The organism is Streptomyces siamensis, from assembly GCF_039543605.1.
Lineage (GTDB): Bacteria > Actinomycetota > Actinomycetes > Streptomycetales > Streptomycetaceae > Streptomyces > Streptomyces siamensis.
In genome coordinates, this window is the sequence record NZ_BAABKB010000023.1 from 1 (window position 1) to 115343 (window position 115343).

96 protein-coding genes and 12 pseudogenes (1 of these 108 running past the window's edge) are annotated in these 115343 nt (G+C 68.2%); 47 read left to right on the forward strand and 61 right to left on the reverse strand.

Going from position 1 to position 115343, the window contains the following annotated elements:
* Positions 1-359: 359 nt before the first annotated feature.
* From ABEB03_RS26975 to ABEB03_RS26990, 4 genes and pseudogenes are all read right to left on the reverse strand, one after another.
* Positions 360-510, reverse strand: a pseudogene (locus tag ABEB03_RS26975) (IS5/IS1182 family transposase); the annotation flags it as partial.
* Between the two features lie 57 nt (positions 511-567).
* A complete protein-coding gene (locus ABEB03_RS26980; protein WP_345654814.1) occupies positions 568-1092 on the reverse strand; it encodes a hypothetical protein in 525 nt (174 codons plus the stop codon).
* A gap of 347 nt (positions 1093-1439) precedes the next feature.
* Entirely contained in the window at positions 1440-1952 is a 513-nt protein-coding gene (msrA, locus tag ABEB03_RS26985) for a peptide-methionine (S)-S-oxide reductase MsrA (RefSeq protein ID WP_345654816.1), read from the reverse strand.
* Positions 1953-2644: 692 nt separating this feature from the next.
* A complete protein-coding gene (locus ABEB03_RS26990; protein ID WP_345654819.1) occupies positions 2645-3826 on the reverse strand; it encodes an epoxide hydrolase family protein in 1182 nt (393 codons plus the stop codon).
* Positions 3827-4401: 575 nt separating this feature from the next.
* Here ABEB03_RS26990 and ABEB03_RS26995 point away from each other — a divergent pair.
* Entirely contained in the window at positions 4402-4998 is a 597-nt protein-coding gene (locus ABEB03_RS26995; RefSeq protein WP_345654822.1) for a hypothetical protein, read from the forward strand.
* Between the two features lie 355 nt (positions 4999-5353).
* Here ABEB03_RS26995 and ABEB03_RS27000 read toward each other — a convergent pair whose 3' ends face one another.
* Positions 5354-5890, reverse strand: coding sequence for a hypothetical protein (locus tag ABEB03_RS27000; protein ID WP_345654824.1), 537 nt, complete (start codon positions 5888-5890; stop codon positions 5354-5356).
* A gap of 504 nt (positions 5891-6394) precedes the next feature.
* Between ABEB03_RS27000 and ABEB03_RS27005 the strand changes: the two genes are divergently transcribed.
* Entirely contained in the window at positions 6395-6811 is a 417-nt protein-coding gene (locus tag ABEB03_RS27005; RefSeq protein WP_345654827.1) for an SsgA family sporulation/cell division regulator, read from the forward strand.
* A 911-nt stretch (positions 6812-7722) separates the two neighbouring features.
* On the opposite strand, the gene ABEB03_RS27010 is transcribed toward ABEB03_RS27005, so the two are convergent.
* Complete coding sequence (locus tag ABEB03_RS27010; protein WP_425589303.1) at positions 7723-9054, reverse strand: aminotransferase class I/II-fold pyridoxal phosphate-dependent enzyme; 1332 nt, start codon at positions 9052-9054, stop codon at positions 7723-7725.
* Positions 9055-9090: 36 nt separating this feature from the next.
* On the opposite strand from ABEB03_RS27010, the gene ABEB03_RS27015 reads away from it, so the two are divergent.
* Positions 9091-9762, forward strand: a complete 672-nt coding sequence (locus ABEB03_RS27015; protein WP_345655351.1) for a pyridoxamine 5'-phosphate oxidase family protein — start codon at positions 9091-9093, stop codon at positions 9760-9762.
* Between the two features lie 422 nt (positions 9763-10184).
* Here ABEB03_RS27015 and ABEB03_RS27020 read toward each other — a convergent pair whose 3' ends face one another.
* The 6 genes and pseudogenes from ABEB03_RS27020 to ABEB03_RS27045 all read right to left on the reverse strand — a co-directional run bounded on the left by ABEB03_RS27020 (position 10185) and on the right by ABEB03_RS27045 (position 14793).
* On the reverse strand, positions 10185-10352 hold the full coding sequence (locus tag ABEB03_RS27020; RefSeq protein ID WP_345654833.1) for a hypothetical protein: 168 nt from the start codon (positions 10350-10352) through the stop codon (positions 10185-10187).
* 693 nt (positions 10353-11045) lie between these two features.
* Positions 11046-11868: pseudogene (locus ABEB03_RS27025) on the reverse strand (IS5 family transposase).
* Between the two features lie 359 nt (positions 11869-12227).
* Positions 12228-13769 (reverse strand): M4 family metallopeptidase, encoded by a 1542-nt coding sequence (locus ABEB03_RS27030; protein WP_345654836.1) that lies wholly within the window; start codon positions 13767-13769, stop codon positions 12228-12230.
* A 74-nt stretch (positions 13770-13843) separates the two neighbouring features.
* Positions 13844-14008: pseudogene (locus ABEB03_RS27035) on the reverse strand (helix-turn-helix domain-containing protein); the annotation flags it as partial.
* 25 nt (positions 14009-14033) lie between these two features.
* Positions 14034-14561: a DUF6879 family protein gene (locus tag ABEB03_RS27040; RefSeq protein WP_345654841.1), complete on the reverse strand. Its 528-nt coding sequence runs from the start codon at positions 14559-14561 to the stop codon at positions 14034-14036.
* Positions 14533-14793, reverse strand: a complete 261-nt coding sequence (locus ABEB03_RS27045; RefSeq protein WP_345654846.1) for a hypothetical protein — start codon at positions 14791-14793, stop codon at positions 14533-14535. The genes ABEB03_RS27040 and ABEB03_RS27045 overlap by 29 nt, the downstream gene beginning before the upstream one ends.
* 380 nt (positions 14794-15173) lie before the next feature.
* On the opposite strand from ABEB03_RS27045, the gene ABEB03_RS27050 reads away from it, so the two are divergent.
* Positions 15174-16160 (forward strand): hypothetical protein, encoded by a 987-nt coding sequence (locus ABEB03_RS27050; protein WP_345654849.1) that lies wholly within the window; start codon positions 15174-15176, stop codon positions 16158-16160.
* 162 nt (positions 16161-16322) lie between these two features.
* On the opposite strand, the gene ABEB03_RS27055 is transcribed toward ABEB03_RS27050, so the two are convergent.
* From ABEB03_RS27055 to ABEB03_RS27065, 3 genes are all read right to left on the reverse strand, one after another.
* Complete coding sequence (locus ABEB03_RS27055) at positions 16323-16724, reverse strand: hypothetical protein (protein WP_345654852.1); 402 nt, start codon at positions 16722-16724, stop codon at positions 16323-16325.
* Between the two features lie 371 nt (positions 16725-17095).
* On the reverse strand, positions 17096-17464 hold the full coding sequence (locus ABEB03_RS27060; RefSeq protein WP_345654855.1) for a glutamine amidotransferase-related protein: 369 nt from the start codon (positions 17462-17464) through the stop codon (positions 17096-17098).
* Between the two features lie 726 nt (positions 17465-18190).
* Positions 18191-19189, reverse strand: coding sequence for a winged helix-turn-helix domain-containing protein (locus tag ABEB03_RS27065; RefSeq protein WP_345654858.1), 999 nt, complete (start codon positions 19187-19189; stop codon positions 18191-18193).
* 562 nt (positions 19190-19751) lie between these two features.
* On the opposite strand from ABEB03_RS27065, the gene ABEB03_RS27070 reads away from it, so the two are divergent.
* Complete coding sequence (locus tag ABEB03_RS27070) at positions 19752-23126, forward strand: S8 family peptidase (RefSeq protein WP_345654861.1); 3375 nt, start codon at positions 19752-19754, stop codon at positions 23124-23126.
* A 353-nt stretch (positions 23127-23479) separates the two neighbouring features.
* Here the strand turns inward: ABEB03_RS27070 and ABEB03_RS45405 are convergent.
* Positions 23480-23575 (reverse strand): annotated as a pseudogene (locus ABEB03_RS45405) (hypothetical protein); the annotation flags it as partial.
* On the opposite strand from ABEB03_RS45405, the gene ABEB03_RS27080 reads away from it, so the two are divergent.
* From ABEB03_RS27080 to msrB, 4 genes are all read left to right on the forward strand, one after another.
* Positions 23555-23635: a hypothetical protein gene (locus tag ABEB03_RS27080; protein WP_425589312.1), complete on the forward strand. Its 81-nt coding sequence runs from the start codon at positions 23555-23557 to the stop codon at positions 23633-23635. The pseudogene ABEB03_RS45405 and the gene ABEB03_RS27080 overlap by 21 nt on opposite strands.
* A gap of 529 nt (positions 23636-24164) precedes the next feature.
* Positions 24165-24767, forward strand: coding sequence for a GOLPH3/VPS74 family protein (locus ABEB03_RS27085; protein ID WP_345654864.1), 603 nt, complete (start codon positions 24165-24167; stop codon positions 24765-24767).
* Positions 24768-25048: 281 nt separating this feature from the next.
* On the forward strand, positions 25049-25549 hold the full coding sequence (locus ABEB03_RS27090) for a cysteine dioxygenase (RefSeq protein WP_345654867.1): 501 nt from the start codon (positions 25049-25051) through the stop codon (positions 25547-25549).
* 254 nt (positions 25550-25803) lie between these two features.
* Positions 25804-26211 carry a peptide-methionine (R)-S-oxide reductase MsrB gene (gene msrB / locus ABEB03_RS27095; protein WP_345654871.1) on the forward strand — a complete coding sequence of 136 codons (408 nt, stop codon included), beginning with the start codon at positions 25804-25806 and terminating at the stop codon, positions 26209-26211.
* Positions 26212-26410: 199 nt separating this feature from the next.
* Here msrB and ABEB03_RS27100 read toward each other — a convergent pair whose 3' ends face one another.
* Both ABEB03_RS27100 and ABEB03_RS27105 read right to left on the reverse strand, forming a co-directional pair.
* A complete protein-coding gene (locus ABEB03_RS27100) occupies positions 26411-27622 on the reverse strand; it encodes an outer membrane protein assembly factor BamB family protein (RefSeq protein WP_345654875.1) in 1212 nt (403 codons plus the stop codon).
* Positions 27623-28042: 420 nt separating this feature from the next.
* On the reverse strand, positions 28043-28516 hold the full coding sequence (locus ABEB03_RS27105) for a hypothetical protein (protein ID WP_345654880.1): 474 nt from the start codon (positions 28514-28516) through the stop codon (positions 28043-28045).
* A gap of 443 nt (positions 28517-28959) precedes the next feature.
* Here ABEB03_RS27105 and ABEB03_RS27110 point away from each other — a divergent pair, with 443 nt between their 5' ends.
* Positions 28960-29433 carry a VOC family protein gene (locus ABEB03_RS27110; protein WP_345654884.1) on the forward strand — a complete coding sequence of 158 codons (474 nt, stop codon included), beginning with the start codon at positions 28960-28962 and terminating at the stop codon, positions 29431-29433.
* Between the two features lie 382 nt (positions 29434-29815).
* A complete protein-coding gene (locus ABEB03_RS27115; RefSeq protein ID WP_345654887.1) occupies positions 29816-30736 on the forward strand; it encodes an alpha/beta hydrolase in 921 nt (306 codons plus the stop codon).
* 155 nt (positions 30737-30891) lie between these two features.
* Here the strand turns inward: ABEB03_RS27115 and ABEB03_RS27120 are convergent.
* From ABEB03_RS27120 to ABEB03_RS27135, 4 genes and pseudogenes are all read right to left on the reverse strand, one after another.
* Positions 30892-31020 (reverse strand): annotated as a pseudogene (locus tag ABEB03_RS27120) (ATP-binding protein); the annotation flags it as partial.
* A 190-nt stretch (positions 31021-31210) separates the two neighbouring features.
* Positions 31211-32635, reverse strand: a complete 1425-nt coding sequence (locus ABEB03_RS27125) for an MFS transporter (RefSeq protein WP_345655352.1) — start codon at positions 32633-32635, stop codon at positions 31211-31213.
* Between the two features lie 49 nt (positions 32636-32684).
* Positions 32685-33515 carry an oxidoreductase gene (locus ABEB03_RS27130; RefSeq protein WP_345654890.1) on the reverse strand — a complete coding sequence of 277 codons (831 nt, stop codon included), beginning with the start codon at positions 33513-33515 and terminating at the stop codon, positions 32685-32687.
* A 45-nt stretch (positions 33516-33560) separates the two neighbouring features.
* The gene (locus tag ABEB03_RS27135) at positions 33561-34376 is read right to left on the reverse strand and encodes an SDR family oxidoreductase (protein WP_345654893.1); all 816 of its coding nucleotides are present in this window, start codon (positions 34374-34376) and stop codon (positions 33561-33563) included.
* Positions 34377-34571: 195 nt separating this feature from the next.
* Here ABEB03_RS27135 and ABEB03_RS27140 point away from each other — a divergent pair, with 195 nt between their 5' ends.
* Positions 34572-35573: an AraC family transcriptional regulator gene (locus tag ABEB03_RS27140; protein WP_345654896.1), complete on the forward strand. Its 1002-nt coding sequence runs from the start codon at positions 34572-34574 to the stop codon at positions 35571-35573.
* A 412-nt stretch (positions 35574-35985) separates the two neighbouring features.
* On the opposite strand, the gene ABEB03_RS27145 is transcribed toward ABEB03_RS27140, so the two are convergent.
* The 3 genes from ABEB03_RS27145 to ABEB03_RS27155 are packed head-to-tail and all read right to left on the reverse strand — an operon-like array spanning position 35986 to position 37467.
* Positions 35986-36609 carry a hypothetical protein gene (locus ABEB03_RS27145; RefSeq protein WP_345654899.1) on the reverse strand — a complete coding sequence of 208 codons (624 nt, stop codon included), beginning with the start codon at positions 36607-36609 and terminating at the stop codon, positions 35986-35988.
* Positions 36606-36995 carry a hypothetical protein gene (locus tag ABEB03_RS27150; protein ID WP_345654903.1) on the reverse strand — a complete coding sequence of 130 codons (390 nt, stop codon included), beginning with the start codon at positions 36993-36995 and terminating at the stop codon, positions 36606-36608. Before ABEB03_RS27150 ends, ABEB03_RS27145 begins: the two co-directional genes overlap by 4 nt.
* Complete coding sequence (locus ABEB03_RS27155; RefSeq protein WP_345654908.1) at positions 36928-37467, reverse strand: hypothetical protein; 540 nt, start codon at positions 37465-37467, stop codon at positions 36928-36930. Before ABEB03_RS27155 ends, ABEB03_RS27150 begins: the two co-directional genes overlap by 68 nt.
* A 646-nt stretch (positions 37468-38113) precedes the next feature.
* On the opposite strand from ABEB03_RS27155, the gene ABEB03_RS27160 reads away from it, so the two are divergent.
* Both ABEB03_RS27160 and ABEB03_RS27165 read left to right on the forward strand, forming a co-directional pair.
* Positions 38114-39559, forward strand: coding sequence for an aldehyde dehydrogenase family protein (locus ABEB03_RS27160; RefSeq protein WP_345654913.1), 1446 nt, complete (start codon positions 38114-38116; stop codon positions 39557-39559).
* Positions 39560-39687: 128 nt separating this feature from the next.
* Positions 39688-39811 (forward strand): annotated as a pseudogene (locus ABEB03_RS27165) (hydrophobic protein).
* A gap of 509 nt (positions 39812-40320) precedes the next feature.
* On the opposite strand, the gene ABEB03_RS27170 reads toward ABEB03_RS27165, so the two are convergent.
* Positions 40321-41070 carry an SDR family oxidoreductase gene (locus ABEB03_RS27170; RefSeq protein ID WP_345654916.1) on the reverse strand — a complete coding sequence of 250 codons (750 nt, stop codon included), beginning with the start codon at positions 41068-41070 and terminating at the stop codon, positions 40321-40323.
* A gap of 373 nt (positions 41071-41443) precedes the next feature.
* Between ABEB03_RS27170 and ABEB03_RS27175 the strand changes: the two genes are divergently transcribed.
* Together ABEB03_RS27175 and ABEB03_RS27180 are read left to right on the forward strand one after the other, a co-directional pair.
* Complete coding sequence (locus ABEB03_RS27175) at positions 41444-42031, forward strand: TetR/AcrR family transcriptional regulator (RefSeq protein ID WP_345654919.1); 588 nt, start codon at positions 41444-41446, stop codon at positions 42029-42031.
* A 647-nt stretch (positions 42032-42678) separates the two neighbouring features.
* Positions 42679-43077 (forward strand): VOC family protein, encoded by a 399-nt coding sequence (locus tag ABEB03_RS27180; protein ID WP_345654922.1) that lies wholly within the window; start codon positions 42679-42681, stop codon positions 43075-43077.
* 315 nt (positions 43078-43392) lie between these two features.
* Here ABEB03_RS27180 and ABEB03_RS27185 read toward each other — a convergent pair whose 3' ends face one another.
* A complete protein-coding gene (locus ABEB03_RS27185; RefSeq protein WP_345654925.1) occupies positions 43393-44220 on the reverse strand; it encodes an alpha/beta fold hydrolase in 828 nt (275 codons plus the stop codon).
* Between the two features lie 378 nt (positions 44221-44598).
* On the opposite strand from ABEB03_RS27185, the gene ABEB03_RS27190 reads away from it, so the two are divergent.
* The 4 genes from ABEB03_RS27190 (at position 44599) to ABEB03_RS27205 (ending at position 48477) form a co-directional block, all read left to right on the forward strand.
* Positions 44599-46068 carry an FAD-dependent monooxygenase gene (locus ABEB03_RS27190; protein ID WP_345654928.1) on the forward strand — a complete coding sequence of 490 codons (1470 nt, stop codon included), beginning with the start codon at positions 44599-44601 and terminating at the stop codon, positions 46066-46068.
* 185 nt (positions 46069-46253) lie between these two features.
* Entirely contained in the window at positions 46254-46646 is a 393-nt protein-coding gene (locus ABEB03_RS27195) for a PhzF family phenazine biosynthesis protein (RefSeq protein ID WP_345654931.1), read from the forward strand.
* Between the two features lie 384 nt (positions 46647-47030).
* Entirely contained in the window at positions 47031-47324 is a 294-nt protein-coding gene (locus ABEB03_RS27200; RefSeq protein ID WP_345654936.1) for a DUF1330 domain-containing protein, read from the forward strand.
* A 325-nt stretch (positions 47325-47649) separates the two neighbouring features.
* Positions 47650-48477 (forward strand): SAM-dependent methyltransferase, encoded by an 828-nt coding sequence (locus ABEB03_RS27205; protein WP_345654939.1) that lies wholly within the window; start codon positions 47650-47652, stop codon positions 48475-48477.
* Between the two features lie 305 nt (positions 48478-48782).
* Here the strand turns inward: ABEB03_RS27205 and ABEB03_RS27210 are convergent, their stop codons facing one another.
* On the reverse strand, positions 48783-49601 hold the full coding sequence (locus tag ABEB03_RS27210; protein WP_345654944.1) for an alpha/beta fold hydrolase: 819 nt from the start codon (positions 49599-49601) through the stop codon (positions 48783-48785).
* 1072 nt (positions 49602-50673) lie between these two features.
* Here ABEB03_RS27210 and ABEB03_RS27215 point away from each other — a divergent pair.
* The gene (locus ABEB03_RS27215) at positions 50674-51282 is read left to right on the forward strand and encodes a DUF6461 domain-containing protein (protein WP_345654947.1); all 609 of its coding nucleotides are present in this window, start codon (positions 50674-50676) and stop codon (positions 51280-51282) included.
* Positions 51283-51289: 7 nt separating this feature from the next.
* Entirely contained in the window at positions 51290-51475 is a 186-nt protein-coding gene (locus tag ABEB03_RS27220; RefSeq protein ID WP_345654950.1) for a hypothetical protein, read from the forward strand.
* Here the strand turns inward: ABEB03_RS27220 and ABEB03_RS45410 are convergent.
* Both ABEB03_RS45410 and ABEB03_RS45415 read right to left on the reverse strand, forming a co-directional pair.
* Positions 51405-52115, reverse strand: a complete 711-nt coding sequence (locus ABEB03_RS45410) for a DUF6092 family protein (RefSeq protein WP_425589304.1) — start codon at positions 52113-52115, stop codon at positions 51405-51407. The two genes, ABEB03_RS27220 and ABEB03_RS45410, sit on opposite strands and share 71 nt — an antisense overlap.
* Complete coding sequence (locus tag ABEB03_RS45415) at positions 52024-52518, reverse strand: DUF4232 domain-containing protein (protein ID WP_425589305.1); 495 nt, start codon at positions 52516-52518, stop codon at positions 52024-52026. The genes ABEB03_RS45410 and ABEB03_RS45415 overlap by 92 nt, the downstream gene beginning before the upstream one ends.
* Positions 52519-52706: 188 nt before the next feature.
* On the opposite strand from ABEB03_RS45415, the pseudogene ABEB03_RS45420 reads away from it, so the two are divergent.
* The 9 genes and pseudogenes from ABEB03_RS45420 to ABEB03_RS27260 all read left to right on the forward strand — a co-directional run.
* Positions 52707-53003 (forward strand): annotated as a pseudogene (locus tag ABEB03_RS45420) (Ku protein); the annotation flags it as partial.
* A 650-nt stretch (positions 53004-53653) separates the two neighbouring features.
* On the forward strand, positions 53654-54112 hold the full coding sequence (locus ABEB03_RS27225) for a hypothetical protein (protein ID WP_345654953.1): 459 nt from the start codon (positions 53654-53656) through the stop codon (positions 54110-54112).
* A 190-nt stretch (positions 54113-54302) separates the two neighbouring features.
* A pseudogene (locus tag ABEB03_RS27230) lies at positions 54303-54962 on the forward strand (transposase family protein); the annotation flags it as partial.
* A gap of 458 nt (positions 54963-55420) precedes the next feature.
* The gene (locus ABEB03_RS27235) at positions 55421-55906 is read left to right on the forward strand and encodes an RNA polymerase sigma factor (RefSeq protein WP_345654956.1); all 486 of its coding nucleotides are present in this window, start codon (positions 55421-55423) and stop codon (positions 55904-55906) included.
* A 197-nt stretch (positions 55907-56103) separates the two neighbouring features.
* Entirely contained in the window at positions 56104-56742 is a 639-nt protein-coding gene (locus tag ABEB03_RS27240) for a GNAT family N-acetyltransferase (protein WP_345655353.1), read from the forward strand.
* A gap of 57 nt (positions 56743-56799) precedes the next feature.
* Positions 56800-57054: a hypothetical protein gene (locus ABEB03_RS27245; protein WP_345654959.1), complete on the forward strand. Its 255-nt coding sequence runs from the start codon at positions 56800-56802 to the stop codon at positions 57052-57054.
* A gap of 387 nt (positions 57055-57441) precedes the next feature.
* Complete coding sequence (locus ABEB03_RS27250; RefSeq protein ID WP_345654962.1) at positions 57442-60975, forward strand: WD40 domain-containing protein; 3534 nt, start codon at positions 57442-57444, stop codon at positions 60973-60975.
* Between the two features lie 228 nt (positions 60976-61203).
* Entirely contained in the window at positions 61204-62013 is an 810-nt protein-coding gene (locus tag ABEB03_RS27255) for a tetratricopeptide repeat protein (protein ID WP_345654967.1), read from the forward strand.
* A gap of 237 nt (positions 62014-62250) precedes the next feature.
* The gene (locus ABEB03_RS27260; RefSeq protein ID WP_345654970.1) at positions 62251-62970 is read left to right on the forward strand and encodes a hypothetical protein; all 720 of its coding nucleotides are present in this window, start codon (positions 62251-62253) and stop codon (positions 62968-62970) included.
* 468 nt (positions 62971-63438) lie between these two features.
* On the opposite strand, the gene ABEB03_RS27265 is transcribed toward ABEB03_RS27260, so the two are convergent.
* The 3 genes from ABEB03_RS27265 to ABEB03_RS27275 form a co-directional block, all read right to left on the reverse strand.
* Positions 63439-63768, reverse strand: coding sequence for a hypothetical protein (locus ABEB03_RS27265; protein WP_345654973.1), 330 nt, complete (start codon positions 63766-63768; stop codon positions 63439-63441).
* 288 nt (positions 63769-64056) lie between these two features.
* On the reverse strand, positions 64057-68103 hold the full coding sequence (locus ABEB03_RS27270; RefSeq protein ID WP_345654976.1) for a trypsin-like peptidase domain-containing protein: 4047 nt from the start codon (positions 68101-68103) through the stop codon (positions 64057-64059).
* Between the two features lie 11 nt (positions 68104-68114).
* Positions 68115-68426 (reverse strand): trypco2 family protein, encoded by a 312-nt coding sequence (locus ABEB03_RS27275; protein ID WP_345654981.1) that lies wholly within the window; start codon positions 68424-68426, stop codon positions 68115-68117.
* A 315-nt stretch (positions 68427-68741) separates the two neighbouring features.
* Here ABEB03_RS27275 and ABEB03_RS27280 point away from each other — a divergent pair.
* Positions 68742-69220, forward strand: a pseudogene (locus ABEB03_RS27280) (VOC family protein).
* Positions 69221-69981: 761 nt separating this feature from the next.
* Here ABEB03_RS27280 and ABEB03_RS27285 read toward each other — a convergent pair.
* From ABEB03_RS27285 to ABEB03_RS27300, 4 genes are all read right to left on the reverse strand, one after another.
* Positions 69982-70503: a hypothetical protein gene (locus tag ABEB03_RS27285; RefSeq protein ID WP_345654984.1), complete on the reverse strand. Its 522-nt coding sequence runs from the start codon at positions 70501-70503 to the stop codon at positions 69982-69984.
* 445 nt (positions 70504-70948) lie between these two features.
* Positions 70949-72064 (reverse strand): LLM class flavin-dependent oxidoreductase, encoded by a 1116-nt coding sequence (locus ABEB03_RS27290; protein WP_345654987.1) that lies wholly within the window; start codon positions 72062-72064, stop codon positions 70949-70951.
* Positions 72065-72236: 172 nt separating this feature from the next.
* A complete protein-coding gene (locus ABEB03_RS27295; RefSeq protein WP_345654990.1) occupies positions 72237-73214 on the reverse strand; it encodes an L-threonylcarbamoyladenylate synthase in 978 nt (325 codons plus the stop codon).
* A gap of 228 nt (positions 73215-73442) precedes the next feature.
* Positions 73443-74528: a LysR family transcriptional regulator gene (locus ABEB03_RS27300; RefSeq protein ID WP_345654993.1), complete on the reverse strand. Its 1086-nt coding sequence runs from the start codon at positions 74526-74528 to the stop codon at positions 73443-73445.
* 24 nt (positions 74529-74552) lie between these two features.
* On the opposite strand from ABEB03_RS27300, the gene ABEB03_RS27305 reads away from it, so the two are divergent.
* Complete coding sequence (locus ABEB03_RS27305; RefSeq protein WP_345655355.1) at positions 74553-74939, forward strand: VOC family protein; 387 nt, start codon at positions 74553-74555, stop codon at positions 74937-74939.
* A gap of 101 nt (positions 74940-75040) precedes the next feature.
* Here ABEB03_RS27305 and ABEB03_RS27310 read toward each other — a convergent pair whose 3' ends face one another.
* The 3 genes from ABEB03_RS27310 to ABEB03_RS27320 all read right to left on the reverse strand — a co-directional run bounded on the left by ABEB03_RS27310 (position 75041) and on the right by ABEB03_RS27320 (position 81061).
* Positions 75041-76045 carry a mechanosensitive ion channel family protein gene (locus tag ABEB03_RS27310; protein WP_345654998.1) on the reverse strand — a complete coding sequence of 335 codons (1005 nt, stop codon included), beginning with the start codon at positions 76043-76045 and terminating at the stop codon, positions 75041-75043.
* A gap of 455 nt (positions 76046-76500) precedes the next feature.
* Complete coding sequence (locus ABEB03_RS27315) at positions 76501-79893, reverse strand: S8 family peptidase (protein ID WP_345655001.1); 3393 nt, start codon at positions 79891-79893, stop codon at positions 76501-76503.
* 136 nt (positions 79894-80029) lie between these two features.
* Positions 80030-81061 (reverse strand): helix-turn-helix domain-containing protein, encoded by a 1032-nt coding sequence (locus tag ABEB03_RS27320; RefSeq protein WP_345655004.1) that lies wholly within the window; start codon positions 81059-81061, stop codon positions 80030-80032.
* A gap of 163 nt (positions 81062-81224) precedes the next feature.
* Between ABEB03_RS27320 and ABEB03_RS27325 the strand changes: the two genes are divergently transcribed.
* Positions 81225-82358, forward strand: a complete 1134-nt coding sequence (locus ABEB03_RS27325; RefSeq protein ID WP_345655007.1) for a PP2C family protein-serine/threonine phosphatase — start codon at positions 81225-81227, stop codon at positions 82356-82358.
* Positions 82359-82699: 341 nt separating this feature from the next.
* Here ABEB03_RS27325 and ABEB03_RS27335 read toward each other — a convergent pair whose 3' ends face one another.
* The 9 genes and pseudogenes from ABEB03_RS27335 to ABEB03_RS27375 form a co-directional block, all read right to left on the reverse strand.
* Positions 82700-83233, reverse strand: coding sequence for a hypothetical protein (locus tag ABEB03_RS27335; protein WP_345655358.1), 534 nt, complete (start codon positions 83231-83233; stop codon positions 82700-82702).
* Positions 83234-83251: 18 nt separating this feature from the next.
* Positions 83252-83907: pseudogene (locus ABEB03_RS27340) on the reverse strand (sensor histidine kinase); the annotation flags it as partial.
* 6 nt (positions 83908-83913) lie between these two features.
* On the reverse strand, positions 83914-84060 hold the full coding sequence (locus ABEB03_RS27345; protein WP_345655011.1) for a hypothetical protein: 147 nt from the start codon (positions 84058-84060) through the stop codon (positions 83914-83916).
* Between the two features lie 510 nt (positions 84061-84570).
* Positions 84571-85296, reverse strand: coding sequence for a hypothetical protein (locus ABEB03_RS27350; protein ID WP_345655015.1), 726 nt, complete (start codon positions 85294-85296; stop codon positions 84571-84573).
* Positions 85297-85446: 150 nt separating this feature from the next.
* Complete coding sequence (locus ABEB03_RS27355; RefSeq protein WP_345655018.1) at positions 85447-86067, reverse strand: cysteine hydrolase family protein; 621 nt, start codon at positions 86065-86067, stop codon at positions 85447-85449.
* 227 nt (positions 86068-86294) lie between these two features.
* Positions 86295-87062 carry a helix-turn-helix transcriptional regulator gene (locus ABEB03_RS27360; RefSeq protein WP_345655021.1) on the reverse strand — a complete coding sequence of 256 codons (768 nt, stop codon included), beginning with the start codon at positions 87060-87062 and terminating at the stop codon, positions 86295-86297.
* Positions 87063-87427: 365 nt separating this feature from the next.
* Positions 87428-87685, reverse strand: coding sequence for a YciI family protein (locus tag ABEB03_RS27365; RefSeq protein WP_345655024.1), 258 nt, complete (start codon positions 87683-87685; stop codon positions 87428-87430).
* A 125-nt stretch (positions 87686-87810) separates the two neighbouring features.
* Positions 87811-88512, reverse strand: a complete 702-nt coding sequence (locus ABEB03_RS27370) for a flavodoxin family protein (RefSeq protein WP_345655027.1) — start codon at positions 88510-88512, stop codon at positions 87811-87813.
* A 152-nt stretch (positions 88513-88664) separates the two neighbouring features.
* Positions 88665-89297, reverse strand: coding sequence for a cysteine hydrolase family protein (locus ABEB03_RS27375; protein WP_345655031.1), 633 nt, complete (start codon positions 89295-89297; stop codon positions 88665-88667).
* 155 nt (positions 89298-89452) lie between these two features.
* Between ABEB03_RS27375 and ABEB03_RS27380 the strand changes: the two genes are divergently transcribed.
* The 3 genes from ABEB03_RS27380 (at position 89453) to ABEB03_RS27390 (ending at position 93057) form a co-directional block, all read left to right on the forward strand.
* A complete protein-coding gene (locus ABEB03_RS27380; RefSeq protein WP_345655034.1) occupies positions 89453-90058 on the forward strand; it encodes a TetR/AcrR family transcriptional regulator in 606 nt (201 codons plus the stop codon).
* 935 nt (positions 90059-90993) lie between these two features.
* Positions 90994-91965, forward strand: coding sequence for a pyridoxal-phosphate dependent enzyme (locus ABEB03_RS27385; protein WP_345655037.1), 972 nt, complete (start codon positions 90994-90996; stop codon positions 91963-91965).
* A gap of 564 nt (positions 91966-92529) precedes the next feature.
* Positions 92530-93057 carry a BlaI/MecI/CopY family transcriptional regulator gene (locus ABEB03_RS27390; protein ID WP_345655040.1) on the forward strand — a complete coding sequence of 176 codons (528 nt, stop codon included), beginning with the start codon at positions 92530-92532 and terminating at the stop codon, positions 93055-93057.
* Between the two features lie 215 nt (positions 93058-93272).
* Here the strand turns inward: ABEB03_RS27390 and ABEB03_RS27395 are convergent, their stop codons facing one another.
* From ABEB03_RS27395 to ABEB03_RS27405, 3 genes are all read right to left on the reverse strand, one after another.
* Positions 93273-94106, reverse strand: coding sequence for a PIG-L family deacetylase (locus ABEB03_RS27395; RefSeq protein WP_345655043.1), 834 nt, complete (start codon positions 94104-94106; stop codon positions 93273-93275).
* Between the two features lie 128 nt (positions 94107-94234).
* On the reverse strand, positions 94235-95179 hold the full coding sequence (locus ABEB03_RS27400) for a D-2-hydroxyacid dehydrogenase family protein (RefSeq protein ID WP_345655046.1): 945 nt from the start codon (positions 95177-95179) through the stop codon (positions 94235-94237).
* Positions 95180-95399: 220 nt separating this feature from the next.
* Positions 95400-96257: an alpha/beta fold hydrolase gene (locus ABEB03_RS27405; protein ID WP_345655051.1), complete on the reverse strand. Its 858-nt coding sequence runs from the start codon at positions 96255-96257 to the stop codon at positions 95400-95402.
* A 1301-nt stretch (positions 96258-97558) separates the two neighbouring features.
* Here ABEB03_RS27405 and ABEB03_RS27410 point away from each other — a divergent pair.
* Positions 97559-98236 (forward strand): alpha/beta fold hydrolase, encoded by a 678-nt coding sequence (locus ABEB03_RS27410; RefSeq protein ID WP_345655053.1) that lies wholly within the window; start codon positions 97559-97561, stop codon positions 98234-98236.
* A gap of 254 nt (positions 98237-98490) precedes the next feature.
* Here ABEB03_RS27410 and ABEB03_RS27415 read toward each other — a convergent pair whose 3' ends face one another.
* On the reverse strand, positions 98491-98700 hold the full coding sequence (locus ABEB03_RS27415; protein ID WP_345655055.1) for a hypothetical protein: 210 nt from the start codon (positions 98698-98700) through the stop codon (positions 98491-98493).
* 114 nt (positions 98701-98814) lie between these two features.
* On the opposite strand from ABEB03_RS27415, the pseudogene tnpA reads away from it, so the two are divergent.
* Positions 98815-99045 (forward strand): annotated as a pseudogene (gene tnpA / locus ABEB03_RS27420) (IS200/IS605 family transposase); the annotation flags it as partial.
* Between the two features lie 348 nt (positions 99046-99393).
* Here the strand turns inward: tnpA and ABEB03_RS27425 are convergent.
* Together ABEB03_RS27425 and ABEB03_RS27430 are read right to left on the reverse strand one after the other, a co-directional pair.
* On the reverse strand, positions 99394-99588 hold the full coding sequence (locus tag ABEB03_RS27425; protein WP_345655058.1) for a TetR/AcrR family transcriptional regulator: 195 nt from the start codon (positions 99586-99588) through the stop codon (positions 99394-99396).
* Between the two features lie 321 nt (positions 99589-99909).
* Positions 99910-100383 carry a cupin domain-containing protein gene (locus ABEB03_RS27430; RefSeq protein ID WP_345655062.1) on the reverse strand — a complete coding sequence of 158 codons (474 nt, stop codon included), beginning with the start codon at positions 100381-100383 and terminating at the stop codon, positions 99910-99912.
* 338 nt (positions 100384-100721) lie between these two features.
* Between ABEB03_RS27430 and ABEB03_RS27435 the strand changes: the two genes are divergently transcribed.
* From ABEB03_RS27435 to ABEB03_RS27450, 4 genes and pseudogenes are all read left to right on the forward strand, one after another.
* The gene (locus tag ABEB03_RS27435) at positions 100722-101360 is read left to right on the forward strand and encodes a TetR/AcrR family transcriptional regulator (RefSeq protein WP_345655064.1); all 639 of its coding nucleotides are present in this window, start codon (positions 100722-100724) and stop codon (positions 101358-101360) included.
* Between the two features lie 198 nt (positions 101361-101558).
* Complete coding sequence (locus ABEB03_RS27440) at positions 101559-102305, forward strand: hypothetical protein (protein WP_345655066.1); 747 nt, start codon at positions 101559-101561, stop codon at positions 102303-102305.
* Positions 102306-102703: 398 nt separating this feature from the next.
* Positions 102704-102925, forward strand: a pseudogene (locus tag ABEB03_RS27445) (IS5/IS1182 family transposase); the annotation flags it as partial.
* Complete coding sequence (locus tag ABEB03_RS27450; protein ID WP_345655360.1) at positions 102902-103282, forward strand: hypothetical protein; 381 nt, start codon at positions 102902-102904, stop codon at positions 103280-103282. The pseudogene ABEB03_RS27445 and the gene ABEB03_RS27450, both read left to right, overlap by 24 nt.
* On the opposite strand, the gene ABEB03_RS27455 is transcribed toward ABEB03_RS27450, so the two are convergent.
* Entirely contained in the window at positions 103279-103851 is a 573-nt protein-coding gene (locus ABEB03_RS27455) for a GNAT family N-acetyltransferase (RefSeq protein WP_345655068.1), read from the reverse strand. The genes ABEB03_RS27450 and ABEB03_RS27455 overlap by 4 nt on opposite strands.
* A gap of 661 nt (positions 103852-104512) precedes the next feature.
* On the opposite strand from ABEB03_RS27455, the gene ABEB03_RS27460 reads away from it, so the two are divergent.
* Together ABEB03_RS27460 and ABEB03_RS27465 are read left to right on the forward strand one after the other, a co-directional pair.
* Positions 104513-105724 (forward strand): 4-hydroxybenzoate 3-monooxygenase, encoded by a 1212-nt coding sequence (locus ABEB03_RS27460; RefSeq protein WP_345655070.1) that lies wholly within the window; start codon positions 104513-104515, stop codon positions 105722-105724.
* A gap of 75 nt (positions 105725-105799) precedes the next feature.
* On the forward strand, positions 105800-107596 hold the full coding sequence (locus tag ABEB03_RS27465; protein WP_345655072.1) for a methyltransferase: 1797 nt from the start codon (positions 105800-105802) through the stop codon (positions 107594-107596).
* Positions 107597-108585: 989 nt separating this feature from the next.
* Here the strand turns inward: ABEB03_RS27465 and ABEB03_RS27470 are convergent.
* A complete protein-coding gene (locus ABEB03_RS27470; protein WP_345655074.1) occupies positions 108586-109059 on the reverse strand; it encodes a macro domain-containing protein in 474 nt (157 codons plus the stop codon).
* Between the two features lie 247 nt (positions 109060-109306).
* On the opposite strand from ABEB03_RS27470, the gene ABEB03_RS27475 reads away from it, so the two are divergent.
* Positions 109307-110014, forward strand: a complete 708-nt coding sequence (locus ABEB03_RS27475; protein WP_345655076.1) for a hypothetical protein — start codon at positions 109307-109309, stop codon at positions 110012-110014.
* Between the two features lie 419 nt (positions 110015-110433).
* Here ABEB03_RS27475 and ABEB03_RS27480 read toward each other — a convergent pair whose 3' ends face one another.
* From ABEB03_RS27480 to ABEB03_RS27490, 3 genes are all read right to left on the reverse strand, one after another.
* Positions 110434-110937, reverse strand: coding sequence for a hypothetical protein (locus ABEB03_RS27480; protein ID WP_345655362.1), 504 nt, complete (start codon positions 110935-110937; stop codon positions 110434-110436).
* A gap of 2 nt (positions 110938-110939) precedes the next feature.
* The gene (locus ABEB03_RS27485; RefSeq protein ID WP_345655363.1) at positions 110940-112205 is read right to left on the reverse strand and encodes a molybdopterin-dependent oxidoreductase; all 1266 of its coding nucleotides are present in this window, start codon (positions 112203-112205) and stop codon (positions 110940-110942) included.
* Positions 112206-112386: 181 nt separating this feature from the next.
* A complete protein-coding gene (locus tag ABEB03_RS27490) occupies positions 112387-113124 on the reverse strand; it encodes a flavodoxin family protein (protein WP_345655079.1) in 738 nt (245 codons plus the stop codon).
* A gap of 176 nt (positions 113125-113300) precedes the next feature.
* Between ABEB03_RS27490 and ABEB03_RS27495 the strand changes: the two genes are divergently transcribed.
* Positions 113301-114992, forward strand: a complete 1692-nt coding sequence (locus ABEB03_RS27495) for an acetolactate synthase large subunit (RefSeq protein WP_345655082.1) — start codon at positions 113301-113303, stop codon at positions 114990-114992.
* Between the two features lie 186 nt (positions 114993-115178).
* Here ABEB03_RS27495 and ABEB03_RS27500 read toward each other — a convergent pair whose 3' ends face one another.
* Positions 115179-115343: the 3' end of an SRPBCC family protein gene (locus ABEB03_RS27500; protein ID WP_345655084.1), read on the reverse strand. The gene runs 312 nt beyond the window's last position; 165 of the gene's 477 nt are visible here — the last part of the coding sequence; the start codon falls outside the window, past its right edge — the gene reads right to left on this strand; its stop codon occupies positions 115179-115181.

The window sequence follows — 115343 nt, forward strand, 5'->3', positions numbered from 1 at the left end:
GGAGCATGCGACACCAGGGCAGCTGCACGGCCGGGCGGCGATGAACGACGGTCTCTGCACACCGGAACCGCGGCGAAGGCGTGCGGGTGGGGAGGTTGAGCCGCCGACGCAGCCTGACGGCCGCCCACTGCCCCACCCCGCAGGCAGCGGGCTTCGGCCGAACAGGGACCGCGGGCGGCTCTGTTGCACCACAGCCGCCCGCAACACCGTGAGGGGCCCCGCCTGCCATCAGGCGGGGCCCCTCACGCGGACACGACACAACCCTCATGCCTCAGATGCCGTCCCAGCGCGCCGCAGGTTGCTTGGTGACGTTGCGCGCACCTTATGGGTTGCCACCGACACGGCAGGCCTGGGCCGGCTCAGCTTCTGAGCCGGCGGGAGCCGATGAGGGCGGCGGCTGTGCCGGCGAAAGCAAGGAAGTGCTCGGCCTTGCGCTCGTAGCGGCGGTGCAGGCATCGGCATCCGGCGAGCCAGGACACGGCTTCTCTGGGCGACCCGGCGGTGGCGGCCCCGTCCCGTGCGTTGTCCGGCTTCGCCTGGCGCGCGGCATGCCGCCCGGAGCCAGGGTCAGGCGGCGTGGCGGACGGCCACAACTTCGCCGGGTGCGGCATCGTGGGCCACGCTCGCGTGCGCGAGACGGGCGGTGCGGCCGGTGGCCGCGCTCTGCGGCCGGTGCCGTGCGAAGACGACGAGGCGCAGCACCGCGAACCGCGCGACGCCGACGAGCGCGGAGGCCGACAGGTAGACGATCTGCACGAGCACGACGCCGGGTTCGACCACGAGTTGCTGCAGGACGAACATCGCCGCGCAGGTCGCCACGTAGGCGGCCGCCGCGGACCCGGCGGACTGCGCATGCTGGCGCCGGGTCGCGCGGGTGCCCCCGCCGAAGGCGAAGCGGGCGTACAGCTCGGTGGCCAGGAGCGGGGAGAGAACGGCGACCAGGGCGTTGGCCAGACTCCAGGCGATCAAGGAAGCCAGGGCCGTCACGGCGAAGCTGGAGGCGAGTCCCACTGCGCCGCCGCAGAGCACGAAGCGGGCGAAGGCGGTGACGTTGCCGGGTTCCCCCGGCTGCTGTCTCTGCGCTGTGTGCATGTTCTGCCCCCCTCCCTGTCAGAGTCCGCCCCGCACCGCGCGCGCTTCCCGCCCCCGCAGGGTCTTCCCGCGTGTTGCGGACAAAGGAAGCGCGCGCGGTGCGTTCATGTCGCGGACGGTCTGCCTGTTGCGCACGGCCGGTGTGTCCGCAGGCGGTGCCGGAATGGTCGTCGCGACGGTTCGGCTTCGACGCGACGAACGAATGTGAGATCCCTGGCGATGCCCGACGTGTCGGGGAAGGGGCCCTGCCCCGTCACCCGCCGGAAGGCGGCGGCCCCAGGTGTTCCCGGTACAGACGCCGCCTCCGGCACGCCGCGGGTGCCGCACCCGCCGGCAGGGCCGCAGGGTCAGGAGTCCGCCCGCCTCGGCAGCCGCCAGTTCGGGCGCACGAAGTGACAGGTGTAGCCGTCCGGATAGCGGCGGAGGTAGTCCTGGTGCTCCGGCTCGGCTTCCCAGAAGATGTCGGCCGGCACGACTTCGGTCACCACGCGTCCCGGCCACAGGCCCGACGCGTCGACGTCGGCGATGGTGTCCTCGGCGATGCGCCGCTGCTCGGCGTCGTGGTAGAAGATGGCGGAGCGGTAGTCGACGCCGACGTCGTTTCCCTGCCGGTACCTCGTCGTCGGGTCATGGATCTGGAAGAAGTACTCCAGGACGGTGCGGTAGTCGGTGGCGGCCGGGTCGAAAACGATCTCGATCGACTCCGCGTGGTTGCCGTGTTCGACGTAGGTCGGATGGCGCATGATGCCGCCGCTGTATCCCACCCGGGTACTCACGACGCCGGGGAGCGTGCGGAGCAGATCCTGCATGCCCCAGAAACAGCCGCCCGCGAGCCATGCTTTTTGCCGGACTTCACTCATAACCTGTTCGCCTTTCTTCGATGTTCGAAAACACCCGTGCATCCGGGCCGGTGCGTGTCAGGGTCGGCGGCCGGCCAACGCCCGGGCGTCCTGTGGTGATTGCGGGCAGCTCACGCACCCGGGGCGGTTCGTACTGCTGCGGTCCTGCCGGCGGTATGCCGGTGGCAGACAGGGCGGCACGAAGGCCCCGTCCGTAGGCCCGTACCCCCACATCGCCGCTGTCTGCGCCCATGACCACACCCAGGAGGGGTCCGGCCATCCGTCGCAGCAGCCGACGCCGGCCGTCGGGGACCGTTGGCACAGCCCGCCGCAGGCCGTCCGGGCATCGCACGGACGGCGCAGGCCGCTGTGTCGGGGTGTGTCTGTCGCGGGTGACACGCTCTGCCCGCCCTTTCCGGGGTGTCTCATCCGCGCCCGCGCGGGCGGTGACGGGCTCATGAAAAGAGGACGGGTCCCGCGCTCCGGTCCCCCGCTGTCGGGCGCGGGGCCGGAGTCGGGGGTTGCGGGACCCGCCGGTCGAGGGGCCGTAGGAGAGTCGGCCCGGTACCCGGCATCCAGGCGTCGGCGTCAGGGTGCTCATGGCCTGGGCGCGTGGCGTGGCCGGGTGGCCCGGGGCGGCCGAGTGGCCCGCGAAAAGGCCGCTCGATCGCCCCGGCGGGTTGCCGCCCGTGCAGTCGTTGGTGGACGACGGACTAGCGCAGGGAGCGGAAGCCCGCACGGACCTCGTTCACGAGCTGCTCCGGCTGCTCCCAGGCGGCGAAGTGGCCGCCCACCTCGAGCCTGTTGTAGTGGACGAGGTTCGGGTACGCCTGCTCGGCCCAGCTCTTGGGGGCCTGGTAGACCTCGTCGGGGAAGACGCTGACGGCGACCGGGAGCTTGACGCCCTTGGCGCCGAGGAACGGGGTCTTGTTCTCCGCGTACAGACGCGCCGCGGACACGCCCGTGTTCGTCAGCCAGAACAGCGTGATGTTGTCCAGGACGTCGTCCCGGGTGAGGCCCTCGACCTGTCCGGCGAAGGCCCGGGCGATCATCTGAAGGCTCGGCGCGTCGTGGTCGAGCAGGTAGGTCGCCAGGCCGACGGGCGAGTCCGCGAGGGCGGCCAGCGTCTGCGGGCGCGAGGCCATCATGAGGAACTGGGCGATGTTCTGGTACAGGTGGCCGACCTGCTCGACCGCGCGCTTCTCCTCGTCGCCTGCCACCACGAAGTCGGCGGGCAGCGGGTTGCCGACCGCGAGCGCCTGCTCGACGGCGGGCGGAACGGTGCCGGGCAGGTTGACGTGGATGCCCGCCAGGCCCTCGGGCTCCTGCACGCCCATGAGGTCCGAGATGATCGCGCCCCAGTCGCCGCCCTGCGCCACGTACTTGGTGTAGCCCAGGCGCTTCATCAGCTCGCCCCAGGCACGCGCGATGTGCTCGGCGTCCCAGCCGGCCGCGGTCGGCTTGCCGGAGAACCCGTAGCCCGGCATCGACGGGATCACCAGGTGGAACGCGTCCGAGGCATCGCCGCCGTGGGCCGTCGGGTTGGTGAGCGGTTCGATGATCTTCAGCTGCTCGATGATCGACCCGGGCCAGCCGTGCGTGACGATCAGCGGCAGGGCATCCGCGTGCTTGGAGCGGACGTGGAGGAAGTGGATGTCCAGGCCGTCGATCTCGGTGATGAAGTGCGGCAGCGCCTTCAGCTTCGCCTCGACCTTGCGCCAGTCGTACTCCTCGGCCCAGTAGCGGGCGAGTTCCTGCACCGTCTCCAGCGGCACACCCTGCGAATGGTCTGCGACAGTCTCCTTCTCGGGAAAGCGCGTCGCCTGAATGCGTGCACGCATCTCCTCGAGCTCCGCCTCGGGGAACTCGAACGTGAACGGACGAATTGCGGACATGATGGTCTCCACGATGTCTGAAGTGGTTTCAGGAGAGGGGGCGGGATTCGACGCCGAGTTCGGATGCATCCGCAACTCGTCTCTCCCGCCGGCCGAAACGAAGGACCGTGTGACCCGGTCCTGTTTTCCGGCGCACTTCCATGATGGGCCCGGGGTGCCGCCTCGGTAATCCGGAACGTGACCTAGATTCCGCAAGGGGCGGTGTCGTTCTTCCCCGGTAACCTGACGCGGTACGTCACGGGTGCCGCGGCCAGTCATTCGACTTACAGCGGCTCACACAAAGAGACGGCTCGGCCATGATGACGGCCGTGTCCAGGGTGGCAGTTGAGCATCCGGTCCGGTGCGGGGGTGCCGCTGTGATCCGGTGCGGGGCCGGCAGGCCGCCAAAGGCTCCACCGTGCTACCAACGCAAGACCGAACACGTCCTCGCCCCCGCCGCCACAGCCGCAGCCGCAGCCCTCACCGGCTGCCGCCGGCTCGTCCGGTGAGCCAGTCGGCCGGGAGCAGATGCCGGCCCACACCGGTGGTGTCAGTGACGGCCCGTAGGGTGCGCTGGTATTCGACGAGGAGGTTCCATGGGCTTTTCCGGTCATCTGGTCTTTGCACGCAGCGAGCGCCCCCTGCTGGAAGCACCCCTGTTCGACAGCACCGATCCAGGACTGGAGGACAGCGTGGATGAGTGGCCGCCACGACCGGGCGGCTGGCAGACCCTGCAGTTGGAACACGGCATCTGGGAACACGAGTACCTGCCCGACCTGGTCAAATGGACTGGCGCGCCGGCCTGCGTCGCCGACGTCTCCGACAGCAGCGTCGCCCTCGTGACCGCACTGGACACCAACGGCCGACGCTGGCAGGCATGGCTCAACCTGGACATCGCCGCGTCCCTCCTCCTCGAGGAACCCGAGGACGTGGACGACACGAGCCTGTGGACGGTCACCCCGGAGTTCGAAGAGGCCATGAGACACAAACGCGCCGAGCTCGATGCGGAGGTTCCGGCCGACGCCGAAGGCGCCCTCGCGTGGGCCTCAGCGGCTGGTGTCCCGGCCACGGCGCAGCAGTGGCGGATCGAGGAACTGCTGCGTTCTCAGGAGACCTTCGCGGAGGAGCTGTTCGACGCACTACTGGATGAACTGGGCTTCCCCAAAGCCGCCCAGTCCTCACCGCAGCCATAAAAACGACGTATGAGCCCGACTCTTCCGTGACGGCCCGCCGGATTCCTCGGCGGGCCCATCCGGCTGCCGACAGGCACGCAAACACGCTGCGGTCCCAGCCCGGACACGCCGGCAGTGCCACCGTCGCAACACGACGACCGGGCACGTTCAAACACCCAAGCACCGTCGCGGATCCCCCTGTCCACCCCGGCGCTCGCCGGCCGTGATCCGTCAGTCCGTCGAAGGCCGGAAGCGGACCAACTACCCGTCACGGGAACCGACGAAATGCGGCGTGCCGGGTGACGAAAGCGAGTCGGCGCTCACGGGAGAGACTGCGGTAGCGGGTGTGATCCGGTTGCCCATTCGTCTGTCGGCATCAAGGAACGGCGTTGCCGACTACCTCCGTCAACTCCTCAGCCGACTCGGAGGTCAGACGGTAGAACCCCTGGAGGCTGATCGAGCGCTCGAGACGGCCGTCCACCACGTACTTCAGACCGCGGGTCTGGCCTCGGCGGTTACGCCAGGTAAGCCTCGCCAGAAGATCGCCGCGGATCGGTATGTCGAAGCGCACAGGCGTCGCGTCCACGTGCACCGCCGCGGCGCCGCAGCCGCCGGCACCGAGCATCGACCAGTCACCGTGCCCGGGAAACGCTGGGTCCTGCCACGTCGCGGGGGCGTTGCCGCAGCAGTCGCGCCGCTCCATGTCGATCACCCTCATCCGGCTCACCACGTACACGACACACCGGTTGATATGCAGCGCGTACACCTCGTCCCCAACACGGGCGCCCGACCAGGCGGGCAGGGAGGAATGGACGCCGCTGAAGGCGACCGGCGGCCGCTCACCCACGCGACCCTCCTTACGCAGGGCACGGCACGTGTCATGGGTCCACAAAACGGTGAAGGCATCAGACATGCCGTGATCCTATGAACGAGGACTGACAGCCTTCCTTGGGACAACGCTCCTCTCCTCCAACCTCGCTCGGCGGGAAGACCTGCTGGCAAGCCTGGGATTTGGGCGCACCGACCCATCTCATTACCGCAGGTCAGCGAGTTTCGTCGGTAGTCCCGTCAGGCGCGGAGGACTGTGGCGCTGCGCGTCTTCGGGTCGGGGATGCGTTTGCCTCCCCCAACTGGAGCTGGGTAGACCCGCCGAAGAGGGGACGACGCCCTGGGTCACCGGCTCTCTCGGCTCCGGGGCATTTGCTGCAAAATCAGGCCGGTGGGTCCGGGCTCAGCCGTTCTTCTCCTGCCTGCTGTCGTCCGTGTCATCACCTAGGACACGGTCTTCAGTCAGCTGACTGATGCCCAGGATGTGGTCGTGGAGCCAAGGTGGACGAAATTCCCGCATCGAAAGGGGCGTCGCCCCATGCCATACGAGAAGCCGGGCCTTTCGGCTCGCGGCCGGTCCGCTCACCGCATGCGCCCGCTGCGCCTGCACATCGAGAGGATTCTTTGTCCGTCGGTCCGTATCCCGCTCACGGCCGAGTTCCATTACACCGAGGCGGACCCTCTCGTCGTGCTGATGGAACTGCACCCGGCAGAGGGTGGGGTGGTCCCGTGGGTCCTCTCACGCGACCTGCTCTTCGACGGCACCGAGGAACCGAGCGGCGTGGGTGACGTACGGCTGTGGCCGTCCATCGCCCACGGACGCCGTGTGGTGCACATGAAGCTGGAGGCACACGGCCGTTCGTGCCTGCTCGAGATGGACCGGGGACGGCTGGAGGAATGGCTGCTGGAGACCTTCGACCTGGTTCACCCCGGCACGGAGTTCCACAAGATGGACTGGGCCGCCGGCGTGGCCGCCCTCGTCGAGGGAAAGCGGAATCAGCCGTAAAACCGGGCGGCACAGAGCCTGCGGGTCAAGGCGTGCACGGGCATGCCGTGTGCGGGAGCCGGCAGGCGAAACCGCGCTCACCAGGGGTAGCCAGATCCCGGCCGCGTTCTCGGCCGCAGGAGTTCACGGCCGGCCAGCAGCGCGACCGACGAGTGGCACCGGCATGCGCCCGCGACTCTGCGAACAAACCCGCGGCTCTGCCAACAAAGGGGTGCACGCCGCAGGGCGACGGTTTCACCGCTCCGCGGTGGCGGCGTGTGAAGAATGCGGTGCCCATCCGCAGTCACATGACTGATGCGCAGACGCTCCCGCCGGAGTCGGGGCGCACGCAGTTGCGTGCGACTGCCGCACCGCCGCGGCCCTTGACGGTCACAGCACATCGCCCGCCCGGCGCCGGATTCCGGTGCCTGCGCGCTGGTCCCGCCCGTCACCGACACCGGTTCCGAGGCCGGCGCCTGTCACCGGTTCACCGAAGGCTGCGTCCTGCGCCGCAATGCCGTGCGGTAGTGGTGGGACCAGGACACGAACGGCGAGACGCACCGCACGCAGATCACCGCCGGCCCGCTGCGGGCCGGCCAGGAGCAGTCCACCCCTCTGCCCCCGGTACTCGTCGTCACCGCACAGGCCGACATCGCACGGGACTGGGACGAAGGCAAGGGTCAAGGGTCAAGGGTCAAGGGTCTGCGCAGCGAAACGGCGCGCCGCGGGTGTGCCGCTCACCGCGCCCCCATACGACGGGACCAATGACGTCGTTGTGCTCGACACACGGTCCTCCCTCGCCCACCGAGGCGGCCCGCAGGGCGACGGCCCGGGCCATCACCGCGCTCCGGCAGGCTCTGCGCACCGGTCCCTGACCCACCCATCCCTCCAGCCGCGGGCCGGGCAGGACGCCGGGCGCCCGGCGCCGTCCGTCAGCCGAAACGCCCGGTGCGGTGCGGGCGGATCGCGGCGGTGACGGCGTCGGCCAGGGCCGGCACCTCGTGCGCCGTCAGGGGCGAGATGGTGATGCGGATGCCGGGCGGTGAGGAGAGCCGGAAGCGTGCGCCGGGTGCGACCGCCCAGCCGGCCTGCAGCAGCCGGGTCACCGCCCCGGTCTCATCGGGTACCGGCACCCACACGTTCATGCTGCTGCGGCCATACGCCGTCACCCCGCGATCGGCCAGGGCCTGCACGAGCGTGTCGCGGCGCGCAGCGTAGCCGGCGGACACCGCCGCGACGTCCACGGCACCGGTGCGGCACAGATGGGTCACGGTGTGCTGGAGCAGGTGGCTGACCCAGCCGGGGCCCAGCCGGTAGCGGCCGCGGATCCGGTCGACGGTGAGAGGGTCGCCGGTCAGGACGGCCAGACGCAGGTCGGGGCCATACGCCTTGGCCATCGAGCGGACGAGCATCCAGTGCCGGGTGCTGCCGGCCAGCGGGTGCAGCGGCAGATCGGTCAGTCCGTGCACATGGTCGTCGTCGATGACGAGGACCTGCGGGTGCTCCGCGAGGAGGGCACGCAGGTCCTGGGCGCGGGCGGCGGAGATCGTGGCGCCGGTGGGGTTCTGGCCGCGGTCGGTGACGATCAGTGCCCGTGCCCCCTGCCGCAGGGCGGTGTCCACGTCGTGGGGCAGCGGGCCGTCGTCGTCGACACCGACCGGGATCGGCCGCAGGCCGAGGGCGGGGACGAGGTCGAAGAGGCTGCCCCAGCCCGGGTCCTCGACCGCCACCGCGTCGCCGGGCCGCAGGTGGGCGGCGAGCGCGCGCTCCATGGCATCCAGGGATCCGGAGCTGAGCCCGACGGGGCCGTCGGGGACGCCGTCGGCGTCGAAAGCCGCGCGGGCCAGAGTGCCGAGCTCGTCGTCGACCGGGGCCTGGCCGTACAGCATCGGCTGCCGGGCGTGCCGGGCGGCAGCCTCGGCCAGCGCCTCACCCAGCGGGGGCAGCAGCGCCGTGTCCGGGTTGCCGTCGGACAGGTCGCGCACGCCGGGCGGCACCTCCAGGCGGATCTCGTCGTGCGCGGTGATGGCCGGGCGCGGCCTCACCCGGCTGCCGCGCCGGCCCGCGGTCTCGATGACGCCACGATCACGCAACAGGCGGTAGGCGGCGGCGACGGTGTTGGGGTTGACGCCGAGCGCGCCGGCAAGCTCCCGCAGCGGCGGGAGCGCGGTACCCGGCGCGAGGGTGCCCTGCCCGATGGCCTCCTCGACGCTCGCTGCGATCTCCGCCGCACCCCGACCCGTGAACGTGTACTCTCCTATCACAACACCCATTATGCACTAGTTCAAAAGGATTGCGTCATATCTTCCCCGCCCCCCACCGGCAACGCCTACACCGCAACGGACCGCACTGTCCCCACCCGCATCCGCAGGCACGCCTCCTACGACCGTGAACTGGTGCACGCGATCCTCGACGCGGACTACCTCTGCCACCTCGGCTTCGTCCGCGACGGCGCCCCCGTCGTGCTGCCGACCCTCTACGCCCGCGTCGCAGAACGCCTCTACATGCACGGCTCCGTCGGCTCCCGGCCACTGCGCTGCGCCGGCGAGGACACCGGGATCGCCGTGTGCCTGACCGTCACCCACGTGGACGGGCTCGTGCTGGCCCGCTCCGCCATCCACCACGCGATCAACTACCGGTCCGTCATCGTGCACGGCACCGCCCGCCAGGTCACCGACCCCGCCGAACGCTCCACCGCACTCAACGCCCTGATCGAGAACATCGTGCCCGGCCGCGCCACCGACACCCGCCCCGCGAACACCAAAGAACTCGCCGCCACCGCCGTCGTCGCCCTCGACCTCGACGAAGTCTGCGCCAAAGTACGCACCGGCGACCCCAACGACGACCCCGAAGACCTCACCCTGCCCCACTGGACCGGCGTCCTGCCCGTGGCACGCACCTACGGCACACCCACACCCGCCGCCGACCTCGACCCCACGATCACCATCCCCCACTACCTCACCAACCGCTGAAACACCCCCCGCAACACCCTCCCCCTCCCCGCGGACACCGCCGTCGACAGCACAGGGACCGGCTCACCGCACACGACCCCACCCGGCCGGCCTCTGGCCGGCGAGCAGCGAGCAGCGAGCAGCGAGCAGCGAGCAGCGAGCCGACGATGACCGGCAGTGACTCCGCCCACGTACCGCCGATCCGTCGACCGGCCGGGGCCCGGACACCCGGCATCCCGCCTGAAGCACGGCGGGCGGGCGCTGCCATGCGACCAGGCGCAGGAAACCACCGGGCATCACCAAAAGCCGAAGGCACGCTCGCCGAGGTCCGATCACGCATACGGGATACCCCGCCGGAAGTGGCGAATTCCAGGGGGCATCCCGTATGCGCGCCGCGGCGCTTCGGCACGGTCAGTGGTCGTGCCGAAGCGCCGCGACGCCGGTCAGCTGCCCGACAGGGCGACATCGGCCTTCGCCGGACTGCCCCGCTTCACACTCACCTTCCTGCTGCGCTTGCCGTGTCCCTGGCCGCCGGCGGTGACGATGACGGCCGGCACGGTCGCCTTCAGCCACACCTCGTACCCGCCGCAGCTGCCGGCCGTGACCGTCACCGAATCCCTGCCCGCCCGCGACACGGCAACCCTCACCCCGGCAAGGGCCTTGCCCGTGGCCTCAAGCACAGAGTCCCCGACATCGAATCGACGAGGACTCAAGAACGATCGAGGCTAAGAGCTCGTAACACGATCTTGCTGGTGTGAAGCGGCTGGTCGGGGGCGCTGCTGAGTAGGTTGCTGCTGCCAGCGCCAAGGTCGTTCACAAGCCGTGCTGGAGTCATGTCGGGATGAAGCTCGGCCACCAGGGTGGAACGTTGCCCGGGCAAAACGGGGCGGGGTATGAGTCCGGCATCCCGAGCCATGTGACAAGGAACCAGGTGAACCACAGGGTGAAGATGAGCCCTGCCATCCGGGCTGTCCTGCGATGACGTCTTCCGAGAGTGCTGTGCAGGATCACCCACGGAACCGTAGTGGCGATCCATATGAGAGGCGCAAGAAACAGCAGAGTCATGCTGTTGGCTGCTGCGTTGACGCCGATGTCACAAGCAGCCCATGCCCTCCCAATCGCAGCAATGGTCACCACTGCGGTCAGCCCGCCGAAGAGGACACCAAAGCCAATTCCGCTGGACCAGCGGCTCGGAGGACTCGACGGCTCTGCTCCCACGTTCGTCTCCCCCATCTCGCCCTGGAAGCGGAGAGTACCAACGCTCTGAAGCAGCCCGCTGGGGCCCTGGCCTGCTCTGACACCGGTCAGCCGTTCTTGGGCTTTTGAAGCCGCCTCCAGCAGATGAGGCCGCAGGCCAACGAGACGAAGGCGTCGTGGAGCTCGGTGCGGCGTTCCCATCGCACGGCGAGGCGTTTGAACTGGTGGAGCAGGGCGAAGGTCTGCTCCACGACGTAGCGGAGCTTGCCCATGCCCTTGATGTCCGGGGCGCCCTTGCGGGAGATGACGGGCAGGATCAGCCGCTTGCGAAGCTCTTCGCGGTTCGGATCGGAGTCGTAGCCCTTGTCTCCGAGCAGGGCTTCCCGACGCCTTCGAGGACGACCAGGGCGACCGGCGACGGGTGGGATGCCGTCGACCAGGGCAAGGGTCTGGGTGACGTCGTTGACGTTCGCCGCGGTCGTGATGACCTTGAGCGGAGTTCCGCGTCCGTCGCAGATCAGGTGATGTTTGCTGCCTGTCTTGCGCCGGTCGACCGGCGACGGACCGGTGTCGGCACCCCCCTTTTTTCGCGCGGACATGGGAGCCGTCCACGCAGGCCCGCGACCAGTCGAGTCGGCCGGCCGCGTTCAGCTCGGCGAGCAGGATGCGGTGCAGCCGGTCGAAGACTCCCGCCTGCTGTCACCGCTCCAGGCGACGCCAGCAGGTCTGTCCGGAGCCGAACCCCAGCTCCAGCGGCAGGAGTTGCCAGGCTATGTCGTTGCAGAGGACGTAGAGAATGCCCTGGAGACAGAGCCGGTCCGACACCGGCCGCGGACCGGGTGACCGCTCCGGCCAGGGCGGCAACAACGGTTCGATCAGCGCCCACAAGTCGTCGTCCACGATCCACGGCCGCGACTGACGCTTCCCCATGCCCCCATCAACGAGCGATCAAACCGACAGTCACATGATCAACCGCTTTTGTTAGAGCCAGTAAGCCGCGTCTGGGCTGTTGATGGCGCACGACCCCGTTGCTCACCCCAGTTCCCGATCCGCCGTCACTGTCCCCCCTGGCACCGTGACGGGCTGGCAAGCAGGAGCAAACCGAGACGCGACAAGCCCGCCTCTGAGCAGCACCCACGGCCGGGGCGAAGCAGCGTAGATGCGCTCCCGGCTCAGCGCCTACTTCTGATGCGGTCATGTCGTGGCGGATGCGGGGCGGTGTGGGCTGATCAAGTCTCGGTGGCAGCCCCACCTATTGGGGTCGCCGTCGCGCGGTGAGGTTTCCTGTCTCAGGGAGTTGGCCTCGCGTCCGGATGGTTGCCGGACGCCTCATCCCCGCCAGCCACGGCCCCGGCCACTGACGGCATCACACCCACGCCGGACCACGCGTCAAGGACAGCACGCTCCTCTTTGCTCTCCTCGCCGTATCGTACGCGGGCAGCAGTGACGGTGCGTTGGGCCCAGTCCGCGAAGTGCAGGCCGTCTCGTAGTCCATCGCTGGTCAACGCGTCCCACCAGATCTGCCCGGCATGTTCCCAGGCCCGGCCGCCCAGGCTTGTGGCGAGCAAATAGAAGGCGTGGTTGGGTATGCCACAGTTGATGTAGTTGCCTTCGTTGCCCTTCGTGACTATGTAGCCGTCCATGTGCGCCGGTTGCGGATCTTTACCCATGACGTTGTCGTCATACGCGGTGCCCGGTGCCTTGAGAGAACGCAGGCCGACGCCTTGACGGCCTGGGGCGAGCAGGCCAGCACCCATGATCCAGTCGGCCTCATCGACGGACTGGCCGAGGGACCACTGTTTTACGAGAGTGCCGAAAACGTCACAGTGGGAGCGTGCAAGGGCCCCTTCCTCCCCTTGGAATGAGACGAAGTACAGCATCTCGTCAAGCCCCCAGGTGGCCTCCCCAGCGATGACTTCAGGGCACTGACTGAACCGTTGGAATACCGCTCCGTCACCGTCGCCCAGAATGAGCGAATAGCCGTCCCAGCGGCCGTTGGGGTAGTTCTTCCCGTAGTGCACAACCGCAGCAAGCGGCCCACCACCCGAGGGAAGTTGGGCCCGGCCGTAGACCTCTCGGAAGAACCTGCGAGTAGTGATCAGCAGATCGTACGTTTCATCGATGACCAGGTCACCCACTGGCGGCAGCCCCGTGTACCGAGCGACGGCAAGGTCCACCGTCTTCTTGCCGTTCTTCGCATCGAAGATCACAAGATCCGCCACGGATGTGGCGTCTGGGAGTGGCTTCGGTCCTTCGTCCGTAAGTGCTACGCCGGCGTTGGTAAATCCGTCTGAGGGCACAGCGTCCTGTGTCAGCGCTTCTAGGAGTGACAGAGGGATCAGGCCTGCCCTGGCTAGTGGGTGCGGAGTGCGGTGTGCGGGCCTAGGACCTTCGAGGCGGCGGGTCCATTCTCGGATCTGTGCCGTCGGCACCTGAGCAATACCGCCGATCTCCTCAATCGCCGCGCTCAGGCGGGCAGCCTCACGACTCAGCCACTCGTCGCGTTCGACTTCTGACAACGTGTCGTCCGCTATGAAGGGCGCCAACTCGAGCGCCTCATACCCGCGATGGACCGCCTCGAAAGACGCCCCGCTTCGCCGCCGGGCCAGAACCGTGCCGTGAGCATCCCAAGCTTCTCGGGACAGGCTCGGGGCGGCCCAGTGGCCGGTCTGACGAAAATACGCGACCGCCACGCTGTTTCTGGTGAGCTCTGCGTAGATCAACCGACCTGCAGTGCGCACACTCGTTCTGTTCCGCAACAGAGCGGCGCCCCCGGTGACTAAGCCACCACCCAGTGTGCCGATGATGGCCGCAAACAACGCACTGTCCATGTCGGCATAGTGAGGGTTGCCGAAGAGGACGCGCTAGTAGTGCGCGCGAAGCAGGGAACCGCAACGCAGTTACCTGGGGCCGTGACGGCGTTCTCGACGCGGGGTGTCTTGGAGTGGTGCCATCCGCACCGGCCGGCCAGCTCGACGACCGTCAGCCCGGCGTTCTTGCGCAACTCGCGCAGCCGGAGCGCGACGACCTCGCGCGCGGCCTGGGCGGACGAGGACGGGGAGAGGGGCATGAGCTGGCCTGTCCGGTGCGTGCGGTCAGTGGATCTGGTACTGGTCGTGCGGGATGGCCCGAGACCACACGGTCTCGAACGCTTTGGTGCACAGCCGGGCTGTGGCCGGATCGTCGGTGATCTCCTCGCCCGTCCACGACCCGTCACCGGCGAAGTGGTTCCAGTGGATCCACTGTTCGTCGAAGAGCCAGAAGTCGTTGCCCGGCAGTGCGATGTCGGACGCCCTGCGGCGCGGAAGCCACCGGACCTGCTCGCCTGCCGCGACGTTGGTGAACGTGCCCTCGTACAGGAACTTCGTGTACTCGCTGACGGGTTCGGACACGATGCGGGCGCGGCGCACCACGACCCCGCGGCCCACGGTCTCTTCGATCAGGTCGAGCCAGGGCCGCCACCAGGAGGCGCGGTCGGCCGGGTTGTGGCGGAATCCGCTGCGCCACTCGGCGAAGGGGCCCTGTTCGTAGTCGACGGCGTACGCGTCGCGCATCTCCAAATGGACGGCGGAGCAAGTGCAGGTGGAGATCAGCTCATCGAAGGTCGGCACGCTCGACGGCATTGCACGCCTCCCTGATCAGGTGCACCATCCTGGCCGGCATGCGGATCACGGCTTCGCCGTCCGGGATTCCCTGCGCGTGGCCGGGCATCTCGAACGCTGCGCATTCCGCCTCCAGTTCGGGATCCAGCTTCCAGCCCTGGAAGACGAGTTCCTGCTTCTCCTGGTCGACCCACACCGTGGGGCTCTGCTTGTCCCCGGTGTTGGGGTCGATGCCGACGAACAGTAGCGGCATGATCGCCTCCCTCGATGGGATGTGCAGCTGTGTGCAACACCATTGCGTCGCCGTCGTGCCATTCGGTCAGGGCGACAGATCCTTGCGAGGTACGGACCCGGGCGGGCGCGGGCGCTGTGGATGCGGTCGGCTTGGGGGTGGCCGAAGTGCGGCTGGCGATAGGCGCGGGGCCGATCGCTTGTTGACCCGCTTCCGCCGCTGTTAGGTTGGCGTATTCGCCGCATGGGGCTCAGGGGGTTTGCAGCGTCGTGCAACGCCGTGCATTGCCAAGAACCGTACTCGGCCTGCTGCTGGCCGTCGCGCTCGGTGCCGGTGCGAGCGCATGCCGAAGCAGCCCGGAGCAAGGTGCCAAGGCGGTGGCGACGGTGTGCGATGGGCTGTTGACGAAGGCTGTGGCGGAGGCGTACACCGGCACGAGCAGCGCCGGCGCGCGGCCGGGGTCGGCGGGTGGCACACCTGCGCCGCGGCAGTGGTGCATGCTGTCCCAGACCGCACTCGTGAGCGTCACGGCCGCCGGCCGGAAAGAGTTCCACAGGACGGACCCCGGCGACGTGTGGGGTTTCTCGGGCGCGCAGGGCTCTGTCCCGCTCGGCCACGGCTGGCTCGGCGGCTACGACTCGTTCAACAGCGGAGTCGGGCCCTCGGGCGACCGGTTTCGGACCGAGGTAGCGGTACTGCTGGACTGCCCGCGGGTGGCCGGTGGCGGACTGCTCGTCGCGGCGAGGGACTCGGTGGATACGCACGGCGAGGTGCCCGGCGTCTTCCGCACGAAACTGGCCGGGCTGGCCGCCGACGCGGCCCGCCACACCGCGGCCCGGTGGCACTGCAGGGGCGGGCTGGGCCGTACGCCGAGCGGGATTCCCGCGGCGGAGCCGCCCCCGACGGACCTGGCGCACACGGCCGGTGTCTGCCGGGGCGTCATCACGCCGAGCCTTGCGGAAGTGACCGGGGCAGTCCAGGCGCAGGGCTCGGCCTCGGGGCTGGCCCTCAGCGAGGGGTGTGTGCTCAAGGACGCCAAAGGCGGCCTGGTGCTGTCGCTGCGGGCCCGTCACGGGCCTGCGGCCAGTGTGGCCCGAAAGGCACCCGCCAGGTTCCCCGAACCGGGCCGGACCGAGTCCCCGTTTCCGGGGCTGGACGCGGACCGGCAGGACGGCTTCGCCGGTCTGCAGACGGTGCTGTGGATGAGCTCGCGGTGCGGGCGCGGGCAGGGCACGGCGCACTACACGCTTGGGCTTCCCGGCTCGTACAGCAAGGCACCGGTCTCCGACACCCACTGGGCTCAGATGCTGCGGACCTTCGCGCAAAAGTCCGCGACCCGGCACAGTTGCTCCCCGCCCGCCGAATTGTCGAAGGTGGGCGAACCGTAACTCAGCCCGCTCCCGCCGCCGTGCGGACGTGATCCCTGGCGGCCCCGCTGACGTCATGTCGGCTGAAGAGCCTGCTGAAGAAGTCAGCAGCCAGAGGACATGCGCGCTTCTCGTCCTTCGGCTCGTCATGTCCGAACTGGTAGGCCTGGTAGCCCAGGAGCTTCAGTTCACGATCTGCGGCGATCGAGGTATCGCCTGCAGGGCGATGTCGACGGTGGCATGGAGGGCGGCGCGGGCCGCGCCGGCAGCCGCCTGCACGGCGTTGCCCTCGCTGACCACCATGACATAGCGGGCGAGCGCGTGAGGGTCGGTCCCCGCCGGCAGGTCGCCCTCCTCGGCGGCTCGGGCCAGTCGTCGTGCCAGGGCGTGCTCGCCGGCGAGGCGGCTGTCGGCCAGGAACCTGGCGATGCGGCCGCTGTCGCCGCCCTCGGCCAGGCCGCCCTGCTGGCCGTTGGCGCTGCGCCTGGTTTCACCGGGATCGGCACTCGTGCACCCCGTCATGGACAGGCCGACCGCGAGGGTCGGCACCAGGCCACGGGTGTGTGCGATTCGGCGTGAGTTCATCGGCGTCCTCCATGTGCTGCGCATGCGTGCCCCACAGCGCCCATCACTCCTCCCAGTCAGCAGGCGTCACCAGGATGGCGGCCTTCTCTGGAGTACCGAACAGGGCGGGTCCACGGCCGCACAGATACGGTTCCGTTGTCCACCCTGCCAGACCAGCTAGCCGGGGAGTCCGTTGCCCGGCCGCAGGTGATGATCTGTGGACGAAGACATGGACGTTCAGCATGATCTAGCGCGGAACCCTGTGCGTTTGCGCCCGGGAGGAACCGCTTCTTACTTCTGCTCTGACCCGCACGGGCGCATGGGTCTGCACTGTTGACTTGAGTCGGCTCAGGCGGGTTGTTTCTGGTTTTTGATGTGCTCCTTGATGACTGCTAGCCGATCTCGCGCGGGTGGCCGAGCTCAGCACCTGTGCGTACGGCCAGGTGCTGGGCGCGGGCGAGGAGTTGAGCCCCCAGGCACACACCCAGCGTCGGAATCCGGGCTTTCAGTGCGTCGGCCAGAAGCGCCCGCTCCAGCTTCAGGACCGGATGACCTGTCAGGTCGTCAGCGCTCATGGGGCCGCCCATCACGACCAGCCCTGCCAGGTCACCTACAGGCGGCAGATGTCTCGCCGAGACGCCCCGCCCCTCGACCAGGTTCCGGATGTCGACGTCGAGACCGCTGCCCTCCAACACATCCAGGATCAGTCCGGGCTTTTCGACCTCGACGTGCTGCAGGACAAGGACAGTGCGCGCGGGCATGGGGACGATCTCCTCGCAGAAACGGGTCATCTTCGACAGGAGGGATATTCATCCTAGACGCGGCGAAACGTCCAGGTCCGGACACACGCAGCCGGTCCTCCTCGCACGCCCTGCCTCGATGGCGCACCGCGGTGGCCAGGCACGCGGGACAGCGACACCAGGGGCGACCTGCACGTGGCCGTGAAACACGCCCCGGGCCCCCGCTCGCTCGCCCGGTCTCGCCACGCGGGCCGGGCCGCGGTCGCAGGGCATGGCGGCTTCGCTGTCGGCGTCCTGTCCGGGCGCAGGACGGCCCTGCGGTCACGCTCACGCCATGGTGGTGCAAGGCGTGTTGACGCTGTGGTGTGCGCCGACCGCACACGTCGCCGCCAGGCTTTGAGGCCGTCTGCCGCAAGAGCGTGCGGCCGGGCAGGCCATGGCGCGGCTGCTCGCGCACGACGCGGCCCGGCGCAGGTGTCTCACACCTGTTCGCCGAACCCCTCACGGCGCCGCAGGAGTTCGCGCGGCCCGGACATCTCACGCGGGCGGTGCGCCGGCACGAGGCGTTCGCCGGGCCGGGTGTACGCCGGCCGGTGTGCACACCGGGGGCATCTCGAGCGTGGTCCCTCGGCCTGGTATGAGCGCCCGCATGCCGCCGGGCAGGGCCGGCCGGCGCGGGGCGGGTCGGGTCGGGTCGGGTCACGGCGAATCCCGTGCGGTCACGGCCGAAGCCGCCGGCGCGGCTCCTCAGCCTTCCTCCGGGGTGTTGAGGAGGGCCAGGCCGAGGGGGGTGAGGCTGTGCAGCATGGAGTTGCGGTGGCGCAGCGAGCGGATCAGTCCGGCCTCGCGCAGAACGGTGGCGTGTTCGCTGGCGCTCGCGGGTGCGATCCCCGCGCGGGCGGCGAGTTCCTTGGTGGAACACCCCGGGTGCTCCGCCACGGTGGTGAGCACCATGGTGCGGGTGCGGCCCAGAAGCATCGACGCACCGGCGGAGCGTGTCCGGCCGGGCACGGAGGCAGGGACGGTGAGGTCACCGGGGTGCCGGTCCGGGCTGGCGGGGTAGCTCACCGAGACGGGCGGGCCGTCGGTGACGATGGCGCGGGTGCAGAACGTCGACGGGACGAGCAGCAGGCCTTCCCCGTCCAGGCGGACGTCGCGGTCGGCTCCGTTGGGCATGCGGACTTCCAGGACCGGGGCCTTCCACCGCATCCACTGGGGGTTGGCCCGGGTCAGCAGCTGCTCGATGCCGCCGGTGAGCAACTGCTGCAGGCGCAGCGGCCGGTCCGCCTCCAGGTGTGCGGTGAACCGGTCCCAGTGCGGAGCGAGCAGACAGGTGTGGAGGTCGCCGAGTCCCGTGCAGAGCTCGGCGAACAAGGAGGCGTCATCAGCCAGGCGGCGGGCCCAGGCGGGCAGCGAAGGACGCCGGCGTGCCGTCTCCAGCAGGTTCGTCCTGACGTGTGCGCGAGGTGTGCTGCGCACCTGTTCCAGAAGGTCTTCGACACCGCCCGCCCGGGCCGGGCTGAGGAAGTCCGGCGAACATCCCACGGCAGGCATGAGGGCCAGCACCATACGGGCCGGGGCGGTCAGCCGGGCGCGCGCACGGTGGCGCCAGGCATCGAGCCGGGCGGGCCGGCTGCGGCTCTGCAGCGCTCGCGCGGCAAGTTCCAGCTCGTGCAGAGGCATCGGCGCCTGGGCCACACGTGTGCGGGCCAGATCCTGAACCGTGAAATGTATGCGGTAGACCATGACAGCCTGGGGCAGTCCTTCCGGAATGTCGTTCTTCGGGCCAGGCCGAATCAGATCGAGATCGTGCCGGTCAACAGGGAGGCTGAGCCCACCAGCCATCCGACATGGTAAATGGCCCGAGCAGGTGCGTGCCCAGGCACGGTGTGACGCCCCAGGCCCGACACGGGACACACACCACACGGCACGCTCCCGCCGTTCTGTTCGAGAGGAGGGGTGCGTGCGTGCAGGGCCGGACACCTCATCACCCACCCGGGCACCGGCGGCCCTTGACGGGCCTGCCCCTCACACCACCGCCGCACACAGGCGCGCACACCGGGTGGGGCCGCACGGCGATCCACGCCATGGGCGCCGGGGGCCGGCGGTGAAGCGGCTTCGACGGCTGTGGGCAGCCGGCTGACTGATGCCGTCGGGCAACAGGCCACCCATCGTGCGGGGTCGACGCCATGCGATCCACGTGCGGCCCGCGGCCGTTCAAGGAAAAGGGCGCAGCCAAAAGCTGCTTGCACACCCTCATTCTCATGCCGACCGGCATAGGGAAAGACTTGTCCAGCGAGAGGAACCCGTGAAGTCCACGTCCAAGAGACCTGCGTTCGGCGCGTTCGTGGGGCTCAGCATGCTGCTGGTGGCCGCCACGCCGTCGGCGTCCCTGGCGCTCGCAGGCTCCACCAGTACGACCCCGCCATCGCAGCCGTCGCACCCCAGATCGCCGCTCACATCCGCCCTGGACGCCGACGCATCCCGGCCCGCCGCCGCACAGCGGTGGATACCGTTGATCACCGGCGACCGCATCCTGGTCAACGGCAAGGGCGATGTCCTGTCCGTACGTCCCGCCAAGGGCCGCGAGAACATACCCCTTCGCGTCGAGACCGTGGGCGGCCACACCTACGCCATTCCCCGCGACGCGCGGAACCTGGTCGAAAGCGGTCACCTGGACCGGCGGCTGTTCGACATGACCACGCAGAGCGCTTCCGCCTACGCCCAGCGCACGGACCTGCGGCTCATCGTCATGTACGACCGGGCCCGCCCGGCGGCCAGAACAGCCCTGCGCACCACCGGCCGGGCCGCCGTGCAGCACCGGCTGGCCAGCATCAACGCCGACGCCATCAGTGCGCCCGCGAACGGCACGTCCACCCTGTGGTCAGCCCTGACCGACCCGTCCGCCCACGCCACCGGCCGCACCGCCGCGCCCGGCATCGCGTCGGTGTGGCTCGACGCCGTTGTCGAGGCCTCGCTCGACAAGAGCGTGCCGCAGATCGGCGGACCCGAGGCCTGGGCGGCCGGTTACGACGGCACCGGCACACGTATCGCCGTCCTGGACACCGGCATCGACACCACCCACCCCGACCTGGCCGGCAAGGTCGCAGCCGAGCACAACTTCTCCGACTCGCCGAGTACGGACGACCGGTTCGGCCACGGCACGCACGTGGCGTCCATCGCGGCGGGCACCGGCGCCAAGTCCGGCGGCACGTACAAGGGTGTGGCACCGGGCGCCCGCCTCCTGGACGCCAAGGTGCTCAACGACAATGGCCAGGGCGGCATGTCCGAGATCATCGCGGGCATGGAGTGGGCCGTGGCCCAGAAGGCGGACGTCGCCAACCTCAGCCTGGGCGCCTACGACTCCCCGGAGACCGACCCGATGGAGGAGGCGGTCAACAAGCTGTCGGCCGAGAGCAAAACCCTCTTCGTCGTAGCGGCCGGCAACAACGGCGAGCAGGGAGCCGGATCGATCAGCACGCCGGGCAGCGCGGACGGCGCGCTCACCGTCGGCGCGGTCGACAAGCAGGACGCACTCGCCCCGTTCTCCAGCACCGGGCCGCGCGTCGGGGACGACGGCATCAAGCCCGACCTCACCGCGCCCGGTGTAAACATCGGGGCCGCGGCCGCGCACGACAGCTTCATGGCCGGCGCCGGCACCCCGGTCGCCGACGGGTACATAGCCCTCAGCGGCACCTCCATGGCGACCCCGCACGTCGCGGGCGCTGCCGCCATCCTCGCCCAGCAGCACCCCGACTGGAACGGCGACGACATCAAGCAGGCGCTCGTCGCGTCGACCACGCCCGGTGCGTACACGGCGTTCGAGCAGGGTTCCGGCCGCGTCGATCTGCGCAAGGCGATCAAGCAGAGCGTCTTCACCAAGGAGACCTCACTCGCTTTCGGTCTCGCCCACTGGCCGCACACCGACGACCAGCCGCTCACCAAGACCCTCACCTACCACAACGCGGGTGACACGCCGATCACCCTGAAGCTGACCGTGGACGCCACCGCGCCCGATGGCAGTCCCGCGCCCAGCGCCATGTTCAGCGCCGACGACCAGGTCACCGTCCCCGCGCACGGCGAGGCGAGCGTGAAGGTCACCGCCGACACCCGCCTCGGCGGCGACACGGCGGGCCGCTTCACCGGACGCATCACCGCCTCCGGTGGGGGGCAGAGCGTCGCCACCGCGCTGGCCGTCGAGCGCGAGCAAGAGATGTACAACGTCACCGTCAAGCCCCTGGACCGTGCGGGCAAGCCCGCCCCCGTCGCCGCCTGGGACGCCACGCTGGCCGGCCTGTCCGGTCCCCTCAAGGGAGGCGCCTCCTACCTGTCCGCAGACACGTACACGGTGCGCGTCCCCAAGGGCCGGTACTATCTCAACGCCTCGCTCCGCGTGGATCCGGCCGGCTCCTACGAGCAGGGGGAGGACTGGTTCAACCAGCCCAACCTCGACGTCACCAAGGACACCACGGTGACACTGGACGCGCGCACCACCAAGCCGGTCAAGGTCACCGTCCCCGACCGTGCCGCCCAGCAGACCTTCGGCTTCGTCCGCGCGGGCGTGGACCAGGAGGGCCGGCCCGGCCCGACCTTCCTCGCCTTCTTCGACGCCGCCAAGGAGCTGCGCACCGCGCACGTCGGCCCCGACGCCGCTGACCAGGACACGCTCAAGCAGCACATCGAGGCCTCCTTCTCCACCGGCGCCCAGGGACACGACGACTACGACGCGGCCTACGAGCCCAAGGGCAACCGGTACGTCACCGGCTTCCAGGCCCACCCCCGCACCCGCGACTTCGCCGAGGTCCACACGCAGCTGGGGACGGCCGGGAAGGACAAGACCGGATTCCTCTCGCTGGCCGGCACGGGCGGCGGCAGCGTGACCGTCGAGCGTCCCCTGCCCTCCACCCCCACCCTTCACCTGCTCTCACCGGACAACACCTGGTGGCTGGCCCTGCGCCAGTGGGGAGCCGACGGCCGCCTCGACACCGTCTACAGCACGACCCAGAACACGTTCAAGCCGGGCCGTTCCTACCGCCGCGTGCTCAACGTGGGTGTCTTCGGACCCGATCTGCCCGAAGGCGCCGAACTGATCCGGACGGGCAACACGATGACCGGCAGCCTTCCGCTGCTCTCCGACGGCGCCGGCAACACCAACCGCAACCAGACACGGGCGGACGCTGCCGACACCAGCCTCTACCGCAACGGCGAACTGGTACGCCGCAGCCCCTACCCGATGGACTTCTTCTACGCCGCAGCCAGCACCGAACAAGCCGACTACCGTCTGAACGTCTCGGTCGAGCGCAGCACGGTGGCCGACGTCTCCAGCAGTCTGACCGTGGACTGGACGTTCTCCTCCGCCTACACCCCGAAAACCACCAGACTGCCCATCTCCGTCGTCCGCTTCACCCCCCACCTGTCCCTCGACAACACCGCCAAAGCAGGCGCAAAGGTGCGGGTCCCGGTCACCGTGAAGGGAGCCGCCGCGGGCCAGAACCTGAAGTCGCTGAAGGTATGGGTCTCCTACAACCAGGGCACCACCTGGCAGACCGCCACCGTCCGCGACGGCCGGATACAGGTCACCAACCCCGCAGCGGGCGGCAGCGTCTCGTTCAAGACCGAGGCCGTCGACCGGCAGAACAACACCGTCAACCAGACCATCATCAACGCCTACCTGACGAAGTAGCCACGACCTCCCGGACCCCGACACCCGCAACGCCCGCCCCGTAGAACCTGCGGGCGGGCGAGCCACAGGGGCCTTCGACACCCCCAAGGACACCGAGTCTGCCGAAGGGCCCCCTGCCACGGGGCGAATTCGAGGGGTCGTTGCAACACTACTCGTCAGCTGGCCAGGTCCAGTATCTTAGCGAGACGCTCGGCTGGGGTTTCCCAGCCGAGCGTTTTGCGTGGGCGGCTGTTCAGTTCGGCGGCCACGTCGTCGCTCTTCTTCCACTCCGTGAGCGCGGCGGAGCACCAGACGTAGGAGATGCGGTGCTGCTCGACGTTCCAGGCGCGGATGCGTTCCTCCAGCGCCCGGTTGTAGACCAGGCGGACACAGCCGAACGTACGCGACACGACCCGTTCCCACTGAGGCACGGCGCGCTCGCCCTCGTCATCGGCGACGTCACGGGCCACGATCCGACCGCCGCGGCCGGCATGGCGCAGTTGCACGGCAACCTGCGCTCCCTCGCCTAGGACCACAAGGATCATGGCCCGGCCTCCGTCTGCGACAGGCGCCCGACCACCTGCAGTGCCGCCTCGACCAGTGCCGCAGGAGGCCTGCGCCCGCCGAGACACACCGATGACCGAGAGGTCCGACCGGCAACCGACGCGTCAAGTGACCTAGGAAGCCCGGCATCTCCCGCCCCGAAGCACAGTCGTCCGGCTGATCCCCTCAATACCGGTCCGAGCCCATCATGAGATGACGACGAAAACAGGCAGGACGCCGCACGGGGCCACACCGCTCCGCTGGAAAGACGGCCCCATTCCCGGCCCGGACCTCGAGCGTCACAGCTACGTCACTCACGCCGGCATCTCGCCTTCGGCGACCGCAACATGTTCGACCTACTGAACGGGAGATCTGTCAGATGCTCGCTGAAGCGAGTGCACGCAACCTCTGCGAACGGCATGAGACAGCCCGACCGCAGCACCGGCCGGGTCCGGAGCGTGACCACTCACCCGGCCCGGGTGGTCGAGGACGCCGACGACACGTGCGAGGACCCGCATGACAACGCCACGGGATCTGCTGATCATCGCCCTCGACAACGAGGGCGGCCGAGCCGTGCGTGCGGGTGAATTCTCACTCGCCCTCGCAGGGGCAGAGTTGATCGACCTTCTGAAGGCGCCGACCATCCGCCTGGACGGCGGCTGTATCGTTCCGGGCCACCTTCCTGCCCCGGCGGACCTACTCCTGAAGCAGGCTGCGGCCTCCTTCGTGATGGCCGAACCGTTCGAGCCGGTCGGCGATTTCCTGTGGCGCCGAGGCGAAGGCCTGACCCAGAGATATACGGCCGCCCTCGAAGCAGAGGGAGTCCTCGCACGACGGCGTGGAAACCTCCTCCGGAAGAGTCGTACGGTCCTGGTCGATTCGCTGCCCCGCTGTCAGGCAGCCGAGCGCTGGAACTCGGCCGAGCCCGTCCTGAGCACCCTCGCCCAATATCTCGGGATCCGACACCACAACTCCGTCGATCCACCCGACATCACCGACTACGCCGTCGAGAGCGTACTGGCCGCCGTCCACGGGGCTCTCCAGGAACTGGAAGGCGAACGGCAACGGCGTCATGCCGAGCAGGCCGCCTTCGACAACATCTGGCGCAGCCTCGACTGACCCCGCCGAACACCGGCATGCGAGGCCGCGGGATCTCCTCGCCCGCCCCTGTCCCGGCGTCCTGTGTGAGATGTCCTCGTACAAGACGCGCGCCGTGGACGCCCTCGTCCGTGCCGCCGGCATCGACGTGATCTCCAACGGCGATCCCACCCGCGCCCGGCCCACCCGACCTCGGTGCGGACGCCGCCCGGCACGCCCTGCACACCACCCGCCCCTCCGCCTGCCGCACAGGAGCACCTGAGCCCCGCACAGGACGGACGAAACCCCGAAGAAGGAACACCATGACCTACGACCTGGTGCCGGACCGCACGCTGGACAAACGCGAGCTCCGGGAACTCGTCGACACACTCGCCACCCGCCCCGACCTCTGGCACGAGCAGGTCGCCTTCAGCGACGAGGCACGCCACTACGCCTCACTGCACCGCGACGAGCACGTCGACGTGTGGCTGCTGTGCTGGACCCGGGCCAACGACACCGGCTGGCACGACCACGACAACTCTTCGGGCGCGGTCAGCGTGGTGCAGGGCGCGCTGAACGAGTCCAACCCGCGCATCGGCGGCAGCCACCTGTCCGTCACCGTCGGGGCCGGTGAGTCCTTCTGCTTCGGCCCCGAACACATCCACCGGCTCACCGGCGTCACCGACGACGCGGTGTCCATCCACGCCTATTCACCACCCCTGTCGAGCATGGGCCAGTACGACATCACCGAGGACGGTCTGATGCGCCGCATCCCCGTCTCGCACACCGACGAACTACGCCCCCCGGACAACCCCGCCGCCTGACACCCGCCACGCCACAACGACCGGCGTGCCGCATTGAAACACACCTGGGCAAGCCGCACCCCTCGCCGATCGAGACACGCACCCCGGTCACACGGGTGCACCGTGAACGGCACGCAGGTGCCGCAAGGACAGCTGTCCGGCCCGACCCTCCGGCCTGCAGCAGAACATCAAAGTCCTGCAAGGCCTCGCCTCGGGGAGACCTCCCTCCCCCGTACCCCTTCCCTTTCCCGACGTCTTTGTGAGGACTGAGTTCTGTGCCGTACGACATTGAAAAGCCGGACGAGCAGTGGCGTGCCGAGCTGACGCCTTCCGAGTACCGGGTCCTGCGCCACGCCGCCACGGAGATGGCCTTCACCGGCGAGTACACCGACACCAAGACAACGGGCGTTTACTCGTGCCGCGCCTGCGGGGCTGAACTGTTCACCTCCGCGGAGAAGTTCGACTCCGGCTGCGGCTGGCCCTCCTTCTTCGACCCCAAGGACAGCGACGCGGTCGAACTGGCGGAGGACCGCTCCTACGGAACGGTGCAGACCGAGGTCCGTTGTGCCCGCTGTGGCTCCCATCTCGGGCACGTCTTCGAGGGCGAGGGCTTCCCCACCCCGACCGACCAGCGCTACTGCAGCAACAGCATCTCGCTACGCCTGACGCCCGACGAGAGATGACAACCGCCGAGAGCCGATCACCGCGTCGGTACGCAATGTCAGCCCCCGGCGTCGTGGTGCGGGACGGTGCACGCCATCCAGCACCCCCGTGGATCGGCGCCGCGAAGGCGGACGGTGCTCAACGACGACCGAGACCGGCAAGCGCCGACCGTCACGTCGCAGGTCGCACCAGCGGCCGGTGACGTGGCGCGGGCGAAGGTCAGTCCGTGGCAATCAGCAGATCCCCCGCGCCGTCTCGCCAGCCGATGCTCACCGCGCCGTCCGCGACATCGAGGACGTCCAGCTTCTCGAAGTAGTCATCGTCGTCCAGCGTCGCCATGGACGGCAGCCGCAGGGTGTGGAGCAGGCGCCCCGTGTCCGCGTCCAGGACGAGCAGGTCCGCGTGGATCCGGCGACCTGCCTCCCCCTCAGTGAGGAAAGGCTGGCGCACGACGTACACCCGGCCGTCGGCGATCTGGGGGAACCCGTACTCCTGGCCGGCCGGCGCCCGCAACCGCCAGGAGGACTGCCCGTCACGGGTGCCGTAGGCGTGCAGGAGAGTGTCGTGGTCCTCGGAGCCGTCTTTCGGGTCGGTGCCGGAGACGACGATGCCACTGCCCGCAGCGACCACGTCCCATCCATCCGCGGGGAGAGCGGCGCGTCGAGAGATCCCTTGACGGTTCATGTCGAGCAGTGGGACGTGCTGCGTGCGGTCCGGGTCCGGAGCAACGAGGGTGTGCCCGTCGCCCCAGGCCGTCTGCTTGGGGTCCACCGTGCGCTGCCGCCAGAGGACCTTGCCCGTGCGGTTGTCGACACCGAGCAGAAGGTTGTACGCGTCCCGCTCCAGGCTCGCCACGTCGCACATCGCGTGGACGACACTCAGATGGTCCGGCAGGGCGTGCACGGAATAGGCGAGCACCTCGGGGCACGATTCAGGCATCTTCACCGTCCACAGACTCCGGCCATCCCGCTCACCGAAGGCACGCACCGCGCCGGGCGCCCCGGTGACGACCTGACCGCCGGCAAGCTCCACCGACCGATAGCCGTCCTCCCCGATCTCCACACGCCACAACAGCCTGCCTGTACGCACATCGATGCCGACGAGCCTCCCGTCACCGTGACCGACGACCACCGTGCGGTCCGACACCTCGAAATCCCACGACACCTCCTTCGCGTCCCGCCGCTCATAGCGCCAGTACTCCTTGCCGCTGCGCAGGTCCACCGCCCTCACGCCGAAAGCCGTGTCCTGCAGGAACAGCCCGTGCACCAAAGCGTGCTCATCCGAAGTCCGGCGCACCACATGTTCAGGAGCGACCGGGCCACCGGCGGCGAACGCGGCCGGGAAGGAGCCGCGGGCTCCGGTGAACACGTCCTGCGACTCGTACCAGTCCACCACCCGGCCGATCATGAGGAGGACCAGCACGATCAACACACCCCACACCCGGCCGCGGGCCCCCTGTATGTCCGCATGGCTCGGAACAGCCTTGCCTGGCCCTCCCGGCAAGCCCACCCCTGGCTCTCCCAGCAGATTCATCCGTCGCGCCATCACTGCCCCCAACCCCTGCCCCCTGTCACGGTGACATGACGGCCCAGCGATCTTCACCCCCGCGCAGCAGCCAGGCAAGACAGGCCGCCGTCCAACCCCGGGCGACCGCACGGACGCGCGATCAACAAACGAGACTGAATCGCACCCTCCTGACACCAGCCGGCGGGGCCGGCGGTCTTGACCACCGGGTCGATGCAGACGGGGCAGACGGTGTTCTTCTCGGTCGGCAGGCCGGCAGGCCGGCGTCGGGGGCGAGCGGCATCAGGCCGTCAGCGATGTTCACGAGCAATCGCCAAAGCCTGTGGATCAATTGCTGTTCTCGATAAAGAAGCTTCGGTTGTGGGTGATCGTGGCGAGTAGATCGTCGATGAGGCAGTCCACCGCTGCACCTGCCTCTGGTTCGAAGTCGCCGACCCGGTGGGCCATGTCGGCGATGTCCGAGGGGTTGAAGCTCCATCCCTGGATGAGGCTCCATCCAGCCTCCACCCGAGCATGCGTGCCGTCCTGGGATGTCACCCGCAGCCAGCCGGTGCATTCGTCGGAGAAGTCGAAGGGCAGAAACCGGGTACCACCCGCCGGCCTCAACTCGCGGACCTGCTCGATCCACTGCTCCAAGAGGCGGGCGAGCTGCTGTGGCACGTTCTCGGCGGTGGTCGCGGTGGGATCGTTAGCGAGATAGAAGGAGTCGGACACATGTCGCCATGTGCCGAGATGCAACTCGAGGTCGTCGTGGATGTCTTGATCTGTGGTGCGCTCAAGACGCACTGCGACATAGTTCACGACGACGAGCTTAATTTCGGACAGAGGTCGGATCATGCTGCGATCGCTGCCGGCCATCACAGGGCTGCGACCTGCAGGAAGACACGGCTTGCAGAGACGACCCGCCCTTCATGGCTCCTTCGACAGGGTGTCCTTCTCGAGCAGACGGGATGGAAGCCGGTCACAGAGAGTGTGCCGGCGAGCACTCCATCCCCGCTGGGCGCGACCGCCGCGGGGGCCTTTGCGTAGGCTTTGTCACATTTTCTTTCCCGGCTTTTACCTTGTGCACGAGCTACGTGCGCCGTAGGTTTCCTGTCATGGATCGCCCCCCAGGGCCGACCAACCCCCACCCCGGACCCCCGCCACCGCGGCCTCCGGAACTGCGGACACCGCTCGGCCCGCGACTCCCGCAGACCGCAAGACCGACCCGGTCCCACCCCCCACCAAAGAATCAAGGACCCCACATGGACCTGAAACTCGAGATGATCGTGCTGCCCGTCTCCGACGTGGACCGGGCCAAGGCCTTCTACGAGCAGCTCGGCTTCCGCCTGGACGTCGACTACACCGCCACCGACGACTTCCGCGCCGTCCACTTCACGCCGCCCGGCTCCGAGTGCTCGATCCTCCTCGGCGAGGGAATGACCACCGCCACCCCCGGCACGACCCAGGGCCTGTACCTGATCGTGTCCGACATCGCCGAGGCCCACGCCGAGCTCACCGCCCGGGGCATCGAGGTCAGCGACGTCTTCCACGACGCCGGCGGACTCCTCCACCACGGCCACCACGCCGGTGACGTCACCCACCACGGCGAGGGCCAAAAGCGCCTGTCCGGCCTGCATCCCGAACGCGCCTCCTACGGCTGCTACCTGACCTTCAGCGACCCCGACGGCAACGGCTGGGTCCTCCAGGAAGTCAAGACCCGCCTCCCCGGACGCTAGAGAGCACACTCGATCACGCGCTCGTCCGCTGCCGGCCTCGCGCCGCCGGTCATGTAGTCAGCAGTCATGGGGCTGGTCCTCGCGGCGCCGTGGTCGATCGTCACCGCCTCGTGTCCCTGCGTCATCGCGCACGGGATCACACGGATCTCCGAGGTGGCGCAAGGGCGTCCCGACGGGTCGACGATCGTGGCCGCGCGCAGCAGACGGCCGGCGTGCCGTGGCCAGGGAGCCCACGTCACAGCCACATGACCGATACGCCCACGGCTTCGCAGAGGCTTCACCGCACGCACATCCGTACCGGTGCAGGTCCCCTGGCGATCGTTGCGGGGCATGAGCGGTGACGCGTCTGTGCCCAGTCAGGTGCGCCGCCAAGGAGTATGTGATGTCTGATCATGTCCTTACATCGGAAGAACCGCCTTGCGAGGCGGTGGAAAAGGTCACTTGCCTGCCGCCATCTGTCGGCCGGGCGCCTGGCACGGGCGTCGGCGGGCCTGGGTCCGGCAACCGGACGCAGGCCGACGTGGAAGAGCGCTGGGCCGCGATCTTCGGCGGCCCACAGGGCAGCGTCGCAGTCCACATGGTGCGCCCCAAGCAGGCATGCGGTCCCCTCCCCACAGTCCTCTACCTGCACGGCGGCAACGGGGAGACCGACAGCAGAGGTGGCCATGACCGGCTGATACGCGAGCTCGCCGTCGGAGCGCAGGCCGCCGTCCTGTACCCCGAGTACACGCTCACGCCCAACACCAGCTACCGCACCGCGCTGGAGGAATGCTGCACAGTGGCCAGATGGATAACCGAGCACGGATCCGGGCACGGCATGGACCCCACCCGACTCGCCGTCGTCGGCCACTTTGCGGGCGGCAACATGAGCGCAGCCCTGACACTGATGGCGACAGAACGAGCAGTGGCTACGTTCGCTCTCCAGGTTCTGCTCTACCCCTTGCCGCATCGCAGTGCCGCAGCCTCCACCCCACCCTCCGGGAAACGCGATATCACCAGCCGCTTCCGAGACCATCACACGACGGATACGCACCAGGATGTGGAAGCCGGCGACGTACTGGAGACCAGCGGGCAGCGGCTGACAGGACTGCCCCCGGCACTCGTCGTCACTGCGGAAACCGATGTCCTGCAGGACGCGGGACAGACCTACGCGGCCAAGCTGCGCTCTGCCGGCGTTGCCGTCTCCACCGTGCACTACGACAGAGCTGTCCGCGCCCCCGCCCCACCGTCGGCGCGCGCACCTCACGCCGCAATCACTCACGTCATCTCCGCGTTGAAACAGGCCTTCGCCGACGGTCGCTGAGCCTACGGGCCCAGGACCGCCGTGCCTCGGCTCCCCTGTCCGGTGCAAAAGCATCCGGCGAGACGGGAGTGCGCGCCACGGCGGATCGTCCGGTGGGCCAGGCGATGTCGGCACACTCTCCATTCCGGCCGCTCGGACACGGTGAACATCCCCCACTACCAGGCCACTTCGGCCTCCCGCCCGACGGCCTGAAGGCGATTCTGGAGCCGGTGGCTCAGGCCTTTGGCCGCCATTTTGCAGTGGTGGAGAAGACGATCGAGGACCGCCGTGAGGAGGACTTCGTCTCTGTCACGCTCGGAGACGGCCTGGAAGACCAGGTTCGCCTCGACGCGTTCGAGAAGCACAGTCTGTTTCATCGGGTGACTGATGAAACTCCTTGAAAAACCATCATGCGCTCGGCAGTTGGTCAGACCTGCCCGTTTTGGTTCCTCATCCGCGCTCCGCCGACACGGGTGTCGTGGCGCCCGGCGCAGCTCAGCGCCCGACCCTCGACTCGTGCATGCGACGCTCAGGAGCGGCGTGTCCTGCACTCTCACGGCGCAGCAGCACCACCACGAGCATTCCGGCGAGGACGTAACCGACGCCCTGAGCGGCGAGAACGGGGACGATGCCGACGGACTGGCCCAGGAAGCCGGCCGCGCAGGTACCCGAGACGATCGCGATGCCTTCGGCGGCGCCGAGTGCGCCGAAGACGCGGCCTCGGTGGCTGCCAGTGGTACAGCGCTGCAACAGGGTCATCACGGATGTGACCATCAGTGCACCGGGGAAGCCGACCAGGATCATCAACACGATGGCGGGCCAGGCAGCGGCGACGTGCAGCGGGTAAAGGAAGACAGCGAGGTCGATCAGCCCGAACGCGATCGCGGCCCAGCCCATCGCCCGGGTTGCGGGCAGACGGCTGCCGATCGATGCGGCGAGCAGTCCGCCGCCGATGCCGCCGATCGCCTGGGCGGCGACGATCAGACCATACGTTGCGGAGATCGCGTGCAGCACTGATCGGACGAAGGGAGCGAACAGCGTGCTCATGATGCCCTCGCCGACGCTCGTCACGAGCAGGAAGACGACGATGACGCGCAGCACGTGCTGGTGCAGGCACAGCCGTATTCCGTCGGCCCACTCGGCACCCAACTGTCTGACGCGGGCCCTGATTTCCGGGTGTGCACAGGACGTCCGCTCGGCCCGCGGTGCGGTGGGGATGGCCGCGATCGACGCGGCGGAGAGGAGGAAGCTCACGGTGTCGAGGAGCGCGAGCAGGTTGATTCCACCGGCTGCCGCGACGGCGCCGCCGAGGGCGGAGCCGATCAGCCGGGACAGGTCGCTGTTGTGGCTGTTGAACGCGTTGGCGGTGACGAGGTGGTCGTCACCGACCAAGCGAGGCAGCAGACTTTGCTGGGCGGGGGTGAAGAACTGCTGAACGCATCCCTCCGATGCGACGACGGCGTAGACGATCCATATCTGGCCGGGCCGGTGAACCGCGAGCAGAGGCAGCAGGCCAAGGGACAGCAGCACGTTTGCCGTGACCATGGTGCGCCGCAGGTCCCACCGGTCGACAAACACGCCGGCGAGTGAGCCCAGCACAATCTGCGGGATGAACGATGCGAGCAGCATGAGGGCCGACGCGACCGTGTCGCGGTGAGCGCGTAGACGTAGTAGGCAAGGCCGACGCGGAGCATCCAGTCGCCGGTGAGGGAGACGAGTCCGGCCGACAGAAGTAATCGCAGGGGGCGTCGGCGCATTGCCAGCGGTCGTTCTCGGTACGGCCCTTGACGCGGGCCCACATCTGACGGCTCTTGCCGGTGGCGTCGGTGCCCTCGCCGGAGACGTATGTGGGCCGCAGGGCCTGGCCGAGAGCGCGGCGAGAAGCGGGACGCCCCTCTGGGCTCGTCGGCCAAGGTCCAGGGGCGCCGGATCGCAGGCGGGGCTGCTCGTGGCGGCCGTTCCCCGGGGATCAGCGGGGAAGGCCCATGGACCGGGACATCAGCGAGTCGAAGGCGCGGTCAGGGAGGAGGCGTCGTAGGCCGATGAGGGGGCGTGCGCTGAAGCCGGTGGCATAGCGGGTCTTGGGCCGGCGGGCCGTGACGGCCTTGCCGATGGCGTCGGCGATGACGGTGGGCGGGGAGAGCCGCTTGGCCATGGTCTCGGAGCGCAGGGCGGCGGCGACGGCCTCGGCCTGGTCGGAGTAGGCACCCGCGGCGGAGGACTTCTCCAGCTGGTCGGCGGCGATGGCGCCCCACTCGGTGGCGATGCCGCCTGGTTCGATGACGACGACGTCGATCCCGAAGGGCTTGACCTCGATCCGCAGGCAGTCGCTGAGAGCTTCGAGGGCGAACTTGGTGCCGTGGTACCAGCCGCCGAGCGGGGTGTAGATCTTCCCGCCCATCGACGTGACGTTGACGACCGTGCCGCTGCGCTGGGCGCGCATGTGCGGCAGGGCGATCTGGGCCAGGCGGACGGCGCCGAAGACGTTCACGTCGAACTGGCGGCGGGCCTCGTCCTGCGAGACGTCCTCGAGGGCGCCGTAGGAACCGTATCCGGCATTGTTGACCAGGAGGTCGATGCGGCCGGTCTCGGAGATGACGCGGTCAACTCCGCTGCGCATGGAGTCGTCGTCGGTGACGTCCATCGCCAGCGGGCGCAGACCGTGTTCGGCGAGCTTCTGCAGGCGGTCGGTGCGGCGGGCTGCTCCGTAGACGGTGTAGCCGAGGCTGATCAGTTTGAGGGCGGTGGCTTCGCCGATGCCGGAGGAGGCACCGGTCACGAGGGCGGTCTTGGTAGTCATAGGGGTCCTCATCACTGGACGGGCTGTGGTTCGTCGGACGGCCTGTCAGATTCCGAACTGGGCCTTGATGCCGCCGATGAAGGAGGCGTCGTCCGCGGCGGCGCGGTGGGCGATCAGATCGGCTGCGGACGAGCCCGCGGGGTAGCGCAGTTGGTCGGATCCGTCGGTTGCCGCTCGGTAGACGGTCTCGGCGATGCCTTCGGGTTCGTCGCCGCCGACGGCCAACTGCGAGAACGCTGCGAGGACCGCTTCGACGAGCTTCTGGTACTCGGCGAGGGTCTCGTCGTTGGTGAAGTCGAAGGAGCGGCCGCCGAAGTCTGTGTCGACGATGCCCGGCTCGACGATCTTGACGTTGACGCCGATCGCGGCAAGTTCGTAGTGAAGGGCCTCGCTCAGTCCTTCGACGGCGAACTTGCTGCCGTGGTACAGGGTGCCGAGCGGGAAGGTGACCTTGCCGCCGATGGAGGAGATGTTGATGACGGTGCCGCTGCCGTTCGCACGCAGGTGCGGCAGGACGGCCTTGGTCGTCTCCAGCAGGCCCATGACGTTCACGTCGAACTGCCGGCGGGCCTTCTCCATCGGAGTCGCCTCCAGCAGACCGTAGGCGCCATATCCCGCGTTGTTGAGCAGCACGTCGATCCGGCCGAAACGCTCCAGGCCCGCGTCGACGGCCGAGGTGATCGAGTCGGAGTCCTGCACGTCGAGCCGGGTGACGAGCACGTTCTTCAGGGCGGTGAGCTCGGTCTCCCGATCGGGGCTGCGCATCGTGGCGATCACGTTCCAGCCCTGCTCGTGGAAGTGCTTCGCGGTCGCCCTGCCGATACCGCTTGAGCTGCCGGTGATGAGGATGGTCCGGGTCACGGTCGCCTCCGTTGCTTCGTCGTGCCCACCGCTGTGGTGGTTCGTGGCTTCCACGCTAGGCAGACAGCCCCGACGAAGAACTAGCGGATGACGCCTGCCTTCTTGCCGTTCACGCCACCGAGGGGTGGCGTCTTCTGCGTGTCGGATGGCGTATGCGGCATCCCGCCGCTGCGTGCAGGGAACTACGCTGCAGGGATGGCATCAGAGCGGTTCACCCTGGACCCAGGTACCCGTGCGCTCCTGCACGACCTCGGAATCTCCCTCGCCCGTGTGCTGCGGCGGGCGCAGCTTCCGGCCGGCGTCTTCGCGCACGGTCCGGTCACGATGACAACCGAGGAGTACTACCGGTTCTGGGTCGCGCTGGACGCCGAGGCGGCAGATCCCGACCTGGCGGTGAGGATCGGGCGCGCACTGTCGGTCGAGGCGTTCAACCCTCCGATCTTCGCGGCGCTCTGCAGCGCGAATCTGCGCACCGCGGCTGAGCGCATCGCCGCGTTCAAGCCGCTCATCGGCCCGGTGAGCCTTGGTGTCGCCGTCGACCACATCGGGCTGACGATCGCATTCCACTGGCCTGGGGGGCCGACGCCACCCCCGCTGCTGGTCACCACCGAACTCGCGTTCTGGGCTGCACTGGCACGCATGGGCACGCGGCGCGAGGTGACCCCGACCCGTGTCGCCATGCGACAGGCTCCGCAGCCTTCACCCGCGACGACCTCCTACTTCGGCATGCAGATCCGCGAAGGGAAGGCCGACGCCGTCACCTTCTCCGCCGAGGACGCCTCGCTGCCGTTCCTCACCGAGGACGAGTCCATGTGGAACTTCTTCGCACCAGAACTGCGCCGCCGCCTGTCCGAGCTCGAAGCGTCCGCCACCACGGCCGATCGGGTGCGTGCCGCACTCCACGAGTGCCTGCCCGCCGGCGAGAGCTCGATCAACACCGTCGCCGGCCAGCTCATGCTCAGCCCCCGAACCCTCCAGCGACAACTACAAGCAGAAGACACCAGCTACCAGGCCGTCCTCAGCGACACCAGGGAGAAACTCGCCCGCCGCTACCTGGCAGACCGATCCCTCACCACCTCCCAAGTCGCCTACCTCCTCGCCTACGACGACACCAACTCCTTCTACCGTGCCTTCCGCCGCTGGACCGGGCTCACCCCGGAAGCCGCACGCACCGGCGGCCACCTCACCACTACATGAGCGCTGTACCGACGCCCCCGGGGGGCGGGGATTGCACACAAGTGACACTCCGGTCGAACCGAGCCGTGACCGTGCACACGGTGGAACAGGCACCTCTCCAGCCCGGGCCAGCGGGCCGTGCTCGACCGGGGCCCGGCGGCGACCAGCGCCTTGTCGGACAGTTTCGGCCCTCGGGTCAGGGGCCGGTTGCGGACGGCCTTGTAGCCGGTGATCACCGTCGGGCAGGCGTCCGGGCCACTGTGGCGGGCCTGTCCCGTTCGCCGTCCTCATCACCGGGCTCATCGGAAGCCCGCCCTTGGCCTGTCCCACAGCCCTCGGAGTGACAGTTACCGGAGGTATCCGGAGCGGGAAACGAAGTCCCGTGGGGGAAGACACAGGCCAGGACGCCTTGACGTGGGTGGGCGGCCGGACGCTATCGATGGCATTCGCACGGGCAGACTCCACTCCCAGGGCAGGTGCCCGACGCGAACACCTCATCGACGACCCCGCGGTCCTGGAGCGCGGACAGCGGTCGGAGGAATCCTTTGATCGAATCCCTGTCCTTGACTGTCCGGTCGGGTGCGGTTGTCGCCAGCTGCGCGCGGGCAGTTGGGATTGCGCAGGCGAACTCGGCGACATGCCAGGCCAATCGGCTGTCGAGGTATTCGATGACCGGGTCGCCGCTACGGCCGGGGCTGCCTGCGACGAGGGAGGTCCGCCCGGCTTCGATTCGCTCGAAGCACCACAACATCGTGTAGTAGGAGGCAAAGTGGCTCCGTAGCTGATCAGCATCACTCAGATCCGGGGTCATGTCGTGTTGGTGGCCGTAGTGGAGACGTGCCATGTCGTGGCGAACGGCCACCGTCTCGCCGGAGTTGAGTTCTTGCAGCAGACTACGAGCGGTCTCGAACCTGGACCGCCGATGCTCCGTCTGGTGGGTCCGTACAGCGATCGCAACCGCCGCCAACGCCAGCGCGGCGGACGCAACGCTGGATATCGCCGACCAGGCATCCACGTCCATCGGCCCCCCATCGACCCAGGCCTTACGAATGATCACGTGAGGAGCCGGATGACAGGTGTCCAGCCGCTCAACACCACGGACGGCACCAGGTCAACACAACAGGTCGGTGAGGAGTTCCGTCCGACCAATCCGCCCGCCCCGCACACGCCAATAGGACGCGCTTGCGAAGAAGTTGGGTTCCAGGCAAACGCGAGTCCGACGATGACGATGTCGAGGTCGCGGTCGATGCCGGCGGCGAGGATGTGGAGGCTGGGCAGGTCGTCCTGCGGGAAGGCTCCGATCCAGTGCGGCAGGGTGAGGGCGTCGAGCTCGGGACAGTGGGTGCAGACGGTCTTGAGCTGGAGTGGTTCGCGCTCAGTGAGGGTTTCGGGGCGGCCGGGAATCCAGACGCTGACCGTCCGAGGCGGCGGACGAACGGTCACCGGCCGCGGCGAGGTGCGCCTTTTGTGCAGGTAGTCGTGGACGAGCTGCCAGCTGCCTCAGCTCTCTGTGGGCTCGCGGATAGCCGATTTCGGAGATGTCTTGAGCCAGCTCCGCCACGGTGACTTCTGCGTTCAGCGACGACACGAGTTCCTGGTCCAATGGCCGCAAGGCATACACGTCACTCACCGCTTCCAGATCTACAGGGACCTCGTAGTAGTCCTCGGCGAAGCGCTGGAACGCTTCGGGTGAGTGGTCGACCAGTAGTGGGAACAGCTCCGTCACCCCATCAGGGTCGGAATGACTCGAGGGGAAATCGATCGTCCCGTGGTGCCACTGATCGTCGGTCGCCTCCCGCCACAAGCAGGCCGTCACGACGGGCACGCCGTCCTCGCCGGTAAACGACGGCTCCTCGACGAAGGGCTTGAAGACATCGGGAACGTCGTCGATCCGCTCCCGGCCAGGGCTTGCCATCGTGGCCGTACGGGCTCATCCGCGATTCGTGGCCGAAGCGGTTCTTCGACGCCGTCGTCACCGCCTCCTGTCCCGAGGCCTACGCCGTCGTCGACCTCATGGACGCAGTCCAGCACATGAGCGGCGAACGGCCCGACGCGTGCGGCCCAGTGATCGAAGACCCCGAACGCAACTGGCTCATCTGGCGAACCACCTCCGTACCGGCGGGAAGGAACTGCAGTCCCGGCGTGGAGTCCACAGCGCGCAGCTGCATGGAACACGGATTTCACGTCACCACCTTCACGGATACGACAGCAGCCTTCGGTGGACGCCCTGCCTACGATGCCATGATCTTGCGGTATCCGCTCATGTCGCACGCGACACTCAGCGTTGACGAATTCCTTTCCGCAGCCCCGTCCGCGGAAAGCTGATGCCGAAGAGCCAATGCTGCGACGAGATGAGCGGCGTCGGCCGCTGGTCTCGTATCGAACGTCGCTAACCGCGAGTCGCCGGCCGAAGGATGTGCCGCCGCAAGCTACCTTCCGGCATGCGCATGCATGCGAGCACTACACCACGTACAAAACGTCTGTCACCTCAGCGGTCCTACGGTTCAACTGCTGGCGGATACACGTCAGCGCACCTTCAGATGTAAAGGCCATGACAGGACATGATTCCCACCCGCACTTTCTGGCTCGCCGGACGCCCGGCCAGTGGTGAGACGACCTTGGCGGTTACCTCCCCCTGGACCGGCCAGATCATCGGAGAGGTCAGTGTTCCCACCGATGAGCAGGTCGAGGAGGCGGTGGCGGCGGCATACGCCGTTCGCGATGAGTTCGCCGCTACCCCGGCATATGTACGTGCCGCCGCGCTCGACCACGTGAGCAAGCGTCTCGTGGAGCGCAGTGAGGAGATCGCGCGGCTCATCTCTGCGGAGAACGGAAAGCCGATCAAATGGGCTCGCGGTGAGGTCGGCCGTGCGGTGTCCGTGTTCAGATTCGCCGCGGAGGAAGCGCGCCGCTTCAACAGCGGCGAGGCTCAGCGGCTGGACACTGACGCCGGCGGCCAGGGCCGGCTGGCGCTCACCCGCCGCTTTCCGAAAGGCGTTGTGCTGGGGATCACGCCGTTCAACTTCCCGCTGAACCAGTGTGCCCACAAAGTCGCTCCGGCTATCGCGGCCGGCGCCCCGATCATCCTGAAGCCGGCGCCCAATACTCCGCTGTCGGGTCTGATCATCGGCGACCTGCTTGCCGAGACCGGATTGCCTACCGGTTCATGGAGCATCCTGCCAGTCGCCAATGACCGGATGCCAGAGCTGGTGCAGGACGAGCGCTTGCCCGTTATCTCGTTCACCGGCTCCGAGAGGGTCGGGTACGCCATCATGGACTCGGTTCCCAGAAAGCACTGCACGCTGGAGCTCGGCGGGAACGGTGCGGCCGTGGTGTTGGCCGACTTTGCGAGCGACGAGGATCTTGACTGGGCCGCCGCGCGCATCGCTGTGTTCTCCAACTACCAGGGCGGACAGTCCTGTATCTCCGTGCAGCGTGTCATGGCCGACGCCGCGGTGTACGACCGGCTGCTGCCGCGGATCGTCGCTGCCGTCGAGTCTCAGGTCACCGGGGACCCTTCGGATGACAGGACCGATGTGGGTCCGCTTGTCAGTGAGGACGCAGCATGCCGCGTCGAGTCGTGGGTCGACGAAGCCGTCGGTTCCGGGGCCACGCTGTACACGGGCGGCAAGCGGGAGGGCGCCTCGTACGCGCCTACGGTCCTCGCGGACGTTCCGGCAGATACAACCCTGGCCTGCGAGGAGGTCTTCGGGCCAGTTCTCACGGTCCTCAAGGTGTCCGGTGAGGCCGAGGCCTTCGCCGCCGTGAACGACTCCAAGTACGGACTGCAGACAGGCGTGTTCACGCGCGACCTGCAGGCTGCCTTCCGGGCCCATCGGGCTCTGGAGGTTGGTGGAGTCGTGATCGGCGATGTGCCCTCCTATCGCGCCGACCAGATGCCGTACGGCGGGGTCAAGCAGTCTGGTGTCGGCCGTGAAGGAGTGAAGTTCGCCATGGCGGATTACACCTACGAGCGCGTGCTGGTCCTCACTGACCTTGCGCTGTAGTAGCAAGGCCTTCTGGTCGGCATGCTGCCGGCCGCCGGTCGCGAAGGGCAGGGCGGCGTCGGAACCGAACACGCCGTCGCCGGTCACCGTGCAGCTCCGACAGGTGTCGGCACACGCAGTCGACAACCGTGGCTCCGCTGCTGCTCGTTCTGCTTCGCACCCGTCCCGTTCGGTGCGGGCTTCGCAGTCAAGGCCCTTTGGCGGGCAGCGGCCGCCGCCTTGGTGCTCTGGCTGCTCGGGTTCGTCATCTGACTCGAACGCACCATGGGAGTGGGGCCCGGCCGCTAGCGGCCGGGCCCCACTCATGCTGCTTGCGCCAGTGCCGACGCTCAGAAGCAGGCGTTTTCCACCGGCATGGACGCGGACTTGCCGGCTGTCATCATGGGCATGGACGTCGGTCACGGGTCCTGCTCGTTGCGGAGGGACTCGAGGAGATTCGTGCCTTGTGGTGCCCTGCCGGAGAAAGGCCTCGTGTCTTCTGCCGCTTCCTCTGGCTGTATGACCTCGGTGACGGCGGTGACACCCACGATCCTGGACGCAAGCCATCGCTGGCCGAAGCCACCGTCGACAGCGCTGTGGTGATGAGCCATGCGAACGGCTCCGGCTCCACGCCCTCGGTCGATTCCGGGTGCACCGCTTGGGTGCACACCGGCGGGGCTGCGCCCACCCGAAGGTTCCGTGTGACTACCGGTGTGACCGCGACGCGGACGCGGCGACTCATGTCTTCGCCGGGACGTGCCTGGTGCATCCTCAAGCGGCGATCAGATCTGGTTGAGTCCGCCGTCGACGAACAGCTCGGATCCGGTGACGAAGCTACTCTCACTGCTGGCCAGGAACAGTGCGGCAGCAGCGGCCTCGTCCGGGTGCCCCATCCGGCCCAGCGGAATCTGGCTGGCGAAGGCGTCCCTCATGTTTGCGGCCTGGTCGGCGTCGGCAGCCAGGCCGGTGATGCCGGGGGTGACGATCGGTCCGGGAACCAGGGTGTTCACTCGGATCGCGCGGCCCCTGAGTTCGTTGGCCCAGGTGCGGGAGAAGGAACGGACCGCGGCCTTGGACGCGGCGTACACACCGAAGGCGGCGCCGCCTGAGGTGGCGGCGGTCGATCCGGTCAGGATCACCGAGGCGCCGTCGTTGAGGAGCGGAATGGCCTTCTGAACGGTGAAGAGCATTCCTCGCACGTTGATGTTGAAGGTGGCGTCGAAGTGCTCCTCCGTGACCTGCTCAAGAGCGGCGAACTCACCGCCGCCCGCATTGGCGAACAGTACGTCGATGGGCCGGCCTCGCTCGGCGACAGCCGCGTAGAGGAGGTCGATGTCCGCGAGGTTCGCGACGTCGCCCCGGACGGCGGTGGCTTCCCCACCGATCTCGGCCAGTGCGGCGTCGAGGGCCTCCTGCCGGCGGCCGGTGATGAACACGTGCGCGCCTTCACGTGCGAATCGCTTGGCGGTGGCCAGTCCGATTCCGCTGTTGCCTCCGGTGACGACTGCCGTCTTCCCGTCAAGCTGTCCCATGATCGTTTACCCCTGTCCGGTGCGAACGCCAGAAGTCGCGCACCAACTGTCATTGCGGTGTTACAGCCCGAACCGGACGGCCTCGGACCCAGTTATGGACTGTACGGTAAAGAACTGAGTTATGGACCGCACGGACAAAAACGTGACTGCCTCCACACCTCCGAGCGGCGACAGGCCGGCCGACGCCGGCCCGCCCGCGAGGGCGCCGGCAGAGCCCTGGGGGGGCGCGCACCACGCGCCCCCGCCATCACCCGGCCACTCCCTGCACGGCGGCCACACCAGGGGCTGCCCCGACCCCCGCGGCGCCGCAGGCACCCCGGACGGCATCTCACGATCTGGACCGATAGGTCAAGAATGACGTACGCTGTTGAGCATGGGACGCCCGCGGAACTTCGACGAGAACCAGGTGCTGGAGTCTGCGCGCGAGCAGTTCTGGAATCAGGGCTACGCGGCTACGTCACTGCAGGACCTGACGGACGCCACCGGACTGGGCAAGGGAAGCCTGTACGGGGCATTCGGCGACAAGCGGCAGCTGTTCCTGCACGTGCTGGACGGCTACCGCGACGAACAGCTCAACAGCGTCCGGGCGGTCCTCACCGGGCCCGGTACGGCCTTCGAACGCCTGACCCTCCTCATCGAGGAGGTGGTCAAGGGATTCACGGAGGACCCGCAGCGACGCGGCTGTCTTCTGGTCAACAGCACGTCCGAGCTGCACAGCAATGATCCGGATGTCGCCTCCCGGGCCCGGGCCAGCTATCAAGCCGTCGAAGATCTTCTCATCGCCTGCGTGAAGGAAGCCCAGGACGAGGGGGCGGTCGAACCGAGCGCGGACGCACAGGAGCTCGGGCGGCTGCTCCTTGCCGTCATGCAGGGCATCGAGTTTCTCGCCAAGACCGACATGGACAGCTCGGCTCTGCTGCAGATAGGCCAGGCCGCCCTCAAGGGGCTGTCCCGGCACTGACCACCCCGCGGGCCGACGCCTTTCACAGGCGATGTGCCGACAGGCAGGGATCCGGGTGGTCCTGCTCGAGTCGGCATGCGAGCACCCAGCGCACCTGCCTTCCGAACGCCCCCACGAGTGGCCCGGGCGCCCACAACAGCGCAGTTGACCGCCTGCCCCTCTCGCCATGCCCTTGAGCAGGCTCTCCGGCTGCGCAGCTGTGCCATCGACGGCGCCTCAACGCGGGCCGGACGGCGCTGTGGCAGCCGACGACGCCGGACCATCGCCCACGGGACCTGGGGGCGAGAACTCCAGCTGCCCAGGTCCGCGCAGTACCGCGTTCGCGCCTCTCTTCCGCATGCCAGCGGCAAGCTGCCAACTGGTGCATTGATCGCCAACTTCGCAATGGACCCGAAGACTACGTAAGTTCTTGACTGAACGGTCCATAAGACCTACCTTTGAGTTGCGACCCGTGGATTCGCTACTGCAAGTGGCATCGGGTCGGCGGCAGACGGGCACAGACTGTTCCGCCAATACGGCAGAGAGAAGCCGGGTGGGACTGGGCGAGGACCTCGCGTGCCCTACCGCAAACGACTGCACACGCTCAATGAAAAGTGATCACCATGGCCACCGCTGCCCAGCCGCCCTTCACCTTCAGCCTTCACAACGTGACGATTTCCGTCAGTGACCTCGACGCGTCGATCCAGTGGTGGAATCGGGTGTTCGGCCTCACCCTGCTGGCGAAGTCCCGCTTCGACGCCATCGGGGCGGACGTCGCCTTCCTGGAGGGTCCCGGGTTCCGGCTCGAACTCCTTCAGCCCGCGGACGCTGTGCGGATCCCCGAACTGACGGCAGAGCCTCCCGCACACATCCGCCCGATCGGCAACAAGGCCCTGGTCTTCCGCGTCGAGGACCTCGCCGGCGTCACCCGCACCTTCCATGATCTGGGCGTGACGACCGTCTGGGAGCAGATGGACCTCGGCGACGGCAGCATCTCGACCGCGATCCGTGACAACGACGGAAATTTCATCAACGTCTTCCAGCAGGGCGCAAGCCCGGTCGGCTGACACAGCGAACCGATCGCGCTCAGTCCATCCACGGGGCACATGACCCGACGCTGGGCGTGGAGACGGCACGCGATCGCCCTGGCCGCCAGGCCAGGTATAGCCGCTCGGAACGTAGTTGTCCGGGAGATGGTTCGGGAGCGCCGCCGCCCGCCGCAGCTGAAGTTGCAGGTCTGCGACGGCCGGCCGGGAAACCCCTACGCATGCGCCCAAGGCCCGCGGGCCCTCTCCTGGGCGGCCAGTCGCAGCGCCGCTTCGGAGTGCCCCCGGTCGGCGGCAGTGCTGCCGGATGTCCCGTTCCCCGGGTACCAGCCGCCGCTAACTGCGCGCGAACTCGAGCAGGTCCTTGTTGAAGATCTCGGCGTACTTGGGCACCATCGCAAGGCCGTGCGGTGCGCCCTCGTAGACCTTGTACTGCGCGCCCTTGACGATCTTGGATGATTTGTCGCCCGCGGAGACGATGGGCACGATCTGGTCGTCGTCGCCATGCACGATCAGTGTCGGCACATCGACCTTCTTCAGGTCCTCGGTCGTGTCCGTCTCGGAGAACGCCTTGACGCAGTCGTAGGCGCCCTTGATGCCGACCGTCATGCTCCAGAGCCAGAACTCGTCACGTGTTCCCTGGGAGACGGTCGAGCCCTCACGGTTGGCACCGTAGAACGGGGCGCTGAGGTCCTTGTAGTACTGCGAGCGGTCCGTGAGCACGCCCTGGCGGATCTCGTCGAACACCTCGATCGGCAGGCCCTCGGGGTTGGCTTCCGTCTTCAGCATCAGCGGAGGGATGGCGCCGAGCAGGACCAGTTTGGCGACCCGTGCCGTACCGTGCCGGCCGATGTAGCGGGTGACCTCGCCGCCGCCGGTGGAGTGCCCGACCAGAATGACGTCGTGCAGGTCTTCGGCTTCGATGACCGCCGCCAGGTCGTCGGCGTAGGTGTCGAGGTTGTTGCCGTCCCAGGGCTGACCGGAGCGGCCGCCACCGCGCCGGTCGTGGGCGATGGCCCGGAATCCGTTGTCCACCATGAGCTTCATCTGGGGATCCCAGGCGTCCGCGGTGAGCGGCCAGCCGTGGGAGAAGACGACGGGCTGGCCCGAGCCCCAGTCCTTGTAGAAGATCTGAGTGCCGTCCCCGGCGGTGGCGAAGGGCATGGTTGCGCTCCTCTCGAAGTCAGCTCGCGGGCCTCGCACGTCACGCCCTCCGAGGATGTGACGGAAACGGCACCGCATTCGGTCAACATATGCGCGGGGCACGGATTCGGCGCGTTGGCATCACCGCTCCGGTATGAGCGGGACGGCCGATGCCTGACAGGCGAGGAAGAGGCCTGTCTCGTACGGTGGTTCATACGAAATGCTCCCGGCACCTGCACCGTCAGGAGCCACGCGTTACGCCACCCGAGTGAACTCCCGGACGCCTTCGCCCACCCGCCCGGACCTGCACCGCCGGTGACGAGCGGCAGCCTGACAATCACCCGCCGTACTGCTCGTTCAGTCGCACGCGGAGGACAGAGCATGGGATCCGACGTTGACGTGCTGGTCGTCGGTGCTGGTCCAGCAGGGTTGCTGCTCGCAGGCGACTTGGCCGAGGCCGGAGTGCGCTGCACCGTCGTGGAACGGCGACAAGGGGAATCCCGGCTGACACGCGCATTCGCCGTTCACGCCCGAACGATGGAGCAACTGGACGCCCGCGGCCTGGCCGACGACCTGCTGCTGACCGGCCTCCGCAACCCGATCCTGCAATTCCTGCGGATCGATCTCTCGCGCCTGCCGACCCGCTACCCCCACGTCCTCGTGACACCCCAGTACAACACCGAGCGGCTGCTCCTGGCCCGCGCCCTGGACCACGGCGTGAACATCATGCGGGCCCACGAAGTCACCGGCGTCCTGCAAGACCCCACCGGTGTCGACGTCACCGTGAAGACGCCAGCCGGCACTGAACACACCCTGCGCGCGGACTACGTGGTCGGCGCGGACGGACGGAACAGCTGCGTACGCCAGTCCCTCGGCCTGCCGTTCCCCGGCCGCTCCGCCATTCGCTCCATGATGCTCGCAGACGTCCGTATGGCCGACCCACCGAAGAAGCCGCCCACCGTGGCGGCGATCGGAGACGCCTTCGCCATCGTCGTCCCGTTCGGTGACGGCTGGTTCAGGGTCATGGCCTGGAATCGCCACCACCCCATGCCCGACAACGCATCGGTCGGTCTGGAAGAAATCAAAGACGTCGCCCGCCAGGCGCTCGGCAGCGACTTCGGCATGCACGACCCCCGCTGGCTCTCCCGATTCCACAGCGACGAACGCCAGTCCCCCCGCTACCGGGTGGGCCGGGTGTTCCTCGTCGGCGACGCCGCCCACGTCCACTCCCCCGCCGGCGGCATGGGCCTCAACACCAGCATCCAGGACTCCGCAAACCTGAGCTGGAAACTCGCGGCCGTTCAGCGCGGCCGCGCACCCGAGGCCCTGCTCGACAGCTACCAGGACGAACGGCACCCGGTAGGACAGCGGGTCCTGCGAATGAGCGGCGCGCTGCTGCGCGGCGTCCTCACCACACCACGAGCACTGTGCGGCCTCCGTGACCTCTCAGCACGTACGGTGCTGCAAACCCCACCAGTGGCCCGACGAATGGCCAGAGCAATCTCAGGAATCGACATCTCCTACGCCGCCCCGGCCGGCGCACACCCCCTCGTCGGCAAGCGCGCACCTGACGTCGCCCTCAGCGACGGACGCAGACTCTACGAAGCCCTCCGCAAGCGACGGTTCGTCCTTGTCACCCCACCCGATCCCGAGCGCCTCCCCTCACTGATCAAAGAATGGTCCGGCGAGGTGGAGATCGTGTCCCCCAAGGGCACCACCAAAAAAAGTGTTCTGGTCAGACCGGACGCCTACATCGCATGGGCCATATCGGACGAGTCACCTGAACGTCGCATCGACGCAGCGCGCCAGGCATTGACCCAATGGTGCGGCCCACAGGCCACCAGCTCCGGAACCCCTTCGCCGGACTAGCGCCACGACCAGACCTGCGGACGGCCCACCGCAATTTCGACGGTCAGGCAAGCCGAAACGGTGACGGCCTGACGGCCTCGTTCGATCCGGGCCCGGTCAGCCTGCGTAGCGCCGGTGGACCCGAACTGAGGGCAGTCGCAGGCGGCCACGGACTGACGGAGAACGCGGTCGCCGACGACGCCTGCGTGGCGTCGAACGGGCGGCCGAGGCTTCTGCTGACCATCCGATCCCGCGCCGCACTGGCCGAACTCACGCCGGACTTGACCCTGTTGCGCGCAGCCTGTGACCGCTACGGTCTGCTGGGCTGCTACGCCTACTCGCTCCCGGACCGACACGGCCGAGCAGCAGCCCGAATGTTCGCCCCGTCGATCGGCGTCCCCGAGGACATCGCCAACGCCAACAGCACGGCCTGCCTGGCAGCGCATGCTGCCGGGTTCGGCGCATACCGCCTCGCTGTCGACATGGGTGACCACCTCGGCAGCCCGTCCACCATCACAGCAACCGTCCACCGCGACCGCACGGGACACCGGATCCGAGTCGGCGGCCAGGCAGCGATCGTGCGCAGGGGCATGCGATGAGGTCCGCGCGCTCAAGGCGAGGGTGCCGGTGCACAGCGGGTCCGACCGCTCCTGTGAGAGCCCGGCCAATTCTGGCGGCATCTGTGGCAGGGGCTCAGGGTTGATGGCCGATCACGTCGTGCTGGTGCGACTCGTACCTACTTGTCGGCACCTCTCGTTCTAGTCCGGTCCGCCGCCCTTCTGGCGAGGCCAGTCATCGACTCGACCGGCTCTGGCACGTCCTCGCCCGCCGACGCTCACCCGAGACCAATCCGATCGCAGCCCCAGCCGGTTGATCGAAGCCATTCAACTTCGACGCCGTCTCCGTCGGCTCGCTGACGCACAGCGAGCCGGCCATGGATCTGAGCATGCTTCTGATCATCAATTGCGAACACAGGAGGTACCGTGGCCAAGGGCTACTGGGTCAGCGTCTACCGCACCATCGCAGACCCTCAGAGGCTTGCTGCCTACGACAAGCTGGCCGGTCCAGCCGTCAAGGCCGCGGGCGGGCGGCTGCTCTCCCGCAGCAGCCGGGTCGTCGCACACGGTGCCGGAATCGCCGAGCGCACCGTCCTGATCGAGTTCGACAGCTTCGAACAGGCGGTCGCCGCACGCGCGAGTGCGACCTACCAGGAGGCGCTGGCAGTACTTTCCGACGGCGTCGAGCGCGACTTCCGCATCATCGAAGGCCTCGACTGACGACCGATGCCACGTCAGGGAGGAACACGATGCCGGCCGCGGGGATCACCCCGGCTCGTCAGCGCGCCGCACTGTCGCGAAAAAGCGTCAGGCCGGTGGCATCGGCGATGATGTCCGGTCCGGCGACGGTTCCTTCCCGGCGGCACGGCGGCTCGCACGTCGGCCTCGATGTCGGCGGGGCGGTTCCAGCGGCCGATCTGGGTCATCAGGGCGGCGTACGGGTTCGGGGTCGCGATGTCGGAGAAGTCAGGTTGGACGTCACTCGGCAGTGTCGGACAGCGGGGTTGAGGGGTTTCGGTGAAGCTGTCGTCGTGGACAGCAGATAATGGCCGCTATGACGTACGAAGGCTCCTCCATCGACCCGGCCAAGCCCAGCATCGCCCGCGTCTACGACTACCTGCTCGGCGGCAAGGACAACTACGCCGTGGACCGCGAGATCGGTGACGTGTTCAAGCGCGACCTGCCCGGTTCGGTGGCCATCGCCTTCGCCAACCGTGCGGCCCTGACCCGGGCGGTCAGGGAGATCGCGAAGACAACCGGCATTCGACAGTTCATCGACCTGGGCAGTGGCCTGCCGACCGCGGACAACGTCCACCAGGTCGCGCAACGGCACGCCCCCGAGTCCCGGGTCGTCTACGTCGACATCGACCCTCAAGTGCTGGTCCACGGCCGCGCACTGCTGGAGAACAACGACCGGACCCGCGTCGTCGGGGTCGATGTGCGCAACCCCGAAGGCATCCACTCTCACCCCGACACCCTGGAAATCATCGACTTCACTCGTCCCGTCGCCGTCATCCTCAGCGCCATCCTCCACCACGTCAACGATGACGAGGACCCGGCTGGCATCGTCCGCTACTGGCGAGACCACGTCCCCTCCGGAAGTCACTTCTTCATCAGCCACTTCCGTTCCGGCAACAACGCGGAGAGCGCGGAGGCCGAGAAGGTCCTCCAGCAGACGTTCGGCCGCGGCCGGTGGCGCACCGACGCGGAGATCGCCTCCCTGCTGGACGGCCTGGAGATCCTCGACCCCGGGATTGTCCCGGCGTCCCTGTGGCGTCCCGACGAGAGCGACAAACCGTGGAACAGCGGCGAGAGACGAGAGCTCACGGTCTGGGAACACCTCATAGCCGCCGGACTGGCCCGGAAAGCCTAGACATGATCCCCGGATGACGGTCGCCGGGCAGATGCGCCTCCGGCCGACAGGTCGCCGGGTTGGCAGAGCTCGTCGGAATCGACGCCGACAAGTGAGCGGAGGGCGTTCGGCCGGCCCTCGTCCTCCGCATTCGTCAGACCCCACGGCCCATTCAACGAGCCTCACCCCAACACCCCACCCACGTCCGGAGGTCCGAGAAACAGCGCCTAGAGCCAACCGGCGTCGCGGATGTCAGCGCTGCTGGGCGCTATGCATTGCAGAGGATCCCGTGGGGGTGTTCGGTGGTGCCAGTCTTGTTGCGGCGGTCAGGACTGGATGAAGGCGAGCAGGTCGGGGTTGAGGACGTCGGCGTGGGTGGTCAGCATGCCGTGCGGGTAGCCCGGATACGTCTTCTGCGTGCCGTTCTTGAGCAGGTCGACCGCACGCGGCACGGAGCTGGCGAAGGGGACGATCTGGTCGTCGTCGCCGTGCATGACCAGGACCGGCACGGTGATCTTCTGGAGGTCCTCAGTATAGTCCTCCAGCCAGGACAGGGGGGTCTCGTAGTGGGCCTGGATACTGCCGGCCATGGCCTGGCGCCACCAGTTCGCAATGACCCCCTCCGACGGCTCGACGCCCCGACGGTTGAATCCGTAGAACGGGCCTTCCGGCACGGCCCGGAAGAACTCCGCCCGGTTGGCCAGTGTTCCCGCACGCACCTGATCGAACCATTCCTGGGGCTGGCCAGCAGGGTTGTCGGGGCTCTTGACCATGTTCGGGGTCAGGGAGGCGACCAGCACTGCCTTGGCGACTCGGTCCTGGTAGCGGGCGACGTAGCGTGCTACCTCGCCGCCGCCGGTTGAGTGTCCGATGTGGACCGCGTCGCGCAGGCCGAGGTGCTCGGTCAGCGCCGCCAGGTCGGCGACCCAGTGGTTCATGTCGTTGCCGGTACCGACCTGCGCGGACCGGCCGTGCCCGCGCCGGTCGTGCGCGATGACCCGGTACCCCTTGTGCAGGAAGAACATCATCTGGGCGTCCCAGTCGTCGGCCGACAGGGGCCAGCCGTGGCTGAAAACGATGGGCTGGCCAGCACCCCAGTCCTTGTAGAAGATCTCAACGCCGTCGGGAGTGATGATGGTAGGCATCTGTCCGTTCCTCTCTCTTGTGGTCTATACGCATCCGACGACGAGGCACACGAACATTTGTGAATGGTCGGTGCGATCGATCGATACGCGAGCAACAAACCGTCAAGTAGCGTCAGCTGCCCGAGAAGAGTGGCTGGAGAACCACGCCAGTCGATCCACTGGGGATCCTCCGGCACGTTCTCGGGATCAGAGAGGCCTGCAGCCTCGAGGAACACGACGAGGCCGTGGTCGCTGAAGGCGGTGCCGAGGTCCCCGGCCCGACCGTGGGCGCACGCGGTGACCTTGCGGCCGCCCGTGGCAGAGGGGCGGTGCACGACAATCGGCGCGCTGGTCACGCCTCCCAGCGTGCCCCAGTCCGGTTCGGTGAGCGAGTCGGACAGTGGCCCTGAGCACCGTGCGCGAGGAAAAGTGCGCCGGTTACGCATAGCGCCTGGAAGTACCCGCCGACAGCACCGTAAGCGCCTTCAGAAGCGGTTGCGTGTGCAGGTGGCGTCGTTCGCCGCGACGCACGCCCACGTAGCGGGAGTCTCCGGGAGGAAGCAGGAGTTGACATGGTCGATGAGTGACGTGCTCGATGGTGCGCAGTCTGTAGAGCGGGTGACGCACCGGGATTCCGCACTGTCCGGGGACGGCGAGTTCACCGACGATGTCGTCGAGCACGAAGGAATCGACGAACCGGAACAGTCCGCGGGGCTGGGCGCGTGGTGCGGGGGGTTGGAGGCGGCGGCCGCGGCTCCAGGCGGTGCCTGTAATGGTCGGCGAACTGCGGCGGGCATATGGGATAGGGATTCTGGCTGGAGCGCAACCGCTTGATGTTACTGGACTTCGATCCGCTGGTGACGGGCTTGGCCTCGCAGCCGTTCCGACTGTCGTGGGCCGGGTCGGACGGGCAGCAGGTGCGGCAGCGCCAGACTTCTTCGTCCGCCGCTGCCACGGCACAGGCTTGGTGCCCTGGTTCCTGCACCAGCTACGCGTCATCGCGCACTGGGTCCAGGAAGCCGCCGAGCAGACCGCACCCCCGCAGTCTCAGTCTCAGCCACCGATGTCAGTGGCATCAGCGAGGATCTCGGGCATGACTTCGACTGCTGCCGACTACGTGTGGTTCGAGGAGAGATTCCCCGACCTCGCAGAGGCATACTGCTTCACCCTGGTGCACGGCCTGCCGCCTTCTGAGGTCCTCCGCCGTCTCCATGGCTCTGTGGAGTCTGCGCGGACCGGGGCGAAGCAGATAACAGAGGCGGCCTTCGACCTCCTGGACTCCGACAACACCCGGCAGCTGATCGCTATGACGAGCGTCGGGGACTGGACACTGCTGATCGAGCCCAACGGCTATCTCGGCGTCACCGAGGAAACGGCCCTGCCGGCATCCGCCGGCACCACATGGGTCTCGCACTTCGTCAACATCAACGGCGTCGACTCGTTTCTCTGGGCCGAGGACGGGACGAACCGTCTGACCTTCGAACCCGGATTCCCCGACAGCCGATGGGGCACCACCCCCAACGAACTCCTGAAGACCATGCACGACATCGGCTTCCAGTTCTGGGAGGAGACCTCCGACAGCGCGGAGGACCACTCCGCACCAGCAGCATTCGCGCTGGCCGAGCATCTGACCGGCGTCCGCATCACACCAGAACTCCTTCAAGAAACGACCTTCACCTGCGGCAGCGCAAAGATCAGGTGACCCGGCCATGGCCTCCCTTCTTCACGACGTGGACACGAGCGCCGCCTGGACCGCCCGCGCCCTCAACAGCTCCGGCTACCGGGCGGACTTCACACCCGAAAGCCTGCCGGACATCGAGCGCTTCATGACCGAGCACACCGACCACGGGATCGCGGCAGACGGCGGTTTGCCGCCAGCCGGCCCGCTGCGGTGAGCAGCCGCATGGGCGCGTACTCCGAGGCCTCGGCCAGCTGGGTCCTGGCGGCGGTCACCAGGTAGGCGGGGAGTTCGACCGCGTCGTCCTCGGCGAGCACGGGAACCACCGGCACGGGGGACTCCGGAGGCGTCACAGATGTCGAAGGCGTCAAAGACAGGGTCATCAGCATTCCACCGGAGCACCGGCACCGCCTTTTGGGCGCTCGTTGAGGCGGCGGCCGCGTCGGCACGGCCAAGAGAGGCAGTCCCTGGAACGGCACCGCGGCGTCAGCGCCGGGGTGCCGTCCGGCGGCCCGTTGCCGCAGGTGAAGGATCTGTACATGTCGGCCCTGAGACGCGACCAGTCCCGCCTTTGCTGCCGAGCGCGCGCAAGGACCTCGGAGGGCGATGCGCGCAGAGCTGGTGCCCTGCGCGCTTCCGCTCTCCTGTGCCGGCGGCGATGGCAGGGCGATCGGGGCGGAGGCAGGCGAGGCGGCGCTCAGGAGCATGCGATCTCGTCGGCGGCGATCGTGGCGCCGGGCCGCCGCCCATGGACGCTGCCTCAGATCATCCGGCGACCTGGACAGGACTCGTCTCAAACGCTCCGCAGATGAGCAGCTGGTAAGGGAGGAGCACCTGCTGGAAGCTGGCCGGCGCATAGATGCCGATGTAGTCGGGGAGTGGCCGACAAGCCGGGGCGACTGCCGCGTTGTTGGTGCGTATCGTCGCACTGACCGTCTGGCCGGGGTTTACGGACACTGTGGTCGCGGGGGAGCTGCTGTGCGTTGCTGGGCTACCGATCTGTTGGTGGCCGGCGTCCAGGACGCTCACGCCGGGGTATCCACGTAGGCTGCAGACGCGCGTGGAGGTGTTGGTGAAGTTCACGGGGATGAAGATGGATCCGGCGGCGTACTCCTCCTGGCCGAGAGACAAGCGCAAGTCGGCGGCCGTGCAGGTCGGGGTGAGGGGTGCGGCTTGTGCGGAGTGGGTTACGCCAACCGCGCTGGCAGCGGTAAGGAGTGCGGCGGCGGTCAGTGCTGCTGTTCTCGTCCCGGGGATCATGGTGGGCCTCCGTTGGCTGGACAGCCGCCGGTGTGGCGCCTGCCACAGCTTCCAGGTTGCGGCTCCTCGCGCGTGGGCGCAGCTCGGGTCTGGAGTGGCGATCACTCGCTGTCTGGGTTGGGCTGGTGGGTCTAGGGGATGCGCGCCTGCTGGAGGTAGTAAGCGTGCCGACTGCCACAGCCAAGAAGGTGACCACCTTCTCGCTGGTCAGCATTCCAATCAGCGTGTATCCCGCAACGTCCCAGCGTCGGGTCCCGCTCCACATGGTCCATGATGGCGGCGGGGGGCGGCTGAGGTACAGACGCGTCTGCGAGCTCGACGGGCAGGAGCTCGCGGAAGGCGAGATCGCCCGTGGCGTCGAGATGCCCGACGGCGGCACGCTTGTCCTCTCGCGCCAAGACCTGGAGCAGTTGCCGACGCCGGACACCACGGAGATCCGAGTGCTCGGCTTCCTGGACCAGAGCCGGGCGGACCCCCTGCACTACGACATGTCGGTGCTGCGTACCAGGCAGCGCTCGGCGGACCGCGGTATTCCGTCGGTCCTTTTGCCTGCTTGTCCCGATGGACGGAGCGCGGCGCCGGTCCGGGTGGCCGGCCTGCGCCATCAGCCCTTTGCCTTGGGCCAACCGCACCCGTTGTCCTGTCCCTCTCCGCTCCTCTCAGCAGATGGACCTCGACCACCCCCGGTACCGACGCACCGTCCTCGCCGACCCGCCGAACACCGACGCCACCGGGGACGCCGCGGGCGAAGAGCCTCTTGGCAGTGAGCGGCTCTGAGGCAGTAGGGCGTCGTCAGCGATACCAGCGCCCGCGCCCCGGCCCGTAATGTGCTCGGCCCCGGCGAAGCCGAGCACATGGCATCAGACCCTGCTCACCGTGCGGCTGATGTTCGTCAGGCTTTCCCGGGCCCCTCTTCATCCGTGCCGACTTGCACCGGACGCACAGTGGGATCGCCTTTCCCAGTATCACCGCATATAGGAAAGATTTTCGCGAAGCGCTTGTATGGATTATTCCGGGAGGAGGACGCTGGAAGACCGCGTAATGGGTTGGGGGGAATCATGGGCTTTGCAGCTTTTCTTGCAATTTCAAGGCTATCGGCGAAGTTCTGGGCACGGTCAACTCCATCTACCAGTTCGTGAAGAACATCGAAGAACTCTCGCAGGACCCGAGCGACCCGGCTCGCGACCGGCTTCTATCCACATACGCACAGCTCATGGAGTCTCGTCGGGCGACCCTCGCTGCCTCGGCGAACATCGTGAAAGAGGTCCGGGCGCTGAATGAGCGGATCTTCCGGAGCACGCTAGCGGACAAGCTCGACGACGCAGACCAGGCGGTCCAGGGTCTTGAGAACTGGCGCCGTTCCGACTCGGCCGTCTCCCGTGACCTGGCATTGGACTCCTCAGCCGGCGCGCTTTCCGACATGCTGCAGCTCGAGTCCACCGGCGCATACCCCCCGCTGGCGCTGGCCCTTGGGCATATACAGATCCTGGGTGCGCGGCTTGCGGTCTTGAGCGAGGCTGACCCCGGGTTCGGCAAGTCGTCTGTGGCCAGGCGGCCCATCCAGGCAGGCATCGTTTCATCCGTGACTGTGTGACGGAGATGGAGCAGGAGACCCTCGCCGCGAATGAGATCGAGGTCATCGAACACGTGACACAGAGCCCGCGCCCGTCACGGCAGGGCCCTCGGCCGCAGTTCCACTGGGTACGGATCTCCTACGCCAACATCAACGGGACGTCGCCCTTCGATACCGAGCTAGGGCCGCAGGAGGAGACGTCACCTGACATCTCGACAGCACTTCACGCTCGACCGTCACCCGGGCTGTCGGTGAGGTGCGCCAGCTGCTGGCGAGACGGGGCTGTGCTGTTCCCGACAGGCCTGGTCTGCGGCTTCGAACGCTGGAGGACGTGTTCGCCTATGCCCAGGCCGAAGGAGTCGAGCTGCGTCTGGATGCCGCTGAGGTCCAGGTCCGCCGGTCGCGGGCCGCGGCGGACGCCGTGCCTTCATCTCAGGCAAGACGAAGCAGAACACCATGAAAGCCACTGTCATCGCCGACCACCACGGCCGCACCCTGAGCCGATGGCCTGAGGCCGGGACGGATGCACGACGTGACCGCGGCCCGTGCGGCGGGTATCACTGGCTGTTTCCGCCACTTCGACCTGGTCGAAATCCTGCTCGATGGCGGCTACCTGGGCCTGAGCCGCGACCATCCCGGCCAGGCCCTCACCCCACCCAGAAAGTCACGGCCCGGAGCGCCGGCCGGCAGAGTCGAGCAGTGAGAACACGACAGGCACGAACATTCCTCCGACCGAATCACCGTCGAGCACGCCCTGGCCGACCACAAGCGCTGGAAACAACTCATGCGCTGGACCCACCGCCGCGACCGGCTGCCCGACACCTACCGGGCCGTCGCCGGCCTCGTCTCCGACCGCACAGCCACCGTCTGAATACAGACCACGACCGGGCCAGGCCTGACCCAACCGCCATCACGCTCCGACTCGTTGGACCTGGCGGCATCCTGTGGTGGCAGGCGTGAGCAGCGGCGAGATGTTCGCATCCACCTCACTGTCGGCTGTGACTCACATCACATTTCATGTGAAGGGGCTTTGGGAGCTCTGGGTAGACATGATGGACATCCACCCGCAACCCCCCGAACAGCCAGAGCCGCTTTCCGGCGCAGAGGCGGGAAGCCCCGCGCCGCCCGGATCGGCTCCAGGCGCGGAGCATAGCGAAACAGCCGGCCTGGTGCTCTTGATCAATACAGTTCTGGGAGGCTTGGGAACCCTGTATGTGACGACCAGATCAGTGACCGTCACACTCATTTCGGCTTTACTGGTCCTGCTGATTGTCATCGTGAAGCGCAGGAGCGGGCGTGATTCCCGCCCGGGCCGGAGGGGCAATCGGAGTGGAGAGTGATTCCGACAGCTTCACGGACTTTTTCAAGCACCACTATCCCCGGGTGATCGCCATGTTGGTCGTCCACCGCCGCTTCACCGAGGTGACCGCGCAAGACGCGACCGCCGAAGCGATGACCCGGCTGATCCAGCACTGGGGAAAAGTGCAGGCACCTCAGGCTTGGGTCCGAACGGTTGCGTCCCGCCTGGCCTGCCAACTGGCAGGCAGTCAACAGCAGGTCGGACTACCGGAATGGGAACTCATTGACCAGAGGTCCGCGCAGGACCTGGCCGCAGCGGAGCTCGCGCTGGCCGCGGGCACTGCGATCGGCGCCCTGCCCCGACGGCAGCGGGAAGTCATGACGCTGACACTGGTTGACATGACTCCCTCGGAGATCGCCGAGATTCTCGGGTGTACTCCGGCGCAGGCGAGTGCCAACCTCGCTCACGCGCGGCGAACCCTGAGGAACGCGATGCGGATGGATAAGGAGGCGTGAATATGGATCCGACGCACATCGGCGAGTCAGAGTCGGCCGATCAGGGGGCCGCCTACAACCGAATCGTCGCGCACTACGCCGCCCCGGAAACTCTGTCAACTGCCCTGGAGGAGGTAACTGCCGAGGCCCGACTCCGGGCCGCAGCCCAGGAAGATGCCGGCCGGGCTGCCAACGTCCAGACGGCGACGACGCCAGCCGTGACAGGCACCTTCCCCAGCATCGACATCAGCACGGAGCGGCTGTTCCTTCGCCCTCTCGATGAGGAGGACATCGAGGCGTTCGCCGAGATGATGAACGATGAGTCCATCACTGCTTGGACGTCCGCGCCGCAGCCCTACACCAAGGCTGACGCCCACGCCTGGATTGCCGACCTTGCTCCGGCCGAACGCGCTCAGGGCCGCGGCATCGTCTTCGCCGTCACTGAGTTCCTCACCCAACGCCTGGTCGGAATGGTGCATCTGCGTAACACCGACTGGCGCACCCGCTCCTCCGAGATTGCCATCGTCATCGCGCCCTGGGCACGCTGCGAGGGCTACGCCTCCGAGGCGATCCTGGGCATCACCAAGTGGCTTTTCCATCACCAGAAGTTCGAGCGGCTGGAGCTGCGCACCGGCACCGACAACGCCGCCGCCCAGCAGGTGGCCCAGAGGATCGGATGCATCTCTGAGGGTGTGCTGCGCAACGCCTGGACGGCACGCGCCAGGACCGCGGATGGCGAGTGGTGTGAGGTGCGTACCGACGTCATTGTCTGGAGTCTGCTGCCGGAGGACCTCCCCGATGTCCACGAGCAACTGGCCGATACCGGCAGTCTGACGTCGTTCACCGAACGGAACTGACGAGGATCGTGCGGCGTAGCTGGCTCGCTTGTTCGGCGATCTTGGTTGTTGGTGTTCGTGACAATCGTGCTGACCCGGCCGAGGCAGCAACAGCTCGTTGCCGCACAGGGGTTGGAATCCGCATTCAAGGCGGCGACCGCATGGCCGTCCGATGTCCGCATAGACTCTTTTGCGCGGCTCGCCGACTATGAGCCGGCCTGCCAGCAGGAGGCAGGGAGGCGGCTTCGGAAGGACGGCCTGCCCGCTCTGTGGAAGCTGGCCGAGGAACAGTCCGAGCGGTACCGGCAGGCGGCGGAGCTGCTTGTCGGATAAGACCGTGCCCTATGGGTGAGTCGGCGGTAGCCGATGAGGGCTGGGCCATACCGCGAAGGCCAAGAAATGTTCGGCCTTGCGCTCGTATCGTCGGTGCCATCTCGGACGCGTCGACGTCAGGGACGTGGCCCGAGGCTAGGATTCCGATCACTGCGGAGATCCACACAGACCGAGTTCACCTCTCCCACTGCCATCCATGACCACGAGGCCACGCGTGGCATGCAGCCGCCCCGACGACCAAAGTGCCCGCACCCATTTGGGCAACAGCAGACACAGCCTCGCCGAACCCCGCTGCAGGGGCTGATGCCTGGCTTCCACGAAGAAGCCATCAACGCCCCTCTCACAACGGCATGATGCCCATTTATGGGGATGCGTGGTCGGTGGGGCGTGCGGACGGCGATCGCGGTGTGCGTGGCGGCCGGGGTGTGGCTGGTGGTGACGGCGCTGCGCGATGGCTGGGGTGAGGCGGACCCTGTGGCCAGTGTGCTCGGCTCTGTCGCAGGACTGGCCGCTTTGGCGGTGTCGCTGGGTGGTGCCCCTGCCGAGCCTGCAGCAGCGCTTCGACAGCCTCCGGCTCCTGACGTGCCGCCGTGGTGGGTCGACCGGAACGAAGCCGATGCCGTGATCAAAGCGGTACGCAGGCGGGCCCGGCGACGGCGGTCCGGCGCTCCAGTGGCGATCACGGCCGGACTCCATGGCGCCGGCGGGTTCGGGAAGACCACCCTGGCAAGGTATGTAGCCGCCCAGCGGTCGGTGCAGCGGCGGTTTCCTGGCGGCGTGCACCTGATCACCATCGGCCGTGACGTCCGCGGTCGTGCGGCCATCGCCGCGAAAGTCGCGGAGGAAACGCGTCTGATCACCGGTGACACCACCGAGACCGGCTCGGACCCCGAGCGCGCGGGCGCCCATCTCGGCGCCCTCCTGACGTACAGGCCGCGAACCCTGCTGATCATCGACGATGTGTGGGAGCCCGAGCAGCTCACGCCGTTCATGCGCGGCGCAGAACAGTCCTGTGTGAGGCTGGTGACCACCCGGCGGCCGCACGTCCTGCCCGACACCACGATCCGCATCGAGGTGGACCGGATGACGCGAGAGCAGGCCCGACGGCTGCTCACCCACGGTCTTCCCACCCTGCCTGAGCCGGAGGTGGTGGAGCAGCTCGTCAAAGCAACGGGACAGTGGGCGCTGCTCCTGGGCATCGCCAACAAGTTCATCGCCGATCAGGCCGGCACCGGGGCCGATGCAACCGCCGCCGCCGGAACCCTGCTGCAACGGCTGCGCACGGCCGGGCCCGCTTTCCAGGACACGGACGACACCACGCTCGACCTCAACGATCCAGCTCACCGCAATACCGCAGTCCGGGCGAGCATCCGCGCCGCCACGACTCTTCTCCAACCCGAGCACGCCGAAAAGCGTTTCAGTGAACTGGGCATCTTCGCAGAGGACGAGAGCATCCCGATCCCACTGGTGACGACGCTATGGCAAGCCACGAGCGGCCTCGACGAAACAGCCGTCCGCTCCCTGTGCAAGCAGATGGCCGACCTGTCCCTGCTCAGCATCGACACCACCGTGCCCGACGGCGCCGTCATCCTCCACGACGTCGTCCGCGACTACCTACGCAGAGAGCTGGGAGAAGAAGGCTGCCAAAGCGCCAACCGCGCACTGCTCGACGCCGTCGCCGCCAGCCTGCCCATGCCCGAGGACGGCCAGGTGCCCTGGTGGCAGGTCCAGCACGGCTACCTCCTCGACCACCTCATCGAGCATCTCCTGGACGCCGGCCTCGCACTCCAGGCGCACCGGCTGGCGGAAGGCTTCTGGTGGGTTCGGACACGACTCCACCAGCGCGGACCCACAGCACCCTGGCGCGACCTCGACCGCATCGGCGCTCACGCCGGCGGCCTGGCCCGCCAACTCACCCAGGCTGCCCACCTCCTGACCCCCACCGAGCCCCCTGATGCTCTCGATGCGATCCTGCGCAGCCGCATCACCAACACGCCCCATTGGCCTGCCAACCCGTTTCCTCCGGGGACCCCCGGCCTCCTCAACCACTGGCCGCCTCCTGACCTGCCCGACCCTGGCCTGGTCCGTACCCTGACCAGCCACACCGACGCTGTGTACGCGGTGGCGTTCAGCCCGGACGGCACCCGCCTCGCCGCCGCCAGCAGCGACGAAACCGTGCGGATCTGGGACCTTGCCAGCGGCGAAACGCTGCACACCCTCACCGGCCACAACACCTGGGTGAACGCAGTGGCGTTCAGCCCCGACGGCCGCCTCGTTACCGGAAGTTCTGACAAGACCGTGCGGATCTGGGACCCCGCCACCGGCGAAACACTCCACACGTTCACCGGCCACAGCGGCCGGGTGACCACGGTGGCGTTCAGCCCCGACGGCACCCGCCTCGCCACCGCCAGCAGCGACGAAACCGCGCGGATCTGGGACCCCGGCAGCGGGGAAACGCTGCACACGCTCACCGGCCACAACAGCGCGGTGACCGCGGTGGCGTTCAGCCCCGACGGCACCCGCCTCGCCACCGCCAGCAGTGACACAACCGCGCGGATCTGGGACCCCGCCACCGGCGAAACACTCCACACGTTCACCGGCCACAGCGGCCGGGTGACCACGGTGGCGTTCAGCCCCGACGGCACCCGCCTCGCCACCGGCAGCGGCGACGAAACCGTGCGGATCTGGAACCTTGCCGACGGAGAAACGCTGCAGACGCTCACAGGCCACAACAGCGTGGTGACGGCGGTGGCGTTCAGCCCCGACGGCACAGGCCTGGCCACCGGCAGCGGCGATGAAACCGTGCGGATCTGGGACCCTTCTACCGGCGAGACGCTAGGCACCTTCACCGGCCATAGTGCCTGGGTGTACGCGGTGGCGTTCAGCCCCGACGGCACCCGCCTCGCCACCGCCAGCAGCGACACAACCGTGCGGATCTGGGACCCCGCCGGCGACGGAACCACCCGCACCCTCACCGGCCGCAACAGCGCGGCAACCGCGGTGGCGTTCGGCCCCGACGGCCGCCTCTTCACCGGGAGTGACGACCACCAGTCCCTGCAGATCTGGGACCCCGCCACCGGCGAAATGCTCCGCACCCTCACCGGCCGCCGTGGCCGGGTGCTAGCCCTGGCGTTCATCCCGGAAGGTACCAGCCTCGCCATCGGGAGACCGGTGGGCCCTCGCACCGATGACCCGCATTCAGCACCACCAGTGGTGGCGAATCCGGACGGGCCTTTCCCAGTCACCGGCGACAGTGACGGAACCGCGCGGATCTGGGACCTGACCAGCGGCGACATAATCCGCGTCCTGACTGGGCATCATGGCGCAGTGCGTACGGTGGCATGCAGCGCGAACGCAGCCTGGCTCGCCACCGGATGTGAGGACGAAACCGTGCGGATCTGGAATCTCGCCACCCACGAGGTCAGCACCTTGACTAGCCACAACGGCACGGTGACCGCGGTGACGTTCACCTCCGACGGCACCCGCCTGGCCACCGCCAGCGGCGACAAGACCGTGCGGATCTGGGACCCCGCCACCGGCGAGATGCTGGGCACCTTGACTGGCCACAGCGACACGGCCACCGCGGTGGCGTTCAGCCCCGACGGCACCCGCCTCGCCACCGCCAGCGGCGACAAGACCGTGCGGATCTGGAACCTTGCCACCGGTGAGACGCTGCGCACCCTGACCGGTCACAACAGCCGGGTGTCCACGGTGGCGTTCAGCCCCGACGGCACCCACCTCGCCACCGGCAGTTGCGACAGGACTGTGCGGATCTGGGATCCCGCCAGCGGTGTGCCGACAACCATGATGCGGACGGACAGCAGTGTGTCCTGCTGCGTCTACAGTCCGGACGGACGCCTCGTATTCGCAGGCACGACTGCCGGACTCTGCGCCTATGCGATTAGCCCGCAGACTCAGTGACGTACCTCAACAAGGCTTGCACCGCGCGCGATCAGCGCACTCGCAGACAGTGCACAGACCGAGTTGGGCGGCCGATGTGCCGGGCAGTCTCCGTGGGAGTGGACTCCCGTGCGACAGCGGATCGCTCAGCGTGGCGGCCGCCGCGCACCCCAGTCGGTCCATCTGGTGCTGCCGAGCAAATCCCGCCCCTTCGCCGAACACCATGTGCCATATCCATATGCTCCGACCATGAGACTCTTCCGATCACGCACCAAGCGGACGACTGAAATCCCCGTGTCGCGGGCGATGGCCCTGTACAGGGCCGGGCGCTACGCAGAGGCGGTGACCGAGGCTCGCGCCGTGGCCCGGTCGCTGCCGCACGATGACACGTACGCACCGCTGGCCCTGAGCATCACCGCAAACGCAACGGGCGCCCAGGGCCGCCACGCCGATGCTCTCGCCATATACGACGAGGTGCTGCCTGGCGTCGGAAGGACTTTCGGAGCTGATCACTGGCAGACGTTGAAACTGCGCTCCGACCGCGCCCAGACGCTGGCCGCGCTCGGTCAGTACGCCGAGTGTGAGGCGGAGTGTGCGGCCGTCGTCCAGATGGCGAGCCGCGGTACAGGGGAGTTGCAAAACGTAGTCAGGGCCGCCAGCAACGGGCTGGTCTTCGCTCTCAGCGCGCAGGAGCGCCACCCGGAAGCCGAGGCACGCGCCCGCGAGGCCCTGGGCGCCCATCCTGAACCGGACCGGCTGACTCTGGCATTGCGGCTCGGCCTGGCACGCAGCCTCAACGGCCAAGCCCGCCACGAGGAGGCCCTCGCCGAGGCAGAGCACGCCCATGAGCTGTGCCGCAGCCTGCCCGCGGACGAGATCCGCCCAGAGACCGGCACCATCGAGGTGGTCGTAGCCACCGCCCTCCTGGGACTACACCGCGGCACCGAAGCTCGACTTCAGGCCGCAGCCGCTCACGAAGCCTGTCTCGCCTCATTCGGCCCGGACCATCGCCGCACAGTCGAGGCTCAGGCTCTGCTCGACCGAATCGACGCCGCCTGATCGGACGCGCACCGCGACTCCGGACAGGAGTGACTCAGGTGTCCAACTGTCCGGATACAGCCCTGAACTGCACGGCCCCCGGACAGCTGTGTTTCCACCTGTCCGGGGTACCCCGAAGTCGGCTTCACCGACAGCAGCCGCCCATGAACCCGAGCCTGACGATCGAGACGCCCGCCGGCCGCGTGCACGCCACCGCCCAGCCTCGCGGGAACGACGCCGTCGTGTTCGAGCGGTGCGATGCGCGGCAGCGTGCACGTCACCGGCACCCACGACCGGCACGACTGGGACCAGTTCACCGCCTTGCGCGCCTGTCTCGGCCCGGTCAACGCGTACGAGACCACCGCCCCCGACGAGGAAATGCCACGGCTCACCCGCGGCCGCACGCACTACCACGGCAGTCTCACCCTCTACCGCAGCCGCTGCACCGACCGCCCCGAGACGTCCGTCTGCCCGGTGTCGTCCGTCGCCGGAGACGAACCGTTGCGGAGGACGGCAGCGACGCTCACCGCCGTACTGCGCGCCAGCGCCGAAGACGTCGCCCACCGCGCCGACCTGCCCCAGATCGCTGGAAGGCCTCCTGCCGTCGCGAGGCCCTCCGCCTGCTGCGCTTCCTCACCCACGGCGCCACGCGCGACGAGGCGGACGCCGTCCGCTACGCCGCCGAGTCGCGCGCCGCCCTGCCTGCACGGAAGGCCGCCGTGGCCGCCTGGTGGACCGTCGCCCGCTGGCTCATCGACCGCCCTCACCCCCGTCCTGCTGCTCATGGTGGCCGACGTCGACGGCTGGCTAGTCCGTCAGATCCGCGTGATGGAGTGGAAGGCCCCGTACTTCCGCGAGCAGGCCGAGGAGCTGCGGACCGGGCCGGAGGCTTCCGCGCCGCGATCATGTCGTTACAGGCCCAGCAGCGACCCAACCGCAGCCGGGCAGTCCCGCGCGCCGGAGTCGAAGGAATGGTGAGCTCATACGCTGGCTCATGACCCTGGGCGAACGCACCCGTCCCGACGCCCCCACTTACGCCGACTGCCCTCCGCCGGACGAGACTCGCGCGGTGGCGCTGGTCGACGACGCAGGCCGGTCCGTCAGTTGGCGTTTGTCGCTACGGCTCCGGAACTCGTTCGACGTCTGCCACCGGAGTTGGTCGGCGCGCGTCGTGCGACTGCGAAGTCGCTCCGCGTGGCCGGCGTGGTCAGGGGTGCCCTGCGTGCCGGGGCGCTGGTCGATCCTTCCGAACCAGAGTTGCGGCACCCACTGTTGGCACGCCTCCTCACACGGATTGAGGTTCGCTTCCAGGTCAATGCGGTACCGCAGTCGCGGCAGGCCTTCTCCCAGCGATTCCGTGTCTCGCACGAACTTCCACAGCAACGGATGATCGCGTTCCAGCTCTCCCCGCGGGCAGAGTTCGAGCGTGACCACATTGCCGAACCGCTAGGTTCCCACGCCTTCCAGCGAGTCCCAGGGCATCAGGACGTTACCGGCATCGGTGATCCACCAGAATCCGATGGCGTCGAAGGTCATCGCCCAACGGCGACGACGCCAACGGGAGAGGGCCACCGCCACGATCACACACGCCATGACCAGCGAGAAACAGACCCAGGTCCAACCGAGGACACCCGGGTTCCCCTGCGTAAGGAACGCCCACGTCGGCCCGCCGATCAGACCGATCAGGAACGGCGCGACAATGAGCCAGCCATTCAGCCGACGCCGCCCATACGGTATGACCGAGGCGTCCTCGGACGGCCCATTCTCAGTGATCACAACTGCGGACTCCAACGGTCACACAGCCGCCCGACTAGGTCTCCAGCCAGTCATACCAAGCGTCATCCGAGACCGAACAGCCCCACGCGGACCGACGAGCGCGGTCAGACTTTCCCTACATCACGCGAGCAGGCGGAGACCGCCGGCCGCCATGCGGTCGCCGAGACAGTGGCCCGCACCTTCCCCCGCGTCCCTCCGCCAGCGATCTCGTGGGCCTCGCTGACTGGCGGGGCCCACGACACCCCATGAGTGACTGAACCACCACCAACTACTCGCCCGAGTGGGCGGTCAGCTGTCTCTGGGGGCTCGAAGCGTCACCTGTTCGGCGGGCAGCTGGATCACCCCGAGCTGGGCCGCGATCTCCTGCAGGCACGCCGGTTCCAGGGCAACCAGTGGGGCAATGACGTCCTCGGCGAAACCGTGGGCCAGGGAGCGCTTGACCAGGTCGACGGGCGGCGAGGAGGAAACGGCCGCGGCGAGGGCCAGGCAGTCGGCGTAGTCGTCCTGGAGGTCGTCGATGAGAGGGAGGGCCTCGGCCAGGAAGCCTGCGTCGAGCATCGCTTTGACCAGGTCGGTGAGGACGCCCTCGGCCAGAACCCCGGTCAGCCGACGGGCTTCGGCGTGGTAGCGATCCCAGAGGCGCAGGCGGACGACTGCTTCCAGCGGCACGGTGTTCGTCACATAGTGGGCGCCCGTGACCAGGAGGGTGTGCCGCAGCGTGTCCAGAAGGCGGGTGAAGTCCTCGGTGAGGCGCGTGGCCTGGCAGGCTGCGGTGAGCCAGGGGCGGGCCCACAGGCCGCTGTCCAGCGTTACGTCTGGGTCTGCGGTTCCGGCAAGTTGAGCCGTGACGTCGCGGCACAGGGGCTGGTGGCCGGCGTCGCACATCGCGACGATCATCGCTGCTGCCTGTTCCTGCCTTCGGGCGATGTCTTGAGGGGAACTCGACGGCATGGTCAGGGCCGTTTCGCGGATCAGAGAGATCGCCGAGGGGATGTCGTCCGACAGCAGGTGCGCGCGGAACTCGAGTACGCGGCCGTGGAGATCGGTCTTGTCAAGCCGGCGTGCCAGATCGAGGGCCGCTTCGGCGTGCCCGGCGCGGAGGTGGAGGGCGATGAGCTCGTGAGTGACGCGGGTACGCCAGCCGGACACGCTCGGGTCCGTCGACTTCTCGATGCCTTCGGCCACCCGGGCGATGAGCATGTCGCGATCGGCTGAGCGTTGATCGCCGTGGGCTTCGGCGGCTCTCGCGGCGTCCAGGAGGATGTCGATGCGGTCGATCTGGTCTGCCTCGAACCTGACCGCGATCCTCAGGGTGTGGTCGAGGTGGCCGAGCCAAGTGGCTGCGCTTGCCACAGCTCGCGCCTCCCACGTGGCACGGCTGTCGTCGCCTGCCTGCAGCACCGTATGGAGGGCCAGCGCCAGGGCCGGTGTGGCCAGGTCCGTACGTCCGGCGGTGCCGGCGGCCCGGGCGAAGGCTGCAAGGACGGTGGGAGGCGGCGTGTTCCTGATCTCATCGAGGGCCGCCTCCACCTCGCGCACGACGGGAGCGGCGTCCTGGGGTGTGTCGGAGTCGAGCAGCGCCAGGGCAATCTCCGTGAGGTGGTCCGCGCGGATGCCGGGGCTGGCGATGTCCTGGGCCAGGGAGAGCGCCAATGAGAGGTGGTCGTTGGCCCGGGCAGACGCCGTAGCGTCGGCGAGCAGCTCGTCCGTGGCCCGGGGCTGTCGGGGATCGAGGCCATGGGCGGCGAGGGCGGTGTAGGCGAGCTCCACGAGATCGAGATCGGGAGAGTCCGAGGCGGGCAGGGCGAGCAGATGGCGGGCCCGGTCCGCGTCCTGGTAGGCGGCCGATTCCACGAGCTCGGACGCGGGGAACTCGTCGTTCAGGGCCGTGAGGAGTGGCTCGGGAACGTTTCGGCGGCCGCCCTTGGCGACGTGCTCGCTGCAGGCGGTGAGGAGGGCTCGTTTCCGGCCGTCCAGGTCCAGGTCGGCCAGGTGCTGGAGGAGGCGGTCGAGGTCGCCGAGAACAGCGAACGCCGGCGCGAGGAGGCCGCAGAAGTCGGGGCGGTCCTCCGTATCGGCGCCTTCGATGGCCTCCTCGATGAGGGTCCGTGTCAGCGCGGGATCGATCTCGGCAAGTGCCTCGGCGACGGTAGTGAGGGACCAGCCTCGCTCGTCGCCGCTCTCGGTGACGGCTCGGCGAGCAATGTCGGCTGCGCCTGGTTCGCCGTGCCGCGCGAGCGCGAGGGCTGCGCGCACCGTATGTGCCATCTGCTCCAGGGGCAACCTGCCTGGTACGGCCATGGCTTCGTGGATGAGGTTCCGCGCCTCGGTCCGCTGGCTATCCAGCAGATGCTCGCCGATCGCCAGCAGCGCGTCGGCCTGCACGTAGGTGTTCTGCAGGGCACGGGCGACCTGGATGCCCTCCTCGGCTCGGCCGAGGCGTACCAGCAGCAGCGGATACGTGCAGGGCATGGTGAAGTTGTCATCCTCGATGCGCTTGCGGAGCAGCGACACTCGCGTCAGCAGGGTGAGGTCACAGTCGGGGGCTGCCTCAAGGAGCCTTGCCGCGTTGGACAGTTCGGACAGCGCGGCCAGGTCGCCGTCGGTCCGGCGGCGGAGCAGGGATCGGCGCGCGGGGGAGGCCAGGGCCGCCAGCGTCCGGCCTGCGCCTTCGGTGAGCAGGAGCGTCGGGTACGCCTCGGTCAAGTAGTCCGGGGTGTCGTCGGGCCAGCCGGCCGCGGCGAAGCCGAGGGCCCAGCCGTCGATAGCGGTGCGGGTATGGGTGAACTCCTCCGGTTCCAGGTCCTCCTGGACGGCGACGGCCAGGGTGTCATGGGCGAGGGTGTACCGGGTCGGCGTACCGGGGCGCGGCTCCACGACCCGGGAGAGCCCCCGTTCCAGGGTCCGACGAACCGCCAGCGCGGAGTCGTTGACGATCGAGGCGATGTCTCTGCTGCTCAGCGCGCCGCCGGCGACCGTCATCGTGGTCAGGACGGTACGCGGGACGGGTTCGGCGAGTACCTGATCCAGCTCTTGGCGGGCGCGCAGGAGCAGGCTCGTCGCCGCGGGGAACGGTGTCAACACCTGACGGCGGCAGGTGCGCAGCGGGTGGCTGCCGTCCACGTCGAGCGGCACGTCAGAATGGCGGCTCGTCACCAGGACGTGTGCTGCCGGACCGAGAGCGGTCGGAAGCTGCGCGGCGATACTGGGCTCGGCCAGCTCGCGGTAGTCGTTCTCGTCCAGGCCGTCGACGAGCAGCAGCAGGGAACGTCCGGGGATCCGCATCGCGCGTTCCCAGAGGCTGAGGAAGGCGGCAGCGTCCGGTTCGGCGGGCGGAAACTCACCCAGCAGGGTGGCGAGCTGGTCACACATGGCCCGGTGGAACTGCTGGACGCGCATCTGCCCATCGCGTCGGGAGATGACGAACGACACCACGTCCAGCCCGGGGTGAGACCCTGTGGCGAAGCGGGTCACCAGGGAGGTCTTTCCGGCCCAGGGACCGGCGACGAGCACTAGGTAGGGATCCGGCCCGGTCGCGAACGCGAGGAGGCCGGCGAGCTCCCGGTCGCGGCCGGTCAGTTCGGCGCACCGGGCTGCGTACTGGCGCAACATCGCCTCGTAGGCCGGGCGGCGCCGCTCCTGCCCGCGCAGGCGTTCCGGCACGACGCCGTGCGAGGCCAGCAGCTCACGTGCGGCAGTGGCACTCGGCTCGGGCTCGCGCTCGCCTTCCGCGCGCGGCTCGTACGCGCCGATCACAGCAGCCAGCCGCACGGCCTCCAGCCCACCCGAGTGGGCCGACTCCACGACGACGCCGACAGCCGACCCCTCACAGATGACGCCCGCGCCCGAGAAACCGCTCCAGTCGCGCGCTTCCAGGCGGCGGCCATCCGCCCGATGCAGCAGCAGGCGGCCCCGCTTCACACTCGCCCCGAGCGGGATCACCCCGTCAATCTGGTCGCTGTCGCGCCAGGTCGCCGTGTCCGTGTCCGTCCAGCTCTGATGGCGCGGAAAGCCGATCGCGGTGAACGGAAGCCGTCCGTCAGCCTCGTCCGGTACAACTCCGATGGCCATCGGAGGGACCACGTCGAGGTGGACGTCCGCAGCGAGTTCGACAAGCGCGACGTCCAGCCGGGCACCTCGCCACACCGTCCGGCCGGTGACGACGATCTCGTCGGGGCCGCCGCCGGACAGCCGCAACCTGACCGACCCACCGCCCTCGACCACATGCCCGGCCGTCACCACCAAGGACCTCGCCAGCCGCAGGCCCGAGCCGTACCCGGTGCCGCCGTCCTGCTCGACCAGGACCTCGACGCACCGCCCGGCGAGCGAGTCCACGACCACAGCCCTCAGCGCGGGAGCTCGGGCAGCCGATCGGTGACCGACAGCGGCCGGCCGGCGTCGTCGGTGGGCGTAAGGGTCATCCGCACACGCTGTGTCCGGCCGCCGCTGCGCTTGCCGTCGGCGCTCGCCTCAACCACCCACAGCTTCAGCCCGCCGCGCCCGCCTGCCTCCCGCGTCATCGTGACCTCGAACTCCAACTCCACAGCCCCGACACCGAACTTGACACCGTGGCCCGCCCCTTCCTGCTGCGCCGTCTCCAACTGATCGCGGAGTACGCGGATGTAGTCGGCCAGGGGCACGCCCTCGGGGTCGCTCATCAGATGCTGCCTCCACGTACGTCGATATCCCATGAGTCTGACAGGCGGCCACCTTGTTCGCATGCGAACCGGATTCGATTGACCTTGACGCGCCCGCGCACCTCCTTCCGTCTCGGCGCGGACCCAACCCATCGAGACGAAAGGAGGCGGAGACCGCCCGGCTCACCGCTGAGGTGGCGGAGGCGTTCGAGGAGGTCTACAGCGGCATCGGCGCGGCCACACCACGCTCGGGCGCGTGTCGCTGAAGAACTCCAGGAGGGGAACAGACCGATGAGTCACACTGCACCCGAGGGCTACAGCAGCGTTGCGCAGTGAGTGGTCACGGACGACACCGGCGCACTGCTCAACTTCATCACCGTCGCGTTCGACGGCGAACAACTTGCCCGGGTGCCGGTCGAGGACGGCACCATCGGTCACGGCGAGATCCGAGTCGGCGACACAGTCGTGCTGGCCTTCGACCGACGGCCCGACTGGCCGACTATGCCCTCGCTGCTGCGGGTCTACGTCCCGGACGCGGACGCTGCCATGGCCGCCGCTGTTGAGCACGGGCGCAGGTGATCACCGGGGCCCCTGACAGCGTGTGGGGGGATCGCGGCGGCAGGGTGCGGGACCCGTTCGGCAACATCTGGTGAGTGACGAGCCGGGCCGAGAACATCGCACCGGACCGGGCTTGGGAACGCATGTCCGAGCCGAAGTACGCAGAAGCGATGCGAACGGCCCAGGAGACTCTGGACGCCGCGCTGAGCGGCCGGGAGTCAGGGGTTGCGAGTCCCCCGCTGCGCCCGACCCACTGAGACCCCCCGAACGCCGCCCGGCCCGACCTGCCGCACGGAATACGGTGGACCGGGCCGGGCACGCCAGGCAGCCGACATGGGTGGCGGTGTCGCCTGAGCGGAGTAACTCAGCTGGTCAGCGCGTAGCGCGGCACTGACCGTGGTGGAAGACGTCCTGCAGCCGCTGCATCGCGGCCGTACCACCGCCGTCCATCCCTCAGGGCAGCGGAGTGTCAGCACAGGCAGTGCAGATAGGTACGTGTCGCCGGTGAACGCGCCACCCGCTGTGCGCGAACCGGGAGCGCGGCCGCAGGACGTCCACCCCGGTGTGGCGTCTGCGTGCAGCGGCGCAAACGCCACACGGGCACCGGGCAGCGGTCGGAGGTGGTCCACACGCTGCCGAGTGCGAACCGCTCACCGTCCGGGCGCAGCGCGGCACGCACCATCAGCGCCCACTGCGCGCAGCGCCGCCGAAGGAGGTCACGCGCCCGCTCGGGATCGCGGATGACGGTGAGGACCTCGCAAGCTCCGTCTGAGTTCTGGTGGACAGTTCCCGCCAGGCGAGGGCCGATCCGTTCGTCGACAACCCGGCTCAGGGCCTCGAGCATCGTCGAGTCGACAGTGCTGGGTGCGGTTCCTTGGTGCGGCTGCCCACCGGCCGAAAAGCTCTGGCCGCAGGTGTCGTTCGTGGTCGGCCAACCCGCCGAGGCATTCGGATCCGGGCCATGACCTGCTCGAAGGCCGATGCGTCCCCGCCTTCTCACCGGCGGGAGAAGGGCCAGTCAGCGGTCGAGGTCGATCGTGAAGCGCCTCGTGCCCGTAGCGATCGTGTCGGCGTGCACCGAACCACGAGCCCGGTCGTAGTCCCCGGTTCCTCCGGTGATCCCGTTGTCGAACGAGGGGGGCGGGATCGTCGGGCGGCCATCGGTGAGGATGCCGAAGACCATCCCCTGTACGGAGAGTTGGCCGCCCGGGAGGGTGTAGGTCACGATGCATTCCTCCGCTCCGCCGTTTTCGACCGTCGTGGTGGTGCAGGTGCCGTCGGTTTCGCCGACCTGGTTCTTGTCGTCCTTGTCGAAGAGGAGCGAGCGGAAGACGGTCCGGTCGCCCTGGGCGGGCGCGCCGCCGGGGTTGACGGGGAAGCGCGTCTGCTGCACGAGGTGGCCGATGAGTGTGATGACCCGGTCTCCGCCCTTGGCGTGGGCGGAATCGGTGTCCGTCGTGGCGGCCGCAACAGGGGCGCAGGCAAGAAGGGTGACCAGCGCAGTGGACGTGCCCAGGCAGGCTGCTCTGATGACGCGCATCGTGTGGCTCCTGAGGTTGATGCTCATGGATGGTCCGGTGACGCATTAATAGCCTCGGCTCTGCCGACACCCGGAACGTCCCGGCACGACCCACCGGAAGATCCGACCAGTCGGACCAGTCCAGGACGAGAGACGGCCCGCCCGACCGGACGGGTCCCGGAGGGCTGGTGCAGCACATTGGCTCCTGACCGGGCGAGGCCGCACCCTGGCATCGGAACAGGAAAGGCGCGGAGGTCAGCGTCGCGATCTGCAGGAAGAGCCCGACGAACGAGCGCCGCGCCGCCCAGCGCACGGCCCGCGGCTCACCGACCGTAACGCCGATTACTCGCCCGCGGCGCCCCGGACCTGCCTGTGACCGATCCCGCGGTCGCCGATCCCCCTGCCAACCCCCGTCGTGGAGGCACGCCGTCGTGTTCTCGAAGGCAGCGCAGGACTGTGCAGTACCTCAAGCAACGACAACCTCCTGGACAATCCTGTCGCCATCGTCCGAAAGCACCGCGGGGCGCAGCCGAACCCCCCTCAGGCCGAACTGTGCACGCCAGCAAGCGAGTTCCTGGACGAGACGGTCAGAAGTTCCGACGAACAACAGCGTGTCCGGTGCCCAGACGAAACCGGCGACCTCATTCAGCCGGGCCAGCCTGGCCTTGGCGTGCTCGTCAGTGTCGCCCAGAACAACCGCCACGTCCGCGTACACCTCGGTCCGCGTGGCATCCGGCGTCAGCCTCTCGATTTCCCGAAACGCCGTCAGGAGCGACGGAACCGGATACTCCTGCGACGGGGTCACGAAGACCCGGTCCGCGACGGCGGCAGCGAGCCGGTACGGCTCCAGGGCGTGGTGTGCGAGCACCGCGACCTTCGGGGTGCTCGGCGCCGGGACGGTCAGCGGGCCGGCCGCGGGGTACCTTTCCCTCCCGGTGAGTTGCAACGGGGCGACCATGTCCCGGTGCAGGAACGTGTCCCCGCTGCTCAGGCTGTCGGCGGGAAAGGTCCTCCACAGATCGCTCACGGTGCGCACGTAGTCCTCGGCATCACGAAAGAGGTCGCGCAGGCGGCGCGCGATGCGAGTGGGGACGTACACGTCCTCGGGCTGCAGCTGGGGCGTGGGCGGACCACCGACCGCTGCGGCGTCGCGCGCGTCGGCGGAGACCTGCGGCCGCCACACCACCCTGCCCGGCCCGATGGCCGCCAGGGATCCGATCTGGGCGGCGACGTGGAACGGGTTGGAGTGCGTCACGTTGCGCGAGACCACCACCTCGCTGATGTCTGTCGTTGCCAGCAGGACCGCCGCGGTGACAACGGGATCGAGCCTGCCGCGCACCCGGTCATGGGCTTGGTCGGCGGTACCGAAACGGTCGCTCTGAAGGCTCAGTCCGTCCTCGAGCGTGACGAAGTCGATGCCGCCTGACGCGGCCGCACGGCCCCAGTTCGTCCAGTAGCTGCCCTTGAAGACCTCTTCGGCATCCGTCACCGACGACACCAGCCACGAGGCGGGGTGCCAACCCGTGCCCTCCAATGCCAGGCCGAGCCGAAACGAGCCGGGATTCATCGAGTCCTTTTCCATGACCCGATTGCACAACCATCACACCAATGTGAAGGTCAACCCCTTCTCGCGACCGCCTGACCCGCGACACCCAGGTCTGCCGCTCTCACGGGCAGACGCCCGACACGGCCGACGTCACCGAGACAGCTGATGGATCGCGTCACCGGCACAGCAGCTGGCCAGGCACTCACCTTCACACGGTGGGCCGGGGCCCCGCAGCGCGCCGGAGCCGGTTGGCGATCGCCAGTCCCAGCCCCTCCTCCACTGGCAAGGACGCGATGATGAGGTCGCACCCCCGCTGGTCGAGCTCACGCAAGAAGCCGTACAGCCCGCGCGCATAGGCGGCCATCGAACCGGGGATCGCCACCACGGCGTGCACTTTCACCGGAGCGTCGGCGAAGGAGGCAGGCAGAAAGACGCCCACCTGATGCCCGAGTTCCTGCGCCAGCTCCGCTTCGGAGACGACCTTCTCCGGCTCGGTGAGGACGACGCGCGCACGCGGCGCGTAGTGCGACGGATGCTGGCCCGGCACCCGAACACGGCTCATCGAGGGGACCTCGAGCGAGTGCCCCAGCACCGCTTCGAGGTCCTCGCGCGTCACCCCGCCCGGCCGAAGGATGCTCGGGATATCGCCCGTGGCGTCGACGATGGTCGACTCCACGCCGACCTCGCTGGGGCCGCCGTCCAGTACGAAGTCGACGGCGTCGCCGAGCTCGGCACGAACATGGTCCGCCGTCGTGGGGCTGACCGAGCCGAAACGGTTGGCGGACGGGGCCGTGACACCGCCGCCGAAGGCCGACAGCAGCGCGAGTGCGACGGGGTGGTCGGGCACGCGCACGGCCACCGTGTCCAGGCCGCCGGTCGCTTCGAGGGGCACGCGGGGACCGCGCCGCAGGACCAGTGTGAGTGGTCCCGGCCAGAAGTGCTCGGCCAGCAGGCGTGCCACCGCGGGCACGTCCTCGACCCAGCCGTCCAGATGCTCCGCGCCTCCGATGTGGACGATGAGCGGGTGCGAGGACGGACGTCCCTTGACCTGGAAGATGCGCGCAACAGCGGCAGGGTCCTCCGCGTTCGCGCCCAGACCGTAGACGGTTTCGGTCGGGAGGGCGACCAGGCCGCCGGCGCGCAGCACACCGGCCGCCTTCTCGATGTCATTGGTTCTTGCCGTCACCCTCCCGATCCTAGGTGCACAAAGGACCGGCGACGGTCGTGATCAGTCTCAGTGCCCACCACCCACCGGTCGCGAGCTCATCAGTACGGCACGGGGGCGGCGACGGGCTCGGTACGCCGGCCTGTCGGGATGAGGGATGGTCCGTTGCGATCGGCGGAGGCGGAAGTGCCGGAGCGGGCCGCCGCCCGCCCTCGTACCCGAAGAACGATGGTAGGGCGGGCGAAGTCGTCAGGATCTCTTCGCCGTATCTGCCACAGCCCGTACGAACTCCCCTATGTGCGCAGCGGTGTTACCCGCCCGCCAGACCGGGCCGCGTTCGATCGGGCGTGCGTCGTGGAGGGGCACGTAGGTGACGTCCGGACGCGGATAGTAGAGGCGGGAATGCTCGCCGACCGGAAGGACCCCTTTGCCCATCGCGACCAGTGTGAGCATTTCGGAGAACGAGGCTCCGGCCGGTCCTTTCGGGATCGGCCGGCCCGACGGGGTGCGGTCCGGGGTGCGGTCCCGCTTGAACCCTGCCGATGTGACCTCCGGGTACTGCACTACGGGGTGGTCTGCGAGCACCTCGACCGACACAGATCGCTCACCGGCGAGGGGATGTCCGGAACCGACCGCGAGCACCCGCTTCTCCGTGATCAGCGCAGGGCCGCTGGCCATCCCGTCGAAGGGATACGAGGCGATGAGGACGTCGATAGAACCGTCCACCAGGCTCGCACGGGAGTTGGACAGCTGCACTTCCCGTACCTCGACCCGGCAGTCGGGGTGCCGTTCGCCGAACAGCGCGACCGCCTTGAGCAGTGCGGGGGCCGTCCCCTCTCCGAGGAACGCCACCCGAAGTTCGCTCGTGACACCTCGGCTCGCGTCGGCTGCTTTCCGAAGTGCGGCCTCCATCGCGGCGACGAGGGGTGCCAGATCACCGGCCAACTGCTCGCCGACCGGAGTGAGTCGAACGGTCCTGCTGGTCCGCTCGAACAAGGCACCGCCGATGTATCGCTCCAATTTCCTGATCACCTGACTCACCCGGCCGGTCGTGAGACCGAGGCGTTCCGCGGTACGGCCGAAGTGAAGTTCTTCGGTAAGAGCCAGGAAGGTCTCGATCTCCACCCGCTCCAGCACGTCGCCCCCATTCGTTGAGTCAGGCTCAACGATCGTATGGCAATGCTGCCTTGATGGCGCGATCCGTCCGACGGATCCTGGATCAACCCCACCGACTCCACCATCGAGGGAAGAGCTGTGATCACTTCGAATGCCACCACCAGCCCGTCCGGAACCCACGCGTCGCCGCAGAGCCACGGCCGCCAAGCGCAGCCCCATGGCGAAACACCGCGGGTGCCCGCCCTGCGGGTCAAGGCGTTCGACCACTTGGTCCTCAACGTCGCCGACGTCGAGCGCTCCCTGAGCTTCTACACCGGTCTCCTGGGCCTGGAGCCGGTGCGCGTCAACGAGTGGCGCCAGGCCAAGGCGCCCTTCCCGTCGGTCAGAATCACCCCCGAGACCATCATCGACCTCGTCGCCGGACCCCGGGGGTCGGCCAACGTCGACCACATCTGTCTCACCGTCGATCCCCTGGACTGGGACGAGTTCATCGCATCGGCGCCCTGCACGGTTCTCGAAGGGCCCGTGCCGCGGTTCGGCGCACGCGGCACGGCCACGTCGGTCTACATCCAGGATCCGGACGGCAACGGGATCGAACTGCGCTGGTATCCCCAGGACCTCGACAACTGAGCCGAGCGGGGGCCGCGCGTGAGCCGGTTCCCGACCGGCACGTGTCGTCCGCCACCGGCGGCACATACGGCATCTGCGGCCGGCGGCCACCGGTGCCGGAGTCAGCTGTGGAGGCCGACCGGCTCCCGGTCCGTGCGGTCCTCGCCTCGCAGCCAGACGGTGCGCTGCGGGAAGGGGATCTCGACGCCTGCAGCGTCCAGGGCCTCCTTGGTCCTGCGGCGCAGTTCCCTGGTCACGCTCCATTGCTTGAGCGGAACGGTCTTGACCGCGACGCGTACGACCACGCCGTCGGCGTCCAGCGACTGCACACCCCACACCGAGGGGTCCTCAAGGAGGTCGTCGGCGAAGGCGGGGTCCTGCCGAAGCTCGTGCCCGGTCTTCTCCAGTACCCGGTAGACCGTATCGAGGTTGGAGTCGTAGGCCACCGCCACGTCCAGCACGGCACGCGCCCATTCCTGGCTGTCGTTGCGTACCCGCAGGATTTCGCCATTGCGGATGTGCCACAGTCCGCCGTTCAGGTCGCGCACGTGCGTCAGTCGCAGGCCGACGTGCTCGACCTCGCCCACGGCCTCGCCGAGGTCCACGGAGTCGCCGACGCCGTACTGGTCCTCGACCATGATCAGCATGCCGGACAGATAGTCCGCCACCAGACTCTGCGCGCCGAAGCCGATCGCCAGACCGACGACGCCGGCGCTGGCCAGCAGGGGGCCGAGGGCGATGCCGACCTGGTCGAGCACCATGGCGACGCCCACCACGAACAGCACGACGGTCACGATGCTGCTGAGCACTGAGCCGATGGTCCGCGCCCTCTGTTCGCGCCGCTCTCCCGAGCGGGAGGCGTCACGCTGAAGTACAGCGGGCCCGCGGCCCGCCCGGCGTGAAGGCTCGGTTTCCGCCACTGCGGGCGACGGTTCGAGGATGCGCTGCACGACCCGTGTGATCGCCCGCTTCGCAAGGATCCGGATCACCGCCACGCCGACGACGATGAGGGTGATCCGCAGGGGTATCCCGATCAACAGGGCGGCGTTGTCCTCCCCCCAGCCTGGCCAGGAGACCGCCAGCTCGCTATGCGGGGTGGGAGGTGCTGCCATCTCTGCCAGAGGCACGCGTTGCTCCATTCGTCGGTGGGACATGGCAATTGCCCCCTCGCGTACCCACCGAATGACCGGACATGGTCGCGAAACGGTGTGAGGAGCCGAGCGGAATGCCGCCGAACTTTCACAACGGCGGTGCATCCGCCACCGCCTTCACCACCGTCATCGGACTGTCATCGACAGTCACGGCGGTGCGATCGCTGTCACCTCTCGTCCATGGGAGGCTGCCGGATCGCTGCGGGCGAGCACGACGCTTCGACGAGCCGCGGAGTTGGAGGGTCGCGATCCTCGCGGAACACGAACCGCCACCCCGTGCCGCCGGCATCCGCCGACGTCGCCTTCTCCCCACGGTGATGCCCTGCCGGTCGTCGTCCGGCAGGGCTCCAGCTTCGCACCGTGCTGGGTCTTCCCGGCCCCGCAGGGCAGCAGGGTGAATCGTCCTCGCTCCTGCGGCCCACACCGGGCGGCTATCTGACGTCGTAGGCGCGCGTGATGGTCTGGGTGACCGCGTTGCCCTTGGCGTCGGTGAAGGTCGCCTTCAGAGTGACCTGCTTCCCGGAGGCACCGGTGTGGTCGACGAGGGCCGTCCAGCGGCCGTCATGGTGCTCGGCCGGCGCCAGGGTCCAGGTGGTTCCGCCGTCGTAGGAGTAGGACAGCGTGGCCTTCGTGATCGCGGCCGGGGTGTATCCGGCATGGCCCTCGGCCCACAGACCGACCTTCAGACCCCGCTGCGCGGGAAGGGTCTTCATGCCGTCCACCGGCAGGTCGTAGGCCGGGAAGAGGAGCGGCAGGCCGCGGGAGAAGACGTCCGGTTCCCGGTGGGAACGGAAGGTCCAGGAGGTGCTGACGGCGGTGGAGCGCAGCCAGTTCCGGTCCGAGGTCGGGATCTTCTGCAGGTTCTGGGTCAGCTCGTAGAGGGAGTCCTCGTCCGGCACCTCGAACACACCGTAGGGGTCGATGCGCCGCCCGAGCAGTTCGCCGTCGCGCTTGAGCGCCAGGTTGCCGATGTCGCCGAAGGATCCGCCGTTGGACCAGTGATCCCCGGAGCCGTCGAGCCAGAAGGCGGTCTGAATGCCCATCAGGTCGCCCTGTCGTTCGGCGGTCAGCAGCTGCTTGCCGTCGGCGTCGCGCGGCGCGGACGGCCTCAGGAGGTCGCCGTACCACTCCTCGGTGCGGTGCTCTCCGGGCCGGTAGACGCGCTCCTGGTCTCCCATGAACGCGGCGAACGGGAAACTGGTCATGGCGCCGTGGTACCAGACGGCGTCGTCGGCCGCCGTGTAGTAGGCGGTTCGGGTGCCAGGCACGTGCACTGAGCCGAACGGGCTGACGGGGATGTACGCACCACTGTCCTCCGCGGGGCGCAGGAACAGAGCGTCGAGGTAGTCCCCTTCCCTGCCCATGGCGTTCCAGGTCTCGGCGACCCGGGCCAGCCGCGAGTCCTTGGGCCGGTACGCCTGGTGGGCGTTGAGCGGTCCAGGGGTGGGGAAGGTCAGGTTGTAGACGTAGGGCGAGCCGTCCTGGGAGCCGGACGCACGCCAGGTGGGCCGGAACGTGAACGTGCCGTCCTTGGCGCGCCCGTCGACATCCGCATAGAACTTCTGGACAGTGCCGTCCGTGGTGAGCGATCCGGAGACCTGCCAGGTGTCGTCCCAGCTGCGGGCGTAACCGAAGGTGGTGGTGTCCACGTGGGCCGGCCGATCGGTGTCCAGGCTCAGCCGGTGAGCCTTGCGGGCATCGAGGACGACCGTCGTGTCCCGGGTGATACGCAGCTGCGGGTGTGCGAGGTAACTCATCGATTCGGGCGCCTTGTCCGGGCCGTACGTCGTCACGAAGCCGCTGAGGCAGTAGCTGCCCGGGCGGACACGGTAGGTCTGTTCGGGTGCACCGGCGTTACCGCGCCGTTCCCCTCGGTCGGTGTCGAGGCTGACGAGGTCCAGGGAGGAAGCGCCGGCTGCGGCGTCGCCGTTGCGGTCGATGGTCTTGACCCGGAGCGTGACCGTCTCCGGCTCCACGTACAGGGTCACCGGCACCGAGACGTGCACGTCGAGGCCGGTGGCCAGGATCCGGCCGGTGACCGCACCGTACTGGGAGTCCTCGAGGCGGGCGGTGGGATCGATGCGTACCGGCACCTGAGCGGTGTCTCCCGCGGGGACGGTCACCTTGCGCTGTGCGGGCTCGATGATGCCGGAGCGGATGGTGCTGCCGTCGTTGCCGTGCACGCCGCTGACTGACAGGTTCAGGGTCAGGGCGGCACCGCTGGTGTTGGTGAAGGGAACGTTGACGGTGGTGCGGTCCGAGGCGTCCTGCGGCCAGGGGTAGCTGCCTGCCTGGACGGCGGGGGCTGCGAGCACCTTCTGGTTCACTGCGGCGAACACGTCGAGGACACCGCCGCCGGTCTGGTCGGCGCCGGCCACCCTTGCGCCGGTGCGGGCCGAGGAGACGAGCACGGACTTGATCTGCTGTGCGGTCCAGTCGGGGTGGGCCTGGCGGAGGACGGCTGCGGCTCCGGCGACATGCGGGGTCGCCATCGAGGTGCCGGACATCGACCGGTACGCGTAGACGCCGCGGCCGCCGGCGCTGGCTGCCGAGATGCCGACGCCGGGGGCGGCGATCTCGGGCTTGAGTGTGTGCGTGACGGCCACGGGACCGCGGCTGGAGAACGGGGCGGTGCTGTCGTCCCGGTCGACGGCGCCGACGGTCAGCACGTCGGGTACGCATCCGGGCGAGGAGACGGTCCCGGTGCCCGGGCCGGCGTTGCCCGCGGCGACGACGAACAAGGTGCGTGTGTTGTGTGCGAGCTGCTCGGCGGCCTGCGCCACCGGGTCGGTGCAGTCCCTGATCGCCGGGTTGCCCAGGCTCATGGAGACGACATCGGCCTTCTCCTCGACGGCCCACTGCATTCCGGCGATGACCCATGAGTCCAGCCCGGATCCGGAATCGTTGAGGACCTTGCCGATGAGCAGAGAGGCGCCTGGGGCGACACCCTTGTTGCGGCCGTCGCTCGCTGCGCCGGACCCGCCGACGGTGGAGGCGGTGTGGGTGCCATGGCCCACATGGTCTTCGGCGGTCTTGGAGTCGGTGAAGTTCTTGGTGGTGGTGACCCGGTCCTCGATGTCGGGGTGTTCGGCGTCCACGCCTGTGTCCAGCACGGCGACTTTGGTGTTCCGGCCGTCGTAGCCGGCCGCCCAGGCCTCCGGCGCGTGGACCTGTCGTGTGGACCGGTCGAGCGTGGCTTCGACCCTGCCGTCCAGCCACAGCTTCTTCAATGTGGCGGCGGAACGTGAACGGCCGCCGGTGATGTCATGCCAAAAGGCGGCTGCGGTGTCCTTGTCCGCCGTGAGCCCGACTCCGCCCACCGCGGGCAGGAGCAGGCTCTGCTCAGAGCCTTGCGGTGCCGAAGGCGCACTCCTGGCGACGTCGACGCCCTTGCCGTAGGTGGCGATCAGCGGCAGCGCGTCGGTGTGTGCGTCGTCGTATCCCTGGCGGACGAGCCCGGTGACGTTGAACAGTTCTGCGTCGGCCTTGTCCTCGGCGACGGCTTGCGCGGCGTCTTCGGGGTAGACGTAGAGGTCCTTGCCCGACTGGAAGGTGCGGAACGTCGGCTGTGTGCCGTCCTTGTGCGGCAGTACGGCCGCAGAGCTGCGGCCCGAGGTGTCCGTGGTCACGAGGACCTTGTCGCCGGTGACGAGAGTGACCGTCGTCTGCCGGGCCCGGTTCTTCGCGGTGTCGCTTCCGACGAGGGGTCTCTCACCGGCGGAGCCGTCCTGCGGCGCGCTTGCCGCTGTGGACGGCGTGAGCGCGGTGAGGGCCATGGTTGCGGCGGTGGCCGCGACCATGGCTATTCGGGGTATGGGGCGCATGTTTCTCCCTACGTGGCGCCGTCGATGCCGTGATGCGGCTGCAGCCTGGCAGACGTGCGCAGCGTGTAGGGATGACTGGCTGTGACGGATGATCCGCATGTCGGGTTTCCGTCATGCGGTCACGACGGAGTGCAGGTCACAGCCAGCCCGCGCGGGCTGCGTGCCACCCGAGCTGGAGGCGGGAATCAGCCCCCGCGAGGTCCATCAGACGTCGGGTCCGCCGCTCCACGGTCCGTATGGAGACGCCGAGTTGGGAAGCCGCCCGCCTGTCGGAGACTCCCGCCAACAGCAGGGCCAGGACCTCGAGTTCACCCTCGGTGGGTCGATGCTCGGCTGCCGCCTGCACCCGTACGCCCGAGTCGGTGGGGTACAGCGGCCGGGCCTGGGCCCACTCCTGCTCAAAAAGGTGGACCAGGGCCGTGAGCAGACCGCTGCGGTGCACCACGATGGCGCCCGGTTCGCCGCAAGGGCCGGCAACCTCCAGCGGCACCATGGCGCGCTCCCGGTCCGACACGACCATCTTCAGAGGCAGTGTGTCGGCCAGGCGGAGTTCGAGTCCGGACGCGATCGCCGTCCGCATGTCCTGTGCCACATCCTGGCTGTCGAGGTAGTCCTGGTCGGCCACGACCCGGAAGTCGACCCCGCGGTCCAGCGCGGAGTTCTCCGCCATGTCAGTGTCCTCGCGCGGCACCGCGATCGGCGCGCCCACGAGGAAGACGAGCAACTCCCGCTGCGCGCCGTGCTCCAGTTGGTGGAATCGGTGGGCGACCTGCTCCGTGCCGACGACCACCTCCACGACACTGCCCGCCGGGTGTACGGCGGTGCTGCGGTACTGCTCGGTCAGCATCGAGAACGCGGTCTCGGCCCGCTGCAGCGCGTTGCGCTGCTCGACCAGGAGCGGGGCCAGGGCCACGGACGGCGGGGTGAGCCGGTACCGGGTGGCGGATTCGGCCTCGTCCCGTCGGCCGGCCGGGGCCGAAGTCTCACCGCTTGCATCGGACACCACCGCGACCAGGCCGCGTGCCGCCATGTCACGCAGGACGCGGATGGTCTCGGATCGCTCCAGTCCGGTCTGCCGGGCGAGGTCCGGGGCAGAGGCGGACGGCCGGGGCAGCAGAGCGGTGTAGACGGCCTCTTCGGCCGGGCCCAGTCCCAGTTCTTGCAGCATCCAGTTCCCCCTCGGCGAAACCCTATCCCGGCTGCCCGGTGCGCCGAGTTCGGGCCCGGATCGCCTGCCGTACCAGGACCTGTCGTCCGGCGGGGCGCGGCCGCCCTCCTCCCGAGCCTGCCTACGGTATGGGAGAAAATGTTCCGTCTGCCCCGGAGGTCCCGTGCTCCGCAAGCATGCGAAGAATCAGGCGCGTCCGGCCGAGGCCATCGCACCACCGAGCGAGGCCCAAGTCGTGATCGTCGTCGCGTCGGTGACACTGCTGGTGGTGATCCTGGGTGCCGTGTCGCAATCCCCGGTGTGGCTTCTCGGCCTTCTCGTGTTCCTTCCAGGGGCCGCATCGGCGCTGTGCACCGTCCGCCAGACGAAGTTCGTGTTCGCCTGGACCGAACTCGTGGTCATCGTCACCATGCTCGTCCGGCACGGTGACGGGCGGCCATGGCTCGACAGGACCCTCATGATCCTGCTCACCCTCGTCCTGGGCACCGCCTCCGTCTACGCCTGCCACCGCCGCATCAGCCGCGAGCAGGAGATGCTGCGGCTGCGCTCCACCGCAGCCGCGATGCAGCGCCACATCCTGCGCCCCTTGCCCATGCTCACCGACGAAGTCCTGGTGAATGGCCTGTACGAACCCGTACAGGAGGACCGGCTCGTCGGCGGCGACATCTACGACGTCGTCGAATCACCATGGGGAACACGGGTACTGATCGGCGACGTCCAGGGCAAAGGACTCCCCGCGGTCGGCGCCGCGTTCGCCGTCATCGGCGCCTTTCGCGCAACGGCCCACCGCGAGCCCACCCTGACCGCCCTCGTCGACGCCCTGGACGCCTCAGTCGTGCGGCACAACTCCTACGCGGCGAAGACCGGCGACGACGAACGGTTCGTCACCGCGCTCATCCTCAACATCGACGCGGGCGCGGAGGCACAGGCCATCAACTGCGGCCACATCCTGCCTCAGGTGCTGCAGCAGGGCAGCGTGACGACACCGGTCCTCACCTCGGGCGTCCCCCTCGGACTCGCCGAGCTCGCCGCCGAACCCGTAACCGTCGACTGGTTCGTCTTCCCGCCCGGCGCGACGCTGCTCCTGACCACGGACGGACTCACCGAGACCCGCGCCGCCGACGGCGCCTTCTACCCCCTCACCGAGCGCCTCACCGAACGCCTCGCTCAGCACACACCGCCCTCCCCCACCGACCTGCCACGTGCGCTCTACGACGACGCGCGTGCGTTCGCCGGGGGCGGCGGCCAGCACGACGACGTCGCAGTGCTGACACTGCGACGCTCACCGAACCGCTGAAGGGACACTCGCCGTACCGGGAAGACCTGCGCGCGGCCCAGGCGTCGGAAGGCCGGCCGAATCGGCCCGAACAGCCTGGCCGCGCCGGCAAGGAGCGGCTCAGGTCCGCGACGGCCAGAGCACCTCGCTCACGACCTGGGGATGATTCCGGCATGGCCGCCCACGGCCATCAACACGCGGCAGTGGCGGCCCTGTCCGCTCTCCCCGCCACGTCCGTCGGCTCACCCCGGACAACCACAAGATCGATGATCAGGTAGCGCTACCCTCGCGAACAGACCGGCAGCCTGATCGACGTGCTGCCCGGTCCAACAGGCCGATATCGGGCCGGTGTCTGGGCCCTTCTACGACTGCCGAGGGCTGGGACAGTCGTCGGCCGTCTGACTCGTTGTCCGTCCGTCCCCGAGCACATGGACACTTGTCGATGCGAGGGCTTCGTTTCGACGGGCGTTCGCGGGCGACGCGGCGAGCGACCCACTCACGTGAGCCACCGTGCACGCCAACTGCAGCATGGCCGGATGGCTGAGCGGAGCCACATCATCGGGGAGCTTGATGGAGACGTCGCTACCACCGTCAGCCGATACACCTGGTGTGTCCGTCAGGTGGGGCAGTTGGGTGGTGGCCGTCACGGCCTCGCCTCTCGTCGGTCCGTAGAACGGTTGGCCCACGACGGTCCTGAGGTCCACGGGATGGTCGATCTTGCGGGGATAGGCCTTCGGATCTCCGTCCGCGAGGAAGTAGAGCGACACGACGGCTTGCCCCGAGGGTTCTGACCTGGGAAAGATTCCGCTCGCCGGTTCGCCGGCCTCGATGGCGTCGGACGGGGGGACGCCGCATGCCGTCAGCGTGAGCGCGGCCGTGAGCCCGGCCGACAGCATCGCCACGCGCGAGCCCCTTCATCGGGGACCCGCGGTGGAGTCGTCGATGGCTGCGATGTCTCTGTGCAGAGGGATTTCGATCGTGAATGTCACTCCGCCCCCGGGAAGGTTGGCGGCGCTGATGCGTCCGCCGTGCAGGTGCACGTTTTCCGCGGTGATGGCCAGGCCCGGTCCGCTGCTCTCGCTTCTGGTCCGTGTGGTGCTCGCCTTGCAGAAGCGCTCGAAGACGTGTGGCATGGCTTCCTCGGCGATGCCGGGTCCGTTGTCGGTCACCTCGATGACGGCCCACGCCACATCCGGCCGCTCCTCTCTTACGTCCATGGACAGCCGCACGGGCGGCGCCCCGTGCCGCAGCGCGTTGCCGACCAGATTGGCCATCACCACGTCGAAACGGCGCGGGTCCACGCGCGCGCGGAGCACACCCGGTAGGGGCAGGTGGGTCTCAACATGGCGTTCCCACCCCCGAGCGGCGAGGGTGCGCTGCACACACTCCGCCAGGTCGACTCGTCCAGGCTGAGTTCGGCCGCCCCCGCGTCGAAGCGGGAGATCTCCATCAGGTCGTTCACCAGCCCGCTCAGGCGACTGGTTCCCTCACTGATGAGCCGCAGCGCTTCGCCGGTGTCCCGGTTCAAGTACGGCGCGTTCGAGTTCAGCACGTCGGTGACCGCTGCCACGATGTGTCACCGCAAGAAGGGTTGCACCTCGTCGGGCACGAGTCCGGCGTGGTGGAACGCCTCCGACGGCAACGGTTCGTTGCCCGCGCCGATGACGAATACGCTCACCATGGCGGGACCCATGAGGCAGAGTCCTTCCTGTACCTCGTTCATGGGGCTCCCTTCCTGCTGTTCACGGCCTGGTTTCCTCATCCTCGCAGGGAGGACGACACGCGCCTGCGCCACCCGTCCCGCGCCGACGGCCGATGCCACCAACGCGCGCCAACCCAGAGACCCTGGATGGTCAACTCTCCGTGGCAATCAGTCACGGTTCAATGCCACAGGACATCGCTGTCCTGACCGTGAGGGTGCGACGGCCGAGCCGGCGGCTTGTGCGCATGGTCTTCGCCCGCAGGACCACGGACTCGCCGGCGGTGGGCTGCGTCTCGTCGTCACGGGCCGGCCGACGTGAGCGCGTCAGCCAGCACAACGGCCTCTGCCACCCACAGCCTCGGTTGACCTGGCCGTCGGAGAGGCCGCCCCTCACCGTGATGCGGCTTCTGCCCTGCAGCCGGCCGCGGATCTCACGTCCAGGCCCTGGGCCGGTGCGTGGCGAACTGCCCTGGGCCGTCACCGGGCTGTGATCGAGGCCGCGGATCCGAGGGGCGACGTCGTGCACCTGGATCAGACGGCCACCACTTTGTCGATGTCGATGCCGATGGACCAGTTCTCGTCGGCAGAGTTGTCGGCGTTACGACGGTGGACTCGCCGCCGCGTCGGGACCCGAATTCCCTCGAACGTCCTGTAGTCGCTGACGTAATGGGCAACAGCGACGCCGACGTTCACATCGACGTTGTAGTCGAGTCGGCGCAGGAGGCCGTCGTCCCCGAAGTAGAACGTCTGCTCTGCGGTGTGTGTGGCGATGGACGAGGGGAACTCCACATGCAGCCTTCGCCACACCTCTCCGTTCTCCGACCAGGACTCTCCCTCACGCGAGGAGACTCCAGGGTAGTCAAGGAGGAAGGGGGTGGTCAGGTAGTTCCACATGGCGTAGCCGATGAAATAGCCGACCTGAAGCGACTTCCACGGTGAGGCGAGGTCGTATCCCTTGTAGGTCGTTCTGATGCCGGACTGTGTCTCCAGCACATTGTCGCCCGCCGTGGCTCGCAGTTCGACTACGTCGTCCTCCGCCCGGAGCATGAAGTCATGCTCCGGCTTGGCCCAGGGGCTGAATCGGATCACCTCGCGTCGAGTGTCGATCGTTACGGTCTCTTTGAACGGCTTGTCCGAGAATCCTCGCACGGCCCAAAAGGAGCCGTGGAGCGTTGCCTCGACCTGCAGGCCGCCAATCTGTGACCATCGTGCACGGCCGCCATGGGCTGAAATGACGTGTTCAAGCAGATCGTTCATCACTGTCTCCGGTGCATTGCTTATCTATTGATGTGCGGTTACAGGGGAAGACGCCCCGCGACCCCGGCGGCGAGGAGGCAGTCGCGCCCCTGGGGCCGAGCGTCTTCTATGGATGCGTGGACTCGGTCGCGGACGGAAGCCGACGGGTGGTCAGGCGTCGATGGACGACAGGAACTCGGCGACGGTCAGGCTCTCGTGCCCGAAGGTGGGATAGGCCACGTCCAGGGCAGCGCGATGCGCCTGCTCAGTGAAGTCCCCCACCGCGTCGTTGACGAACGTGACGTGGTAGCCGGCTTCGAGGGCATGCCGGCCGGTTCCCTCCACGCAGGTCGCGGAGGTGAATCCCGCCAGCACCAACTTTTCGATTCCGTGACGGGTCAGCTGTTCGCCGAGGTCGGTACCGAAGAAGGAGTCGAATCCACGGTGGTGAGCGAGGACGATGTCATCGGCCTTCGGTCGCAGCGGCGGAAAGAACTGGGCTCCGTAAGTACCCTTCCAGAACACCTGATTGTCGATGCCAAATTGAAAGCGCGGCAAAATGTGCTTGACGTCGTCGAATGAGTGCTCATCGACGCCGTGAGGGGCAAAGGAGACCTTCAGGTTCCGCTCACGGGCGCCGTCCGTCAGGCGCTGCAATTGCTTGACCAGGTCAAGCTTTTTGATCATATGGCCGATCTGGCCGTTGAGCTTGCCATCGTCGGCCATGAAGTCGTTCAGCAGGTCGATCACCAGCAGGGCTGTCGTTTCGGGTGTATAGCTGGGCTTGGTCATGAAAACCTCTTGGTCGTCGAGCAAGGTCCGGGATATCGAGGGCGATCGCGGTCAAGGCCAACGCTTAATAGAGCAATGTGACCGTCAGCCACAGATGCAGTCGTTGCGCAATCGGGGCACAGGGGCTCCGTTTGGAGGGTATCTCCGTGTGTGGCTGGTCGCGCAGCGAAAGGTACGCAGCCGCAGCACACAGAGGTCTCAGGCATAAAGCGTGTCGAGTGTTGGCCCTACAGGAAACCCGCGCGAATCATGTACGCCACTGCATGCGTTCTGTTGCTCACTCCGAGCGTGTTGATGATGGCGTGGACAATGCTCTTGATCGTTCTTTCGGAATAACTGAGTCGACGGGCGATCTGTGCGGTGTCCAGCCCGTCCGAGAGCAGGCTGAGAACGGTCATGTCCCGTGAACTGAGCCCCGCGGCGACGCGGGATCCGTGCCGTTCCATACGCCTCATGTGCCGGATCAAAGGTCCTAGTATGTGGGGCGGGACATCCGAGTTCCCGATACTCGCGGCGACGGCTGCATCGGCGATCTCCGAGAAGGTCGCGGTCGGGCGGAGCACCACGCTCACGACTCCGAGGCTGATGGCTCGGATCAGTCGCGGCTCGGTGATGGAGTCGGTGACCAGGACGGCACGCGCGTCGTGGTGGCGTGCCGATATCTGCTGCACATGTTTCAGCACTTGGTCCGAGACGTCGTCGGCGAAGGCCAGGAGGACGTCCGCATCCTGCTCGTGTCCGCGCGGTAGTACTCGGATGTGCGGATACGCGGCGAGGGCCGCAGTTGCGCCCTCGTAGGTGAGCTGGTCCTCGGAGACGACGGCGACGGAGAGCAGCGGGACACTTTCGGCGGGGGCGGCCCCGTCACTCTCGGAGACGGATGATGTTTCCTCCGCTTGATCAGGGCGTGCGCGCCGCCCATCGGACGCATGATGGCTCATAGCTGCGGGATCATCTGCGTTCAACCCCACGCCGCCTCCCTTCTGATCGGCCATCGGCCCGGCGCTTCAACCGGGCAGTGACGGCAGCGGCCTTGGCCTGCCGGTGCCGCACCACACTGTGCTCTCCGGTGTTCGCACATGAAGGCACACATGAATATGCCCACCTGAGTGCTCTCGGTATGGGCAACGGACTGAGTATGGCGGTCCATGTACGGGGTGCGCTGTCCCGAGCCCGCCGTTGCCGAACGAAGTCGTCGAAGTCAAGGCCGTTCGAGCTGCAGTTCACCGGCTTTCGGGCACTCTTGGTCCGCGCAGAGGCGCGCGCATTCGGCGAAGGGGCCACGTCGTGCAGTGGTGAGGGTGTGTGCGGACTGCGGGACACCCGCATCACGGCGGTTGACGGCCGGGCTCACTCGGCGTCACAGTCGGCCGACCTCGATGAACTCGAAGGTCAGGAGGCCGTTGGCCGCGTAGGGCAGTTGGTTGAGATGTTCACGGGCACTGTCCAGGCTCTCGGCCTCCACGATCAGGAAGGCCCCAGGCTTGTCGGTGCGGCGGAAGGAGGAGAGCACGACACCGTCCGCCTTCAGCCTTCGCAGCACACGGGCCTCTTCCTCCGCGTGCGGGGCCAGTCGCTCGCGCTCGGCAGTGACGGTGCCAGTCACGTGCAGGTACATGGATGTCTCCTCGTTCGTGGGTTTGTTGAGTGATAGTCGGGTTCGGGTGTAGGCGGTCGAGTGGCGGTGGCGGACCGGTGTCACGCCACTCGTGTTCGCGTGTCGAAGGGACTGCACCGATGCGGTCAGGCTGCGCCTGCGGCCTGTTCTGTACGGGCCTTCGCGTCGGCCACGCTGCGGGCGGAGATCTCCCGGAACTCCTCCAGCGTGTGGCGCTGGACCGTGTAGTCGCGGCCATGGATCCACCGGGCGGTCAGCTCGGCCACGCGGGCGCCGTAGCGTTCGGCCGTGACCAGGTCGCCGTGCGCGCTGACGGCACCGGGCTCCTCGTCGACGTTGGTCTGGCCCATGACGCCGAGCCAGGACCCGAGTCGGTTCACGTCATACACCGAGCCGCCCGTCCAGTTGTTGCCTGCGGCGTCGCCGACCGAGATCCACTGCATGTTCATCTGCGCTGCGAATACTGCGAGTTGCTGCAGGGAGAACAGCTTGTCGCCGTTCTGCGAGGCGGAGTGGGTGAAGCCGCCGGCGAGCTTGTCCTTCCACTCCTGTCCGAGGAAGGGATGGAAGCCGGCCTCGAGGAATGCCTTGAACACGGCCGAGACGCTGCCCATGTAGGTCGGCGCGCCGAAGACGATCGCGTCTGACTTCTTCAGCAACTCCATTATTGCTGCGTCGGACCAGCGTCCTTCGTGCAGCTGGTGTCCCGTGATCTCCGCCAGTCGTACGTCGATGTCCGGCAGGCTCTTCGCTCCGCGAGCGATGCTCTCGGCGAGTGTGCGGGTGTGTCCGTTCGGGGAGTGGTAGACAACAGTGACCGTAGCCATAAGGGGGAACCTCTCTGTGCTTTCGATCGCGTTGCGCGATCTGTAGGGCGGGGACGGCGACGCGGCCAGCGGTGGTTCGCTCCGCGCAGCGCCCTCGTGAGGCCGTCGGGCCTGTGCTCCGCCTGGTGCCCTGCTGCTTTGCAGGGGGGACGTCAGGCAGTCGAGGACGGCACGACAGCGGCCAGGAACTCGTCGATGGTCGTGACCACGTGGCCGTAGGTGGGGTAGGAGATCTCCAGGGCGGCCCGGTGGGCTTCCTCGGTGAATTCCGCCACGGCGTCCGCCAGGAAGGTGACGTGGTAGCCGGACTCCAGCGCGTGCCGGCCGGTTCCCTCGACGCAGGTCTGGGAGGTCAGCCCGGCCAGGACCACGTGCTCGATGCCGCGATCGGTGAGCTGCTCGTGCAGATCGGTGCCGACGAAGGAGTCGAACATGTGGTGGCGGCTGACCACGATGTCGCCCTCCTGCGGGCGCAGCGTCGGGTAGAAGTCGGCGCCGTAGGTGCCCTCCCAGAAGACCTGGTTGTCCACCGCGAACTGGAACCGCGGGAGCACGTGTTTGAGGTCGTCGAAGACGCCTTCGTGGAGGCCATGAGGTGCGTAGAAGACGGTGACACCTGCATCACGCGCGGCTGCCGCCAGGCGGATCAGCTGCGCGTGCAGGTCGGTCCTGTCGAGCATGGGGCCTATCTGTCCACTGAGCTTCCCGTCCTCGGCCAGGAAGTCGTTGAGGGGGTCGATCAGAACCAGGGCGGTTCGTGCGGAGGGGTACGTGTGAGCGCTCATGGCTGCTTTCTCTCTGTGCCGCGGGCGGGGAGTCCGCCGCCCAGCGGTTTCCGGGTGACCATCCCGAATTTTTACATGATGACCATCATGAATAACTCAATCATGATGACCATCATGTAAGTTGTCAAGCAACGATCCCGGCCCAGGAGGTGGACATGCGTGCTTCTCGTGAGCAAGTGGCTGCAAATCGTGACGCCATCGTCGTCAGCGCAGGTCAGCAGTTCAGGAAGCGCGGGTTCGACGATGTGACCATCGCCGATGTAATGAAGGCCGCAGGGCTGACCCACGGTGGCTTCTACGGCTACTTCGCCTCCAAGGAGGCGCTGGCGGCAGCGGTGTGCGAGCGTGGGATCGCGGACAGTGTCGCGGCCGTCGATGCCATGGCGCCACAGGGCAACGAAGGCCGCGCTCCCAATGCCGAGCCCTTGCTGCATCAGTTCGTCAGGGACTACGTGTCGGCCCGGCACCGGGACGGTCCGGAGGACGGATGCAGCGTCGCAGCACTGGCGCACCACGGCGGACGAAGCTCCGCGGAGATCCAGCACATCCTCGCTTCCGGCATCAAGGGCATGGCGGAGTCGCTCAGCCGTCTGCGCGAGCTGGACGCACCGGACCGGGGTCCGAGGCCCGAGCCCGACTTCGCCACTCTGTCCACCATGATCGGCGCCCTGGCTCTCTCACGGGCCGTGGCCGACGCCGACCCCCGGCTGTCCGACACGATCCTTGAGGCGGCCCGGGCACACATCGAAACCTCGGCCTGAGGGACCAGCCCGGACGGGTCCTCATGGCGGCCGCGCGGGCTGGCCGAGTCGGTCAGTCGCACCAGTGGACGAGCCAGCGAAACGATCAGGCCCCGGCTGCGTCACGCACCTTAGCGGGCCTGCCGGGCCAGTACGAGCAGCCGGCCGTCGACGTCCCAGATCGCGCAGTCGTCCACGGTCCAACCGTGCTCGCGACGGCAGTGCTCCTCCGCATCAGAGCCCAGGCGCCGTCACCACCGACCCGGTCCGCGACCGAGGGGCCTCGGTGACGTGCACGCTGAGTTCGTCGGCCTGCATCGCCCGCGTCACACATGGTCGTCGCCGGTCGCCGACCATGTGTGACGCGGGCGCGTGGCACACCTACCAGCACCTGCGGTGGCTCTTCGCAGCGATCGGCCTCGCCGGCAGCTGCGTGATCTGCCTGCCCTGCGGCGAGTGCACTCCGAAGCAGCGTCGACCTCGCACCCCGCGCAACTGCTGCTCGCGCGCCGGCTGATCGAGTCCGAGAGCGCCGCCCGCCAGGAGGTGAAAGCGTCTCGAGACGCGCCCGGCGAGACGCGCTCTCTCAGCGACGCCGCGTGACCGCTTGCTCGAGCAGCCGTGCGCATGCACTTTGGGGTCGGCTTGCTGCACCAACGTGCTCTCGCAGGACGGCTCCCATCGGTGACCTGCTAGTTTCCTGCAGTCCGGAGTGTGCGCCTCCCCCGCGCACACTCCGGGTTCTTTCCTCGCACACCAAGGTCGGCGCCCTCGACCGTCCACGGCACGACAAGCCGCTCGTCTGCGGCCGCGCCGCCAAGTCGTCTCTCGTGGCGGGCCCGAACCCATCCGACGCCCACGCCCCCTCTCTCGTCATGTTCTCGCAGAGACAGCACGCGGGGAGTGGTGGACTCCCGTCGGGGGCGCCCGGGTTGGTACAACTCACGGAGACACAGATGACCACCAGGAACGCGCCCTCGGTGACGCTCAGGGACATCCGTCGGGCGGCTGCCCGAATCAAAGGGGTGGCCCACCGGACGCCGGTACTACGCTCACGGACGCTGGACGAAGCGGTCGGCGCCGAAGTGCACGTCAAGTGCGAGAACTTCCAACGCATCGGCGCCTTCAAGTTCCGGGGGGCCTACAACGCCGCCTCCCAGCTCTCGCAGGAGCAGCTGAAAAGGGGCATCGCCGCCTACTCGTCCGGCAACCACGCCCAGGCCGTCGCGCTGGCCGCCCGGGAACTGGGCAGCACGGCCGTGATCCTGATGCCTGAGGACACGCCGCGGTCGAAGCTGGAAGCAACCGCGGGCTACGGCGCGGAGATCGTGACGTACGACCGGTACACCGGCGATCGCGTGGCCTTGGGCGAGGCCCTGGCCGCCGAGCGGGGGCTCGCGCTCATCCCTCCGTACGAACACCCCGAGGTCATCGCCGGTCAGGGCACCGCAGCGTTGGAGCTCATCGAGGAGGCGGGCGAACTCGGCGGGCTTGTGGTACCGGTCGGCGGAGGCGGGCTGATCGCCGGCAGTGCCACGGCCGCCAAGGGCATGCACGGCGCCACACGGGTGATCGGCGTCGAGCCGGAGGACGGGGACGACACCAGGCGGTCCCTGGAAGCCGGCAGCAGGGTGGGCATTGCGGTACCGCGAACCATTGCTGACGGTCAGGCTGCCGAGATGCCCGGGGAGCTCACCTTCTCCGTCAACCAGCGGCTCGTCGACGAGATCTCGCTGGTGAGCGACGACGACATCCGAGCCGCCATGCGTTTCGCCTTCGAGCGCCTGAAGATCGTGGTCGAGCCGAGCGGCGCCAGCGCGCTGGCGGCCCTGCTCGCAGGCCGCATCACCCGGCTGCCGCGACGCGTCGGCCTGATCATCTCCGGTGGGAACATCGACGCCGCGCGGTTCGCGGATCTCTGCGGCTGACGTCGATCGACGGGCGACCCCAGCGGCCGTCCGTCCGTTTCGGCCTGTGCGCGCGGGAAGTTGGCCACGAGCTACTCCGGCTCGCGCAGCGCGGAGAACTCGCCCGCATCAGCGTCCCGCCATCTTCGAGCGCCGCCCAACGGACTTGGGGGCCGTCAGCCGCACAACCGGTGAAGACCACCGTGCTGCTCGGCAGCCACACGCCGGTGCCCCGGTCGTACGGGGCGCTGCGAGGCGCAGCCGCCGCACGTCTGGGTCGTCGACACCGAGAGACAGTTGCTCCTCATAGAGACACGTCAAAGGCGACACGGTAACGCAACCGCCTGAACTACCAGCTGGTTGCCGGGGCGCTGGCGGCCGCGGTGGGCAGAGGGCAGGTACATGTGCGAACTTCCGCTACGGGCTGGTCATGGACCGTCTGCCCCTCCGCAATGTCTGTGAGCTTGGTGTGTTGGCGCATCACTCACTTCCGGCGGCCGCGGACAGCACCGGACCGGTCGTCCCACATCATGCACACATGACGTGTGGGGGCGTCCGATACACTTCCCGAAAGGGAGGTTTTCGATGTCCGTAGAGGCAGATATCCAGGAGCCCCTGAGCAGCGTGTACACCCACCGGGTCAGGGCCGACCTGGAGCGAGTCGAGACGGAGATCGCCCAGACAGAGGCACGGCTCAAGGCGCTCCGCTCGGACCATGTCCTCCTCAGCCGGCTCTGGGAGAACCTCGGCGACGCCGTCAAGGACGGGAATCCTGGGGCCGCAGCGCCGGGCCAGCGCTCCTCGGAGCCCGAGGCCTCCGACAGCTCAAGCGCCCGCTCGCGGTCGTCGGTTGCCGGTGCCGGGCGCCGGGCTCCGGCCGCCAAACGGGGCTCCGTTCGGGATGCCGTGCTCAAGCACCTGCGTGCATCTGAGCACCCGGTGTCCGTCAACGACATCTTTGCAGCCCTGCCCAGCAAGGTGCAGCTCTCGGGCAAGGTCGTCGTCCGCAATACCGTCGAGGCCCTGGTCGCCAAGGGTGCCGTGGAGCGCTCGCGCGAAGGGCAGTTCGTCCGTTACACCCTGGCGACTGCTTCTTCGGAAGCCGAGGCGTAACCAAGGCGGAGCCCGACGTTCGGGGCAGAACGGTGGCGCAGCGTGGCGCCGGTTCCTCAGCAGCAGCCAGGACCCGGCATCCGTCAGGGCTCCGATCACCCGTGTGCCCCCAGGTCGCGGCCTTCCCCAGCGGTCGAGCGCCGCACCTCCCAGGACCGACCCCAAGAAGGTGGCTGTCGTCCAAGCGACGGTGTAGATGACCGTGCCCGTAGCCCTCAGAGGCCGGGGAGCCCGGCGAACAGATCGTCCTCGACGACCGTGTGGGTCCCCGCCGGCACGGCGAGAACGAACTCCTCCATTTGCTCGTCTGGCATGGCCACACTGAACAGGGCGTGCAGAGCCGCAGCGTCTGCCTGACTGCCGTGTGCCGCGAGGGCGGCAATCTTCCGTGGCCAGACCTCGCTGACATCGATCACCGTGGTCACCGCGGCGTCGTCGATCGCGATCTCCAGCGGCGGGATCCAGCTTCCGGCCGGGAGCAGGGACTCACCACGCGTTCGGACTGCCTGCAGCCGCGTGCGGGAGGCTGCCGTGAAGTACAGCTTGGGCCCGGCTCCTGTCGTTGCGGTCGCCGGCCATGGGGGCGTTGCCAGGTACTGCCGAAACGCTCTCACGGTCACTCGGTGGGCCTGTATGTGGTCCGGGTGGAAGGACAGTCCGTTGGGTGGATAGGTGATCACCACGTTCGGCCTGAACTCGCGCATCAGAGCGGTGAGTTGCGCAACGACCGGCTCAGAATCCATTCGGCTGAAAGCCTCGGGGGCGATCGTGGCCGGGTCTTCGGGCATGCCCGAGTCGGGATGGCCCAACTCGATCACCTCATCGACGCCCAGCGCGGCGGTCGCGACGGCCAGTTCAGCCGAGCGGACGGCCGCCACCTGGCTGCTCGTGCTGTTGCCAGCACCTGTCATGCCGTCGGCTGGAGCGCCGTCTCCCCGGCCACCGTCCGTGCAGGTGACCAGCACAGTGTGGCATCCTGCGGCCGCGTAGCGGGCGAGTGTGCCTCCGGTCTGGCTGGACTCGTCATCGGGATGCGCATGCACCGCCATGAGGGTTCGTCGTCTGGTAAGGGCCGCGGTCACTGGTGATGCCTTCCTTGTCCTGCCGCCTTTTCGATCACCGTGGGACGGCTGCGGGCCGGCGACGGGCGGCCTCGTCCTCAATTGAGTTCGGCCCCTCAAGGCGTCAGGACGCGCACAGGAGTTCCGTCTCTGAACGAGGCGATGTCCTCGACAGCGTCGCGGTAGAACACGTCGTACGTCTCCTGCGTGACGTAGCCGACGTGGGGGGTGAGCAAGGCATTGGGCGCCGTGCGCAACGCGTCGCCCGCAGGCAGCGGCTCGGTGTCGTACACGTCAAGGGCCGCACCGCCGATACGGCCCTCACGCAGCGCTTCAACCAGCGCCGACGCGTCGACCAGCGGGCCGCGGGAGGTGTTGATCAGCAGCGCTGTGGGCTTCATCCAGCCCAACTCCCCGGCTCCGATGATGCCTTTGCTGCGTTCGCTGAGCCTGTAGTGGACGGTGATGATGTCGGACGTCGAGAACAACTCGTGCTTATCCAGCGCCTCGACGCCGTGATCGGCGGCATGAACGGGATCCAGATTGTTGCTCCATGCCACCACACGCATGCCGAAGGCCACGCCCACCGCGGCAATACGCAAGCCCAGGGTCCCCAGTCCGACGATGCCGAGGGTCCGTCCGGCAAGGTCGCCGCCGACGGTCCGCTGCCAGTCCCCGTCGCGCATCCCGAGCGACTCCTGCTGAATGCTCCGGGTGAGCGAGAGAATCAGTCCCCATGTCAGCTCGGCAGCGGCATGGTCGGGCATGCCGGTCCCGCACACGGTGATCCCCAGCCTCTGGGCGGCATGTGTGTCGATCGATGCGTTGACCGGTCCCGTGGTCACCAGCAGTCGAAGTGCGGGCAACGCCTCAAGCCGTTCGGCAGTGAACGGTGTCCTTTCTCGCATGGCCACCACCACGTCGAAACCATCGAGGGCCTTCGTCACGGCATTCGTGTCGCCCAGGTGGTCGTGGAAGAAGACAACGTCCGCCCCGAGGCTGTCCCAGTCCGCATGGCGGTGCGCCACTTTCTGGTAGTCGTCGAGTACAGCAATTCGCATCTCGGCACTCCCTATTTTTCCGGCCCGGCTGCGGCACGGGCCTTTCCTGAAGAGTAATTCGCGACGGGAGACAGGCCCCGGGCGACGTGCACTCGCCGGGTGAGACTCTTGGCGCGTCCTTTGTGGTTGGTAAGCAGGATGTGCGTTGTTGCCGGCAGCCAGGCGTGGGACAGCCGCTGCGCCGTATTCGGCCGTACTCGCGGGCCGTCTCCGGCGCCGGTCAGCTGAAAGGGACTTCGCCATCGAGGAATCGTGCCGCGTAAAAGCAGAAGAGTTCCGGGTACTGAAAAAGGGAGGCGTGTCCGGCGTCGGGGAATATGATGAGCTGTGAATTCGGAATGTACTGGGAGAGAATCCACGAATTGATGGTAGGCACCATGATGTCGTTGTTTCCATTGACGACCAAGGTGGGCTGGCTGATCGCGCGTAGCTCCTCGAACCGCTCGCCACGGGCGGTGTTCCAGTCGGCGCGCAGCGCGTTCTGCCCTCTGACGCTGTCGGAGCCCGACTCCGGGTCGACATCCTGCGTGCGGGCATGCCTGCGCTTCCAGAATTCCCTGCCGGCTGCCCGGCTCGCCTCAGAGGGACTGAAGAAGAGGTAGAGATAGTCGTCCTCGGTCAGGACCTCATGGTTGGCCACCTCCGGAACCCGCTCCCCCAGTCCTTCCATCTCGCCCGCGCGCGGCTTGGTGCCGACCAGGATCAGGCGCCGCACCAGGTCGGGGCGAGCGAGTACCAGCGCCTGGCTGACGTAGCCGCCCACGGAGAAGCCGAGCAGGTCGATCTCGGCCAGGTCCATGGCCGTCAGGAAGGACACAACGTTCTCGGCGAATCCCTCGGCGCTCTCGGGAGTCTCCCCGCCGGATGCCCCGATGCCGGCGTTGTCGAAGAGAATGACGGGACGGTTCGCCGCCAGCCCGTTCGTGACCAGCGGGTCCCAGTGATCCATTCCGGCTCGGAAGTGCGGCAGCATCAACAGCGGAACGCCGGTCTCGGCCCCGAATCGCCGATAGGCGTAGCGGACGCCTTCCGCTTCGATGTACTGGGTGGGCGCAGTCGCGTGCGCATGCGTGGTCATGGTGCTCCTCGGCCTGTGCGGATGTGTCAAACTTTGCCGAATATGCCGGACTGCCGGTTGGTTGATGATCCATAGGGCGACATCACCGTGCATCGGAGCTTCCGGAGCTTCCGGAGCTTCCGGAGCTTCCGGAGCTTCCGGAGCTTCCGGAGCTTCCGGAGCTTCCGGCGACACGGTCTGACATTTCTGTGCCTGACTCTTCGGCATCCATCGGAAGGCTACGACGGCCGATGCGGGGCCGCGTGCACCAAAGTGCTGCGAAGGCCGCCCATTGGTGCCGTTCCTCCACTCGACGCGGACATACGGGCTTCCGATCGGCAAGATCACAGTCGAAAGAGGCGCCGACCTGCGCCGGGTCTCGCACCGTTCCACCCAGCGCAGGCATCCGTGCCGCCAGGACGCCGCATACGGAAGGACCTCTCGCGATGCACATGATCAGCCGCCGGACCGACCTCTGGGTCTCGGCAGCACTGGCGGCAACAGCACTGTGGACCAGCACGGCAGCAACGCTCACGCACCCTCGCGGTGGTCGGCTGTGGCACCAGGTCACATTCCGGTCTGCCATCCCTCAGGGGGCCGAACCGGCCTCGACGCGAACGTTCTCAGTCCGGCGAACCCGGTCGAAGACGAGCGGCACCCAGATCCGACCCCTGCACGCGATCGATGTGTCAACACATCAAGGAGCCGGACGAGCCTGCCGGAAACCGGCACACCAACAGACGTCAGGAAGACACCATTGCCACGGCCCGCATCGCCCAAACCGTCCGGAACGGCCCTCTGCCGGTCGGCAGCGCCGTCATCACCACGCGTTGGCACCGGGGAGTATGCCGCGTCGTCGGCCTCGGGTCGCAGAAGGCGATCGCCAAGACCAGCCCTGAAGACGTCATCGCTACAGCCCGTTCCGGCCGCTCCTCCATGACGCCGTCCGGCGACCTCAGCTCGGCCGGCAGCCCTCCCGCCTGCTTGCACACCCGGATGGACGTTCCATCCGACCCGCGGCCGGGGCCACCGGGATCTTCAAGGCCGCCCAAGACACCGCGCAGGAACACGCGTCCGTAAGTCACGGACGGCGACGACCATCACGAGCTCCGCCTCGCTGCAGTGAGGCGGCCGGCCCGCCACGGCTCCGGAGATCAGCTCGGCGCTTCACGGGCTCGAGTACAGCAACACATCCGCAGGCCAATCGACAGAAACCGACTCAGCAGACAGGACGTTCGGCACCGGTCGCTCCGTACGCGTCAATGCGCCCGGGCGGCAGATGCCGCTTGTCTCCTGTTCCGCTACTACGAGAGGCAGTTTCCATGAGTACTATCCTCCTCGTTCACGGAGCTATCGCGGACGGGTCATCGTGGAGCAGGGTCATTCCGCTCCTGCAGGCGGCCGGGCATGAAGCCGTCGCCGTACAGCAGCCCCTCTCGTCGATTCCCGACGACGTCGCCAAGGTCCGCAGCGCGCTCGACAGGCTGGCGGGCCCCGTGGTCATCGTCGGCCACTCCTTCGGCGGCGTGGTCATCACACAGGCCGCACACGACGCTCCGAACGTGAGCGCCTTGGTCTACGTCGCGGCCTTCGCCCCCGACGAGGGCGAGAGTGCGCAGAGCCTCGGCGAGCCCTTCGGGCAGCTGGAGTCCGCGTCCCACTTCAAGATCGACAAACAGGGGCGCTTCACGCTGCCGCAGGACCTCTTCCCGACGTACTTCTGCCCAGACGTCGAACCGCAGCAGGCCAAGGTCATGGCCGCCGTCCAGGGTCCGAGCGACGCCGCCCGCTTCGGCTTCGTCTCCGGACCACCGGCGTGGCGCGAGCACCCGACGCACTTCGTGGTATCCGAGAACGACCAGATCATCCCTCCAGCCCTCGAGCACTTCTGCGCCGAGCGCATGGGCGCCAAGACCACCGTCGCAGTGGGCGCCAGCCACTCGGTGATGGTCTCCCAGCCCCAGGTGGTGGCACAGGCCATTCTCGAAGCGGCGCGCTGACGGCTGGATGACAGCGCGTCAGTAAAGGGAAACGCGTCTTTCCCTGCTGAGATGCCTCACCAGTGATCGGCGGGCCGTCTGTGCTGAAGTTGCAGCCGGCCCGCCTCGACGTGGTGGTCGTGCTCACCAGTCCGCCAGGCGCCGGTAACGCAACCCGACCCATCCATCGGCGAATGAGCGGGTCTTCACCCGGCCCTCTCAGAACTTCGCTCGCCATCGACCATGCTGGTGGTCTCTGCGCTCCATGAGGCAGGTCAGAGGCTGCGGGCGTTGGTGTCGCCGTGAGTGGTGGTCGCGTTGATGGTCACGGCCGGGATGCCGTCGTTCTTCAGCATGTTGTCGATGCGGCCGTAACCGGTCCTGGCGTCAAGACAGGCGGAGACACCGTGGGCGCCGCCACTGGTGATGTCGCCCATCTGCGTACTCAGGGTGAGGTTGCCGTGAGTGGCTTCAATGACGGTCACGTCGCCTTGTGCGTGCTGATTTCACCGGGGCCGTTCAGGCGGCCGACGCGTGGACGGGAGTTTCATTCACTGATCCACCAACACACTAGAGATCTTCAACAGTGCGGGTAACGCGATCACGTCCATCTCCTGGTGCACTACCCGCCCAAGGTCACCGTCTCGAAGCTGGTCAACAGCCTCAAAGGTGCATCCGCCCGCCGGATACGGCAGAAGTTCACCGGTCAGACCAACCGCGCCATCATGCACGGACACCTGTGGTCGCCCTCGTATTTCTCGGCCTCGTGCGGCGGAGCACCGTTGGCGATCGTCCGCCAGTACATCGAGGAGCAAAAACGCCCGCTCTAAAGTGCACGTCAGAGCAGCCTTGAGATGCATTCATCCCCGGCATGAACGCCGAGGCTTTCTGCAAGAGTCCCGGTAAGAAACCTCTGGGCGCTCGCTCAGCCCGAAGACGGCGCTCACCGATTCCTGGGCCCAGGACACCAGCGCGTCGCGATAGTCGTGGACCTGAGCCACGGCCGCCGCGCTGGCGTCCTGTTGCACGATACTCAGACCCATCAGCAACTTCACGCCGTGCGGATGACGCCGGTGCGCGTCCTCTACCTCTTGGAGGAAGGTGTCCAGGCGCCGCGCGACGTCGGCGCCCGGCACCTCGACCGGAGGCAGGGCCGACAGCAGAGCGATCCTGGCGCGCTACAGCATCGCAACGTAGATCCCCTCCTTGCTGCCGAAGTGCCAGTAGATGGAACTGGTCGGCAGCCCGCATGCGGTGGAGATCATCGAGATCGAGGTGGCCGCGTAGCCGTGCTGCGACATCAGCTCGCTGGCGGTGTCGAGAATCGCGTCGCGGGACCGCACACCACGGTCCTCGGCCGGTGCCTGCGTCATACGGCCGACTCTAGAGGAAGGTCGACCACCTGCGGACCCCCAGCCCTTACCCGGTTCGGCCCCGATCGGCGGCTGTCACATCTCCACGGGCGCGACGGCGTCGTGCCGGGGGTGGCTTTGGCGTCGAGGAAGCGGGCGTGAAGCAGGCCAGGCTACAGATTACGCGGAGCCGACCCCACGCAAGTCGCACTCCGCTGGGCAGTCCCGCGAACGCGTGGCGGACCGTCATGCGTTCGCGGAACTGCCCTTGCAGCATGCGCGTCCGAGCGGGGCGCTGCAGGGTGCCTGATGCATGCGTATCGCCGCGCAGCCGGATACGGATTACCGCGAGGAGGCCGACCGCCAGTCGGGGAGGTCTTCGAAGTGCACGTCGTAGCGGTGCTGCTCGGGCAGCAGCGACGCGAATTCCGCCTCACCACGGCTGATGGCGGCCAGCTGTTCGAAATAGCCGAACCGTTCGATACCCGGGCTGAGGACGACCACGACGTCAGCCACCTCGCCCTCTGCCGCCCCGAAGACGTGCGGCAGGTTGGGCGGTACGACGACGAGGCCACCCTTGCCCACCGTGGTCAACGTATCGCCGAGACGGAAGAGCATCGTCCCGTCCAGCACATAGAAGAGCTCATGAGAGAGCTTGTGATGGTGTGGGGGCGCCCCGTCGGCGCCGGCCGCCAGGGTGAGCCGACTGGCGCTGACCGCGCCCCCATCGGCGAGGAGCTCGAACGCGCCGTCCGTGAGTGACGCCCCCGCCGCCTCACCGGGTTGCACCACCAGCGCAGTGGCCTTGGCTTCCATGGTGACTCCCTTCTTTCCCGGCCCGCGCGCCCGCAGAGGCGCCGTGCCGGTCGTGAACACCGGTAATCAACGGTGATCAATTGGGCAACCGCCGGTCACCGGTCAAAGTCCAGCGCCACACGGTCAAGATCCAGCGGCACGGGACCAGACAGCTTCCCGGCCGCACGCCGGTCGCGGCGCGGACCTGCTCGACCATGCCGGGACCTCGAAGGCGCCCGGCAAGGGCGGGGGCAGGCGATCCGCTAGGGACGGCCGGCGGAATCGCATCCTGCTGTACATGTACAGTTGCACAGTACAGCAACTGTACATGTTCAGTCAGGGAGTGCCACACTGCCGCTATGGCAGCGCCGAAGATCCCGCCCCTCGATACCAGCCTCCCCAGCGCGCCCTCGCCCGGTGCGACGCGCTCCCGGGACGGCGAGGCCACACGCGCCACGATCCTGGCGGCAGCCCGCGCGGCCTTCGACGAGAAGGGCTACGCCGAGACGTCGCTGCGCGAGATCGCCAGGAACGCGGGGGTCAGGCCCTCACTCATCGTGCACTTCTACGGCTCGAAGGCAGGCCTGCTGGCCGCCACCGTCGAATGGCCCTTCGACCCCGACACGGTCGTCCGCGAGGTCCTCGCCCAGGGCCCCGACCACATCGGCGAGCGTCTCGCCGACGTGTTCCTGCAGACCTGGGAGAAGGACGGCCGGCCCAACTCCGCTCTCACCCTTCTGCACGCGGCGTGCGAGCGCCCTGAGGCGGCCACCTTGATGCGGGAACTGTTCACCACGTGTGTGGTCCATCCGATCGTCACGGCCATCGGCCCCGAGCAGGCCGATCTCCGGGCCTCCCTGGTCGCCAGCCACCTGCTCGGCCTGCACGTGGGGCGCTACCTGCTGACGTTCGACGCGATCGCGAAGGCGGACGCCGACGTGCTGAAGCAGGCACTGGCATCCACCATCCAGCACCTGTGCACCGGCCCCCTCTGGTAGTCGCCCCCGGGCCCAGACAAGAGCGGCGGCCCCCGCCCAATGCGCGGTAGTCATGGGTGGCCCGTTGGGCAGCCCGCATGTACTTCGCTTGGTTCCACATCAGCCGGCCGCGGCTGGGTGTCACACCGATACGGCGCGCGGCGGGGTCGGCTTTACGATCATCAGAGCACTCACGATTCCGCGTTGAAGGGGAGCAGGATGATTTCCGAGCCGGAGATGGAGGGGGAGTTGGACGCGGCTGCATCCCATGATGTGGTGAGTGATCGCGACCAGCGTGCTGCCGGCCATCTGCGGTCACGAAGACCTTGGGCGTGGGCCCTTGGGGGCGCGGCTGCAGCGTCGGCTTTCTGGGCGGCATCTGTGCTCGTCTTCGGGCTGGGGCAGCAGGAGCCGGACATAGGTGGGTATCGCCTGACCAAGGACTCTTGCCGTGCGGTACGGCTGGTGTCGCTCGCGGCAGCCATCGCGCCGAGGAGTTCCGGCGATCTGACCGACTCGGGATTGTTGAAGCATTCCGCTCTCGATCAGGTCCAGTGCTCGATACATCTTCGGGACGAGGTTGCGGAAGACGGGCCTGGGAGCGGTTGGTCCATCGACTACACCGTCGGGATCTCGGTGGCGCTGCACAAGAAGACCGATCCTGGCACCGAGTTCGAAGCTCTGCGCCGGGTGTCCGATCTGGGTGTGGTTCCGGAAGCCAACGTGAAGTCCGCTCCGTACGTTGGCGAGAAGGCGTATCTGATCACGCGGGATCTGGGTAACACGGAGCTGCGGGTGTTGGAAGGCGGAGCCGTTCTCGTACTGAAGCTTTCCGCCGTACCCAGCTACCTCGACGACGGTTCCGGTGAGGAGGCCGGCGACGGGCCGGACTCTCCCGATCTTTCCGCGTACCAGCCTGCCATGGTCAACGACATGCGTGACCTGATGAGTGACCTCAAACAGTAGGCCCGCGGCTTCCGTTCACCGTGTCGACGACAACCGTGAGGTCGGTTTCGAGGCGGCTCGTTCGACGCGATCGCCAAGGCCGAGGCCGACCTGCTGAAGCAGGCACTGGCATCCACCGTCCAGCACATGTGCACCAGCCCCCCTCTGGCAGGCGGACCCCGGGGCCAACCAGGAGCAGCGGACCACCGCACCGTGGGCGGCGTGAGTCCCTCCGGCCGCTACGGCCCGGGCACCTCACAGCCCGCCGGACTACGTACCGCCGCCCGATCCGGAGGCGACGCCGGCGTACCCGTCCAAGGCACGCCGGCATCGGGAGACGGTGTCCGCGTGGATCCCGGCATGGAGGGGCAGAAAGTGCCGGGAGCGCTCGGGCACGCGGTTCCGGGTCCGCACCGGTGTCGCACGGGTTGGTCATCCCACACCCCCGCCGCAAGGGCGAAGAACTCCCGGCCTGGAAGTGAGACCACAACGGGTCGCACAAACAGGTCCGCGCTCGCGTCGAGCACACCTTCGCGCGCGTGAAAGGCTAGAAGCTCCTGCGTGACTGCCGACTGAGAGGCGACGGAGTTCACCACGGCATGCTCGGCATCGCCCGCCTGCACAACCTCCCCCGCGCCGGACAGGAGACATGGCAGCCGGTCCGGCTTCCCCGACTCCAAGATCGTTATGGGCAGACCTCAGTCGCCCTGGAGGTGGAGTTCCAGGCTCGCGACTTCCGCGCAACGCTGGGCCAGCTCGCGGATCGTCCGCAGTATGTCCCGTTCCCGCTGCCCTTCACCAGATCACAGGTGGCGTCGACCTCGGAGATGAACCGGTGCATGTCCATCGACGTGAGGATCGCCCATGAACGGCACGAACTCCTCGGCATGCCCACCACCGAAGCGTCCGTCAACATCACCCGCAGCCGCCTCGGACGCCGCACCCGTCAAGGCTTCCTCACCCAGCCGGGTCGAGGCCGCTACCAGAAGCGGACCTAGCCGGCTGGGATCGGCACGGCCGTCGGTCGCCATTCTCGCTTGAGCAATCCGAACACCCACGAGTCGGATACCTCTCCGTTCACGACGCAGTCTTCCCGCAACGTCCCTTCACGCACGAATCCGATCTTCTCCAGTACCCGGGCGGATGCCGCGTTGCGCGTATCGGCCTCGGCCTGGACTCGGTTCAGGTCCAGTGTGTCGAATGCCCATTGCAGCAAGGCGCGCGCCGCCTCCGTCGCGTAGCCATGGCCCCACATCGCCTCGTCGAGGCAGTAGCCCAACGACGCGCTGCGGTAGTCCGGGTTCCATCCGGTCAGCACGCACCAGCCGACGAAGGCCCCGTCGGAAGCACGGTCGATGGCAACCCGTGCCCCGGTGCCTTCGTCCGCCATCTTCCGGCACATCGCGATGAAGTGGTCGGCGCGGGCCCGTTCGGTCCATGGTGGGGAGTCCCAGTAGCGCATCACGTAGGTGCTGCTGTGCAGCGCGAAGAGAGGGTCCGCATCGGTGTCGGCAAAGGGGCGCAGCCGCAGGCGAGCGGTGTGCAGTATGGGGGTGGCCAAAGTCATGCGCACCATCTTGCGTCCTCAAGGGGCGGGCAGAGCAACGAATTTCGATCCCCGTCCGGTCCTCACGACCCAAGGCTCCGGATACCAACTCCGAGCAACGAGTCGGGGCTGGGCGTCCGGGGCGACCCCCGCCACGGGTGGGATGCCGTCGACCAGCTGCAGGGCCCAGGTAACGTCGTTCACGTTGGCGGCGGTGGTGATGACCCCGAACGGGGTACCGCGCCCGTCGCAGATCAGGTGCTACTTCCTGCCTGGCTCGCGCCCGTCGACCGACGTCGGCTCCCATTGGGTGAGCAATAGCCCCCGAGTTCCGCCTTCGTCCCTCAGTTCCTGGCACCGCTGAGAGTGCGTGGACCTGGGCCTGGTACCTGCAAAGACAGCCCTGGGAACCAGGCCCGTCAGCGTCGCCCCCGCCGGTCACTGCAGTTCGGCCTCGCTGACGAGGCCTCACAGTCACGCCGACGGAGCTTCGGCGGCAGATGTCGCGATCGCCACCGACCCCAGAGGCACGCCCCTTCAAGCGACCTGCACGTATGTCACCGACGTCCCAGAGCACCACAGCCAGGGCCCGTCCGGAGTCGTGATCTCTTTCCCGTTCGAGTCGCGCATTCAGGTGATTTCTGCACAAACACAGATTTTAGGCTACTTAGTATCTTGTTCCATGACATACAGAAACAGAAGACCGCGACGGGCCGCCCACGCGACCGATGTGGTCGTCCTCGGGGCCGGCCCGGCCGGCCTCGTACTCGGCAACATCCTTCTGGACCGGGGAATCGACTGCGTCGTCCTGGAGCGGGCCGAGCGCACACACGTGCAGACGCGGGCACGTGCCGGGTTCCTGGCCGCCAACACCGTTCGGATCCTTACGCGGAACGGTCTCGCCGGGGGGCTGCACCGGCGTGGACAGATCCACAGCACCTGCGAGTTCCGTACCGAGGACGGCCGGTTCCGGCTGGACTACAGCGGGCTCGGGCCGAGGGAACGGCACACCGTCTACCCCCAACAGGAACTGGTGACCGACCTGTTGACGCAGTTCCTGGAACGCGGCGGACGGATCCGTTTCGGCACCGAAGCCGTAACCGTGCGCGACGCCGACACCGCGCGGCCCGAGGTGGCCGTACGCGAGGCCGATGGGCGGCCCGGCACGTGGCGGGCGCGCTACGTGGCCGGCTGCGACGGGCGTCACGGCGCGGCCCGGCGTTCACTGCCGGCTCGCGCGGTCCGCCACCACCGCGATCACGGCGTGACCTGGCTCGGTCTGCTCGCCGAGGCACCACCCAGTCTGGACGCCGTCGGGTACGCGGTGCACGAGCGCGGGTTCGCCGGGCACATGGCCCGCACCAGCAAGGTCACCCGCTACTACCTGCAGTGCGAGCGCGGCACCCCGGCCGACACCTGGTCCGAGGAGCGGATCTGGGACGAGCTGGAGCTGCGGATGCGGACCCGCGAGTACGGCCCGCTGCGCCGCGGGCGCGTCGTGCAGCGTTCCGTCCTCGACCTTGAGTCCGACGTCCTCGAACCGCTGCGCCACGGCGCGCTGTTCCTCGTGGGTGACGCCGCCGGCCTGATCAGCCCGTCCGCCGCGAAGGGCGCCAATCTTGCGGTCCTCGAAGCGGAGATCCTGGCCCACGCCCTGATCGACGACCTGACCGCCGGGGACCCCGAGGGCCTCGACGCCTACTCGGCACGGTGCCTGACGCACATCTGGCGGGCGCAGGAGTTCTCGCACTGGATGATCGGCCTGCTGCACGGCCCGTCCGGTGCGGACGGCGAATCGCTGTTCCACAACTCCCTGCGGCGCTCCCGCCTCGCCTCGCTGCGCACCTCGCGCACCAAGCAGGACTGGTTCGCCGAGCACTACGTCGGCGTCTGACCCGTCGCCCCCGGACTGCGCACCCGCGTACATCCGTCTGCATACATCCGAACCCGGAATGAGGATCCCTCCGCAATGATCACGGCATTGTCGGGAGATACGTCCCGCCTGCGCGCGACGGCCGACTTCGTCAAGGAACAGGACACCGCAACGCTGCTCCCGCTCCTGCTTCCCGGGCTCGACGGCCCGGAGCTGCGGTCCCTGGTGGAACGCTGCACCTTCTCGCACGCGGCGCTGCTCGTCTTCCCTCCCGACAAGGCGGCGCTGGACGCCGCGCTCGCCGACTGCGGGCTCGTCGCGGACGCGCCGCCGCGGCCGAGCGTCGTCGTGCGCGAGCGTCTTGCCGTACGGCACAAGCGGTCCGTGGCGGAGCTCGACGTCGGCATCCTGCGTCCCGCGGTGCAGTGCCTGGACGGGACGCGGCGCACGGTCGAGGTGTTCGCGCTGACCGTGCCGCCGGGATCGGACCTCGACACGGTCGCCGTGCACGAGCGGGAGCGACAGCACGAGGCGCATGTGGCCTTCGAGGTCTACGCACCGGACCCGTTGGTGCTGCGCGGCCTGTGCGCGGCCTTCGGACGCTACGGCGCCACCCCGGACGGCGGCGGCTACAACCCGCACGAGAACAGCACGGTGTTCTACTTCACCGCGCCCGCCGAGGCCAAGGCCGGGTACCGGCGCGTGGAGCTGTACGCCCCTGGTGACCACCGCGATGTCCTCGTCGCCCACCTCGACGAGCACCGTAGGCGGCATCCCGCGGAGGCCCTGCTGCGCCTGCTGACCGGGGCGTGGACGACGCAGGCCCTGGCCGCGTTCGCACAGCTGGAGGTGGCCGACGCGATGCATGAGGAGCGGGCCGTCGGCGTGGCGGAACTGGCGCGGGACGTAGGTGCCTTCGCGCCGAACCTGGCCACCCTGCTGCGCTACCTCACCATGGTCGGCGTGGTGAGCGAGGACCGCGACGGTTTCCGGCTCACGGACACCGGCGGGTTGCTGCGCGCGGACGCCGAAGGGTCGATGCGGCCGCTGGCGCTCATGTACGGGGGACCGTTCTACGAGTCCTTCGCCGGGCTCGGGCACACCGTGCGCACCGGGCAGGTCGCTTTCGAACAGCGCTTCGGTGAGAACCACTTCGACCATTTCGCCCGCGATCCCGAACTCGCCGAACTCTTCGACCGGTCGATGGCCGCCGGTTCACGCATGTTCGACCCGCTGCCCGCCCACCCCGTGCTCACCGCGGCGTCCGAGGGGGCCACCGTGGTCGACATCGCGGGCGGCAACGGGGAGTTGCTCGGCCGAATCCTTTCCGCGTACCCCCGCCTGCAGGGCGTCCTGCTGGAGCGTCCGCACACCGTCGAGACCGCCCGCCGCCGCCTCGGGGCGGCCGGCCACACGGCACGGTGCACCTTCCGGGCGGGCGACTTCGCGGACGTACCCGCCGGCGGCGACGTCTACATCCTCTCCCGCGTCCTGCATGACTGGGATGACGACCGATGCCGCGAGATCCTGCGCCACTGCGCCCGCGCGATGTCCGACAGCGCCGATCTGCTCGTCGTCGAACGCGTCCTGCCCACCGACGGCTCGGCCTCGCTGGCCACGGCCTGGGACCTGCACATGATGTGCAACGTCGGTGGCCGCGAACGGTGCGCCGACCACTACGCCCGGCTGTTCGACGACGCGGGCCTCACCCTGGTGGGCCGGGCACGGCTGCCCCTGGACGGCAACGTGCTGCACGTGCGCAGGACCGGGCCGGCGAACATCCAATCCAAGCTTGACACAAGTGTCGAGTTGGCTCTCGAGGGTGTCGTCGGAGGACCGTGCCTTGGTCCGACGGAGACGAACCGGCACCCCCGGGCGGCCGACATCCGCTGAGGTCGCCTTCCCGCCCCACACACAGTGATGCCCTGCCGGGCGTCGTCCGGCAGGGCTCCAGTATCTCGCTCCCCGAACAACGCCCAGCCAGAGGCATGGGGGCCACAGCCACACACCCGCAGGGCGAAGAACACGGCAGCCACCCGACCGGCCAGTCGTTCGAAGTCAACTGTCCCCAGCAGATGCGCCGGTGCCGGCCACGGCCGGCCAGGACGACGGCGGGTGAGCGACCAACCGGCCGGCTGGCCCGCTGGGGGCACGGGTGACGCGAGAGTGGCTCGGACGACAAAGCCGACGGCCGCGGGGCGGGTGCCGACTTGGTGCGGGCATGAGCTGTGCGTACTTCTCCTCCAGCACCACGGACTTGCCCGCGCCGCATGCCGTGCGTCCCTGTCGAGCAGCGCCAACGGGATCAGGACCGAACTCCCGCCGCACGTGGAGGTGATCGGCCACACTTCACCGATCGGACGGTCATCTCGGTCACCGCTGCCACAACAGGCGGTCGCGCCGCACCGGGCCGGCCCCCTTGAACTGGCCCCGGTTTCCGATCTACTCAAGCCCCGGCTTCGCCGAGACGACTGTGCCGGGCAACTCGCTGTGGGAGAGAATGCGGGCGTGACGACTTGAAGACCACCGGCTGGGCGGCAGCACTGGCGCAAGGTCGGAACGTGGGATGCGGTTTCCGACGGGAACCGTTGGATCTGCGCCGCCTGCGGAACGCCCGTCCGGGCAAGGCAGTAGGACTCGGTGCCTGTCTCGATGATGTTGCACTTGAAGGGCACGGTTCGACAGGCTCCGGCGCGCATCACGTCGGATCTCCGCGTACGGAAGCTCGTTTCGCCGGCCGCAGAACCGAGCAGGCAGCCCCTGATGCAGAGCGGGAGAGTGCTGTGGAGGCGACCTGCAACGCAGCCAAGGACGGGGCGGACAGGACTCAGACGGCTCGAACATCGGCTCCGCCCCGCCTCTACGGCCGTCGGCCCGGATGCCTACCGGTCGTAGACGGTGACGTCGACGTCCTGCACGCACAGCGCGGTGGTGATCAACGGCTCGATCCGTGCCCACGTACCGCCGGCCACTTCGCAGCCGATCCGAGGCATGTGAACGCTTGCGCCCAGCTCGAGGGTATGGCCAGCCAGAGCGTCCAGGCAGCGCCTCACGGCGTCGTACCGTATCGGCGGGCCCCCGCTGCCGGTCCGTATCCCACGCTGACCGACCATGTTGGCCACCCAGATGTCAGGCTTCACGCGCACCAGTTGGACAGCCCCGAGCCCAAAGTCGTTCCCACTGCGCCACCGGTGCCAGGCCCGGTACGCGGCCTCCGGCTCGTGCCATCGTCGCGAAACGGCCAGCACGAAGCCCTTGCTCCAACCCCCGATGTCATTGCACACGTGGGCGACTGTCCTCGGCCCTTTGGCCTGCGGACTTGTTGCGTCCCGGGCGATGATCCTTAGCTGTTTCATAGGGCGAGACTCAAGCCACAGTGGGTCCCCGTGAGACGAGGCGGTTTTCCGCAGTGGTGAGTTGAGGGCCGGGCAGTGGATCCACCGGCAAAGACAAGGACCGCTTCGGACGGCTGCGTTTCCGGGCCGGCGCAACCCGGCACAAGCACCTTTCCATGCGTCGCCGTCACGCGCCCCCCTCTCATATGGTCCTGACCGGTGCGGCACAATCGCGGTCAACTGGGAGGGCAACCGTGGGGGTGGGAACGTGGGGCGTTTTGGCTCGCGAAGCCGACGTAACGGCATACCGGACGAGCCGGCGCTACTGGCTGCGGCTGCCGAGAACCCTGGTGGCAGCGTCGCCGAGATCGACCCGACGTATGTCGACGACCCGAACGGCTACGTACCTCCCGAGGCAATCCGCGGCGCGTGGTTGGTGGACAGCAGCGGCAAACTGACAGGCGAGTACGAGGAGAATCCCCGGCACGGCGTGCCGCAGGACGACTTCAGCAAGCTCACTGATCCTGATCACTGGCTCGGCTGGCTCGGCGATGACCCCGCGACCGCCGTCCGGAAGGGCATCGAAGCGTCCTTGCGCGCCCAGGTGGCAGACGCAGTGGTCGAGTGGGTCAAGATCCTTGAAACGCCCCGTTTCCTCACCGGTGGACGTCGACACTCTGAGGACGAGCAGGTCATGTTGGTCACCCGCGCGGCACTCGCCGCGCCCTTTGCGTTGTCCGTGCGCGCAACGCAGCACGGGCGTTCCATCCTCCTGGGAGTGTTCTCCTGGGCGGCGGTGAACCTCTCACCTCCCGAAGTCCGCAAGGACCGGCGCTGGTTTGACCTGGGCGTCGGGCTGGACTGGGCCGGTGAACGGCTTCAACGGCGGATCTACGAGATCGACGGTGACGGCACCAGCGCCGAACAGGTAGAGCGGCAACGCCACTGCGTACCCGCACTCAGAGCGGATGCCTGACGCCGTAGGCGCCCTTGACGCGGAAGAGCCGTCCGAACCCTCAACTAGCCGGCGAACCGGCCTCTTCGTTCACCATTACCCATGGGCACCCACCCGGTCGGCCTTCCGGGTCTTGCCTCGCCGACACTATGCGTACGACTTCCCGGTAGATCACCACAGCTCCGTCACCCTCTTCGGCCGGCACCCGGAAGACCGGCCAGTGGTCGGGATTCAAGAGGACCTCGGACGCGGACCGGACACGCCACTCATCGCCCGGTGGTGACCCGACATCAGCTGCTGTGGGCTGCTCGTGCCGGCGGTGCGCGGGCATCCGGATCCGGCCCCGTCGACCAGCCGCAGATACACCGGTTCACGGCCGGGTCGCTGGGCCGGCGCGTAGGGGTCCTGCTCGGTGCCGTACGGCTTGTCCTCGTCGGCGGTCACGGTGTGGTGCCGTGGCCTGGGGCTGGCAGGTCCTTGTCGCGGCGGTCGGCCCGCCGTGCGCGGCGGAGTCTGATCGCGAAGGCCACTGCGGAGGCGGCGAAGAGCACGCCGGTGATCGCCAGCCATCGGCCGAGGTAGACGCTGTCGGACAGCCCGGTGTCACCGGGGTAGGGGGCGGCGAGCCGGAAGACGAGAGGGAACCAGACCAGCAGGAGCAGGCCGGACAGGAAGGCGGGGACGCGCAGATGGTTGATCCACGCCACTGCTGGTCCTTCGACGGTGCGATGACGCAGTACGGAGAGGGCAGACAGGTCGGCCAGCGAGTACAGGGGCAGCAGAATGAGGTCATGGAGGATGGCCGCGCCGACGAACCAGATCGCCACCTCCAGCGGCCGGACCGCGAACAGGCGCACCATGGCGTAGGCGGTGAGGGCGAACGAGGCGATCAGGACCAGCAGATGCAGGGGACCTGAGCCGTACCAGCGGACGAATCGTGTCATGATCACGCCCTGAACGTGACTCGGTGGACCCACTTCGTGTTGTTCACGCCGGGGTTGGCCGGGACGATGACGCGGGCCGGGTAGCCGTGATCGAGCGAGAGGTCCGCGCCGTTGACGCGGAGGGCGAGCAACGCTCTGGAATCGCGGATCTGGTTGCCCCGTAGCACCACCTTGGTGAACGGGCCGTGCGGTTGGACGGATTCGACGAGGACGTTTTCGGCGTCGGTCATGCCGGCCAGGGCTGCGAGGTCGGCCAGCCGGAGGCCGCTCCAGTTCTGGTCATCGGTGGACCAGCCCTCCACGCAGGCGATCGGCAGCGCGGCGGCGTGCTGGGGCATCGTCAGAAGCTGCTCGCGTGTGAAGACCTGCGGCGCTCCGCGTCCGTGCACCTCCAGCCGCCAGCTGGGGCCGACCATGGCGGGGGTGACGCCGACCTTCGCCGCCGTCTTGTTGATCTGGAAGCCGTTCGGGCCGCTGCCGGGGTCACGGTTGTGTGGTGCGAGGAGCGCGGTGCCGCGCAGCCATCCGCCGATGCTCTGTCCGGCGGTCATGGCGAGGAGGAGCAGCGATCCCGCGCCCACCGTGCCCAGCGCGCCGCGGCGGGTCATCGTCGGCTGAGCGGGGGCGACTGCCACCAGGCCGTCGAGGTCGGGGGGTTCGGGCACGGTGTGGGCAAGGTCGGTGCGCAGCTCGGCGCTCAGACTGCGCGAGCGCAGGGCCCGTCTCATCCGGCCGAGCTTGAGGCACACGTGGACGACGAAGGCGGCGATGAACACCCAGGCGCCGTAGAAGTGCAGGCGATAGAAGGAGCCCGGGAAGACGTAGTAGAGCTGGATGTTGAGGATGCCGGTGACGAACTCGAAGATGACGCCGCCGACCAGCATCAGCAGGGACAGCCGCTCCAGTCCGTGAGCGACGGAGCGCACGGGCAGCCATGCGAAAAGCTTCGGGATGACCGACCACAACTTGGCCAGCAGGACCGGAACGAGGACCACGCCCAAGGTCACATGCACGCCCTGGAGCAGCCGGTAGAGCCAGTACGGATGCGTGGGCCAGCTGAAGAGGTAGAAGCCCAGAACGCCCTTGTCGGGAGTCTTGTCGTTGAGGGGGCTCAGGCTGGGGTTGTAGGAGGCGTAGGACAGCAGTCCGGTGACGAACAGCAGCGGAATGCAGATCAGGAGGACCAGTCCGAACACCGACGTCAGCCAGGGCCCGCGGATCGGACTGCGCCAGAAGCCCGGCCGGAACGGCCCCGGGGGCGCGGGCATCGTGCTGACGCGCTGCGCCGCCGTACGGGTACGGGCGGCCGCCGACGCCACCGCAGCCGCCCCACCGGCCCGTATACGCCTCAGCCGCTCCCGTGCGCGTCTGGTGTCCGGTCGCCGGCGCGCCGGCCCACCGCGTGGGGCCGAACCCGACGGCCGTCCGCCACTTGCTCTCGGCATCTCGCTACCGGTGCTCGGGGTTTTCGTAGTCACGGCGGCAGCCGGCGTCCCAGGCGGTGCGCTGGTTGCCGTAGGCGGGGATGCCACCGAGATCCTTCAACGCCCGTGCCAGGTGCAACAGGTTCCAGGTCATGAAGGTGGTGTTGCGGTTGGTGAAGTCGTTCTCCGGGCCGCCTGAGTCGGGATCGAGGTAGGAGGGGCCGGGACCGGCCTCGCCGATCCATCCCGCGTCCGCCTGGGGCGGGATGGTGTAGCCCAGGTGCTGGAGGCTGTAGAGGACATTCATGGCGCAGTGTTTGACGCCGTCCTCGTTGCCTGTGATCAGGCAGCCGCCCACGCGGCCGTAGTAGGCGTACTGGCCGGCGTCGTTGAGCAGGCTGGAGCATGCGTAGAGGCGTTCGATCACGTGCTTCATCACGGAGCTGTTGTCGCCCAGCCAGATGGGGCCGGCCAGCACGAGGATGTCGGCTGCCAGGACTTGCTGGTACAGGTCGGGCCAGGCGTCGGTCGCCCAGCCGTGCTCCCTCATGTCGGGCCACACGCCGGTGGCGATGTCGTGGTCCACCGCCCGTACGACGTCGACGTGCACTCCTTGTGCGTCCAGGATGGCGGTGCTGCAGTCGATCAGTCCCTCGGTGTTGCTCGTCTCCGGCGAGCGCTTCAACGTGCAGTTGAACACCAGAGCACGTAGGTCGTCGTACCGGGCCGGCGGCGCGTCGGTAGCAGGCGACGAAGTAGTCACACGGTCCTCCCGGAGCCCTGCCGCCGCATGGTGCGCGGCGACTCGTCCACTGCGCCCAGCCTGGAGGCCGACCGCGGCAGCCGCCACCGCAACGCCTCCGAATGGCCCGGCGTTCCGCGCCCCCGATCGGCTGCCGACGAGTGGCCGGGACCGGTGGCCATGCCTACGTTCGTCTCATGGGTACCGAGGGAGCGACCGAGTCGCAGAACACGGCAGCAGTCGAGGACGTCGCGCACCTCTTGGTGCGTTGTCTGCGGGCCGAGGGCGTGGAGTACGTCTTCGGGATCCCCGGTGAGGAGAACATCCGCTTCGTCGACGCGCTGAACGGTTCCGGGATCCGGTACATCCTGGTGCGGCACGAGCAGGCCGCCTCGTTCATGGCGGAGATCTACGGGCGGCTGACCGGGCGGGCGGGGGTGTGTTCGGCGACACTGGGGCCCGGCGCGATCAACCTGCTGCTCGGTACCGCGGACGCCATGACCAACAGTGCGCCCATGGTGGCCCTGGCCGCACAGGGCTCCCTGCGCCGCATCCACAAGGAGTCGCACCAGGTCATCGACCTGGTGTCGATGTTCGCCCCCGTCACTCAGTGGTCGGCACGTATCGAGTGTCCGGACGCCGTGCCGGAGATGACACGCAAGGCGTTCAAGACAGCGCAGAGCGAGCGGCCCGGCGCTGTGTTCCTTGCGGTGCCGGAGGACATCGAAGCGCAGCGGCCCGCCGAGCCTCTGGCGCCCTTGCAGATCGACGCGGTTCGGGCCGACGCGCCATCGCCCTCCCAGATCGCACGGGCCGCCGAGGTGCTCGCGGCCGCCCGGCACCCGGTCGTGCTGGCGGGTCATGGTGCTGCCAGAGCCGGGGCCTCTGCCGCCCTGGTGCGGTTCGCCGAGCGGCTGAGCATCCCGGTCGCGACCACGTTCCACGGCAAGGGCGTCTTCCCCGACGACCACCCGAACGCCCTCGGCGCGGTCGGATTCATGCGCCACGACTACGGCAACTTCGGCTTCGACGCAGCCGACGTGCTGCTCTGCGTGGGCTACGAGATCCAGGAATTCGACCCGGCCAAGATCAACCCGAACGGCGACAAGCGGATCGTGCACATCCACCGCTTCCCCGCCGAGGTGGACGCCCACTACCCGGCCACCGTGGGTATCGTAGGCGACCCCTCACAGGCGCTGGACGCACTCGCGGCAGCACTGCCCGACGAACTCACCTACGACTCGGGAAGCAGCGAGAAGATCCGTGCGCTGCTCGACGAGGAACTCCAGTACGGGCGCGACAACGACGCCTTCCCACTGGTACCCCAGCGCGTCGTGACCGATGTGCGCACCGCGTTGGACCGCCACGACATCGTGCTCGCCGATACCGGCGCCGGGAAGATGTGGATGTCCCGCCTCTACCCGACCTACGAACCGGACACCTGCCTGGTCTCGAACGGCCTGTCCACGATGGGGTTCGCGCTGCCGGGTGCCATCGCCGCAAAGCTGGCCCGGCCGGACCGGCGCGTCCTGGCGATGATGGGCGACGGCTCGTTCCTGATGAACTCTCAGGAACTGGAGACGGCCGTCCGTGAGCGCATCCCACTGGCCGTCCTCGTCCTGGTGGACCAGGAATACGGCCTGATCACCTGGAAGATGGAACTCGAACTGGGCCGCCACAGCCACACCCGGTTCACCAACCCGGACCTGGTGGCCTACGCCGAGAGCTTCGGCGCACGCGGCTACAGGATCGAGGCTGCCGAGCAACTTCTGCCCGTGCTGCGCCACGCCCTCGACGACGACGGGGTTTCCGTGATCGCCTGCCCCGTCGACTACTCCGAGAACCTGCGCCTGACCGACAGACTGGGCGCTCTCCACGGCCCGTTCTGACCCCGAAGCAGCGCCGGCCCACCTCCGGTATCGCGACCGAACTCCCTACCCACTCGCCTCTCCGAGAAGTACGTGATCGGAACCAAGGTCCGCACTCGACACCACTCCTGCGTGGTCAGCGTGAACGCGGACCGTCCGACCTCAGCGTCTGCGGGTTCTCCTACATCGAGCAGGGCTCTTCTGCGATCAGTGTGCGGGCTGCTGCGGCTGCTCCATCCAGCCGTCCGGGCCGGGGTCGCCGCCCTCGGCGACAACTGCCAGGCGGGTGACGTAGTGACGCCAGCCCTCCTCGTGCGCCGCGCAAGCTTCCGGCGACGGAAGACCTCGATGGACCAGGCGGAGCAGGGTGCC

What these genes read in the sequence shown, in the direction of transcription:
- ABEB03_RS26990 (WP_345654819.1), bottom strand. Translation starts at nt 3,826, where the DNA reads ATGTCCGCAATTCGTCCGTTCACGTTCGAGTTCCCCGAGGCGGAGCTC.
- ABEB03_RS27345 (WP_345655011.1), bottom strand. Translation starts at nt 84,060, where the DNA reads ATGAACGAGGTACAGGAAGGACTCTGCCTCATGGGTCCCGCCATGGTG.
- ABEB03_RS27185 (WP_345654925.1), bottom strand. Translation starts at nt 44,220, where the DNA reads ATGCCCTTCGCCACCGCCGGGGACGGCACTCAGATCTTCTACAAGGAC.
- ABEB03_RS26995 (WP_345654822.1), top strand. Translation starts at nt 4,402, where the DNA reads ATGGGCTTTTCCGGTCATCTGGTCTTTGCACGCAGCGAGCGCCCCCTG.
- ABEB03_RS27465 (WP_345655072.1), top strand. Translation starts at nt 105,800, where the DNA reads ATGATCACGGCATTGTCGGGAGATACGTCCCGCCTGCGCGCGACGGCC.
- ABEB03_RS27400 (WP_345655046.1), bottom strand. Translation starts at nt 95,179, where the DNA reads ATGCGAATTGCTGTACTCGACGACTACCAGAAAGTGGCGCACCGCCAT.
- msrA (WP_345654816.1), bottom strand. Translation starts at nt 1,952, where the DNA reads ATGAGTGAAGTCCGGCAAAAAGCATGGCTCGCGGGCGGCTGTTTCTGG.
- ABEB03_RS27275 (WP_345654981.1), bottom strand. Translation starts at nt 68,426, where the DNA reads ATGAGCGACCCCGAGGGCGTGCCCCTGGCCGACTACATCCGCGTACTC.
- ABEB03_RS27380 (WP_345655034.1), top strand. Translation starts at nt 89,453, where the DNA reads ATGCGTGCTTCTCGTGAGCAAGTGGCTGCAAATCGTGACGCCATCGTC.
- ABEB03_RS27255 (WP_345654967.1), top strand. Translation starts at nt 61,204, where the DNA reads ATGAGACTCTTCCGATCACGCACCAAGCGGACGACTGAAATCCCCGTG.
- ABEB03_RS27315 (WP_345655001.1), bottom strand. Translation starts at nt 79,893, where the DNA reads ATGCGCCCCATACCCCGAATAGCCATGGTCGCGGCCACCGCCGCAACC.
- ABEB03_RS45410 (WP_425589304.1), bottom strand. Translation starts at nt 52,115, where the DNA reads ATGCGCCGGCCAGCTTCCAGCAGGTGCTCCTCCCTTACCAGCTGCTCA.
- ABEB03_RS27355 (WP_345655018.1), bottom strand. Translation starts at nt 86,067, where the DNA reads ATGACCAAGCCCAGCTATACACCCGAAACGACAGCCCTGCTGGTGATC.
- ABEB03_RS45415 (WP_425589305.1), bottom strand. Translation starts at nt 52,518, where the DNA reads ATGATCCCCGGGACGAGAACAGCAGCACTGACCGCCGCCGCACTCCTT.
- ABEB03_RS27110 (WP_345654884.1), top strand. Translation starts at nt 28,960, where the DNA reads ATGGACCTGAAACTCGAGATGATCGTGCTGCCCGTCTCCGACGTGGAC.
- ABEB03_RS27170 (WP_345654916.1), bottom strand. Translation starts at nt 41,070, where the DNA reads ATGGGACAGCTTGACGGGAAGACGGCAGTCGTCACCGGAGGCAACAGC.
- ABEB03_RS27030 (WP_345654836.1), bottom strand. Translation starts at nt 13,769, where the DNA reads ATGGACAGTGCGTTGTTTGCGGCCATCATCGGCACACTGGGTGGTGGC.
- ABEB03_RS27160 (WP_345654913.1), top strand. Translation starts at nt 38,114, where the DNA reads ATGATTCCCACCCGCACTTTCTGGCTCGCCGGACGCCCGGCCAGTGGT.
- ABEB03_RS27360 (WP_345655021.1), bottom strand. Translation starts at nt 87,062, where the DNA reads ATGGCCGATCAGAAGGGAGGCGGCGTGGGGTTGAACGCAGATGATCCC.
- ABEB03_RS27385 (WP_345655037.1), top strand. Translation starts at nt 90,994, where the DNA reads ATGACCACCAGGAACGCGCCCTCGGTGACGCTCAGGGACATCCGTCGG.
- ABEB03_RS27405 (WP_345655051.1), bottom strand. Translation starts at nt 96,257, where the DNA reads ATGACCACGCATGCGCACGCGACTGCGCCCACCCAGTACATCGAAGCG.
- ABEB03_RS27065 (WP_345654858.1), bottom strand. Translation starts at nt 19,189, where the DNA reads ATGGTCTACCGCATACATTTCACGGTTCAGGATCTGGCCCGCACACGT.
- ABEB03_RS27370 (WP_345655027.1), bottom strand. Translation starts at nt 88,512, where the DNA reads ATGGCTACGGTCACTGTTGTCTACCACTCCCCGAACGGACACACCCGC.
- ABEB03_RS27155 (WP_345654908.1), bottom strand. Translation starts at nt 37,467, where the DNA reads ATGGCAAGCCCTGGCCGGGAGCGGATCGACGACGTTCCCGATGTCTTC.
- ABEB03_RS27430 (WP_345655062.1), bottom strand. Translation starts at nt 100,383, where the DNA reads ATGGAAGCCAAGGCCACTGCGCTGGTGGTGCAACCCGGTGAGGCGGCG.
- ABEB03_RS27425 (WP_345655058.1), bottom strand. Translation starts at nt 99,588, where the DNA reads ATGACGCAGGCACCGGCCGAGGACCGTGGTGTGCGGTCCCGCGACGCG.
- ABEB03_RS27085 (WP_345654864.1), top strand. Translation starts at nt 24,165, where the DNA reads ATGACAACGCCACGGGATCTGCTGATCATCGCCCTCGACAACGAGGGC.
- ABEB03_RS27395 (WP_345655043.1), bottom strand. Translation starts at nt 94,106, where the DNA reads ATGGCGGTGCATGCGCATCCCGATGACGAGTCCAGCCAGACCGGAGGC.
- ABEB03_RS27140 (WP_345654896.1), top strand. Translation starts at nt 34,572, where the DNA reads ATGGCATCAGAGCGGTTCACCCTGGACCCAGGTACCCGTGCGCTCCTG.
- ABEB03_RS27460 (WP_345655070.1), top strand. Translation starts at nt 104,513, where the DNA reads ATGACATACAGAAACAGAAGACCGCGACGGGCCGCCCACGCGACCGAT.
- ABEB03_RS27260 (WP_345654970.1), top strand. Translation starts at nt 62,251, where the DNA reads ATGCGCGGCAGCGTGCACGTCACCGGCACCCACGACCGGCACGACTGG.
- ABEB03_RS27470 (WP_345655074.1), bottom strand. Translation starts at nt 109,059, where the DNA reads ATGAAACAGCTAAGGATCATCGCCCGGGACGCAACAAGTCCGCAGGCC.
- ABEB03_RS27175 (WP_345654919.1), top strand. Translation starts at nt 41,444, where the DNA reads ATGGGACGCCCGCGGAACTTCGACGAGAACCAGGTGCTGGAGTCTGCG.
- ABEB03_RS27215 (WP_345654947.1), top strand. Translation starts at nt 50,674, where the DNA reads ATGACTTCGACTGCTGCCGACTACGTGTGGTTCGAGGAGAGATTCCCC.
- ABEB03_RS27485 (WP_345655363.1), bottom strand. Translation starts at nt 112,205, where the DNA reads ATGCCCGCGCCCCCGGGGCCGTTCCGGCCGGGCTTCTGGCGCAGTCCG.
- ABEB03_RS26980 (WP_345654814.1), bottom strand. Translation starts at nt 1,092, where the DNA reads ATGCACACAGCGCAGAGACAGCAGCCGGGGGAACCCGGCAACGTCACC.
- ABEB03_RS27365 (WP_345655024.1), bottom strand. Translation starts at nt 87,685, where the DNA reads ATGTACCTGCACGTGACTGGCACCGTCACTGCCGAGCGCGAGCGACTG.
- ABEB03_RS27210 (WP_345654944.1), bottom strand. Translation starts at nt 49,601, where the DNA reads ATGCCTACCATCATCACTCCCGACGGCGTTGAGATCTTCTACAAGGAC.
- ABEB03_RS27350 (WP_345655015.1), bottom strand. Translation starts at nt 85,296, where the DNA reads ATGAACGATCTGCTTGAACACGTCATTTCAGCCCATGGCGGCCGTGCA.
- ABEB03_RS27390 (WP_345655040.1), top strand. Translation starts at nt 92,530, where the DNA reads ATGTCCGTAGAGGCAGATATCCAGGAGCCCCTGAGCAGCGTGTACACC.
- ABEB03_RS27320 (WP_345655004.1), bottom strand. Translation starts at nt 81,061, where the DNA reads ATGCTGCAAGAACTGGGACTGGGCCCGGCCGAAGAGGCCGTCTACACC.
- ABEB03_RS27130 (WP_345654890.1), bottom strand. Translation starts at nt 33,515, where the DNA reads ATGACTACCAAGACCGCCCTCGTGACCGGTGCCTCCTCCGGCATCGGC.
- ABEB03_RS27440 (WP_345655066.1), top strand. Translation starts at nt 101,559, where the DNA reads ATGATTTCCGAGCCGGAGATGGAGGGGGAGTTGGACGCGGCTGCATCC.
- ABEB03_RS27290 (WP_345654987.1), bottom strand. Translation starts at nt 72,064, where the DNA reads ATGGAAAAGGACTCGATGAATCCCGGCTCGTTTCGGCTCGGCCTGGCA.
- ABEB03_RS27000 (WP_345654824.1), bottom strand. Translation starts at nt 5,890, where the DNA reads ATGTCTGATGCCTTCACCGTTTTGTGGACCCATGACACGTGCCGTGCC.
- ABEB03_RS27205 (WP_345654939.1), top strand. Translation starts at nt 47,650, where the DNA reads ATGGCCGCTATGACGTACGAAGGCTCCTCCATCGACCCGGCCAAGCCC.
- ABEB03_RS27435 (WP_345655064.1), top strand. Translation starts at nt 100,722, where the DNA reads ATGGCAGCGCCGAAGATCCCGCCCCTCGATACCAGCCTCCCCAGCGCG.
- ABEB03_RS27495 (WP_345655082.1), top strand. Translation starts at nt 113,301, where the DNA reads ATGGGTACCGAGGGAGCGACCGAGTCGCAGAACACGGCAGCAGTCGAG.
- ABEB03_RS27480 (WP_345655362.1), bottom strand. Translation starts at nt 110,937, where the DNA reads ATGACACGATTCGTCCGCTGGTACGGCTCAGGTCCCCTGCATCTGCTG.
- ABEB03_RS27060 (WP_345654855.1), bottom strand. Translation starts at nt 17,464, where the DNA reads ATGCCCGCGCGCACTGTCCTTGTCCTGCAGCACGTCGAGGTCGAAAAG.
- ABEB03_RS27090 (WP_345654867.1), top strand. Translation starts at nt 25,049, where the DNA reads ATGACCTACGACCTGGTGCCGGACCGCACGCTGGACAAACGCGAGCTC.
- ABEB03_RS27005 (WP_345654827.1), top strand. Translation starts at nt 6,395, where the DNA reads ATGCGCCCGCTGCGCCTGCACATCGAGAGGATTCTTTGTCCGTCGGTC.
- ABEB03_RS27410 (WP_345655053.1), top strand. Translation starts at nt 97,559, where the DNA reads ATGAGTACTATCCTCCTCGTTCACGGAGCTATCGCGGACGGGTCATCG.
- ABEB03_RS27220 (WP_345654950.1), top strand. Translation starts at nt 51,290, where the DNA reads ATGGCCTCCCTTCTTCACGACGTGGACACGAGCGCCGCCTGGACCGCC.
- ABEB03_RS27045 (WP_345654846.1), bottom strand. Translation starts at nt 14,793, where the DNA reads ATGCCGCTACTGTTCGTCGGCATCGACCCCAACACCGGGGACAAGCAG.
- ABEB03_RS27455 (WP_345655068.1), bottom strand. Translation starts at nt 103,851, where the DNA reads ATGACTTTGGCCACCCCCATACTGCACACCGCTCGCCTGCGGCTGCGC.
- ABEB03_RS27285 (WP_345654984.1), bottom strand. Translation starts at nt 70,503, where the DNA reads ATGCGCGTCATCAGAGCAGCCTGCCTGGGCACGTCCACTGCGCTGGTC.
- ABEB03_RS27055 (WP_345654852.1), bottom strand. Translation starts at nt 16,724, where the DNA reads ATGAACTCACGCCGAATCGCACACACCCGTGGCCTGGTGCCGACCCTC.
- ABEB03_RS27375 (WP_345655031.1), bottom strand. Translation starts at nt 89,297, where the DNA reads ATGAGCGCTCACACGTACCCCTCCGCACGAACCGCCCTGGTTCTGATC.
- ABEB03_RS27115 (WP_345654887.1), top strand. Translation starts at nt 29,816, where the DNA reads ATGTCTGATCATGTCCTTACATCGGAAGAACCGCCTTGCGAGGCGGTG.
- ABEB03_RS27335 (WP_345655358.1), bottom strand. Translation starts at nt 83,233, where the DNA reads ATGCTGTCGGCCGGGCTCACGGCCGCGCTCACGCTGACGGCATGCGGC.
- ABEB03_RS27040 (WP_345654841.1), bottom strand. Translation starts at nt 14,561, where the DNA reads ATGCCGTCGAGCGTGCCGACCTTCGATGAGCTGATCTCCACCTGCACT.
- ABEB03_RS27300 (WP_345654993.1), bottom strand. Translation starts at nt 74,528, where the DNA reads ATGGGGCTGCGCTTGGCGGCCGTGGCTCTGCGGCGACGCGTGGGTTCC.